Source organism: Myxococcus sp. AS-1-15, from assembly GCF_020037055.1.
Taxonomy (GTDB): domain Bacteria; phylum Myxococcota; class Myxococcia; order Myxococcales; family Myxococcaceae; genus Myxococcus; species Myxococcus fulvus.
Window position 1 is genome coordinate 1 of sequence record NZ_JAIQDF010000021.1, and the last position, 115,343, is coordinate 115,343.

The following is a 115,343-nucleotide window of genomic DNA, read 5'->3' on the forward strand; positions in this document are numbered from 1 at the left end:
TCGACGTGCCCGTCCAGGTGCACCACGCGCTCGCCGAAGGCGTAGTACCGGAAGGGCTCCACCGGCAGGGGCAGCAGTTGCGGACGCTCCTCGCCAAACATGGCCGCCACCTGGCGCTTGGTGGTGCCGTGGATTCGAGTGTCCGCCCACCGGGCCTCCCACGCGTCGAGGTAGGCCTGCGCGGCCGGCAGGGACTCGAAGCGCAGGCCCTTCAGAGGCGTGCGTTGCGCGTGCCCCACCGCGGACTCCACCTTGCCCTTCCTGTCCGGGTGGCGGACCCGCGCCGGCATGGCCACGGCGCCGTAGTGGGCCAGCACGTCCCGGAAGAGTGGATTGAGGGCCGGCTCGTATACGTCGGCCGCCAGCACGCCCTCGCGCAGGTTGTCCAGCACCACCGTGCGCGCCACGCCTCCCAGCCGGCGGAACGCCTCCTCGTGCAACTGCGCCCACGTCCGGCTGGAGGACTTCCAGCACAAAAGCCTCACCGACTTGCGGCTGTAGCCCAGCGTCATGACGAACATGCGCGTGCGCCGGTACTTCCCCGTCTCCGGGTGGCGCACCATGGGACCCTCTCCGTAATCCACCTGCGCCTCCTCGCCCGGCGCCGTGTGGATGACGGCCTTGGCCTCCGGGCCCTGGCTGTCCCTCAGCGCGCGCACGAAGCGACGCACGCTGATGTAGCTGCCCGTGTAGCCCTGCGTGTCGACGAGTTCCTCGTAGACGGCGCGCGCGTTGCGGCCCACCTCCAGCCGCTGCTGCACCAGGTCCACGTACGGGGCGACGATGCTCGCCCTCAGGTGCCTGACTGCGGCACGGCTGCGCGGTGCGGCGTCGGTGGTCCCCTCATTGGCCGGTTTTGCTCCCGAGGAGGACGCCTCGCCCGCGGGACGCACCTCGGTGGTCCCCTCATTGGCCGGTTTTGTCTTGCCCCACCGGCGCGGCGGACGCACTCCTACTCCCGCCGCCTTCAGGTAGCCGCTGGCCGTCTCACGGCGGACCCCCGTCGCCTCCTCGATTCGTCTCAGACTCCAGCCCAACCGACCCAGGGCGATGACCTGCTGCTGCTTCTCGTCGCTCAAGACGTTGCCCATCCCCCAGGCGGACTCCACGTCCTACCCGGGCGTCAACGTCTCGGCCCTCCCCTTTGGCCGCTTTTCAGGGGACCTTCATTGGCCGGTTTTGGGTGACCACTGAGGGCGGGGACAACCGCTCGCGAGCCATCAAGCAGTTCGCAAATAGCGACTTGCTCTCCTTTGCGATGTTCTCGGTACAGGACTGGAACCTGCTGGCCCACCAAGGGGTGCCATTGGTATTGGACCTGGGCAACTTCCGCGATGCTTACGGCAGAATGAACGGGGCGTTGCTGCCTTTCGCAGCGCCGCCTCCGAGCGGTTGTTGTTCAAAGGCAGCCGCTCGTTGTCGACGAAGCGCGTGAGGGCCTCCCACTGCTTCGTCGCGTAGGAGAGGGCCTGTCCCATGGGGCTCTTCGGCGGGTGGCGCGGCGTCTGGACTGCGAGCCACGTCGACAGACGCGCGAGAATGCGAGTGCTGGACTCCTGGCGCAGCGCTCGGTGCGCCGCGGTGCCCACGAGGTCCGCGTCCCGCGCCTGGGCTTCCACGCGGTAGAGCTCGAGGATGAAGTCCATCGCCTCGCGGGCTTCGGGCGCGGTAGAGAGTGCCTCGAAGAAGCGACGACGCAGGTGGGCCCAGCAGCCGACGCGCGTGCGGCCCTCCGGCAGCGTCACCGCGTTGTAGCCGGTGTACCCATCCACCACGAGCGCGCCCGTGGTGTCACCCAGCACGTCCTTGGCTGTCTTGCCCGCGCGGCCCAGGCTGAAGCGGTAGCCGATGAGCCACTCACCCTGGGGCGTCTGGGTGAGAAACGTCCAGAGGTAGCCCCGGCGCGTCTTCTTCACATCCAGCACCCGCAGCGGCGTCTCGTCGGCCCACACCACCTCCGCCGAGGCGATGCACTGCAGGAGGTGAGAGGACAGCGGCAGCAGCGTCTGGGCGGACTGGTGGAAGAGGTCCGTCAGCGTGCTGCGGCTCATGGGGACGCCGCCGCGCTCCATCCGCTGGGCCAGCCGGTGCAGGGGCATGGCGTCCGCGCACTTGGAGACGACGACGTGCGCCAGGAGGCCCGGGCCGTACTCGCCCTTGTCCACCACCTTGGGCGGCGCGGGCGCGGTGACGACGCCTCGGCCACACGCGCACGCCAGGACTTCTTGCGCGTGTACCTGCTTCTCGAAGAAGGCCGGCACGTACTCGTACACCACCGTCCGGCGCCCCTCTCCCAAGGGCTTCAAAGCCTCGCTGCCGCACGCCGGGCAGCGCCGCTCCTCCGCGGGCACCTCGTGCGGGACTTCGCGCTCCACAGCCCCGGCGGCCTTGCGTGCCGCGCGCTCGCGGCGCGTCTGCAGTGCGCTCGCGGCCCGGGCCGCCTCGTCCTCCGGGCTGGTGGATGACGGCCTGAGCTCCATGGCCACCGGCGGCAGCTTCTCCGTCTTCCTGCCGAAGACGCGCCGCTCCAGCGCCGCCATCTTCGCCTCCAGCGAGGTCATCCGCTCGCGAAGCTCTTCGGCTTCCTCGCGCCAGGGGCAGAAGTGGTCTTGGGGCAGCTCTCGTGGCACCTGGTGCCAACACCTCGCCACCCAGCGGCGTGCCCGCGCGCTACGAGGACGTGCGCCCGGGCGGCGTCCAGGCGGGCGAGCGTTTGACTTCGGTGACGTCCATGCCGTCCAGCAGCATTGCCAACTGCGTCGCGTCCAACTGCACCGCGCTTGCGTCCGCGTCCACCTTGGGCATCCGGAAGCGGCCCGTCTCCAGCCGCTTGTACAGCAGCACGAAGCCGCCCCGACTCCACGTCAGCACCTTGAGGCGGTCGCCCCGCCTCGAGACGAAGGCGAAGAGATGGCCGGAGTAGACGTCCTCACCCCAGGCGGACTTCACCAGTGCCATGAGGCCATCAATCGACTTGCGCATGTCCACCGCCTCGGTGGCCAGCACCACGCGCACGGACGCCGGAAGCGTGAACACTCGCTCACCTGCTCAGCGCGGTGACGAGCCGGACCACGTAGTCGACGTCGGCGCCCGACGGGAACCGCAGCCGCGCTCCGCTCGCCAGCTCCACCTCGAGCAGCACGGGAGTCTCCTTCGCAGCGGCGGAGACCTCCACCGGCAGCAGGCGCACCGCAGGAGTCTTCTGGGGGCGCTGGCGGCGCCGCCGGTACACCCACGACTGCAGCGTGCTCAGCCTCAGCCCTCGCTGCGCGGAGAACTCCTTCTGCGTCAGGCCGCTCGCCTCGAAGGCTTCGGCGACTCGGAACCACTCCTGCTTCTCAACCGGCTTCGACATTCCGGCCAGGGTCCACCACGACTGCTACCCCGGCAATGCCTCTCGCCACGTCGCTCGCCGGACGGTTACGCAGCAACCGATTCACCGTGGCGCGGCCGACCTGGAACTGCTCGGCCAATTCCTCGTACGTCTTGCCGGTCGTCTCCCGCACCTTGAGGATGCGGCGACGTAAGTCCTCGGAAATCGGTCGGGTCATCCCCCGAGCAGATCACGCCCGAAGGATCGGCTCAACCGAGCTCCGCTGTCACACCAGCCGTGGGCAGTCCCAGGTGCTCCAGAATCGCGCGCACCCCTCTCAATTCCTTCACGGACGCCAACCCCCGCCGCCTGTCTCCACACACGCAGGCGAACACATATGCTGTCCAGGTACGTGTGATGCCGCTAGTTGTACTTCACTGGTGTGGAGGCTCATTCAGCCGCAGACGAAACCTTCCGCACACGCTTGCTCAGGTCCCCCAGCACGCTCTCGATCTGCTCCAGCGCCGACCGCAAATCGTCGGCAATCTCCGCTGCGACAACAGGTGGGTCCGGCAGCTTGGTCGAGTCCTCCAAGCTCTCATCTTTCAGCCAGAAGATGTCAAGGCTGCACTTGTCCCGCGCGACTAGTTCCTCGTAGGTGAACACGCGCCACCGGCCCTCTGGGTTCTGCTTCTCGTCCCAGAGCGGCTTGCGCTGGCTGCGGTTCTCCGGGTTGTAACAGGCGACGAACTCGTTGAGGTCGGCGCGCGTCATGCGCCGCGTCTTTAGCGTGAAGTCCTTGTTCGTGCGCAGGTCGTAAATCCAGAGCTTCTTCGTCCAAGGCTCGTTCGCACCCGGCTTGCGGTTGAAGAAGAGCACGTTCGCCTTCACGCCCTGTGCGTAGAAGATGCCCGTCGGCAGCCTGAGCAGCGTGTGGACCTCGCACTCCTGCAAGAGCTTGCGCCGGATCTTCTCGCCCGCCCCGCCTTCGAAGAGCACGTTGTCGGGCACGACAACGGCGGCGCGCCCGTGGATCTTGAGCATAGACTTGACGTGCTGGACGAAGTTCAACTGCTTGTTGCTCGTCGTCGTCCAGAAGTCGGGCCGGTTGTAGGTGATGGTCTCCTTGTCCGTCTCACCCTCGTCGTTGACGACGGTGATGCTCGACTTCTTTCCGAACGGCGGGTTCGTTAGCACCACGTTGACGTGGCTCGACGGCTCGTTGCGCAGCGAGTCCTCACCGCCCTGGATCGGCGGCTTCCGCGAGTCGTCATCAGGACCGATGCCGTGGAGGAAGAGGTTCATGGCGCACAGGCGGGCCACGCCGTCCACGAGTTCGGTGCCGCGGAGCGCCTCGTATCGCAGGTGCTTCTTCTGCTCCTTGTCGAGCTTGTACTTCGTGGCGAGGTAGTGGTGCGCCGAGAGCAGGAAGCCGCCGGTGCCGCAAGCCGGGTCGGCGATGACGTCGTCCGGCTTCGGCTGGATGCAGTCCACAATGGCGTCGATGAGCGGCCGAGGGGTGAAGTACTGGCCCGCGCCACCCTTCACGTCCTGCGCGTTACGTTCGAGGAGGCCCTCGTAGGCGTCGCCCTTCACGTCGGCGGTCATCTCCAACCACGACTCGTTGCCGATGAGATCGACGACTAGCTTGCGGAGCTTCGCCGGGTCTTGGATCTTGTTCTGCGACTTCCTGAAGATGAGGCCGAGCATCCCGCCCTGCTCGCCGAGCTTCTTCAGCGTGTCGCGATAGTGCTGCTCCAGCTTCACGCCTTCCATCTTCGGGTTGGAGAGTTCCTCCCAGCGGTAGCCCTTCGGGATGGGCTGCTCCTCGCCCGTGAGCTTGGCCCGCTCGTTGGCCATCTTCAGGAAGAGCAAGAACGTCAACTGCTCCAGGTAGTCCTGGTACGACAGGCCGTCGTCACGAAGGACCTGACAATAGCTCCACAGCTTCTTGACGATGCGCTCGCTCTGTTCGCTCATGATGCAGCCTTCGCCTTGCGGGCTCGGGACTCCTTGACGGGAGCTGCGGTTGCGCGCTCAGCCTTGATGCGCGCGAGGAGCTTCTCTGCGGGTTCGTCGCTGGGGTTTTGGTCGACGAGCTTGCCCTCGAATGCCCATCTAAGGATCGACTGTCGGAGGCGTACAGTTCGCCGTTGAGTATCCGCCACCATTTTCATTGATACCCTTTGAACCGATTCCAGGCGCTCGACTTCCTCGACGATACGCCTTTGCTCCTCGACGGGAGGAAGCGGTATCAGCCACACAAGCATTCGCTCCGCAGTCAGGTGGACGATGCCGACGCCAGGAGCGAGCCGCGCGAACTTTCCAGTCACACAGTCGCGGAGAAAAACGAGCCGGAGGAACTCCGGCAGGAGCGCGCGCTCATCAATCGCACGAACTCTCAGGAGGGTCTTCTGGTAGCAGGCGCCGGGGATCTCGTCGCGCCAAATCGCAGGTTTTCCAGCTTCCATCGGGCTGCCTGAGGCCTCAGACAGAAGCACGTCGCCCCACCTCAAACGATATCGTTCTGGATTGGGGAACCCCATCTTCTTTACATCGGAGAGGTCCAGCCCCTCCCAAGTGATGTTGGCAGCTCTAACGTACGGAATCTGCTCCTCAGCACCAGCGTGAACAGGCGCGCGCTGCTGGCCAAGTTGAACCTCGGTGACCTGCTCAAGTCGAACCCAACACCACCCCTCTGGCAACTCCGGCGCCTTGCTCGCATCCGGCGGCGCCGGCTCTTCGTACTTCGCCTTCCACTTGTCGTCCTTCGGCGGCTTCCCGGCCTTCTGCAGCCGGGCCAGTTCGGCCTCCTCCCAGCGGCGGCGGCGCTCTTTGAGGATGCGGTCCAGGAGCACCTGAGCGGGCTCGTAGTCGCGACCCTCTTGCCGGGCGATCTCCGCCTCAGTTGGAACCAGACGGCCCTCCACCGCGGCATTCAGGACCGAGGCGCGGTACGCCTTCAGCTTGGTATGGACCCGTTCGAGACTTGCGACGGCGGCATCGAAGCGAGAAAGGTAACTCTCGACGGCATCGACGATGCGCTGCTGCTCGTTCGTTGGTGGCAGCGGAAGTTGCTGCTCTTCCAGGAACTGAATCGGCACGCGGAGCTGTCCCGCCGTACCAGTCATCCGCGCCCGGGCCTGGCGACGAAAGCTCTCTTGCAGGAGGTAGTGAAGGATGAATCGCCCCTCGACTCCTTCGCGTGGTCGAAAGACGTGGAATTCTGTCGTCCCTGCACCGATTCCGCCAATCAAGCCACGCGCGAATGCGGCCTTACCATTCTCCATGCTCGGGGTGATCTTCGCCATCACCACGTCGCCCTCTTGGAAGCGCGTATACCCCTTACGGACTTCGGACCACTTCTTGGCGACTGTCGCATCCATGCGCCCCGTCATCTCCTCGACGGCAGCCATAGGAACGAACGAGACGAGAGCCGAGTCGGAAGGCACTTTGCTTGGATTCGGCGGATTGATCTCGGTAACTTCAGAAAGCAGCGCCTCGGCCCAGTTGCTAGGCAGATGCTTCGTCATGCAGCCAACACCTCGTTCAGCTCGCGCACAACGGCGTGCAGATCCCTGCCGAACACCTTGCTCGCCCGCGCGAGGCCACCCTCGTTCGTGAAGGGACTCAGATCGAAGTCGTCGATTTCGACCTCCAGGCTCGTGGCGATGTGGTCCCTCATCATTTCCAACCACCGGCGCTGTTCATCGGTGAACTTCCTACCCTTGTTCGCCTGCTGTGCAAACCAGTTCTCGAATCGCGCCAGCACGCGCTCAGCGTGCGGCACCAGCTCGCCGTCCTGGTGCAGCGCGAAGCGCACGAGGCTGACCACGTCGGTGAGGAGCCGCCCGGCCGATGCGCCCCGAACCTTCGATTTCTCCAGGGTCTCGTAGGCCCGCCACAGCGCGTCGGGCGTCCATGACCTCGGCGGCGACGAGATGGCGTCTGCGAGCGCCTTGATGTCCTTGTACTTGAGCCGCCTCTTGTGGGGCACCGAGTAGAAGAATCGCAGCGCCTCGATCTCGTCCATGTGCTCTTTCAGGAACTGCTCGAAGGACTGCACCAACGACTGCGCCCGCTCCTTCGCCTCGGCGCTATAGCCGGTCTGCTCCTCGATGAGCGTGTCGATGCTGACCTCATCGACGATCTGCTCGAACTTCTGGCGGAGTTCGATGAGCAACTTCCGCAGCTCGGGCATCCCCATGAGCGGCTTCGTGGCCGCGAGCTTGAGCGGCTTGGTCGCCTGCTTCACCTGCTCGTCGGTCGGTTCTGCGTCCTGTGGAAGGTGGAAGACCTTGCGGGCCTCTTCGTCCTGCACATCGGGGTCCACCGCATGCAGAAGTCTGGAGGCGATCTCCGACAGCGTCATGCCTCCGGTGACCTCGGCGATGCGCTTCGTGTCCTCCGGGCCGCACTGCTTGTCGATCCGCGCGATGCGGCCCGCAAGTGACGAGAGGTGGTCGTCGTTGGTACCGCCCGAAGCGACGTGCTCCAGCAGGTCCTTCAGCGGGACGCTCGGGTTCTTCTCCAGCGGCTTCGTATCGGCGAGCTTCGCCTCGCAGACGCCCACGCAGTCGATGATGAGGAAGCGCGTCTTCGCCTTGGCATCCGGCGTGACGGCCCGAAGCTCGTCGGGGTTGATCACGCGGACGCCGCGCCCCTTCATCTGCTCGAACAGCACGCGCGATTTCACCGTGCGCATGAACATCACGATCTCCACCGGCTTGATGTCCGTGCCGGTGGCGATGAGATCGACGGTGACGGCGACGCGCGGGTAGTAGCTGTTGCGGAAGCCCTGGATGAGGTCGGCGGGCTTCGTGCCCGTCACCTTGTACGTGATCTTCGATGCGAACTCGTTTCCCTTGCCGAACTCCTCGCGCACGATGCGGACGATGTCTTCGGCGTGGCTGTCGTCCTTCGCGAAGATCAGCGTCTTCGGCACTTCTTTCCGCTCGGGGAACGTCTCCTTCAGCACCTTGTCCCGGAAGGTGCGGATGATGAGCCGGATCTGGTCGATGGCGACGACGTTCTTGTCGAGGTCGCTGCCGGTGTAGCTCACGTCCTCGTCGGGAGCCGCCCAGCGGACCTTGCGCGTGAGCCGGTCTCGGTAGCCGAGCATGACGCCTGGGCTCGCGTCCACCGTCGAGCCCCGTGCCGTGATCTTCGTGCGGATCTTGTAGACGTCGAAGTTGACGTTCGCGCCGTCGGCCACCGCTTGCTCGTGCGGGTACTCCATGACGACGTTCCCATGGAAGAACCCGTAGGTGTGCTTGGCCGGTGTGGCGGTGAGCCCGAGGAGGTGGGCGTCGAAGTATTCGAGCACCTGCCGCCACAGCGAGTAGATGCTCCGGTGGCACTCGTCGATGAAGATGATGTCGAAGAACTCGGGCGGAATGGCCTTGTTGTAGACGACCGGCAGCGGCTCCTTCGCCGACACGTCGTCGCTGTCGAAGCGGGTGTGCGCCTCCTGCTCGGGATCGAAGTCAGGCTCGCCCTTCAAGGTTGAGTAGAGCCGCTGGATGGTCGAGATGACGACCTTGCTCGACGAGCCGATGGTATTCGACGTGAGCCGCTGGACGCTGTACAGCTCCGTGAACTTCCGGTTGTCATCGGGCGTCCGAAAGCCCTGGAACTCCTTCTCCGCCTGCTCGCCGAGGTTCGCCCGGTCGACGAGGAAGAGCACGCGCCGGGCACCGCCGAACTTGATCAAGCGATAGAGCGCGGTGACCGCGAGGAGCGTCTTGCCGGTGCCCGTCGCCATCTGGATGAGCGAGCGGGGCCGGTCGTCGAAGAGGCTCTTCTCGATGTTGGTGACAGCCTTCACCTTGTTCGGCCACATGCCGGGAAGGTCGACCGGGGGCATCGCCCGCAGACGGGCGCGCAGGGTCGAGGGCTTGGTGTCGTCCGCCTTTGTGTAGAAGCCCCCCGAACGCTTCAGCCATTCATCCAGCGTATCGGCCGACAGCCACTCCCGGAGGGTCTCGGGCCGGTGGAACGTGAAGACCTCCCGCGTGCGCGGTAGTGGGTCCAGGTGGTTGATGAACGCGGTCTCTTCGCCCGTCGAGATGTAGGCGAAGGGCAACGGTTTGTGGGGAGCCTCCAGCGCCAGGGGCAGCCCATCCACGTACCGCTTCGCCTGGACCTCGACGTTACGGACGGGAACTCCGGCAGGCTTCGCCTCGCATACCCCGACGGCCCTGCCATCCACGAAGAGGAGGTAGTCGGCGAAGCCATGGCCCTTTTCGAGCTTGAACTCCCGCACCGCGACGGCCGGAACGGTGAGGTTCATCTCGTCGCGGTCCTGGACCGTCCACCCTGCCTCTTCGAGCAGGGCGTCGATCTTCTCCCGCGCCTTTGCCTCGGGTGCGTTCTTGCTTCCTGTCGGAGACACTGGGGGCCTAAGTATAGGCGAAGGTACACGGGAGCGTGCAAGCGGGCGGCGGGCTGGCGCAGGCGCCGTCTACCCGCCCCAGGTGCCACGCTCGCTCCCTCCTCATCTGCTTGTGGGAACTGCCACCGTAACCCACGGTGGTCCGCTTATTATTGCGGCTCCGGGAAGCCTTCTGCTCGGAGCCGCGCACGTGCGCCGTTGGCCCAACTCGGAATCGGCATTCTCGGGTGGTTGTACCAAGTAACAACAACCTTCAGACCAGCGGCGGCAAGTTTCTTTCTCAGCCTGTTCTCCATGAGTGCACGATTATCGGCTCCAAGCAGAAGGATGCCGACCGGCTTCAGGATCTTCGCGGCCTTGAACGTCCACTGGTAGCGTCGTTCGTTCATCTTCTTGATGAAGTCGGCGACTTCATCGTCGGCGATCTTCGAATTGGTCTGGCGCAAGGCTGCTTTCAGGTCCTTCTCCACCGGTGCGCGGCCGTGCTGCTTTGCGACCCTGGGATCCACAAAGGCCAGGGGACACGGGTTGAGAAAGAACGCCCGCTCAAGCCCCTTCTCAGCAGTGCCGTACAGATTTGTCAGCAACTCATAGACCGGCCAGGAGCTGTTCTCGGAGTTGTTGCTCGGGTTCAGAAACGGAAGCAGCTCTTCCGGCGCCTGCCCCCGCTCCCCCTTCCACTTACGCGCTGCCAGTAGCGCATTGAGCAGCTTGGGCAGGCGCGTGGCGATCACGCACTGATCCGTGAGAGGCATCCCGGTCTGCAGCATCCCATAGAGCCCGGGGTTCAGCCCCACCACGAGGAGCCCGCCTTCCTCAGGGGGGTAGAGTTCAAGCCGCAACCTGTGCCAATCATTGTCATCCTTGATCGGATTGAAGCACTTCCACCCCGTCGCAGCCGCGATGCCGGTCCGTTTCTTTTCCCAGGCCGCACCAAGCTTGGTCCAATACGCATCCAACTTCTTCGCGAGTTCGTTCACGCGCTCACCCCCGTCAGCCCGTCCCGTACCATGGCCGCCACACTCCAGAGGGGACCACGGAGCAAGAGTCCGAGTGACGGCTTCAGTTCCACACTCTGGCCACCGACGTAGTGACATCGGTGATACCGTCCCCGCCGCGCCTGAGCTGTGGCTGGGTGATCATGGGGTCTCCCTTGCTGGAGAACCGACCGGATGCCCTCAAGGCCTGAGGCGTAACTTCCCATGCCATGAGAACTTTCGAGAGATCCTTCGAGAGCCAGATGCAGAGACTGAGGTCGAAGTTCAGCCCAGGCTCATGTTCGAACTGTGGTGCAGTAACCGCCGTTCTCGCTTTGGCCTGAATCCGGCGACCGTCGGCGGCAATGAGGTCGAAGCCATTCGTGTTGCCACGAGCCAACTGCCCGCCGTAGTACCTGCACGCGATCCATTCGCCGACGCCTTCAACAACCGTTCTGCCGCCCACTGCCTGTCGCAGCGCTCGTTCCGCCTCAGCGAAGTTGCGAACTAGCTCTCTGATGTCGCTCGTCACAGAGTGCTCCGTTGTCGAAGTTGAATCGAGGTCTTCACGACCCGCCCAGATGGTCCGGTCCCTTAGCCCCCTGTACGGATTCTGTACAGACCGGGCCGGTGACGTGCGAACGCCAGCGACGGCCTACGGTCAGTCAGAATAGGGGGTTACGGCTAAGGGTTCAGAAGGTGAGGGGCAGGGCCGCGATTATGAGACCGCCGCTCTAACCAGGTGAGCTACCTAGCCACAAAGTGACGCCCGTATAGCGGGACAAGGACGCCGCCGCAAGGACTTCGACGCAGGGAGGCTCGGGAGGAGTGCCCGGGGCGGACGAGGGGGGCGGGCCATGGCGGACGGCGCCGGCGGCGGGGCCTCCCGCGCCCGGGCCTTCAGGTCCGGACTCCTGGGCTCGGAGAGGGCGTGAGGCCGGCCCTCCGGACCGCGCCGATGTGGAGGGTGGCCGGCCTCGTCGAATCCCCGCGACCTGGTGGGTCGAGCCGCGGGTTCGGCCCTTCCCCTCGTCGCCAGGCGCGGTGGGTGGAGCAGGCGGTGCTCACCACGACCGAAACCCGTCACGGTGCGAAGTCATTTCAATCAGGCCGATGCGCTCATCCATGCGGGCTCGGTATGGCTGAGCATGAAAAATGGAGCGCGAGCCTGCCCGACTTGCAAGGTTGGGATTGAGGCCCGAGCACCTGCGGACTCAAGACGTCACCCGACATAAAAAAGAGAGGAGCTGATGGAATCATCCCCATCAACCCCTCTCTGTGCATCTGAAACGAGGAACGACCAGCTTTACAGCTGACATCAACGACTCACTACTACTAGCGCGCCTTGGGGCCGCCGCGGACGTGGATCTTGATCTTCATGTCGTGCCTCCTTTCAAGACGAACGCTAAGTGTAATCGAAGCTCGATGTCAAATCGAACAAACGATCAATGTGCGACGCATTGCGGCGATGTGGACGACGTCCCTGTCGCATCGAGATGCCTGTATTCATGCAATGGGAGCGTGAATCCCAAAGCAGCGGCCGAGGTGTTGACAGGGCGCGACCATTAAGGCGACTTTGGGTTCACGGACCATGGCATATCCCTTCGAGCGGACCCTTCGTTCCCTGAACTACGAGTCGGACACGCGCCTCGTGTTCGTCGCTCTGATGGTCTTGTGTGCTGGCGGGCTCGTCGCCTGGTCGTTGTTCGCCAAGGTCCCGCTCGTCAAGGCCAGCTCACAGGCGCGGATCGAGCCCCATAACGCCGTCCATCGCATCGAGCCGCCCAGTGCGGGCAGGGTCGTGCGCTCGTTGCTCAAGCTCGACCAGACGGTCAAGGAAGGCGACCTGCTCATCGAGTTCGACGCACGGGCCGAACGCCTCGAACTCGAGCGGAGCCAGGCGACGCTCGCCGCGACCGAGAAGGAACTCGCCATCATCCGCCAGCAGATCACCAACAAGCGCGACGAGGCGGCCCTGACGGCGGCGGTGGACGAGGTGGCCATCAAGGAGGCGCTGGAGCGGGAGCAGGAGCTCGCGCCCAGGCACCGGCTCGCGGTGGAGCGCGCGGAGCTGGCCCTCAAGAGCCCGACGGGCGCGGTCTCCGAGATGGAGAAGCTCGAGCGCACGACCGATGTCGACGCGCTCCGCTCCGCGAAGGCGGCGCAGAGCCTGGCGCTCACCCGACTGCGGCGCGAGCAGAACGTGCGCCGTCAAGCCCTCGCCGCGCAGCTGCTGGAGCTCGAGCGAGAGGCGCTGGGCGCCGAGGGGCGCATCCGGGAGCTCCAGGGCGCCATCGACCGCCTCGAGTACCAGATTGACCGGAAGCTGTACCGGGCGCCGGCCACGGGCCACCTGGTCGACGTGGCGGAGCTCGGCTCGGGAGCATTCATCGCCGACGGGCAGCGGGTCGGCACCATCGTCGCGAGCGACGCCGAGGTGCGCGTGCGCGCCCGCTTCCCGAAGGAGGTCGTCGGGTTGATCGAGCCCGGTCAGACCGCGCGCCTCAAGCTCGACGGCTACCCGATGACCATCTACGGGACGGTCCCCGCCAGGGTGACCGCCGTCGGGACCGAGCCCGGCCAGACCGCCACGCCCGAGGCCATCCCGGGCACGGTGCGCGTCGAGCTCAAGTTCGCGCCGCCGGAGGACCCCCGCATCCAGCTTCGCCACGGCATGACCCTGTCGGTGGAGGTCGAGGTCGCGCGGGCGTCGCCCGTCGCGCTGCTGATGCGGGCGGTCGGCGAATGGAATCCGCAGCCCGATGAGCCGCCCGTGACCGTGTTTCGGCCCGAAGCCGAGGCCCGCTGACCATGACTCCTCCCAGGCGTCGGTCCTCAATCATTCCCGAGGTGATCCAGATCTCGGCGACGGATTGCGGCCCTGCTTCACTCAAGAGCCTGTTCGCGGGGATGGGCGCCGAGCTCAACTATCGCGTCCTCCGCGAGGTGTGTCAGACGGACGTCGACGGCACCTCGATCGTCACCTTGGATGAGGTCGCCAACCAGCTCGGGCTCGACTCCGAGCAGGTGATGCTCCCGCTGGACCACGTGGTGGTCCCCGAAGCCAAGGCGCTTCCCGCCATCATCGTCACGCTCAGCGCGGGAGGGCGGCCGCACTTCGTGGTGCTGTGGAATCGCATCGGCCCGTTCATCCAGGTCATGGACCCGGCGGCGGGCCGCCACTGGACCCGGATCTCGACGCTGCTGAGCCACCTGTACCAGCACACCACCTCCGTCCCGGCGGACGGCTGGCGCGAGTGGGCCGGGTCCGAGGAGGCGGTCGCCACGTTCGAGCGCCGCCTGCTGGACCTGGGGGCGACGCAGGCGCGGGCGCTGGTGGCCCAGGCGCTCGAGGACCCCGGGTACCTGTCGATCGCCAGGCTCGACGCCGCGTGCCGGGCGTCCGAGGCGATGATTCGCGCGGGCGCCGTCCGGAGAGGCCGGACGGCGGCCAGTCTGCTGCAATCCATGGTCGCGAAGGACGCCTCCGGCGAGGTGCCCATTCCCGCGACCTATTGGTCCGTTCGCCCCAACCCCGAGGTGGACGGCGAGCTGTCGATGACCGGCGCGGTGCTGATGCGCATTCGCGGCTGGCGCGAGGCTCCGCGCGAGGGCGAGGACGCGCCCAGGGCGGTGCTCGCGAGCGACCTGGCGACGGAGCTCGTCGCCAAGCAGGTGAGCCCCGCGCGGACGCTGCTGCGCCTTCGAGGCCAGGATTCGTGGCTCGTTCCGGGCCTGATTGTGATGGGCCTGGTGTTCGCCACCTTCGGGCGGCTCCTGCAAGCGCTGATGCTCCGTGGCGTGCTCGACCTGGGGCGCGACCTGGGCACGTTCGCGCAGCGTGCGACGGGCATGGCCGTGCTCGCGGGCGTCGCGCTCTGCTTCATGCTCATCCAGATCCCCATCTCCTTGGGGCTGCTCGGCATCGGCCGCCGGCTGGAGGTGCGGCTGCGCAAGGCGTACTTCGAGAAGCTCCCGGAGATGGAGGACCGCTATTTCCAGAGCCGGCTCGCCTCCGACATGGCGTCGCGAACGCACAACATCCAGGCGATGCGCTCGCTGCCGCTCCTGCTCTCGCAGGCCTTGATCCTGTCGCTCGAGGTCGTGAGCATCACCGTCGCGCTCATCTGGGCCGCGCCGTACGCATGGCACATCGTGCTCGCGCTCGCGGCGGTCACGCTGCTGGTGCCCCTGATGGCCCAGAAGCTGCTCTTCGAGCCCGACCTGCGCGTGCAGATGCACTCGGGCGCGCTCAGCGGCTTCACCCTGAACGCGCTCGTCGGGCTCACGCCGATCCGCATCCACGGCGCCGAGCGGTCGCTGCGCCGCGCGCAGGAGACCTTGCTCGTCAGCTGGACCAAGGCGCGCTACTGGCTGCAGACGCTGTCGGTCGGGCTCGAGGGCGTGCTGATGCTGGTGAGCTACGGCCTGGTCATGCTGCTCGTCTATTCGTACCTCGCGGGCACGAGCCGGGCTTCGCTGGTGTTGCTGGTCGTCTACTGGGCGCTGCGCTTCCCCATCCTCGGCCAGCGGCTGATGGTGCTGAGCCGCGCGTTCCCGAACGCGATGAACCGGGTCCGCCGGCTCCTCGACGTCATCGGCGATATCAAGGAGCCGCAGGCCCGGCCCGAGGCGCCGGTGCAGGCGCCCGTCGCGCCCGCGGCCTCGGCCGACGCGAGCGGCGTTTCCATCGTGATGGAGAAGGTCCGCGTGAAGGGCGGCGGTCACACCATCCTCGACAAGGTCTCCTTGAACATCGCCCCCGGCGAGCACGTGGCCGTGGTCGGTGTCTCCGGAGCAGGCAAGTCGACGCTGGTCGGCCTCCTGCTCGGCTGGCTCCGGCCGGCGCGTGGTGAGATCCGGGTCGACGGGCAGGTGCTCGACCAGGTCGCCATCGAGCGGCTGCGGCGCACCACGGCCTGGGTGGACCCGGCGATCAGCCTCTGGAACCAGAGCCTCCTCGACAACCTCCGGTACGGCAACGACGGCGCGCACGGCTGGGCCCTGTCGGGAGCGCTCAAGGGCGCGGAGATGCTCGACATCCTCGAGGCGCTTCCAGACGGGCTGCAGACGTCGTTGGGCGAGGGCGGAGGGCTGGTCTCCGGTGGCCAGGGTCAGCGCGTGCGCCTGGCGCGCGCGATGCTTCGCTCCGGCGTGCGTCTGGCCATCCTCGACGAGCCCTTTCGTGGTCTCGATCGCGACCGGCGCGCGCGGCTGCTCGCCGAGTCCCGGCGGCTCTGGAAGGACATCACGCTGCTCTGTGTCACCCACGACGTCGAGCACACCCAGGAGTTCGATCGCGTGCTCGTGGTCGAGAACGGCCGGATCCTCGAGAACGGGTCGCCGAAGGAGCTGCTCGCGAACCAGGAGTCGCGGTACGCGGTGCTCCTTCGCGCCGACCAGGAGAATCGCACCCTGCTGTGGGGCGGTGGGCGCTGGCGCCATTGGTGGCTGTCGGGCGGCCAGCTGGTGGAGAGGCCGGCGCCGAACCCGGCGGAGACGCCAGCGCCAGAGCCGGTGGAGACGCCTGCCGCGAAGCCCGGCCCGGGCGGGTTGGAGCTGGTGGGATGACGCGCGCGAACTCCGACCTGTTGTGGCCGGTCGAGCGACTGCCGGACGCGCTGGAGCAACTGGCGCAGCGGCAAGGCTATGGCAGGGCCGGGGGCGAGATAGCTCCGCCCGCGGCGGCCGTCGAGCCGAGCCGGGTCTGGATGTTCGCGCTCGGAGACCGGCTCGGCGTGGAACTCGAGCCGATCACGCCGCTCTACCATGAGCTGCCCGACGTCCTCGCGCGCGCCGCGCCCTGCATCCTCCAGGTCCGGCGAGACGGCGTCCCGTCCTATCTGGTGCTGCTGGGGACACGGCGCGGGAAGCTGCGCCTGCTCGCGTGCGACGGCACCGCCGTCCTGGTCCCGAAGAAGAGCGCGCTCACGCTCCTGCGCGAGGAGCAGGAGGCCACCGCCGCGGAGGTCGACCAGCTGCTTGGCGGCGTGGAGATGTCGCCCCGCGCGCGCGAGCACGCCCGCTCACAGATGCTGCTGCAGCGGCTCGGCCAGGCGCAGCTGCGCACCGGCTGGATCATGCGCCCCCGGCGCACCGCGAGCCGGCGGACGCTGCTCGGCGACATCCCGTCGCTCATCGCCGGCATCCTCGTGAGCCACACGCTGCTCTCGCTGGTGCTGGCCTTCTCGTTCTGGCTGCTCGGCCGGGCCGCGCTCCAGGCCCACCTGGAGACCGGCTGGTTCCTGGGGTGGATCGCCGTCATCGCGTGCGCGATTCCGCTGCGCATGCTCGAGGTGTGGTGGCAGGGCGTGTTTTCCATCCGGCTCGGGACGCTGCTCAAGCAGCAGCTCCTCACGGGAACCCTCAAGCTGACCCCCGACGAGGTGCGGCTGGACGGCATCGGCCGTCATTTCGGCCGCGTCGCCGAGTCCGAGGTCGTCGAGCAGCTCGCGGTCGGCGGCGCCCTGCTCGCGGTGTTGTCGCTCGTCGACCTGGTCCTGGCGGGGGGCATCCTCGTGCTCGGGGCGGGAGGGTGGCCCCAGACGCTGGTGCTCGTGCTGTGGGTCGTGGTCGCGTTCGTCCTCGCGCGCCGTCACTACGGCGTCCAGCGGGCGTGGTCGAGCGCGCGCGTCGAGATCACCCACGACCTGCTCGAGCGCATGCTCGGCCATCGCACGCGGCTGGCGCAGCTCCCCCTCGAGCGCTGGCACGATGGCGAAGACATCCGCTTGAGTGCCTACTCCGAGGTCTCGAAGGTCATGGACCGCCGGACCATGCAGCTGACCGCGCTGCTGCGCGACGGCTGGTTGGTGCTCGCCCTGCTGACCTTGCTGCCGGCGTTCAGCACCGGGACGGCCAATGCCAGCGCGCTGGCGGTGTCCGTGGGCGGCATCCTGCTCGCGCTGCGGGCCTTCGACGAGGTCGCCGTCTACTTCCAGCAGGTCTCCCAGGCGGCGGTGTCGTTCGAGCAGATCCGCGACCTGCTGGCCGCGGTGGGCCGCCCCGAGCTCGAATCGAAGGTCCCCCTCGAGATGGAGGGAGGCAAGCCCACGGACGCCGACAGTGGGACGCTCATCGAGGCGCGGGGCGTGACCTTCCGGCACGACGCGCGCACCCGGCCGGTCATCGAGAACTGCTCGTTCCAGATCGCGAAGGACGACCGCATCCTGCTGGAGGGCCCCTCCGGCGGTGGCAAGTCGACGCTGGTGTCGCTGCTCACGGGCCTGCGCTCGCCGCAGGGCGGTGTGATGCTGTTGCACGCGCTGGACCGCGCGACGTTCGGCGCCTCGGGCTGGCGCAAGCGTGTCACCGCCGCGCCGCAGTTCCACGAGAACCACGTCCTGTCCGGCAGCTTCGCGTACAACCTCCTGCTCGGGCGCGAGTGGCCGACGTCGCCCGAGCTGCGGGCCAAGGCCGCCGCGCTGTGCAAGGAGCTCGGGCTGGACGAGCTGATCGCCAAGATGCCCGCCGGCCTGGAGGAGATGATCGGCGAGACCGGCTGGCAGCTCTCGCATGGCGAGAAGAGCCGGCTCTACATCGCGCGCACGCTCTTGCAGGGGGTCGAGCTGGTCATCCTCGACGAGAGCTTCGCCTCACTTGATCCGGAGACCATGAGGGTCGCGCAGCGCTGCGTCCTCAACCACGCGAAAGCCCTCGTGGTCGTCAGCCACCCATGAGACTTCGACTCCCGCTCGCCCTCCTCGCGACGACCTTCTCCGGTTGTGGGCTGGTCCGTCCCGTCGTCGTCACCCCGCCACCGGCACCGAGCAGCTACTCGACCGCCATCGAGCCGCCCGCGCCGTCCACCGCACCCGAGGGCGGGGCTCCAGACCCGCGGCCGTCGAAGGAGGGCGGGCCCGCGCGGCCCGCCGAGCACGTCACCCAGGACGAGGTCTGGTGGTCGGCGTTCGCCGACCCGGCGCTCGACGCGGCCATCCAGGAGTGCTTCAGCAACAGCCTGGTCCTGCACGACGTGCGGGACCTCATCTACGAGAACCAGCTCGACCCCAACGTGCCGCAAGGTTGGTGGTACCCGCTCCAGGTCGGCGTCCTCAACCCGGCGGGGCTGAGTCAGGTCGTCGCCATCGTCCCGCCCGCGCCGGCGACCCAGGCCCGGTACAGCATCGCCACCGCCGATGTCGGTCTGACCTACCAGGTCGACCTGTTCGGCAACCTCGCCGCGCAGCGGAGCGCGGGCTTGAACTTCGCCGAGCAGCAGCGTCAGCTCACCGAGGCCCGCGTCCAGGACCTCGCGCAGCGCATCGCCCAGGTCTGGTTCGACATCCTCGAGGCCCGCGCGCTCAGGGACCTCACTCAGCGGCAGATCGACTACAACAAAGAGCTGCTCCGCCTGATTCAAGCGCGGTTCGAGCAGCACCTCACGCCCCGGCTCGCGGTGCTGCAGCAGGAGCAGCTGCTCTTGAACCTCGAGGCGCAGGTGCCGCTCATCTCCGCCCGGAACGCGCTCTTGAACTCGGAGCTGAAGGCGCTGCTGGGCCGGGTCCCCAGCCCCGCGGACGACATCGTTCCCCTCGAGCGACAGCTTCCAGATCTCCCGCCTTCGCCCAACCTCGGAACGCCAGGAGACCTGAACGCGAACACGCCGGAGATGCGGCTCCAGGAGCTGCGCGTCGCCGAGGTCGAGCACCGCATCAACGCGAACCGGGCGAGCTGGCTTCCGGTGATCCAGCTGGTGGGCAGCGTGGGCGCCGCGAAGGTCGGCCTCTCGGAGCCGGTCCTCCACCAGTCCGTCGTCGGCGTGAACCTGACCTGGGCGATGTTCGATGGCAGGCGCTTCACCGAGCACAAGCGACTGCCCATCCAGCTCCACCGTCGCCACGTCCAATACGAGCTCGCGCTGAACACGGCGATCGGCCGGGTGCAGGATGCCGTGGTCCAGGAGGAGACCGGGGCGACGAGCCTGCGCGCCCTGCGTGCGCAGGTCCTGCTGGGGCAGCAGCTCCTGGACGAGGCGAGGCGGCTCTTCGAGCAGGGGCGCTCGGACTACCTGACGGTGCTCTCCGCCCTGACGAACCTGGTCGGGCTCGAGCGCGCGAGTCTGCAAGCACAACGGCTGCTGCTCAACCATCGCGTCGCGGTCTATCGTTCGCTCGGCGGCACCTGGTCGCGCGACGTCACACTGAAGCGGGAGTGAGAAGCCATGGCACAGCTGCAAGCGGATGAGATGCTCTACATTCCCAATCGAAGGCGGCTCACGCACGACCGGCTCGACGCAGGCGATGGCCAGAAGGTCCTGCACCTCTTCTATGGCGAGGTGGAGCTCATCTTCGACGAGCCGGACATCGCGCCTTTGGGCGAGAAGCTGCTCCAGGTCGAGCAGTTCCAGGCCTCCGATGCCATGGCGTGGTCGGACGGCGCGCCCCATTCCTGGGAGAAGATCCGGGACCTGCTCGAGATGTTGATGGAGCAGCGGGTGTTGCGGCGGGTCTCGGATGGGCCCGCGAGCCGCGCCGCGGTGTCGTATCCCGAGCGGTTGGGAGAGGTGCCCGCCGGGCGTGAGCCGCTCACGTTCAGCGCCCACGACAATCGTTGCCCCGTGCTGACGGAACAGGCGTTCGGACGGGCCTTCGAGCTGTCGAACCTCGAGGTCGTCGTGCCGGTCTACCGCGTGGCGCATCCGGCGGTCGACGGTGATGGCCGGCAGGTGGGCGAGAACAACGTCACACCGCGCACGTTGTTCCTCGACCTCCCGACCGTGCGCAAGCAGTGCCACTACGCGGGGAGCCGCTATCAGAGCGAGCTCCCGATGAACGTAACGGCGATGAAGGCCATGGCGCGTCAGTGGCCGGAGCTGCTCTCGCTGACCGAGCAGTTCCGCCGGGCCTTCCTCACGCGCATGCCGCCTCGGACCCCAGGCGTGCTCACCGCGGGCGAGCTCCACATGCAGGTCGTCTGCACGCTCGCGTCGGTGGGGTACGTGATGGTGCGGGGCGTCGATCCGGCGCGGAACGGCGAGCTCGACAGCGGACTGGCGGCCATGTTCCGGTTGATCGACGGCGTCCGCCTGGTCACCAATGATTTGGTGCGCGACGCCCCCGAGCAGCCCGTCACCGCGCAGACCATCGTGGACTACGCCGAGCGTCACGCGGTCTTCCATGGTCCGCACGGCGTGTGCGCCGGACCGCCGGCGCTGATCAACGAGTACATGCAGGTGTTGACCGGCCTGGCCCCGGCGCCCATCGATGTCCAGCCCGACATCGCGGCGCGCCTGGGAGATCTCGACGCCGCGCTCGATTACGGTCTGCTCGGGCAGCGCGTCGAGGCGGTGGTCCGCTTCCTCGGGGCGAGCCAGGGGCTGCTTCACGAGCGGCTCCGGGCGGCGTTCGCCGGGCACCTCCCGCGCACCGCGCTGCAGGAGTTCGTGGAGGCGCCCATCGACGTCGCGCGCTACCCGCTGCTCCGGGACGACTTCCCGCTCGCCGAGACCTACCAGCGGGAGATCAATCTCAGCCGCTGGTTGTTCGCGCGCATCGGCGAGGCCCTGCCGGGCACGCCCCAGGGTGCCTCGCTGGACGCGCTGGCGAAGCTGGACCCCGCGGAGCAGGCCACGAGCCAGCGGCGACTGGCCGAGTTCTTCGCGCATGGGCTGCCGGCGGACAAGGTCGTGGCGGAGCCGCTCCGCGGTGAACTCGCGGGGGTCGTCGCCAGCGCGTTCGCCCTGGAGCGTCGGTGCCTGGGCGTCGTCGAGCGCGAGCAGTCGATGTTGAACCAGCGGCTCCGGCGCTCGGACCACCCGCTGACGGGCGCGGACCTGGCCGCGTTCACGCGGCCGCGCAATGGCCCCCCGTTGGCGGAGACCCTCGCGCGCGGCCTGGGCATCTCGGTCACCAGCCACGCTGCCTCGACCGTGCTGAGTCACGGAGAGAGCAGCCTCACGTTGAAGGACTAGAGGGTTCGATGCATCCAGAGCTCGTCCGCCGCTTCCATGAACCGATTCGCGATGAGGCCGCGCGCCGGTACGGCCTTTCGCCCGAGCAGCTCACCGAGCTCACGGCCTTCGAGAACTTCGTCTACGAGGCGGAGAACGAAGACGGCGAGGGCTTGATCCTGCGCATCTCGCACAGCACGCGGCGAACCCTCGACTACACGCTGGGGGAGGTCGAGTTCGTTCGCTACCTGGCCGCCGCGCGCATCCCCATCGCCTCGCCGGTCCTCTCCGAGTCGGGGCAGTTCGTGGAGCGCATCGAGGACCGCGAGCCCGGCAGCTACTTCGTCGCCACCGCGTTCGAGCGCGCGCCGGGCATCGTCTTCGACGACGCGCCTCCGCTGAAGGAGCGCTACTGGAAGCCCCCCCTGTTCCGCGACCTGGGCCGGCTGTTCGCGCGGCTCCACAACCGCGCCCAGACCTACGCGCCCTCGAACCCCCGGCTCAAGCGCCAGGAGTGGCATGAGTACGACGTGGTCGACATCGACCGGTTCGCGCCCCCCGAGGAGAAGCTCGTCCGCGAGCGCACCGCGGCGATCATCGCGCGACTGAACCAGCTGCCGCGAACTCCGGAGAGCTACGGGCTGATCCACGCCGATCTCCACATGCACAACTTCTGCTTCGCCGAAGGGAAGATCACCGCGTTCGACTTCGACAACTGCGAGTATGCGTGGTTCGTCAAGGACATCGCGGTCCTGCTCTTCTACATCGCGCGAGGCGAGGAGCGGGATGCGCGGGACGCGGCGGTCACCGCGTTCCTGGGGCCTTTCCTCGAAGGGTATCGGGAGCACCGCCGGATGGACGCCGAGTGGCTCGCGGCCGTGCCGGACCTGCTCGCGCTCCAGCGCTCGATGAACTACGCGCTGTTCCACCAGTATCGCGACCCGGCCGTGCTCGACGAGAGCACGCTCGACCGGTGGGGGCGGTTCAAGCGCGACATCGAAGCGGACACCCCCGTCCTGCAGATTGACTTCACGCGCTTCTAGCGTGAGGGAGGGGGCCCCTGTCGAGAGCGTGCCGCGCGAGGCGCGCGCGCTTCAGCCGGCGGCCCGCGCGAGCGCCGCGAGGAGCTCTTCGCGGTACGCGCCATAGAGGTCCTCCGTGCGGAAGCCCTCGGGCAGCCTGCCTCCTCGTCCGACGAAGAGGAGGATGAACAGGTCGAGCCGCAGCAGGTCGATGGGACGGGCGCAGTAATGGCTGAAGGGATGTCCCTCGTGGTGCTCCGCCGGAACGAGCGTCTCCGCGAGCCGCCTGAGCTGCTCGGAGGCACCCGCCACCGCGGAGGGCGCCGCGAGCTTCGGACGCTGGATGATGTGCTCGGCGATGGACGCGGGCAGCACGCGTCGGGCGACCTCGCGCAGCAGCACCTTCCGGGTCTCTCCTCGCAGGCGCCAGGACCACGGCAGCGCGAGGGCCAGGTCGCGAACCCGGGTGTCCAGGAACGGCACCCGCACCTCCAGGCCATGCGCCATGGAGCCGTGGTCCCAGACCCGCAGGTGGGAGTAGCGCAGCGGGCTGTCGAGGAAGAAGCGGTGGACGGCCTCGCGCAACACCTGCGGCTCCCGCGTCGACAGGGTGGAGAGCACCGCCTTGGTCTCGCGGCACTCCTCCGGCGCCACCCGGCGGGTGCGGATGAGCCGGTTGTAGTTCTCCATCGAGGAGCGGACCCACGGCTCGGGGGAGGCATGGACGGCGTAGCCGGCGAACAGCTCGTCCGCGCCGTCGCCACAGAGCACCGTCTTGACGTGGCCTCGGATGTGCGGCGCCGCGCTCTCCACGAGGGAGGCCTCCATGGGCGCCTCCAAGGTGACGATGGTCTCGGGCAGCGCCCGCACCAGCCGCTCGGAAGAGAAGAGGTACTCGTGGTGCTCGGTGCCGAGCAGCGCCGCGAGCTCCCGGCTCGCCCGCACGTCGGGGTGGTCCACGGACTCCGCGGCGGTGAAGGTGTGGACCGGGGAATCCCCCTGCGCGGTGAGCAGCGCGGTGAGCAGGGAGCTGTCGAGCCCGCCGGAGAGGAAGACCCCCACCGCGTGGTCCGCGACCCGCTGCCCCTCCACGGAGGCACGCAGTCGGGAGAGCAGCGCCTCCACGAGCGCCTCGGGCTCCGTGGGCAGCTCCACGGGCCGCGTCCCTCCGTGCCGGCCCTGCTCGAGCTGCAACACCCCCTCCGGACCGCGGCGCACCGTGAGGGTGCCCCCGGCGGGCAGCTCGCGGACCGCGTGGAAGAAGGTCTTGTCCCCGAGCACGTTGTGGAGCGTGGACCACTCGAAGAGCGAGGCGCGGTCCAGCTGGCGAGGCACCGCGGGCTCCTCCAGCAGGGCCTTCAACTCCGAGGCGAAGACGAGCCGCCGTCCTCCATCCACCAGGGCGTAGAGGAGCGGCTTGATGCCGAACGCGTCCCGGGCCAGCCAGAGCTGCTCGCCATCCGTCGCCGCGAAGGCATACATGCCCTCCAGCTCCTCGACGCAGCGCAGCCCCTCGTGCTCGAAGGCGCGCAGCACCACCTCCGTGTCGCTGCGTCCCTCGAACCGGACGCCTCGCGCCTCCAGCCGGGAGCGCAGCGCCTGATGGTTGTAGAGCTCGCCGTTGTAGACGAGCACGGGCTGGCCGGTCCGCCCTCGCATGGGCTGGGAGCCCGTCTCGAAGTCGAGCAGGCTCAGCCGCGTGCTGGTCAGGCCCGCGTGGCCCAGCACGGCCGTGCCCGAGCCATCCGGCCCCCGGTGGACGAGGCGTTGCCTCATCCGCGAGAGCACGCGCTCGTCCACCCCTCCGAACATCCCCGCGATGCCGCACATGCCAGGTCGCTCGGGCTCAGGCGTGACTGAACGCCACGTTGATGGAGCTGTCCGGCGCCGAGAGGACGATGAGGCCCTTCTGATGGAAGAGCTGCAAGGCCTCGAGCAGGGGGCGCTCCAGCTCCTCCGCGGAGCGCCCTGTCCGCGCGGCTTCCGCGTCGAGGTGCGCCTGCGCCGTCTTCGTCCCGTCGCACCGCTCGAGCAGGCCCGCGGTCCAGGTGTTCACCCGGAAGTGGTGGCCGTTCATGTTGGGCTGCTTGTGGAAGACGACGATGCACGCGCCGGGGCCGGAGCCCTCCCTGCCGGGAGGGAGCCCGGGCGGCAGCACCTCGAACCGCTCGATGCGCAGCAGGTTGGAGCGCGTGGGCACCAGGCGGAGCATCGCCTGGATGGGCGCGTTCCGATTGTCGGCGCCCCACCGGTCCACGCGGTCGTAGAGGGGCAGGCGCTCCTCCTCGGCGCGGGTCGTCCCCAGCCAGACGAGGCGCTCGCAGTAGCGGGCGACGTCCCGCAGCTGCGCGTCCCCTTGTGTCTGGTGGTTCAGGACCCACTCGCAGAAGGCCGCGGCGTCCGCGAAGCAGCCGGCCCCGGGGCTCGGGTGCGCCGACACGAAGGACTCCACCGCGGCGCCGGCGCGCGCCCCGAGCGCCTCGAAGAGGGCGGGGACGAGGGTGCGCAGCGCCTCCTCCCGCGTCTCGGGCAATCCCCGGTCCGCGAGGGGCAGGGTGGAGGGACGACCGCCACGCCGCTCGAGGACGTCCTGGAAGATGGGCTCGTAGCCCCGGCCCGCCGGCTGCTCCTCACGACCGTCGACGAGCAGCTCCGCGCCCTTCTGGCCGATGCTTGCCGCCAGCGCCGCGTCGTCGATGACCAGGCGCAGGGCATTGGCCAGGTCCGCGTGCACCTTGGGGTCCGGGACGACCAGCGCGTTCTCCCCCGCGATGATGCGCTCGCGGAAGCGCTGCTTGCTGGCGATCTCCCCCGACAGGATGAGGCAGGTCCCGGAGGCGAGCACCTCGCGCGGGACGGTGGGCGCGTGGAAGGTGATGGGGAAGTCGCGCTCCAGGAAGCAGACCGCGCGGCAGGCGCGGATGAAGCGGCCGACCTTCCAGTGCGGCACGAAGGGCAGCACCCAGGTGCTGGCGGCCAGCCCCAGCTCCTCGAGCACCCGGAAGTAGGTGTCCATGTTGCGGCTGCGCGCCAGCGCGACGAGCTGGAAGCGGCGCCCCTCGGCCTTGAGCCGCGCGAGCGCGCGCAGCAGATCATACGAGCCCTTGGCGATGCCGAGCTTGCCGTACACGCCGATGATGGGGACGGCGGGGTCGATGGGGCGCGCGTTGGAGACCAGGTGCGGATGCTCGCGCTGCATGCGCGCCGCATGCAGGGGGATGTCCAGCGGGACCACCTGGGGGCTGAAGCACGAGCGTGGCAGATGGGAGGGAGGGCCGCGGTAGAGCGCCTCGGGGCGAACGCCCATGCCCAGATAGGGATAGGGGCTGCCCGAGCAGATGCCGTCGGCGCGGCGAAGGACCTCGCGGTAGGTGGTGGCCAGGCCCAGGTGGTTCATGAGCCGGCCGACGTCGCTGCCCGCGTTGCGCACCAGATAGGGCACGCCCGTCCAGGACGCCGCCAGGTGCGCCGCCACGCCGTAGGGCTCCAGGTAGTAGCTGTAGATGAGGTCGCAGCCATATCGACGGACCACCTCCGCCGCGCTGCCGGCCAGCTTGCCCGTGAAGGGATTCGACTGGGGGATGTGCGTGAGCGTCGGGGAGAGCGGCTCGGTGCCGTGGAGATGCACGCGGCCCTGCCCGAAGGCGGGCGCCAGCCACTCCCGGTCATCCTCGTCGAAGATGATGCGGTGCTCCGGCTCCACCTCGTCCGCGTTGGTGACGACGTGGACCTCGTGGCCCGCCTCGGCCAGTCCTCGTGCCATCCAATAGGACTGGGCGCTCACCCCGCCTTGGATCGGCGGGTACTTCATGACGGCACAGATGCGCAAGTGATGCTCCTGGTGGCGGACGCCCGACCTTCACTGCTTCAAGCCCAAGTCCAGCATGACGGCGCCCAGGCGGTGGAGGTCCCGGATGAGCTTGAGCCCCCCCGCCTCGGTCCGGTCCTTGTCCCCTGGCGAGCCCCGCGACGCGAGCCGCGCGAGCAGCTCCTCGGTGGTGCACTGGCCATCGCACAGCGAGAGCACGGTGGCCGTGCGCTCGTTGATGCCCAGGGGCTGCACGTTGCGCCAGCCTGGCGCCTTGAGGAAGAGGATGAGGGTGGGCGTGGTGGCGACGTCCTCCAGCGAGGCCCCGCTCGTCACCCGGCGGATGGCTTCGATGACGTCACACCCGAAGCGCTCCACCCGCGTGTGGGCACCCAGGTGGGGGCGCGCCGTGAGCAGCTCGGCGTCGGTGGGCTCCGGGCGCGCGTCGCGAGCGGCGTGGGCGGCCAGCGCGCTCTCCACCGGGGGCAGCGTGGAGTAGAGGCTCAGCTGGGCGCGCTCGAAGCGGGCGATGTCTCGCAGGTGCGGAAGCTGGAGCTCGCCGTCGGTGAACAGCTGCTCCACCAGGTCCAACAGCCAGAAGCCGTCGCGCACGGAGCGATTGGGATACTCCCGTGACTCGCGCGGCAGGTACGTGGCGACGAAGCGGGTGGTGAGGCCGTGCAGCAGCCGCTCCTTCTGGAGCAGCTTGAGCGTCGCTGGAGCGATCTTGGCCAGCAGGGCGAAGCGCTTGGCGGCGACCTCGCGCCCGAACAGGTCGATGTGCGCCGGGCCCGCCTGGAGCAGGGCCTCGGTGGCGGGCGCGCTCAGCTCCAGCGCGGCGCACGTCGCGGCCGGCGCCTCCAGGAAGCGCTGGCGCAGGCCCGGGTCCACGATGATGCGGGCCAGCGCGGCCTGGAAGCGCGGCTCATCCACGGGCAGGGGCGTGGGGGAGGCGTCCAGGTCCAGCGGGCGGGCGGCGGGGAGCGGGGGCTCCACGGTGCCCCGGCGTCCGAGGATGTCCCGGGCGTGCTCGATGTCCTGGAGCATCTCCTGGAACTCCTCGGGGAAGTTCTGGTCCCGTTCAATCAGCACGGCGCGCACCGGGCTGCGAGCCACGACGTACTCCAGCAGGCGCCACACCTCCGGATGCGCGTCGACGGACTGGCTGTGGCTGTCCACCCAGCGTCCGCCGTGCTTCTCGCCCCCCGCCAGGTGGATCTGGATGACGCGCTCCAGGGGGAGCGCCTCCAGGAAGGCGTACGGGTCGTACCGGTGGTTCTGGGAGTTGATGAAGACGTTGGTGAGGTCCAGCAGCAGGCCGCAGTCCGCCTCGGTGACGACCCGCGACACGAAGGCCTGCTCGGTCATCGGGCTGGGGAAGGCGAAGCTGTAGGAGACGTTCTCGAGCAGGAACGGCACGCCCAGCATCCGCTGGATGTCGCGGGCCTTCCGGGCTGCTCGACGCGCGGCGGCCTCCGTGAACGGCAGCGGGGTGAGCTGGCCGATCTCGAACCCCCCGGCCTTCGTCATGCACAGATGGTCGCTGTAGAAGGGCGCGCGCAGCGTGCGCACCAGCTCCGCGACCTCGTCACAGTAGGCGAGGTCCAGCGGCCCCTCGGTCCCGACGGACAGCTCGAGACCATGGGGCACGAGCGCCTGACGGCCCTTCATGGCCCGGGCGCGCTCGATGCTCTCGGGCACGGAGCGCAGGTAGCGGTCGGCGATCAGCTCGAACCAGTCGATCCGATCCAGATGCCTCGACTGCTCCTTCTGCAGCTCCGGCCGGAAGCCGATGCCGACGCCGAGGAATGGCAGTTCACGCAAAGAGACCACGGGGCGTCGGCGTCCGGGCGTTGAATCAGGCGGAGGGGTCGGACGTGCCCGTGCAGCCACACAGACAGCCGCTGCCACAGAAGCAGCTGAAACAGACCGCCTCGCTGTTGGAGTAGGTATAGCCAGGGCCGCAGTCGAGCATTTCCAGCTTGAACTCTTCGGTCTCGACGTTCTGCGGAGACCGAGCCGACTGAGACTTGGGGAGTGAGCTGAGATTGTTCATGGTGAAGAGGAATCTCGCCCGCAGTGCGACTCTCTGTCAAGAAGGATTCACTGGGGGAGGGGTCGTTCCTGAACCAGGCTCGCTCGTGGGCGGCAATCCCTGCCGTCCCCCGGCCGGCCTTGCCGCCCCCATCGCACGCATTCACGGCAACGCTTGCTGGAGAATGCAGGTGCTCCGAGGGCGCGCCCGCTGGCACCCCCGTTGCTCAGGGGCCAACCCGCTCTGTCCCGCTGCGCCGCATCCCGTGGCGTCACGCGAGGAGCGTTCCGATGTCTCTCTGGAAAGGGTTGGGACGATGAACCGGATGACTGTGATGAAGCGCTGGTGTCTGGCCATGCCTCTGGCGGCCTTCGCGGTGGGTTGTGGCGTGGAGCAGGAGGCTCCAGGCACCGAGGGCGCTCCCGCGCCCGTGGCGGAGGAGACGGGCGAGACCACGCAGGCCGTCGGCGTCGAGAACGCCTACTGGTGGGGGACCACGGCCAACGGCTACACGTCCACCAACATCGGGACGACGACGGGCCGCACGTGCTTCCTCTCGGGGGTGCAAGGCAACCTGAAGCCCGCGGTGGCGGGCCGCTGGGCCACCGGTGGCGTGCTCCAGTCCGCGGGCGACTACATCCTCTTCGTGAGCCACAACAACAGCAAGGCGTTGGGAGTGGGCGTGCAGTGCATCTACACGTCGGCCGGACGGACGACGGAGATGTCCTGGGCCCAGGGCCAGGCGGCCCGGCTGCTCGGCGCCGTGACGGCGCAGCGGCGCTGCTTCCTCACGCAGGTGACGGCGTCCGGCGGCTTCGCGTCGAACTCCGACTACGTGCGCGTGTGGAACGACGGCCTCAACTGGTACCTGGGTGGCAACCTGTCGGGCGCCGGCGGCGGCCGGGCCGTCTGCGTGAACGTGCCCGAGGACCATGGCGGCTGGCTGTGGATCGCCGGGGACCCGGGCGGCTTCACGGAGACGCTGGCGTACAACCCGGGCGGCGTCGCGTGCGCGCTCTCCGGCGTGGGCGGGAAGTTCGATGACAACAGCTTCACCGATGGCGTGAGCGTCGACTACAACGCGGGCACGCGCTACTGGGAGATGTCCGTCATGAACGGCAAGCGCGGCTGGGGCAACTGCGTGAAGTAACGCGCGGCCAGGGATGCCGGGCCTCCGCCCTGGGAAGCCCGGCGTCCTGGGGGCGTGCTCGCCTCAGAGGCTCTGGAAGCCGTGGATCGTGGCGCCCAGGGAGCTGCCCTCGGCGTTGGTACACTCGACGTGCCAGCGAATCAGGTCGAAGGGCCCGGGCGCCGGCAGCGTGGCCGGGTTGCCCAGCAGGAGCGTCCCGAAGTCGAGCGACGGGGGATAGGTGCCGCTGTTCCACAACTCATGAGTGTCCCAACCGAAGTTCCTGAGCCCCGTGGTCGTCACCACGCACGCGTCGGCGCCCACGCTCTCGTAGCGTTGGGACACCATCGTGTCGGGGGCCCAGGAGAACCGGTTCGTGTCGATGCGGACGCTCGCCCCGGAGAACTCCTGCGGGACATTGCCCGTGCTCGTGCTCCTGATGACCCAGACCACCTTGGTGATGCCCCGAACGATGGTCGCCGTGATCTGGCTGGTGGCCAGGCGCGTGTTGGCGGCGTTCGCGCACTCCAGCACCCACCGGTACTGGCCCGGTGTCTGCGGCGCCGTGGGCACCGTGCCGTTGGGCGTGAGGTTCACGGCCTGGGATTGGAGGACGTTGTTCCGATAGGACTTGATGGAGCACCGCGCCGCGCCGCTCGAGCCGTAGCGCAGGATGAACGGGTCGCTGTTGTACTGCTGGAAGTGGCCGGCGAGGCCGTTGTTGCCGAGCGCCACCGTGGGCTGGGCGATGACGGACTGAAGCTGCAGGTTGGGCACCGTCGCGGTGGAGCCGGAGTTCGTCACGTGGTGCGCCCGGACCGCCTGTTCGATCTGCGCGGGGGTCGTCAGTCCTTGCGATTCCGCGAGGAACGAGGCGAGGCCCGCGACGTGCGGCGCCGCCATCGACGTGCCGGACAGGTCGGCGTAGCCCCCGGGCCACGTCGAGCGGATGACGTTGCCGGGAGCCCACGTCTCCACGCACCGGCCGTAGTTCGAGCCCGCGCCATCGCCCGCGAGCGGCTGGTTGCGGATGGCGTTCACGCCCGCCAGCAGTTGGACAGGTTGGGCGTTGCTGTCGATGGCGCCGACGACCATGATTCCGTCGCTGGGGCTGGGCGTGTTGAACGAGGAGTTGCACGCGTCCCGGTGGTCGTTCCCGGCGGACTGGGCGATGAACGCGCCGGGATATCCCACGGACGGGTTCGGGGTCGCGAGGACCCGCATCTTGTCGCCGAGCGTCCTGCCCTCCTTGAAGTCGGGGCCGTTCATCGAGATGTTGATGATGCCGACCGTGCCGGAGGCGAGGATGCGCGAATAGATGAGGTCCAGCCCCAGCCCGATTCCCACGTAGGTCCCCCCGGACGAGCAGGTCGTGACGCCCGGCTCATTCTGTCCGACGGCCACCGAGACGATGCGCGCTCCCTTGTTGACGCCCACCACTCCGCCCTGGGGTGTGGGTCTGGCGCCGATGATTCCCGCCACATGCGTCGCGTGCGGATAGCAGCCCGTGGGGGAGTTCCCGGGAATGGCCACGAGCCGCTCGAGGAACGGGAGGTTCGTGTGAGGCGCCACGCCGGTGTCGAGCACATAGACGGTGCGCGAGCCATTGCTCGTCTGTGAACCGCCGACGGCCTGGATGCCCCAGGGCGTGACGGTCGTCGTCCCGGAGTTGCTCCACACGGCGCTGAAGTCCACGGGCGCGTCCTCGGTGAGCCGCTTGACGCGAGGGTCCTTGCTCAGCCGCTCCACCTGCTCCTCGGTGAGATAGGCCGAGAAGCTCTTCCCGACGTGACTGACGAGGTGCGTGGGCGTGACGGCGTGCGCCAGACGCAAGTCATTGACCAGGTGCCGGGTCGGCAGGTCGTGGTGGCTGTCGAAGCCGTCGGCCGGGGGCGCTGCCTTCGCCAGGAACGCGTGCGTCGCGGACTCCTCCAGGTCGACGAGGTAGAGGGTTCGGCCACGCTCGTCGCGAAGCTGCCCCGCGCGGCCCTGCTCCGCGCGGAAGACGGGCGCCTGCGCGAGCGAGGTGGTGCTCCACAACCCCGCGACCAATGCGACGACACTTCTCCAGTGAGACATCGGGAACCCCTTTTCAAGGTGGACCCGGATTCCTAACAAGAGGAATGCACGGACAACCATCCGCCAGATGAACGCACGGTCCGTCTGTTGAATCGTTGCCCTGTTTTCTCAATGGCCGAGTGTCACGACGTACTGGATGGGAATCAGCCTGGCTCCGTCTGTTCCGCGGGAAAGGCGCGCGTGAGCCTTGCAATCGCGGCGGGCAGGCCGCGCACGCGCAGCTTCCGGCCGTGCTCGTCGTACTCCTCGGCCAGCACGGTGGTGTGCTCATACACCTCGCCGAGGCGTCCCTGGCTCGAGTACGGGATGTTCAACTGGGCCTCCACCATGGACGCCTCGAAGAAGCGGAGGATGTCCAGGCGCAGGCAGGCGACGTCCTCGGGGCGGTGGGCGGACAGCAGCACCGCGTCCGGGTGCTCGGCGCGCAGGGCGTCGCGAGCGGCCTCCTCCAGCCGGTCGCACTTGTTGAGCAACAGCTTGCTCGGCACCACGTCGGCGCCAATCTCACGCAGCACGGTCCGGGTGACCTCCAGCTGTGAGGGCCACGTCGGGTCGGAGGCGTCCACCACGTACAGAAGCAGCGACGCCTCCAGCGCCTCGTCCAGGGTGGAGCGGAACGAGGCGACCAGGTCATGCGGCAGCTTCTGGATGAAGCCCACGGTGTCGGAGACGAGCACGCGGGGGCGTGTCTCCGGATGCAGCGCGCGCACGGTGGTGTCCAGCGTGGCGAAGAGCTGGTCGGCGACCAGGACCTCGCTCCCGGTGAGCGCGCGCATCAGGGAGGACTTGCCCGCGTTGGTGTAGCCGACCAGGGCCACGCGGAGCTGCTCGCGGCGGGCGTACCGACGCTGGTCCTGCTCCTTCTCGATGGAGGCGAGCCCCGCGCGCAGCTCCGCCAGCCGGTCGCGGATCTTCCGCCGGTCCAGCTCCAGCGCGGAGTCTCCGGAGCCGCGCCCCTGCTGGCGCTCGCTCCCGCCCGAGGACTCCCTGAGCCGCGGCGCCAGGTAGCTGAGCCGGGCGATCTCCACCTGCATCCGGGCCTCGTGGCTGCGCGCGTGTCGGTGGAAGATGTCGACGATGACGCCGGTGCGGTCCATCACCGGGACGCCCGTGGCCTTCTCCAGGTTGCGAAGCTGGCTGGGCGACAGCTCGTGGTCCACCACCACCATCGTGGGCCGGGGGCCGCTCGCGTCCAGCTCGGTCTCGGACGTCTCCTCGTCCTCGGGGTCGAAATCCTCCTCGGGAGCGTCGACCGCCTCCGGCCCGTCGCCAGAGGGCTCGGGGGCGTCGTCCTCGGCGCCTTCCTCCTGGGCGGCCTCCCACTTCGCGCGGGCCTTGCTGGTCCTGTCACGCGCGCCCGACGACACGACGCCCGGGCCCCCGGTGAGCGCGGCCAGGTCCTTGAGCTTCCCCTTGCCGAGCACCGTCCCGGTGGCGAGCGCGCCCCGGCGTTGGCTCACCGTCGCCACGGCGTCGTAGCCCAGCGTGTGCACCAGCCGCGTCAGCTCCGCGAGGTCCGCGGCGTGCTCCGTGTCCGACACGGTGGGGAACTGGACGCCCACGAGGACGACAGGCGGGCGGGAGGTGGGCGGCGTCTTCGACATGGGGCCCTCGTAGCACGGTGCGGGCCCGGGGTGGGGTAGAGCTGAACCCCCTCCGGGCACCCTGGAGACACTCGCAAAGCCTTGTCTGGACTTGGAATCACGCGGAACGGGCCCGATTGATTGAAATGCGAAATTGCGTGCTCATACTTTCCGTGTGCGTGTAGAAGGCGCTTGCCCTTTCCCGGGGCCCTTCCACCAAAGGCATGTCCGTGAATAGACGATTGGCATTGCTCCTGTCGGGGCTCGCCCTGGCTTCGTGTTCCGAGCCGGAGACGAGCGAGACCGAGGACTCCGCGACCCAGGCGCAGGAGTTGCCGGGCGACCCCCTCTGCAAGTGGACTCCCGCCGCCGCGACCGCGCTCCCCGCATCCGCCGCGAGACGCTTCACGGGTGCCGCGAGCTCCCGCTCGGGCGCATCGCTCGCCGCGGGTGACCTGAATGGCGACGGTGTCCCCGAGCTCGTCATCGGCGCGCCAGGGGCCACGACGGCGCTCAAGGGCTACACCCACGTCGTTCCCCTGGGGCCGCCCCAGCCGCACCTGCTGGACATCCGCTTCTATTCGACGCGCTACGAAGGTGAGGTGGCCGCGAACAGGCTGGGGGCGGCGGTCGCGGTGGGGGACTTCGTCACGGGTCCCGCGAACGACCTGCTCATGGGCGCCCCGGGGTTCAGCACCTCGCAAGGCATTGCGTATCCCGTCGAGGGCAGCGCCATCTTCGGTGGAGACCGGCCGCTCACGTCGACGAGCCAGCGGTGGAGGGGCGTGACGACGTCCGCGGAGCAGGCGGGCACCTCGCTTGCGATTGGAGACATCACCGGGGACGGGCAGCCCGACGTCATCGTGGGGGCGCCTTTCTACGACTCGTCCGCGACGTATCAGGACACGGGTGCCATCTATGCCTTCAGCGGGGCGGTGACGACGTCCTCGAGCGGGCAGCTCGCCTCCGCGCCCATCAAGGTCCTGGGTGGACTGACGCAGACGAACTACCAGGCGGGAACGTCCGTGGCCGTGGTGGATGTGAACGGTGACGGCATCAAGGACCTGGTGGTGGGCGCGCCCCGTTATGACGTGGGCGCGGTGGCGGACGCCGGTGCGGTCTTCGTCTTCTTCGGTCCGGTGGCGGGGTTGCAGAACTTCGCGACGGCGAACGTCGTGTTGACGGGAACCGTGGCGAACGAGCTCGTGGGCTCGGCGGTGGCCAGCGCGGGAGACCTGGATGGAGACGGGTTGGAGGACCTGCTCATCGGCGCTCCGTCCACGGGCGGCATCGCGGGCAAGGCCTACCTCGTCTACGGCGGCAGTGGCGTGACGTCGTCCTCCCTGGCGGCGCAGCCGCGCTTCTCGGGCATCGCGGGAGACCTCGCGGGCTCCGCGGTCCTCGCGCCGGGGGACATGAACGGCGACGGCTTCAAGGACCTCCTCATCGGCGCTCCCGGCCATACCGCCAGCACGGGCGCCGTGTATGGAGTCTACGGCTCGGCGACGCGGTTCACGGGGAACGTCTCTCTGTCGGCGGGCGGCCGACTCATGGGGCCCGCGGCGGCCAGCGAGCTGGGCAGGTCCCTGGTGGCGCTCGGCGACGTGGACGCGGACGGCTCGGCCGACTTCGCCGTCGGCGCGCCTGGGTTCAGCAGCAACGCGGGCGCCGTCTACCTGGTGCTCGGCCATGGGCCTCGCACGTGGTTCGTCGACAACGACAGTGATGGGTTCGGAACGAGCGCGGGCTCCTCGCGCGTGTGTGGCGAGCCCGCGGCGGGGAGCCGGCGGGCGCTCACCGACGGCGACTGCGACGACACGCTCAACACCGTCTATCCAGGCGCCGATGAGCTCTGCGAGGCCACGCCGGAGTCGGAGATCGACAACAACTGTGACGGGCTGAAGGGGGATGACCCGGGCGCCAATCCGCTCAACCCCAAGGACTGGGTCCTGGACCTGGATGGCGACAGGGCCGTCTATCTCAGCACCGTGCAACTGCGCTGTGCGCCTCCGGAGAGCTCGGGCTGGATTGTCTATGGGCCCGACGTTCGACAGGAGTGCGACGCGCCGCCCGAGAACCCCGACTACACGACGGACAATGACGCCTCCATCTACCAGGGCGCGCCCGAGGTCTGCGACCTCAAGGACAACAACTGTGACGGCGCCATCGACGACGACCAGGGCCACTGGCCGTCCTGGTACCCGGACAGCGACGGTGACGGCCACGGTCGCAGCGATGCGACGGCCGTGAAGGCCTGCGCGGCTCCGCCCCAGCACGTGGCGAGCAGGACGGACTGCGACGACACCCGCGACACCACGTATCCGGGCGCCAGCGAGGTCTGCGACCTCCGGGACAACAACTGCGACGGCGCCGTGGACGAGGGCGTCCAGACCACCTTCTACCGCGACGTGGATGGCGACGGTCACGGCGTGCCGACGGCGACCACCCTGGCGTGCACCCGTCCCAATGGCTACTCCGCCGTCAGCGACGACTGCAACGACACCGGACCGAACGGACCGAGGATGTATCCGGGGGCCGCGGAGGTCTGCGATGGTCTCGACAACAACTGCAACTTCGACACCGACGAAGGCGTGAAGTCCAACTTCTTCCGTGACGCGGATGGAGACGGCTTCGGCAATCCGCTGGTCGTCGTCGTCGCCTGCTCGGCGGCGGGCCACGTCTCCAACAACCAGGACTGTGATGACTCCCGCTCCGCGGTCCGCCCGGGGGCGACGGAGGTCTGCGACGGTCGGGACAACAACTGCGACGGCGCCGTGGACGAGGGCGTGCTGAACGCCTGGTACCCGGACGCGGATGGAGACGGCGTGGGCACCAGCAACGAGACGTTCCGCGTGCTCGCCTGCACCGCGCCCCCTGGCTACGTGAACAGCAAGGTGGACTGCCATGACGGCAACGCCACGGTGAAGCCCGGCGCGCCCGAGCTGTGCGACTCCCTGGACAACGACTGCGATGGCGCCGTGGACGAGGGCATCGCCACCCGGTCCTGGTACCCGGACGCGGATGGAGATGGCTATGGCAACGGCGCCGTGAGCCCCGTGGCGTCGTGCGCGTCTCCTGGCCCCGGCTACGTCAACAACCGCACGGACTGTGACGACACCAGCGCCAGCATCAGCCCCGCGCAGTCGGAGGTCTGTGAGCTGACGGGGCCGCAGGTGGACAACAACTGCGATGGGAACACGGAGGGCGCCGTCAACGGCACCGCCTGGTACCGCGACGCGGACGGGGATGGGTACGGTGTGAAGACGGACACGCAGAAGCGGTGCGTCCGCCCCGCGGGCTACGTGGAGGATTCCAGCGACTGCAACGACGCGAACGCGAGCGTGAACCCGGGCCGGACGGAGCTGTGCGAGGCGGGGGCCTTCTCCGACCAGGTGGACAACGACTGCGACGGGGACAAGAACGACGTGGACCCGGACCTGCCGGCCTCGGCGGGCGGGACGCGGCTCTGGTACGGCGACGCGGACCGGGACGGCCACGCGGGCCCGGGCTTCAAGCTGCGCTGGTGCACCAACCCGACGAACCTGGTGGACCCCGCGACGGGCAACGTCCTGGTGCAGGGGACCTATCTGGCGACCGAGCCGGATGACTGCGACGACACCCGCTCGGGCGTCTTCCAGCGGTTGATCTGGTACGAGGACCGCGACGGTGACGGCTGCGGCAACCCGCTCGCGGGCCGCGAGTCGTGCGGCTCTCCGGCCGGGTGCGGGTTCCCGTTCGTCCTCAACAACAAGGACACCAGCGACAACAACGCCTCCGACTGTCGTCCCTGAAGTCGGCCCCCACCGTGTCCTCCACGGTGGGCCAACGTCCTCCGCGGGCTCCCCCTGCTCGCGGAGGACGTGCCAACGAGGCGGCGCTCATTTCCGCCTCGGGTCGAGCTTTCTCCAGACATGGGAGCCCTGGGTCTGGGTTTCTGTTGGATGGGGGACAGTCTCGCGAGGCCCTGTCGCCAGCGTGCCGGTGTCTGTCTTCAGCTGGGGCTTCACGACGGAGTGCCTGCTCGTGGAGCCCATGAAGACTTCTGTTCGGACGCGTCCCATTCTCGTGGTGGTGATGAGCCTGGTGCTGGGGAGCGCGCCGCTCCCGGCGAGGGCGCAGGAGCAGGGCACGGTGCGGCCCTATGTGCTGGCCGCGACCCGCCTCTACAACGACCTCGAGTACGAGCAGGCGCTGGAGCAGATCTCCCGGGCCAAGCGGCTGTCGAAGAGCCAGGCGGATGACGCGCTGTTGTCGCTCTACGAGGGCGTCATCCTGGCGGACCTGGGGCAGTCGACCTCGTCCGACGCGGCCTTCAAGGCGGCCCTGTTCCTCCAGCCGGACGCGAAGCTCCCGCTCTCCGTCTCGCCCAAGGTCTCCGAGCGCTTCGAGTCGCTGCGAGGACAGGTGAAGCGTGAGCTGGACGCGGCGGCGCCGCCGCGCGGGCAAGCAGTGGCAGCGGAGGTCTCGGATTCCAGCGCGAAGGCCTCGATGCCGCGGCGGGTGTGGTTGACGGGCGCGGTGGGGGGAGGGCTCCTGGTCGGCTCGGGCGTGACGTGGCTGATGGCGAGGGGGCAGCACTCCAAGCTGACCCAGGCGTCCGGCGCCCCCGAGACGATGTCCGGGATGAAGGACACGTCCTCGCGGGGAAGGACCTTGCAGACGGTGAGCGCGGTGCTCGCCGGCGCGGGCGTGGTGGGACTGGGCGTGGCCACGGGGCTTCACCTCTGGGGCGGAGCGTCTCGGCCCCGGGAACCCGGGGTGGTGTTGGGCACGGATGGCACCTCGGCCTTCGTCTCCGGGAGGTGGCCGTGAAGCCGTGCTCGTGGCTCGTCGTCCTGCTCTCCGGCGCCCTGGTGTTCCTCGCGGGCTGTGTCGACTTCGATGAGGGCGAGAAGACCTGGTGCCAGCGCCATCCAGACGTGTGCGTGCCCGCCTTCGAGCAGGTGCCGGCCTCGGTGCTCTACGTGGAGAAGAAGGGGACGCTGCGGCTCCAGGCGGGCGCGAAGGACCCGGCGGGTGACCCGCTCCAGTTCACCTGGTCCTCGAACGTGGGGAGCCTGGGCCAGGCTCGCGACACGGCGACGACGACGGAGGTCGAGTGGACCGCGCCGGAGTGCGTCGAGACTTCCTCGGCGACCGTCACGCTCACCGCGAGCAGCCGGTTGGGAGCGTCCACGCAGGTGACGGTCTCCGCCATCGGCATTCCGGAGTGCCCGAGGATGGGCGACACGCAGGGGCTCACGGCTGCGCGCTCGGGCCACACGGCGACGCTCCTGTACTCCGGCGTGGTGCTGGTGACCGGCGGTGAGTCCTCGGGCGCCGAACTCGATGTCTCGGAGGGCTATTCCCCCAGGGACCAGGCCTGGTCTCCGGCGGGGAGGATGGCCACGGCGCGCGTCGGACACACGGCGGTGCGGCTGTCGTCGGGCACGGTGCTGGTGACGGGGGGCCGCAACGCGAGCGGCGCGCTGAAGAGCGCGGAGCTGGTGAGCCAGGACTTCACGTGGACCGCGGCACTGAGTCCCGCGACGGCGCGCCATGGCCACGCCGCGGCCCTCCTATACAGCGGCAAGGTGCTGGTGACGGGAGGCTCCGATGACAGCGCGGTGGTCACCACCTCGGAGCTCTACTTCCCGGGGGATGGGGTCGACCCGGTGCCCAGGTGGAGCATGACCGCCAGCGCGCCCGTGGCCCGCGACCGCCCCGTGGCCACCGTCGTGGGCGCGGGGCGGAAGGTGCTGGTGACGGGAGGCACGACGGAGGGGGGCCGGTATCCGACCAGCGCGGATGTCTTTGATTCGGCGACGGAGACCTGGACGCAGCTGGACGCGGTGGGGGAGGGCCGCATCCGCCACACGGCGACGTTGCTCGCATCCGGGCGGGTGCTGGTGACGGGTGGGTGGAATGCCGGAGGGGCCCTGGGCTCGACGGTGCTGGTCGATGTGGAGAATCGGGTGGCGACCCCGGGTCCGCCCCTGGCGACACCTCGGCACGGCCACACGGCGACGTTGCTGCGCTCCGGCCAGGTGTTGATCACCGGTGGAGTCGGTGCGGGAGGCGAGGCGCTTGCCTCGGCGGAGCTCTTCGACCCGGAGACCGGGACCTGGTCATCCACGAAGCCGCTCGCGGCGGCCCGGCGTGACCACACGGCCGTCCTGCTGGACGAGGGGCGGGTGCTGCTGGTGGGGGGCGTGGGGACCGGAGGCGCGCTGGCGTCGGCCGAGGTCTATGACCCGGGAACGAAGACGTGGACGAACACGGGGCGGCTGTTCGTGCAGCGGGGCAACCATACGGCCACGCTGCTCGCGAGCGGACACGTCCTGGTGGCGGGCGGCAGCAACAAGGTGGCCGAGACCCTCGTCTATCTCTCGTCGGTCGAGCGGTACGAGCCCGCGTCGGGGACCTGGCGCGCGTTGCCGCCCCTGCGGGTGGCGCGTGATGGCCACACCGCGACCTTGCTGACGTCGGGTGGCGTCCTGGTCGTCGGCGGCTACAACAGCAGCCACGTGGCGGAAGCGGAGCTCTTCGACCCCGCCACGGAGCAGTGGCTCCCGGCAGGCCGGCTCGAGAAGGGACGCGACCTCCACACGGCCACCCGGCTGTCCTCGGGCAAGGTCCTGGTCGCGGGAGGCCATGGGGACGACGGCTCGCTCGCCACGGCGGTGCTGTATGACCCCGCCACGGGGAGCTGGGCTCCCACGGGCACGATGACGACGGCGCGCAGCGCCCACACCGCGACCCTGCTTCCCTCGGGCAAGGTGCTGGTGACGGGCGGCTATTCGGACACGTCGGGCACGGCGGCACCGCTCCAGGGCGCGGAGGTCTACGACCCGACGACGGAGCGGTGGTCCCCCGTGAAGGACCTCACGTTCAAGCGCGGCAGCCACACGGCGACGCTCCTGCCGTCGGGGAAGGTGCTGGTGGCCGGGGGCTATTCGGAGAAGCTGGACCAGGGCGCGCTGGCGACCGCGGAGCTCTACGACGAGGTCACCGGGACGTGGACCGAGACCCCGTCCTTCGTGGAGGGGCGGGGTGCGCATACCGCCACGCTCCTTCCCTCCGGGAAGGTGCTCATCGCGACGGGCCATGGTGGTTTCGAGGACCGGTTCTACCTCTCGCCTTGCGAGCTGTATGACCCGGCCACCGGGCAGTGGTCGCCCACCAGCGGCGTGTTGACGCCTCGCGAGAACGCCACGGCCACCTTGCTGCCCCTGGGGAAGGTGCTGGTGGTGGGAGGGTATGGCTACAACGGCGGGGTCCACTGGGAAGCGGAGCTGTTCATGCCGTGAGCGCGCCCGCTACATGCAGCTCGCGCAGAAGAGCCGGCCCTGCTTGCGACCGCCGCGGACGCCGCGTCGCAGGCCCTTCACCAGCTTCATCAGCCCGCCGGCCACTTCGCTCCACGAGGGCATGGGGAAGCCGCCGATCAACACGTTGGGCTGCCCCAGGACGATGGCGCCGAAGTCCGGGATGAGGCCCGGGTCCTTGCCCACCATCATCGACAGGGCCATGGCGGCCGCGTCCGCGGCGAGCTGGGCGGCGGCCACGGCGGCGCCTATCGCCTGCCCCGCGGCGGTGGCGGCGCTGGCGGCGGCGGCGTTCGCGGAGTCGGCGGCGGCCGCCTCGGCGCTCGAGTGCGCCGAATCCATGGCGCTCGTCACCACCCCGAGCGCGCCGGCCGCCATCCCCGCCGCCGCCATCACCTTCGCCAGCTTGCTCATCCCTCCCGCGGACGGCGTGCAGTGCTTGGTGATGTCGCCCATGCGCGCGGCCCGCGAGCCGCCGATGAAGACCTTGCTCGAGCCCGTGAAGACCTCCAGCGGCGGCATGAAGCTGCCGCACGTCACAGCCAGGCCCACGTCCCCCGCGCGCGCGGCGGGCAGGCCGTTGATGAGCACGGACACACAGCCGCTGAGCAGCACCGTGCCGATGCTGGGCAGCGGGATGGGCGGCGCCGGAGGGATGAGGCTCGGAGGATGGGCGTGCGGGTGGGGCAGGCCCACGTGCAGCGCGGTGAGCGTCGCCGCCGGCAGCGCGGGGAACAGGGCGGCGAGGGGCGCGGTCGCCAGCGCGAAGCCCGTGTTGAGCAGCTCCACCGGCGCGTTGATGAGGCCCAGCACGCCCCCCAGCGCCTGGTTGACGGCGCCCACCGCCCCCTGGTGCGCGGGCGGCGCCTGCCGGAAGGGGTCCGTGGTCCGGTTGACCACCGAGGCGAACGAGTCGACCGCGACGTTCTCCCCCGTGGGCTGCATGAGCGGCGGTGCGGGCTGGGGGGGCTGCTGCGCGTCGCGGACCGCGCTGTTCGCGGAGGTGCTGGCCCTGGGGTTGCTCATGTCTGGCCTTCCCTCGGCAGGCTTTGGAGTTCCTTCTTGCAGGCGCGCTGCTCCGTCACCATCCCCGCTTCGCCATACACCTTCTCCAGCCGCTGGAGCACGGACCTCAGCCTCGCAGTGTACTCCACGGAGCGACAGAACGCCGCCGCGCCCGTCCACGTCACCACGGCCTTGCCCAAATCCTTGCGCAGGTAGCGCGCGAGCCCCAGCTTCTCCAGGGCGTCCGCCTTGGGATAGGGGTTGAGCGCCTTGGCGGCCACCCTGTCGGTGATGTCGAAGTACCCCTCCGCCTCCGTGTACTGCTTGAGCTCCAGGCTCACGTCCCCCGCGGCCATGGACAGGTTGATGAGGATGGGGAGCGCCAGGGTGTTCACCGCCACCGCCAGCCCCTGCTGGTAGCGCTCCTTGGCCAGCGCGAGCTTGCCCACCGCCCGCAGCACGTCGCCAGCGCCTTGCAGACACAGCGCCTGCAATTCCTTCAGCCCCTGCTCGGCGTAGTACGTGTGGAGCAGCCCATACTTCTCCAGCGCGGCCGGGTAGCGCTTGTGCGCGTAGTCCAGCGCGGCCAGCTGGAGCAGGGCCTGCATCCGCTCGGGGACGGGGAGGGCGGGGTCCACCGACTCCTGCGCCAGGCTGTCCGTCAGCGCCGCGGTGCTCAGGTCCGGCTCGTACACGAGCACGCCCGGCACCTGGAGCTTCCTGAGCGCGGGCACGAGGAAGGGCGGCTCCTTCTCATCGCGCACGATGATGCGCAGCGAGCGCATCCAGGGCTGGAAGCCGTCGTGTGGCAACAGCTGCCCCACCAGGTGGGAGTAGCCCGTCCGGTCCTCGATCTTCATGGGCACGAGCGCCCAGACGAGCCGGTGGTCCCCATCCGGAGGCAGCAGGCCCCGCACGTGCTCGATGGCGGAGCGCAGCCGTGCGCCCGGACTCTCGCGAGGGTCCTGACAGCGGCCGGGCAGTGCGGGCCAGGGGGCCTCGCCGTTCTGCTTGCGGGTGAGGTTGGCGCCCTCCAGCTGCGCCTCCAGGTTGGCCAGCACGTCGGTGACGTATTGCGTGGCGGAGCGGGCCTCGTGCGCGAAGAGGAGGAAGAGGTCCGAGGGCGTCTCCTCGTCCAATCCCTTGAGTGTCTTGTGGACCCAGGCCGCCTCGGCCTCGTGACAGCCGATGACGAGCAGCAGGTGGTCTCGCTGGTCCACGAAGCCACCGAGTGTGTCTTGGAGTTCCTGGAGCTTGCGCCGCATGGTTTTGATGAGTGTAACCCCACCGTGCCTGTCCAGACGAGACGATCCGTCAAATGCTCGCGGCACTATCTGTCCGGGCTCGCTCCGCGATATGAAAGGCCTCTCAGGAAGGCTCCGATTGACAGGGGGGAGGCCTCGTGTCCGATTCACCCGACGACGTGCTGCGCAAGGTCGAGCAGACGGCGCAAGTGGTCAGCGAGTCGCAGGAGGCCGCGCGGCAGGCTCGGGCCGGCGAGCTGCCCGCCCAGGCGACGAAGCCGCTGGAGAGCGCCCTGCGCCAGGTTCCCGCAGTTCAGCAGGCGACACAGCAGGCGCAGCGCGCCCGACAGGCCGTGCAGCAGGTGAGCGCCGTGGCCCAGGGCGTCCTGGGCGCCACGGGGGGGCTGGAGGCCCTTTCCGAGCTGGCGCGCGCCATCGGCGGAGGGACGCCCCTGGACAAGGTGCGCTTCTCCTTCCAGTCCAGCGCGGACCCCTCGGCGGACTGGCGCGTGGTGGAGCTGCACTCGCGCGAGGGGCTCTCCGAGCTCTACACGTGCACGGTGGACCTGGCCAACGAGCACCTGGACGCGGACGTGGACGGGCTGCTCGGCTCGTCCGCCGAGGTGCTCATCGCGCACGACGCGGGGGCGCGGCGGCTGTGCGGCATCGTCCACCGGGTGGAGCACCTGGGCACGCAGGCCGGGCATCTGCTGGCGCGCGCGCACGTGGTGCCCGCGCTCTGGGCGCTCTCGCAGCGCAAGGACCAGCGCATCTTCCAGGAGAAGAAGGTCCCGGAGATCCTCGAGGAGGTGCTCACCCAGGCGCTGCGGCCCTTCGAGCGGCCGTTCCGCCTCGAGCTCAACCGCGAGTACCTGCCGCGCGAGTACTGCGTGCAGTACCACGAGTCGGACCTGGACTTCGTGCTGCGGCTGATGGAGGAGGAGGGCATCTTCTTCTACTTCGACCACTCGGGGGACAAGGAGGAGCTGGTGCTCGTCGAGGAGAACGAGCAGAGCCCCACCTGCGAGGCGGTGCTGGGGACGCCCATCACCGTGAAGGGCCCGGAGGCGACCACGGCCTCGGACGAGTGCCTGCGGCACTTCGACTTCTCCCAACAGCTGCACACCACCAGCGTGGTGGTGCGCGACTTCAACTGGACGCATCCGGACTACGACCTGACGCGCGAGTCGCGCGCCAAGGACGCGATGGGCAAGGAGCGCGAGTCCTACGAGTACCCCGCGCCGCTGTTGGGGCCCTATGACAGCGGGGAGAAGAAGTACCAGTACGAGCCGGCCCAGAAGCAGGAGCTGCTGCGCCGGCAGGCCTTCCACGCGGAGGGCAAGCGCGGGCGGGGCGTGGGGTACGTCACCGGCTTCACGCCCGGCTACATGTTCGAGCTGACGGGCCACGGTCACGCCGCGCTGGACCAGTGGTACCTGCTCACGCGCGTGGAGCACCACGGCGACGCCTCCGAGGAGCTGACGAGCGACTCGCTGTCGCTGCGCCGCGAGGGGCCGCCGCGGGAGCGCTACCACAACACCTTCGAGTGCGTTCCGCTGGACGTGCCCTTCCGGGCGGAGCGTCGGCGGCCGCGCGCGCGGATGGCGGGCCTGCAGACGGCGACGGTGGTGGGCCCGGCGAGCGAGGAGATCCACACCGACGAGCACGGCCGCATCAAGGTGCAGTTCCACTGGGACAGGCAGGGCAAGCGGGACGAGAAGAGCTCCTGCTTCCTGCGGGTGGTGCAGGCCTGGGCGGGCCTGGGCTGGGGGTTCATCTTCCTGCCGCGCATCGGCATGGAGGTGCTGGTGGACTTCCTGGAGGGAGACCCGGACCGGCCCGTGGTGGTGGGCAGCGTCTACAACGGGAAGAACAAGCCGCCGTACGCGCTGCCGGAGCACAAGACGCGCAGCACCATCCGCACCTCCAGCTCCAAGGACAGCGACGGCTTCAACGAGCTGCGCTTCGAGGACGCCAGGGAGGCGGAGGAGATCTTCCTGCACGCCCAGAAGGACTTCAACGAGGTGGTGCTCAACAACCACTCCACCTCGGTGAAGGCGAACCAGACGAACTCGGTGGACGGCTCGCAGACGGAGACGGTGGGCGGGGACCAGGCCATGACGGTGCATGGCCAGCGCACCAAGACGGTGGACAAGGACGAGACGACCACGGTGCACGGCAAGCGCACCGAGACGGTGGACAAGGACGAGACCATCACCATCACCGGCGCGCGCACCGAGGACGTGACGGGCAAGGAGAAGCTCTCCCTGCACGCGGGGCGGGATGCCACCGTCAACACGCTGGAGAAGCTCACCGTCACCGGCAACCGACAGGAGAGCATCCAGGGCAAGGACTCGCTGGACGTCACGGGGGACAAGTCCGAGCACGTCGCCAAGAACTACGTGATGACGGGAGACGTCCAGCTCCGGGCGGTGCAGGGCGAGTGCAGCGTCACGCTGAAGGACAGCATCACGGTGGAGGGGACCAGCAAGAAGATCGCCCTGCACAACAGCTCGGGCCAGGTGGTGTTCGACGGGAACAAGATTGAAGTCACGGCGACGAAGGAGCTGTCGCTCGTCTGTGGCGCGGCGAGCATCAAGCTCAAGAGCGACGGCACGGTGGAGATCAACGGCGCCAAGGAAGTGAACGTGGGGGCGCAGCAGAGCACGCTGAAGCTCGAGGCCGCGGGAGGCTCGCTGTCGGCGCCCAAGCTGACGTCCTCGGCGGTGGGCATCCACGAAATCACCGGCGCGCTCATCAAGATCAACTGACGAGGTCTCCATGCAAGGCCGCGTGGCAGTGGGGCACCCCATCGACGTGGCATCGGGGGTGTTGTTCAACACCTGGATGGACCTGAGTCTGCCCGGGCGGGTCCCCCTGATGGTGGAGCGCTACTACAGCACCGCGCTGCTGGGGAGCACCGTGGGCCCCGCGCTGCTCGGCCCAGGGTGGCGGCTGGGCTTCCAGATGGCGCTGCGCCAGACGCTCGAGGGATTCGTCTACGTCAACAACGAGGGCGCGGAGCTGGCGCTCGAGGACGCGACGAACGCCTTCGAGAAGACGGGACGGCTGCTCTCGCCCTCCTCGGGCCTGGAGCTGCGACGGCAGGCGGACGACAGCCTGCTGCTCATCCGCTACGCCAACGAGCCCCATCCGCTGCGGCTCGTCTTCGAGAAGCAGTCCAAGGGCGTGCACTACGTCCTGCGAGAGCTGCGGGGGACCGAGCAGAGCCGGGTGGACCTCTCGTACAACTCCCTCGCCCAGCCCATCCGGCTGGTGCAGACGCGCACGAACAAGGCGCTGCGGCTGCGCTATGGCACCAGGGGCCTGCTCGAGTCCATCTCCCTGGAAGGCGAGTCGGGGCCGCCTCGCGTGGCCTACGAATACGACGGACAGGGCCGGCTGTGGCGTGTGCGGGACAGGCAGGGCGTGCTGGCGGTGTACGAGTACGACGCCCGGGCGCGAATGGTGTCCGAGAGCAAGTTCACGGGGGCCGTCTTCCGCTTCGCCTACGACGATGCGGGCCGCTGCATTCACGCCACCGGCACGGACCATTACGAGGAGCGCTGGCTCGAATACCAGCCGGGCCGGCGCATTACCCGCGTCCGCGACAGCCACGGCGAGGTGACGGTCTACGAGTACAACATCGCGGGGCAGGTCACCTCGGTCCGCTCGCCCTTGGGCGCGCTGACGGCCTACGAGTTCGACGACGCCGGGCGGCTGGTGGCTGAGACGGACGCCAACAAGGTCCGCGCGGAGCGGGAGTACGACGCGCTCGGGCGGTACTGTGCCGCGCACTTCCCCGGAGGCAAGCAGGTCCGGCTCCAGCATGACGACGAGCATCGGCCCGTGGCGCTCATCGACCCGCTGGGCCAGCTCTGGCGCTACACCTACGACGCGCAGAACAACCTCACGGGGATCCTGGAGCCCACCGGGCTGACGTGGCGCCTGGAGTTCAATCCCCAGGGCGAGTGCCTGGAGGTGACGAACCCGCTGGGACACGTCTTCCGTCTGGAGCGGGACCGGCTGGGCCGCCCCGTGCGGCGCATCGACTGGGAGGGCAACGTCTGGAGTACGGAGTTCGACGCGGATGGCTGGGTACTCGCGGAGGTGGACCCGCTGGGCCAGCGCACCGAGTTCCAGCGCGATGCCGCCAGCCGCGTCACGAGCATCCTCCCTCCGGACGGGCGTGCCTGGCACTTTGAGTACGACGCCGGGGGGCGCGTCGTGCGCTACCAGGCGCCGGACGGAGGGGTCACCCGGCTTCGCACCAGCAGCTGTGGTCACCTGCTGGAGAGCGTGGACGCGCGCGGCGGGGTGACGACCTACCGCTGGGACAGCGAGCCCAACCGGCTGTTGGAGATACGAAACCCGCTGGGAGAGACGTACCGGCGTGAGTTTGACGCGGACGGGCGGCCGGTGTCGGAGACATTCTGGGATGGCAGGTCCGTTCGCTACGAGCGCGACGGGGTGGGCAACTGCACCGCCATCATCTCCTCCTCGGGTGCGAGGACCGAGTACGCCTACGACGAATGGTGCAACGTCCTGCGCCGCGTGGCACCGGATGGTGTCGAGACGAAGTACGCGTATGACGCCAACCGGCTCCTGACGGGCGTGGAGTCCGGCGTGAAGGTCGCGTTCGAGCGCGACGTCTACGGCAACATCCTCGGGGAGAGCCTGGACGGGCAGCGCATCACGAATACCTATGACGCGATGAGCCGGCGCACGCAGATGACGCCTCCTTCGGGGGAGCCCGTCCGCTACGCCTGGAGTCGCAACGGGGACTGCCTCGCCATCCAGCGAGGGAGCGCGGTGGTGGAGTTCGTGCGCGATGCTCTCGGCCGGGAGGTCCGGCGGGTGCTGCCCGGTGGCGGTGTGCTGGAGACCCGCTACGACGCGATGTCGCGACTGCTCGAGCAGGCCTACCATCCGCCGGGCTGGGTGGACCGTGGGCTCGATTGGCCCCCCACGCCTGGGGATCCGGACGCGGTGGCGCCGTTCAAGCGGTGCTATCACCATGACGACTTCGGCCACCTGTCGCGCACGGAGGATTCGCTGCGTGGACTGAGCCTGTTCAAGCACGATGCCACCGGTCGGCTGACGCAGGTTCTGCGGCCTGGAGGGACCTCGGAGGCATACGAGTACGACGCCTCGGGCAACCGGATGGCGCACGCGCTGCTGTCCTGGGAGCAGCCCGATGTCCCCGAGCGGGCCGTCACCCGACTCGCGTACGAGAAGGGCAGCCGCCTCGCGTCGGTCCAGAGTGCGCGGCGCGCCGAGTCGCACGCCTACGACGACGAGGGGCGGCTGGTGGCCCGGTATGTCCGCGAGGACGAGGGGCCCGAGCAGGTCTGGCGCTATGGCTGGACGGGCTCCAGTGAGCTGGCGTCGGTGGTGCGGCCGGACGGCGAGTCGTGGACGTATGTCTATGACGGCCTGGGGCGGCGTATCGCTCGGCGCGGACCTCGGGGAGAGCACCGATATTTGTGGGATGGAGAGGTCATCCTCCAGGAGGATGACCCGCGAGGCGCCGTGAGGCAGTGGTTGTTCGAACCGAACAACCACCGGGCCGTGTTGCTGGCTGACGCGGGGCTGCACTTCGTCCTTCCGGATGGGGTGGGTGGTGCCTCGGAGGTCGTCACTCCGGAGGGACGGCTGGAGTGGGTGAGCCGCCAGGGCACCTGGTCCGAGCCGGGGCCCGACGCGGGTGCCTTCCCGCTGCGCTTCCCTGGCCAGTGGTACGACGCGGAGACCGGCTGGCACTACAACCGCTACCGCTACTACGCGCCGGAGACGGGCCGGTACATCAGCCCGGACCCCATCGGCCTGGTGGGTGGACACAACCTCTATGCTTATGTGCCCAGTCCGCTGGAGGCCATCGACCCCTCGGGGCTCTCCGCCCGCTACCCCAGCGGCGGCCCGTTCCAGTACGACGGTGGCCGCAACTACTCCGGCGTGGGACGCAACAACCACCCCACGACCGGCAACCAGGATGCCTTCACGACGCCGGGGGGAAAGTGCATGGCGGTGGTCTCCCACAACGGGCAGAGCCAGGCGTTCATCAGCGGCGTTCCGGACGGCGCGGTCAATGGCTCACACCCCCGGACCGCGGGCAATGACTTCAGTGGCCCTGTCACAGTTCATCCGGCGGTCCGCGAAGCCACCTCCGGCGGGATGAATGGCAACTGGACGCATGCGGAAATGCACGCGATGAGCCACATCCTCCACAACCCGGGGGCCTACCAGGGAGGGCCGGTGGTGCTGCATATCGACCGGCCGCCGTGTCGGCACGGACAGTCCGGCAGAGGCAGTTGCGACCACGCGCTCCACGGGCTGGTGCATCAAGCCCGCGCGAATGGCGTGGACCTGCACGTCACATATCGCGACTCCAAGGGGCGAATCAGGACGTATTGTTGACGAGTCGTTCCGGGATGCCGCGCATGTGCGCCGTGGGAGGGTCGATGCAGCCAGTGAAGAACAACCAAGTGGACGCCGTGCGTCGGGACGCCGGTCAACTGCGGAGGCTCTGTGAGCAATTGCTTCCCAGGTTCGCCTCCACTCGCCATCCCGTGCGGTTGTCCGAGCGAGCGCCCACGCTCGTCCGGGCCTTCTGGGAGGAGCTCGGTTACAGCCCGGCCTTGAAGTTCCTCGTCAGCTCTCCCGAGGACGAGGAGGTGCTCGCCGCCACCCGGTTGTTGGAGAAGTGGCGCGGCAAGGCTTCGCGGCGGAAGGGACCTGGGGTCGAAGCGGAGGCCGGGCTCGTGCCCGCGTCCTTCCGGGTGGTGTCCGTGAATGCGGAGGAGCACGAGCTGTTCATCGCGGACGAGTCGGGAGGTGACGTCGACCCTCCGGTCCTGGTGCTCTCGTCCGGAGGGCTGGAGCGGATGAAGTTCAGCGACAGCTACCTCCGCTTCGTCACGCTGGAGATCCTCCGCCTGGCGTTCTCGGTGGGCCCCACCCGGTGCACGATGGCGTTCAGTCCACCGCTGGTGGGGACGCCGGCCTTCCCAGTGCTCGCGCCCTCGGCGCTGAGCTTGGGGGAGGGCCTCTGGAAGATTGTCCCCGAGCCGGCCGTGGGCCCGGTGGGCGAGCCCGCGGAGTTCATCGGCTATACCTCGCTGGACCGCTTCGTCTCCTACCTCCATGGGCTCTGCGAGCACGCCATCTCCTACACGGGACGTCCTCGTGGGGACCTCGTCACCGTCGAAGGCGTTTCCGACGAGTCGATGCAGGCGCTGGCGTTGAAGTGGTTCTCGTGGACCTTCCAGAAGCGGCCCCAGCGTCTGGGGGTCGGGAAGGTGGGCGGAGTGGAGGTCAGCGTCGATCCCATCGGACCTCAGATGTACTGCTTCCGTGTGACGCCCGAGGCACGCAAGGCCCTGCTGAAGTGGGTCGAGAAGCAGGGGTTCCGGGTGAGGGATGTCACTCCGTGGAAAGAGCAGTTCGCCATTCCTGGCGGCGTTTCGTTCGATTGACCCACGCAGATGCGGCCCGAAGAGCGTGAGCGCTTGCGAGAAGAATCACGGCGATGGTCGGATTGGCTGGCCCGGTGGTTACCGCACTACCGTCAGACACGGCGCAAGGTGACGCTCTCGCCCGAGACCCCCGAGGGCATCCGGCTCTTCTGGGACGCGGTCGGATATGGTGCTGCGATGAAGCCGTTCGTCGCCTCACCCGTGGAGGCGGCGGGGCAGCGCCGCGTGCGCTCGGTGTTGGCCCGCTGGCGTCGGCAGCATGAGCCCGGTGCTGGCGTGGCGGAAGTTCTTCCCGCGCGCTTCCGGCTGGTGGAGGAACTGGAGGGCGGGTTTCGCATCACGGATGAGTCCGGGGACGGCGATGATGCGCCCGTGATGGATGTGTCGGAGTCCGCCTCGGAGCCGATGCTGTACTCCCCGAGCTATCTCTACTTCGTCTCGAACGCCTTGCTCCGCGTGGCGCTGTCCACCTGGGAGCACGCGCGAATCACGCTCAGGCCCGACGAGGGGCCAAGGCCCTTTCCCTTGTTGCAGCCGAACCTGGCGCAGCTCGAGGAAGAACTCCTCGCCTGGTCGGATGACGCGTCTCCGTCGGCGGTGGCGAATCAGGTCGCCTACCGCTCGTTCCGAGGCCTCATCCACTTCGTGCGAAGCCTCGACGGGCGGATGCTGCGCAACTGCGAGCGTCCTCCGGGGCAGGTGATTTCATGCACGGGGCTGTCGTCACTCTCCACCTTGTTGTCCTCGCTCCGCCACTTCGAGCTCCCGGACTCGCGTCTCGGGGACCACTGGGTCGGTGACGTGGGAGGCCTCTCGATGTGGCTGGGTCGCGACCGCTCCCGCTCCTCCGAGGACTTCGAGGTGGGCGTGGGGCCCGAGGAGCGGGAGCGAGCCATCGCCTGGCTCGCCGCGCAGGGCGCCCGCATCCTTCAGGCCCCGCCTCCGTGCTGAGGCCTCACGGGCCCGCGTGGCTCTCGATGTTCCTGCGGCGCTCCTCCAGGGGCGCACGCTCCGCGTCGGACAGCTCGGGCCACTGGAGCCAGGCGCAGAGCAGGGCGTACTCGTAGCTCGCGTAGTCCTGGGTGTGCTGGTCCAGGGACTGGTAGATCGCGCGAACCTCGGCGCGGGCTTCGGGCGTCGTCCGTGCCACGTGCGCGAGCGTCACGAGCGCGGCCTCCACTGTCCAGTCCATGGGGCCCTTCGCCAGGGCGAGCAGGAGCGTCCGTCGCCGCGAGTCGAGCCAGCCCTCCTCGCGGGTCGCGATGACGAAGGCCGCGGCCAGCTGGATGCGCTGCAGCCACGCCCAGGTGGAGTGGGGGCCCCGCGGAGGCGGCGGATGCACCATGGCCCGGGCGATCTCCTCGGGCGCGTGGGCGCTCAACGCGCGGGACGTCTGTGCCGCCTCCCGCCACCAGTCCTCGAGCCGGAAGGGCACGCTGGCCAACTCCGCGAGCGCCGTGACCACTTCCTCGGGAGGCGGAGGGACAGCGCGGGTCGGACGGGTGTCGGTGTAGCTCCACAGCGTGAAGTCCACGGGTTCGACGGGCTGGCGCGGGTCGGGCCTCTGCACCTGCTGGACGACGACGTCGACGATGCAGGGGAAGCCGCGCCACTCACGGTGCAGCTCCCACGCCAGTTGGACGCTGGGCGCCTCGAGCCACTGCGTGGTGAGCTTCACCTTCGGCGGCAGGTTCCCCGTCGCGGCGGGAGGTTGGAGGCTCATCTGCCGCAGGGCATGGATGCCCGCGTCGATTCTCTGGGGCAGGTAGTCCACCCAGGGCACCATCTCGCGGGTGACGGAGGCCGCGAGCTGCCCCTCGCGCGAGGGCCCCGGCATCGTGTCCGACACCGAGAGCAGGCGCTCCAGGGCGTCGCGCCCGCCGCTCTGGAGGAACTGGATGGAGGCCACGGCGGCCTGGGCCCAGGTGCTGCCCGGCTCATGGCCCAGTGCCGACTGATACCAGTTGAGCGCTTCGTCGAGCCGCTCCTGTTCGCGCATCATGTCCGCGATATCCAGGCGCGTGGCGTTCTGGGTGGCGTCGTGGCGCAGCGCCGTTTGATAGGCCGCGAGCGCGTTCGTCACGTCGCCACGTGCGCGGTGGACGGTGGCCAGGAGCACGGCGGTGAGCCAGTTCGGGATGGTGGCGTGGGCCTTGGTGGCCAAGGCGAGCGCCTCGTCCAGCCGGCCGACGCGGTGGAGCAGGGTGCCGTGCAGCCACACCACCCCTGCGTGGGTGGGATGTCGCGTCGACAGTCGCTCCATCACGCTCAGCACCCGGGTCAGCACGGTCTGGTCGGAAGGTCCGGTCCTCGCGAGGGTGACGCTGAGCAGGCTCAGCGTGGGCTCGATGGGGGCCTGCTCGGCGACGCCCTGGGCCTCCAGCCAGGGGAGGCCCCAGCGCACGAAGTCCGTGTCGCGCTTCGCGTGGACCACCTGTGAGAGCAGCTCGATGGCCTGTGCGGGCTGGCCTTCCTCGTGGAGCATCCACGCGCGCACCGCGACGGTGGCGAAGGACACCCGCCCCTGCAAGGGGACGATTCGCAGCGGGTCGGGGCCCGCGTCCTGCTTGATGCGCCGCAGCAGTTCCAACCACTCGGGACGGGTGACATCCGAGCTCAGGGCGCAGCCCACATGGTAGGCCGCGTGGGGAAGCTCGCGCGCGAAGAGCGCCTCCGCGGCGAAAGAGGCGTCCTGCTCCGGCGTGGGTCGAAGTGAGGCGTGTGTGCAGTCCATATCGGGGACCCACGGTACTTCGCCGACCCTGGTTCCGCCACGGCTGGAACGCCTGGGCGCCACGATACAAGGTCGCTCCCGACTCGGAGGCAATGGCTTGCCACTGCGGGTCCGGCTCGCTCGGAGGTCATTCCTCGCTGTTAGGATTCTGGCTGCGATGGACCTCCGGGGGACGGTCACATGGAGAAATGGGCCGAGCGGCGCATTCTCATCTTGGGGATGACCTATCCGAGCTACTCACGCAGACGCGTGGAGAATGTCTGCACGGGCGGCTTGGACAGTGAGGGTTTGAGGATGGTCCGGCTCCATCCCATCCCATCGTCGAGCCGAAGGTCATCGTGGACGCCTATCTCAGGCCTCGCACGGAGGAGGACCGCAAGGCCTGGCTGAAGACCGAGCAACGCGTGTTGCGTCAGGGCTGGTTGTTCGCGCCGCCGAAGCCCCTCCCATTCCCCGACGTGGAGTTCGTCATCGAGTGGAAGTGTGATGACGGGAGCTGTCGGGGGCACTGCCATTCCTTGAAGAAATGGGACCTGCACGAGCGCTATCAGGCGCTGGCGGGAGACTCCCGACGCAAGTCCAAGCTGGAGAGCTTCCTCCGGGAGCAGTTGGACCTGACCCGACGGAAGGTCTTCTTCTTCATGGGCAGCTTCCGCAGACGGATGTTCCAGTTCGGATTGATGGACATGTTCAGCACGCCCAAGGCCAGCTAGCTCCCGCTCTTCGAGAGGGATTGGGACACCCGTGCCCGCGAGACGGAGCGCTCGCGGGCCCGGTTCCTCTCAGGGCGTCTGGGGCAGCGTCTCCAGCCCCGAGGCGAAGAGCACGGCCGCCTCCGCCTGCTGCACGGCCTCTCGTTGCTCCAGGTGCTGCAGCCGCAGGTCCTTCAGCGAGCGGAACGCGTCGAGCAGCTCCAGGATGCTCCCGCGTCCCTCCCGGTAGGCGTCCTCCGCCATGCGCCGCAGCGTGGGCAGGCGCTCCACCACGTCCCGTTCCAGCGTGGCCAGGGCGCGATGCCGGCCTGCCAGCACCGCGTGTGCGCGGGTGAGCTCCGCTCGGGCCTCGGCGACCTCCGCGTCCAGCGCCCGCGTCTCCGCGTCCACCTCCGCCGAGGCGCGGGCGATGGCGCCCTGGTTCCGGTCGAACAGCGGCATCGGCAGCGACAGCCCCAGATACCCGATCGTGCTGTCCTCCCGCCGCGTCACCACCGCGCCCGCCTCGAGCGAGGGCACCGGCATCCGCTCCCTCTTCGCCACCGCGAGCCCGCCCTGCGCCACGGATTGCCGCTGCCTCGCCGCCACCAGCGACGGGCGGTGCCGCGCGCTCGCCTCCCACAGTCGGCTCAGCTCCGGAAGGGCGCCCGTGGCCCCCAGCGTTCCCGAGGCCCGCGGGCTCCAGCCCGGTCGACCGAGGAGCGCCGCCAGCCGGCCCGCGGCGTCGTCGACGCTGGCCCTCGCGTTGAGGACCTCGACCTCCAGCGTGCGCCCCTCCACCTCGATGCGCTCCACGTCGTACCGGCTGGAGTCACCCGCGGCGGCGCGACCCTTCACCACCTTCTCCACGCGCCCCAGGTCCACGGAGGTCTCCTCCAGCAGCCGCAGCGCCTCCTGACTGGAGAGCAGGGCCGCGAAGGCCTCGCGAACCGCCAGCTCCCGCTCCGCGAGCGACGCCGTCACCCGGGCCTTCTCCGCCGCCACGCTCCGCTCGGCGAGCTCCCGCCGGACGCCACGCTGCCCGAAGAGCAACAGCGGCTGCTCCACCGTGAACTGGTGCGACATCGACGAGCCCGTGTTGGCCCCGTGCAGCAGCCGCTGCCCGCCGTAGTTGAACGACGGGTTGGGCAGGATGCCCGCGGCGATGCGCTCGGTCTGCGCCACGTCCACGCGGGCCTTCTCCGCCGCCATCCACGGACTGTCCTTGGACAACAGCTCCAGGGCCTGGGGCAGGGTGATGACCTCGGGTGGCACGGCGGCGGCCTCCTCCGCGAGGGCCCCCACCGACGTCAGCGCCCAGCACAATCCCCACATCGACACCAGGCGCTTCATGCCGCCACCCCCTCCGGCTTGCCTGCTTCATGGCCGGAGCCCGGCACCACGTGCGTCAAGCCCGGGTCCTCCGCCTCTTCTTCCTCCTCGGAGGCGGCGTGGGGGCCGCGGTTCCCCACGATGACCGAGTAGAACGCGGGCAGCGCGAACAGCGACACCAGCACCGCCGTCACCAGTCCACCGATGATGACGATGGCGAACGGGCGCTGCGTCTCGCTCCCCGCGCCGCTGGAGAGCGCCGCCGGCATCAACCCCAGCATCGCGAGCAGCGCCGTCATCAACACCGCGCGGAACCGGCTCGCCGCGCCGCGCGGGAGGGCTGTCTCCAACGCCTCGCCCAGCTTCCGCCGGTCATCCACCGCGCTCACCACCAGCAGCGACGCGAGGCACACCTGGCCCAGCAGGGTGATGAACCCCACCGCCGCGCTGACGGACAGCGGAATCCCCGTGAGGGCCAGCGCCAGCACGCCGCCGCACATGGCGAACGGCGCGCCCGCGAGCACCGCGCCCGCGCTGCGCATGGAGCCCAGCGCCGCGTACAAGAGCGCGAACACCACCAGGAACGACAGCGGCACGATGACCGCCAGCCGCCCGAGCGCGCGCTCCTGGTTCTCGAACTCGCCGCCCCACTTGAGGAACATGCCCTCGGGAATCGTCACCTCGCGCTCCACCGTGGCCATGGCCTCCTGAATCGTGGAGCCCATGTCACGTCCCTCCACGTTGAACTTCAGCGCCAGCGTGCGGCTGTTCGCCTCGCGGTTGATGCTCGCGCGGCCCAGCGCCTTCTCCAGCCGCGCCACCTCGCGCAGCGGGACGTGTCCTCCGCCCGCGGTGGGCACGAGGATGTCGCCGATGCGCGACTCGTCTTCCTTCTCGGTGCCGGGCAACAGCACGCGCACGGGCACGGGCCGCTCCTGCTCCCACAGCTCCGTCACCACCTTGCCGCCCAGCGCCGTCTCGACCAGGTCCTGCGCCGTGGACACGTCCACGCCCGCGCGGGCGAGCGCCTGCCGGTCCAGCACCACCTGGAGCTGCGGCACGCTCGAGTCGCGATAGAGCCCCAGGTCGACCACGCCCTCCACGCCCTGCAGCGCGGTGACGGCGCGCTCCAGCGTGCCGCGCATGGCCTCCAGGTCCGTGCCGAAGACCTTGAGCACCACCTTCCCGCGCACGCCGCTGATGGCCTCCTCCACGCTGTCCTTGATGGGCTGCGAGAAGTTGAAGCTCACGCCCGGAATCTCCAGCAGCGACGCGCGCATCTCGCGCACCAGCCGCTCCTTGTTCCAGCCGTCCCGCCACGTCTCCGACGGCGTGAAGCGCACGAACGTCTTCCCCATGTTGACGGCCTCGTTGTCGGTGCCGTCCTCCGGGCGGCCCTGCTCGACGAGCACCTCCTTCACCTCGGGGAAGTCCAACAGGCGCTTGCGCACCTCCAGGAGGATGTCCGCGCCCTTGGCCAGGGAGATGCTCGCGGGCATCTCCACGAAGACGTTGATGTCGCCCTCGTCCAGCTCGGGCAGGAACTCGCTGCCCACGCGCGAGCCCACGACTCCCGTGAGCACCACCAGCGCCGCCATGGAACCGAACACCAGTGTGCGACGCGGCATCAGCCAGGTCACCGCGCGCGCATAGGACTCGCGCAGGGTGACGAGCAGCCGGGGCTCCTTCACCTCGGCGTCCTTGGGCCTCAAGAGCAGGGCGCACAGCGCGGGCACCACCGTGAGCGCGAAGACGAGCGCCCCCACGAGCGCGAAGCTGTACGTCAGGGAGAGAGGACGGAAGATGCGGCCCTCCACGCGCTCCAGGGTGAAGACGGGGATGAGGGCCGCGATGATGATGGCCATGGCGAAGAAGGTGGGCCGGGCCACGTCGAGCGCCGAGTGGATGATGAGGCCCAGCATCTCGCGCCGCTTCCGGGGCCGCTTCACGCCCGCTTCGTGCAGCACGTTCTCCACCAGCACCACCGCGCCGTCCACGAGGATGCCGAAGTCGATGGCGCCCATGGAGATGAGGTTCGCGGGCAGCCCCACCATGCGCAGGCCGATGAAGGCCGTGAGCAGCGCCAGCGGGATGACGGACGCGACGATGAGCGAGCAGCGCATGCTGCGCAGAAACAGCCACGCCACCGCGACCACCAGGAGCGCGCCGTGCAGCAGGTTGTGGTGCACCGTGGACAGCGTCTGGCCCACGAGCACGTTGCGGTCATAGAACGGCTCGATGCGCATGCCCTTGGGCAGCACCTGCCCGTTGAGCTCCTTCACCTTGGCGTGCACGCCCTCCAGCACCGTGCTCGGGTTCTCGCCCCGGCGCAGCAGGACGACGCCCTCGGTGACGTCCATGTCCAGGTCGTGGCTCACCGTGCCCCGGCGCGGCGTGTGGGAGGCCACCACGCGCGCGACGTCGCCCACCGTCACCGGCGTGCCGTCCTCGCTCTTGAGCACGATGTCCTGCACGTCCTTGGCGCCCTTGAGGTAGCCCACGCCGCGGATGAGCAGCTCCTGGTCGCCCTGACGCAGGAAGCCTCCGCCCACGTTGCGGTTGGAGCGCTCCAGGGCCTCGGTGACGTCCGCCAGCGTCAGCTCGTGCGCGAGCAGCCGCGACGGGTCCACCTGGACGTGGAACTCCTTGAGGAAGCCGCCCAGGCTGAGCACGTCGGCGACACCCGGCACCTGGCGCAGGTGCCGCGCGATGCTCCACTCCATCTCCGAGCGTGTCTCGGTGAGGGTGTGCCGGTCGCTCAGGACGCGGAACTGGTACACCTTGCCCAGGGGCGTGGCCTCCGGCGCGAGCCGCACGTCGGCTGCGTCGGCGAGGTCCGCGTTGGACAGGCGCTCACCGACGATGGTGCGCGCCTTGAACGGGTCCACGCCGTCGTCGAAGGTGAGGAAGATGAGCGACAGCCCGAAGAGGCTCTCGCTGCGCATCTGGAGCATGCCTGGGGTGCCGTTGAGCACGCGCTCCAGCGGCACCGTCACCTGGCGTTCGATCTCCTCGGGCGCGAGTCCGGGCATCTGCGCGATGACGTTGACCTGGAGGTTGGTGACGTCGGGGAACGCCTCGACGGGCGTGTCCAGATAGGCCTTCACGCCGAACAGGCCGATGCCCAGGGTCAGCAGCAACACCGGCAGGCGGCTGCGGACGCAGAATTCGATGAGTCGTCGCAACATGGGGTGCGGTCTCCGCTAGAGCAGCTGGTCCGCGGCGCCGTCGAGCAGCAGCGCGCCCCGGGTGACGACAGGCTCACCCGCGGACAGCCCCGCGATGACCTGCACGCGCCCATCCACGGGCGTGGCGACGACGACGGGCCGGCGCACGAAGGTGCGAGCGTCCTGCCGCACGTACACCACGGAGTCCTTCCCGTTGCGCAGCAGCACCGCCTCCACCGGGAGCGTCAGGCTGGCCTCGGCCGCGTCGATGCGCGCGCGGCCGAACATTCCTGGACGCAGCCCCTTGGACGGGCTGTCCAGCGCGATGCGCACCGGCGCCGTGCGCGAGCCGCTGGTGACCACCGCGCCCACCGAGACGACCTGGCCCGTGAGCGGCTCGTGCAGCGAGGGCAGGGTGACGCTCGCCCGCGTGCCCTCGCGCACCTGCGGCAAATCCCGCTCGAACACCTCCGCCACCACCCAGAGCGCGGAGGCGTCGCCCACCTCCACCAGCGGCTCGCCTCCGGGCTGCACGGAGACACCTTCCGTCGCGGTGCGCGCGAGCACCGTGCCGGCCAGCGGTGCGCGCAGGACGACAGTGGTGCCGCTCCCCGCGCCCACGAAGCCCACGGAGGCCTGGGCGCGGGCCAGCTCCGCGCGGGCCTCGGCCAGGCGCGTCTCCGCAGACAGCCGCTCGCGCTCCGTGCTCACGCCCTGGTCGAACATGCGCCGCTCACGCTCGAAGCCGGACTCCGCCTCGCGCAGCGCCGCCGCCGCGGTGGCCACCGCCGTGCGCGCCGCCGCGGCCTCCGGGCAGTCGAGCGTCACCAACGGGTCTCCGGGCTTCACCACCTCGCCGGTGCGCACGTGCACGCCCACCACGCGGCCGGCCAGCGGCGCGCCGAGCCGGGACACGGCCCCGTCCCGGAAGGCCACGCGCGCGGGCGCCTGGAGCCTCGCCCCGCCGGCATCGGGCTGGACGGGGGTGACGGTGACGAAGGCCTGGGAGGCCTCGGCGAGCTGCACCACCCCCTCCTTCAGCGCCTTGGGAGGAGGCCGCTCCGGGGTGGCGGTGGTCGCGGCGGCGCTGGAGCAGGCGGAGGAGAGGGCCAGCAGGCCCAGGAGCACGGTCCTTTTCATGGCTGGGCACCAGGGCAAGTCCTGGTCCAGCGTGTCGCGTACTCAACTCATTGAAATCACAGGGAGTGAACTCGCCCAGCGAGCAGGTAGGAGCGAGGCGAATTGAATCATCTGTGCACTTTCGCCACAGTGGGCGGCGTGCGCATCGCCACCAAACTGGGGCTCTGGCTGACGCTGACCAGCGCCCTCATCCTGGGTTCCTACGGGTACCGACAGCTCCGGCGGGAGGAGCACGAGCTGCGCACGGCCACGGAGGAGTCCTCCCGGCTGTTGGCCACGGCGCTCCAGGTGGCCATGGAGAACGCGCTGAGGGACGGGCAGGGCGCGGACGTGCGGGAGATGCTGGAGTCGTTGGAGGTGAAGGACCCCACGGTCGACGTCTTCGTGTTCGATGCGAAGAAGGGGCTGGTCGCCCGCTCGTTGGGGAGCTCGCGCACGTTGCCGCTCGTCGAGGCGGAGGCGCTCCGGGTGATGGAGGCGCACGGCGTGACGTCGCGCTTCGAGGGGCCGGAGGGCCTGTCCCACCTGTCCGTGGTGGTGCCGCTGCGCAGCGACGAGGGCGGGACGGTGGGCGCGCTCGCGGTGGTCAATCCGCTGGATGGGCTGCGCATGGATTTGGAGCGCACGCGTCGGTCGACGCTGCTGTCCGTGCTCACGCTCATCGCGGGCATCTCGGTGGTGGGGTGGCTGCTCTTGTGGCTCCACCTCCAGCGTCCGCTGGAGCGCGTGGTGCGGGCGATGCGCGCGGTGCGCGGCGGTGACTTCTCCGCCACGGTGGTGGTGGAGCGCGAGGACGAGGTGGGGGAGATGGCGCATGCCTTCAACGCGATGGTGAAGGAGCTGGGCGAGGCGCGGGGCCGGCTCAACGTCGAGACGGAGGCGCGCATCTCGATGGAGGCGGGGCTTCGCCGCGTGGACAAGCTCGTCACGCTCGGACAGCTGTCGGCGGGACTGGCCCATGAGATTGGCTCGCCGCTGCTCATCCTCGGTGGGCGGGCGCAGGCGCTCGCGTCGAGGACGGAGCTGCCCGACGACGTGCGCCGCAACGCGGGCATCCTGGTGGAGCAGTGCGAGCGCATCACCCGGACGGTGCGACAGCTCCTGGACCTCACGCGCCGCAAGCCTCCGCGTCGGGAGGTGCTCGATGTCCACCAGCCCGTGCGCGCCGTGGTGGAGCTGCTCGAGCACGACGCTCGCAAGCGGGACGTGACGCTGGAGTTCCAGGTGGAGGCCCCGCTGCCCCGCGTCCTCGCGGATGGGGACGGCGTGCAGCAGGTGGCGCTCAACCTGCTCACCAACGCGCTGCGCGCCACGCCTCGCGGAGGTCGCGTGCGGGTGACGCTGGCGCCGTCCGTCTTCCGGAGCGCTCCCGGGCTGTCCGAGCGCCGAGGCGTCTGCCTGTGCGTCGAGGACACGGGCGTGGGCATCGAGGAGGAGCAACAGGCGCGAATCTTCGAGCCCTTCTTCAGCACCTGGACGGAGCTGGGCGGCACGGGGTTGGGGCTCGTGGTGGTGAAGTCCATCGTCGCGGACCACGCAGGCGCCGTCTCGGTGACGTCCCGAGCGGGCGAGGGCAGCCGGTTCCTCGTCCAGCTCCCAGCGGCCGAGGACGAGGACATGAAGGAGGAGGCAGAATGAGCGCGCGTGGACAGCGGATCCTCGTCCTGGATGACGACGCGGCGGTGGTGGACTTCCTCTGCGAGAGCCTCACGGAGCGCGGCTACGTGACGGTGGGGATGACGTCCCCCGAGGAGGCCCTGTCTCGCTGCGCGGAGGAGGCGTTCGACCTGGTCATCTCCGACGTGGAGATGCCTCGGATGCGGGGGACGGAGTTCCTGGAGGCGGTGCTCGCGCGGAGGCCGGGGCAACTCGTGCTGCTCATCACGGCGTTCGGGAGCATCGAGCTCGCGGTGGCGGCGGTGAAGGCGGGGGCCTGCGACTTCGTGACGAAGCCCTTCAACATCGACGCGCTGGTGCTCTCCATCGACCGCGCGTTCCGCGAGCGTCAGCTGCGCAGGGAGATTGTGCGGCTGCGCGCGGCGGTGCCCACGGACGCGCCGGGGGGACTGGTGGCGCGCAGCCCCGCGATGCGCAAGGTGCTGGAGATGGCGCGACGGGCCGCGCGCACGGACTCGACGGTGTTGCTCACGGGGGAGACGGGGACGGGCAAGAGCGCGCTCGCGCGGCTGGTGCACGAGTCGAGTGCCCGGCGCGCGGAGCCCTTCCTCCAGCTCAACTGCGCGGCGCTGCCACCGGGGCTCGCGGAGAGCGAGCTGTTCGGCGCCAGGCGTGGTGCGTTCACGGACGCGCGTGAGGACCGCGCGGGTGTCTTCGTGGCCGTGGGCGCGGGGACGCTGTTCCTGGACGAGGTGGGGGAGCTGTCGCTGGAGGTGCAGGCCAAGCTCCTCCAGGCGCTGGAGACGGGGAAGGTGAGGCCGCTGGGCGCCAGCGCGGAGGTGACGGTGCGCGCGCGGGTGGTGGCCGCGACGAACCGGCCGCTCGAGGAGCTGCTGCGCGACGGGCGGTTCCGGCCCGACCTGTACTACCGGCTCAACGTCATCCGCCTGGAGGTGCCCCCGCTGCGCGAGCGGCGCGAGGACATCGTCCCGCTGGTGGACTTCTTCCTGGGGCGGCTGGGAGGCGCGCAGGCGCGTGAGGTGCTCGGGGTGTCCGCGGCGGCGATGCGCAGGCTGGTGGCGCACGCGTGGCCGGGCAACGTCCGGGAGCTGGCGAACCTGCTCGAGCGCGCGGTGGCGCTGGCGGACCACGACACGCTCGTGCCCGAGGACTTCGACCTGCCGGGTGACAACGGCGGGATGCAGGCGCTGTTCACCCGGGCCAGCGGCGAGGAGCTGCCCCTGGAGGACGTCGAGCGGGCCTACGTGCGGCGAATCGTGGACGCGCAGAACGGCAACAAGGCCGCCGCCGCGCGCATCCTCGGCATCAACCGCCGCACGCTCTACCGGAAGCTGGGCGAGGAGTGACGCCTCGTCAGTCCCAGACGAACAGCCACTTCACGGCCTTCCCCAGGCCGTAGAACACCCAGCCCACGGGGCCGGGGCGCACGGGGCGCTCGAAGTCGAGGTTCACGGTGGACAGGGCGACCTCGCCCTCGAGCCCCTCCAGGCGCGCCTTGAGCGTCTCGTACTCCACCGTGATTCGCTCCAGCTCCTTCTCCACCTTGAGCGTGTCCTCGACGCTGACGGCGCGCTGGAGCAGCTCCAGGTAGCGCTCCCGGATGCGCGTCACGTTGGCCAGGCGCACCTTCAAGTCCCGGTGCACGTCGGTCACGTCGCTGGCGGAGACGCTCTTGCGCTCCACCTCGCCCAGCGCGGGCACCGCGGCCAGGAAGCCGTCCAACCGCTCGGCGGGGATGCGCACCACCGCGGAACGGGTCGTCACGTGCTCGGCGTAACCCCCATGCGTCTTCGCGAGCTGGACGGCCTGCGCCGGCCCCGACTCGGGCTCGTCCCGCTCCAGCGTCAGGGACGCCCGGTGGATGATGGAGCGACTCTCCAGCGGCACGGCGGTCCCCGGCGCACCTCCGGCCGCCAGGCCCTCGGCGAACGCGACGCGCTCGTGGGCTCGGTGGGTGGAGCAGGCGGTGAGGGTCAGGGCGAGGACGACCAGGAGCGAGCGCACGCGGGTTCCTTGTGAAGGGGAGAGGTCCGTTGAACCGGTCCTCTCAGGACACACCCGCCGGGCTCGACGTTCCAGCTCGACGGCCCGGAGTCGGGCCGGAGCCTGGACGCCCCTTCAGGACGCGCGGGGCGCCGCGGGGAGGGGACGCACGCCGTCGCCCTCGTAATAGATGCTGGCGCAACCCTTCTCGTAGACGACGAGGACGCGATCACTCTGCTCGAGCAGGTCGGAGGCTTTCTCCGTGGCCTTGCGGACGAGGGTGTCGAACCTACCCGAGCTCTGCTTGCTGCTGGCCCGGACTGTCACGACTGGCATGCGGTGTCCCGCTCCTTGTGCCCCACGGCAGGTGGCTCCAGGTACGACCTGGCTCCGGGCCCATCCGCAGGTAACGAACGCGTCATAGCCAAACGAACACTTCGTTGACAAGCGCTCCGCTCCGTGGCGCAAAGATGGATTCTATGCACCGCAAGCTCCTCTTTTTGCTGGTTTTCACGCTGGGTCTGGTCTCCACGGCGCAGGCGCAGACGATGACGAGCGCTCCTCGTCGCGTGCACACCTCGCCCACGCCCTTCTGGCTCCCGCGTGGCGCCTTCCTGGGGACCTCGTACAACGATGCGCTGCTGACGCCCCGGCTGAAGGTGCAGTGGGAGCTGACCTTCTTCCAGGACCGCAAGGACGCCTTCGTCTTCCTGGTGGAGGGCGGACTGGGGTGGGGGGCGCGCATGCCCACGCCCAAGGCGGGCAAGCCCGAGACCAACCTGGGCGCCTACTACGAGCACACCGCGCAGGTGGGCTTCGGCTACCGCAACCAGCTGCCCAACGCCGCGCACTGGGGGTTCCAGGTGACGGGCGGCCCGGTCTTCTATGGCGCCAAGTTCGACGGCGGCCCGCTGCCGGACAAGAACGTGGCCGGCATCGTCGAGGGCCGCATCCAGATTGGCTACCAGTTCGACAAGGTCGCCGCCGGCGTCGCCGTGGGCTACGGCGAGCCCTTCGGCCTCAAGCGCCGCTACCTGGGCCGGGGTTTCGTGGGTGGCCCGATGGTCGGGTTGTTCATGGATTGGCGCTGAAGTCCGCGTAGACTGGGGTGCGCGGGAACCTCCCTCTTCCCGCGCCGCCCTTATGCCCGAGCTTCTGAGCGCCCATGTCTCGCGGTACCTGCGCAACCGGGGCGACCTGGAGCGGCAGCTGCCGCCCGGGCTGCTCCTCTTCTCCCCCTCGCCCGCCGACGACAGCCCGGTGGAGCAGGAGGAGTACCGTCTCAAGACGGTGACGAACGCGGGGCCCCCGACGCTGGGGGCGAGCGAGTCGGTGGTCTTCCCGGTGGTGAAGGCCCGCAGCAACGCCTTCGGCCGGGGCATCACGGTGGGGCGCACGGGCAACAACGACGTGGTGTTGGATGACGGCAGCGTGTCGCGCTTCCACGCCTGGTTCGCCCGGGACGAGGCCCAGGCGGGCTTCCTGCTGACGGACGCCGGCTCCAAGAACGGCTCGTGGATGGGGGGCGTCCGCCTCACCCCGCGCAAGCCCGTTCTGCTGGAGGATGGCGCGCGGTTGCGCTTTGGACAGGTGGAACTCGCGTTCTACACGGCAAGCGGTTTTGTCCGGATGCTCTCCGTACGGATGGCTCCCTGAGCCTTGCCACGTCTCAAGTGGCCTGCGTAACGTACGAAGTCGCCTACAGTCACACACGGGAGTGTTCGCGGTGGCCTTGACCACAGAAGCCTTCGGACTGACCGACGTCGGCCGCAAGCGGCAGCACAACGAAGACGCGATGCTGGTGGACGTGTCGCTCGGGTTGTACGTCGTCGCCGATGGCATGGGCGGGCACGCGGCCGGCGAGGTCGCCAGCAATCGCGCCACCGAGGTCGTCAAGCAGCACATCACCGCGAACCGGCACCTGCTCAAGGACCTGGGCAACAACCCCACGGCGGACAGCCGCTCGGCGGCGGCGGCGCTGGTGGAGGTGGCCGTGCAGCGCGCGTGCGCGGACATCTACCGCACGGCGATGTCGGACTCGACGAAGCGGGGCATGGGGACGACGTTCGTGTGCCTCGCGGTGGGGGGCAACAAGGCCGTCATCGGTCATGTGGGTGACAGTCGCGTCTATCTGGTGAGGCACGGCCAGTGTCACCGGCTGACGGAGGACCACACGCTGGTCGCCGCGCAGCTGAAGGCTGGCACCATCACCAAGGAGCAGGCGGCCACCTCGCAGTACCGCAACGTGATTACGCGCGCGGTGGGCATCCAGGAGTCCGTCCAGGTCGACACGCTCATCGTGGACCTGGTGCCCGGGGACATGTTCGTCCTGTGCTCGGACGGCCTGCATGGGTACGTCGAGGACGAGGAGCTGTTGCCGCTGGTGTCGGGGCTGGCGCCGGGGGATTTGCCCAAGCGGCTCATCGACATCGCGAACGAGCGGGGCGGCAAGGACAACATCACCGCGGTGGTGGTGAAGATCGCCGGGGACAGCGCCGCGCTGGCGAGCGAGGAGTCGAGCGAGGCGCAGTCGCGGATGGAGGCGCTGCGCAAGATTCCGCTGTTCCGTCACCTCACGTACAAGGAGCAGACGGCGGTGCTGTCCATCGCGACCACGCGCACGTATCCGGCGGGGCGTGAAATCGTGGTGGAGGGGCAGCCGGGCGAGGAGCTGTTCGTGGTCATCCGGGGCCGGGTGGCCATCGAGAAGAACGGGGTGGAGATCGCCGAGCTGCGCTCGGGCGGCCACTTCGGGGAGATGGGGCTCATCGACAACGCGCCGCGCTCGGCGACGGTGAGGGCGACGGAGCCCACGCGCACCATGGTCATCTCCCGGCCTGATTTGATGGGGCTGATGAAGCGCGAGTCCATCCTCGCGGTGAAGATGCTCTGGAGCTTCGTGCAGGTGCTGAGCGATCGGCTGCGCGCGACGAACTCCGAGCTGAGCGAGGCCCGCCAGGAGCTCGCGGTGGCGCAGGCCATCCAGCCCTTCGCCGAGGAGTGAGGGAGGCCACGCCATGAGCACGCGCACCCGTCGTCCGAGCACCGCCAGCTCACGTCAGACCCGCCGCGTAGGGTCCCGTCAGGATGTCACGGGAGGTCGTGTGGCGAGGGCGGCGGGCAGGGACGTGATGGTGAAGTTGATGGGTGAGGTGGTGGAGCTGCGCGAGGAGATGAAGTCCTCGCGGATGCACACGCGCATCCTGGCCTCGGGCATGGGCTCCATGCTGAAGAACATGGGCGAGATGCGCGAGAGCATGTCCGTGACGCAGGCGAACATGGGCGCGATGCAGGCGAACATGGGCGCGATGCAGGCGAACATGGGCGCGATGCAGGCGAACATGGGCGCGATGCAGGAGGCCATCACCGCGACGCAGGCGGCCTTGAGCGAGACGCAGGCGGCTCTGCGCGCGACGCAGGTGTCCCTGGGCGCGACGCAGCTGTCCCTGGGCGCGACGCAAGAGAGCATGGGCTTGATGATGACGACCATGGAGTCCGTGGTCGGCGTCGTCCGGACGGTGTCGGACGGTTTCCATCGGATGGAGACGAATGTCGGGCGCATGGCCCGGCTGTTGGCTCGTTGAGCGAGACGACGAACGAGCGCTTCGAGCGGGTGGAGAAGCGCCTGGACGCACTCGAGGACGACACGAAGCAGTGATGGCTGCGTGACGTTGTCGCCCCACTGCGCTGGGGACGACGTGGAGTGGGGGAGAGCGTCGGGGAGAGGACTGGGTCCGGAATTTCCGGTGGGAATCGGCCGTTGCCGGGCCCGCCGCGGGCTAAGGTCCTCGTGACGAGCGCATGCGCAACTGGATTCTCATAGGGGTTCTGTCCGCCCTCGTGGTGGCTGGGGCCGCCTGGCTCTGGTCTCGCTCGGAGCGAGCGCCTGGAGACTTCCGCGCGTCCGCGTCCCTGGGCGCGACGTCCAGGTCACTTCCCGAGTTCTCCGCCGTGGAGGTCACCTCCGGGAGCCAGGAGGGCCTGGCGCTCACCGGCCGTGTCCTGGATGCCTCGGGGCGGCCCGTGCCGGACGCGGAGGTGTTCCTCTCGGCCAGCGCGGAGCGCACCCTGGTGGACGTGCGCTGTGACGAGTGCGACCAGGCGCTCCTGTCCTGTCCGGCGCGTGAGTCGACGCTGCACACGCTGGCCTTCTTCGAGCAGCAGCGCGGCTTCCTCAGTCCCCGGGCAACGGCGCGGACGGACGCCGAGGGACGCTTCCGTTTCGAGCACCTGGTCGGCGTGTCCTTCTCCGTGTGGGCCCGCGCGCCCGGCCTGGGTGTCGCGCTGAGGGACCGGGCCGCGCCGGGTGACCCGGTGGAGCTGTTCCTGCCGCCGCTGCGCTCCATCCTCGGCCAGGTCGTGGACGAGTCCGGACAGCCCTTGCGCGAGGCGCGCGTGTACGCGGTGTCTCGACGGGTACCGCTGCCCTTCGAGGCGCGGTCCGGAGCGGATGGTGCCTTCTCGCTGGAGGGGCTGGGCGAGGGCCCGTTCTACGTGCTGGCCATGGCGGAGGGCTACCTGCCCGCCGTCGAGTCCCTGGTGGAGGCGGGCTCCCAGCCCGTGCGCCTGCAGCTGACACCGTCGAGGACGCTGGAGGTCCGAGTGACCCGCGAGGGCCAGCCCGCGGCCGCGACGGTGCGAGTGCGCGGCGACCACCTGTCGCGCGACCTGCGCACGGAGGGTGAGGTCGTCCGCTTCACCGGCCTGTATCCGGATGAGCTGGTGGTGACGGCCGAGGCACCGGGACTGGGCTCGATTCCGCGCACGCTGACGCTGGAGGCGCGCGTCACGCAGGTGACGCTGGAGCTGGAGGAGGCCGGCAAGCTGCTCGTCACGGTGGTGGACGAGGCGGGCGAGCCCGTGCCGTCGCCGGAGCTGCTCTTGCGCACCGCGCGCGGAGAAGTCGTCCGCCGGGAGCGCGCGAGCACGGGCGCGCTGGTGGAACTGGGGCCGCTCGCCGTCGGCGAATACGTGCTGGAGGGCAAGGCGGAGGGCTTCCGCGAGGCGCAGCTCCCCGCGCGGGTGGGCAAGGGCGAGACCTCGCTGGAGCTGGAGCTGGAGCGCGCGACGCTCATCACCGGACGGGTGATGGACGTGTACGGCCGTCCCGCGCCGCGCGTGTCGGTGCTGGTCCAGCCGACGGGGGAGACGGTGCTCGCCGATGGGGACGGGCACTTCTCCGCGTCGGTGCCCACGCCGGGCCTGTACGAACTGCACGCGCACCACTCCGAGTGGGGCGGTGGACAGGTGAAGGTGACGGCACCCGCGAAGGACGTCGAGCTGCCGCTGGAGCCGCATGCCTCCGTGGAGGTGACGGTGTCCTCCGGGGGCCGACGTGTGGAGGGCGCGGACGTGGTGCTCTGGGTGGACCAGGAGGGCATCTTCCGCAGCGACCGCTCCTCGGGGCCCGACGGCGTCGTGCCGATGCGCGGGATGCCGGAGGGGACGTACTCGATGGTGGCCTCGCATCCGGACTTCCAGCCCTCCGAGCGCAAGCAGGTGACGGTGACGGAGGGGCAGACGCTGAAGCTGGAGGCCGAGCTGAAGCCCGGCGCGCCGCTCACGGGCGACGTGGTGGACACGCAAGGGGCGCCGGTGGCGGGGGCCGCGTTGTCGGTGGTGCCTCGCGGCGCGGATCCCGTGGTGAGCGACGCGCGCGGCCACTTCGAGTTCCGCTCGCTGCGGCCCGACCGGGGCTACCGGCTGGAGGTGAAGCACTCCGGTTACGACCAGACGGAGCGCGCCGAGGGCAAGGCGGGCGGGCCTCCGGTGAAGGTGGTGCTCAAGAAGCGCGACATGTTCCGCGGCCGCGTGGTGGGCAATGACGGCGCGCCCGTGCGCCGCTTCCGCATGGACGAGCATCAGGTGGACAGCCCCGACGGTCGCTTCGAGCTGCCCCTGCCCACGGCGGGAGACCGCGTCATCGTCGCGGTCGATGCCTCCGGCTACGAGCCGCTGATGGTGGACCGTCCGGTGTCTGCCGAACTGGGAGACCTGGTGCTGGAGAAGCTGCCGAGCATCAGCGGGAGGGTGCGGGACGCGAGCGGCGGGCCCGTGGCGGACGCCGTGGTGTCCTGTGAGGTGTGCGACGAGTCCGTGATGTCGGGCCCGGACGGCACCTTCACGCTGGCGAGTCCGCCGTATGTGGCCCGCTACACCGTGTCCGCGCGCAAGGGGCGGCTGAGTGGGACGCAGGCGGTGGAGCGTGGGAGTGGCGCAGCGCTGGAGCTGACACTGAAGCAGGCGACGCGGTTGAGCGGTCGCGTGTTCCTGCCGGGAGGCCAGCCCGCCGCGGGCATCGGCATCGAGGCGGTGAACGGAGACCGGGGCGAGCCACTCAACATCGTCACCGGGCCGGATGGGGCCTACTCGGTCGACGTGGCGCCCGGCAGCTATCGCTTCATGCTGGGCACGGGACGCGACTTCGCGGGCGAGCCCGCCCTGGTGGTCCAGGTGGGTGGCGCGCAGATGCACCTGGACCTGGGGCCCGCGCCGGGCAGCGCGTCGCTCACCGTGCAGCTCAAGCCCGAGCGCGGCAAGGCGCTGTGGGTGGTGGCCGGGGACGTCCCGGTGACGAGCAATCCGCCGGCGCAGGAGCTGATGCGCTCACGCTGGGCGCACCTCATCTACCAGCCACGCTCCGAGCAGGTCGTCGTCACTGGCCTGCCACCCGGGCGCTACACGCTGGTGTGGGGGGCGTTCCATGTGGAGACGCCGGGAGGCCCCGAGGTGCGGGTGGTGGACGTGCCCTCCAGCGGTGAGGTGACGCTGGGACGTTGAGGCGCCGGGCCTGCTGCTCGTGCGGCTCGGGTTGCGAGCCGGCATGCGGGCGCATTAGGAAGCCGCATGGACGTGACCGCGTTGAAGGGCCGTCGCATCGTGGTGGGTGTGGCCGGTGGTATCGCCGCGTACAAGGCCTGTGAGCTGGTGCGCGAGTTGGGGCGCGCGGGCGCCGAGGTGCGGGTGGCCATGACGGAGGCCGCTCGGCAGTTCGTCACCCCGCTGACCTTCCAGGCGCTCAGCGGGCATCCGGTGCTCACCGACTACTTCGACCCCTCGCAGGAGGGGAACTTCGGCCATTTGGACCTGGCGCGCTGGGCGGAGGCGTTCGTCGTGGCGCCGGCCACGGCGGACCTGCTGGCGCGGGTGCGCGCGGGCATGGCGAACGACGCCGTGACGACCTCGCTCCTGGCCTTCCGCGGGCCGGTGGTGCTCGCCCCGGCGATGAACGTGGCCATGTGGGACAACGCGCAGACGCAGGAGAACGTGGCGGCGTTGGCGGCGCACGCGCGCTTCAGCTTCGTGGGGCCGGGGGCGGGGCTGCTGGCCTGTGGCGACGTGGGCGAGGGGCGACTGGCGGACGTGCCCGCAATCGTGGCGGGAGTCGCCGCGCGCTTCGCGCCGGGGCCGCTCGCGGGCAAGCGGGTGCTGCTGACGGCGGGGCCCACGCGTGAGTTCCTGGACCCGGTGCGATTCATCTCCAATCCCTCCACGGGGAAGATGGGGCTCGCGCTGGCGCATGCGGCGCGTGCGCTGGGGGCCTCGGTGACGGTGGTGTTGGGGCCGGTGGGCGCGGTGGACCGCACGGGGCTGGAGGTGGTGGACGTCGTCTCCGCGGAGGAGATGGCGCGCGAGGTGCTGAGCCGGGTGGCCGACTCCGACGCGTTCATCGCCACGGCGGCCGTGAGTGACTGGCGGCCGGAGACGCGCGCGCCGCAGAAGGTGAAGAAGGGCTCGATTGCAGGGCCGGAGACGCTGAAGCTGGTGCGCACGCCGGACGTGCTGGCCGAGGCCTCGCGGAAGGTGGCGGGGCAGGCGCGGCGGCCGGTGCTGGTGGGGTTCGCGGCGGAGACGGAGCGGGTGGTGGAGCACGCGCGCGAGAAGCTCGAGCGCAAGGGGCTGGACGCCATCGTCGCCAACGACGTGACGGCGCCCGGCGCGGGCTTCGGCACGGACACGAACCGGGTGACGGTGTTGACCCGGACCGGCTCGCCACGGGATCTCCAGGGCACCAAGGACGCCGTGGCCCGGAGCCTCCTCGAGCTCCTGCTGGTGCAGCGCGCGGCGTCCGGCGTGTGAGCATCAGGGCGTCCGGGGCTCGACGACGGCGAGCGTGACGGTGGCCTTGGAGACGCGCTGCTCCTGGCCTCCGGCGACGGTGTGGACCTCGGACTCGACGACGATGAGCCGGCGGCCCGCGCGCAGCACCCTGGCCTTGCAGCGCAGCGCCTCGCCTCGTGCCGCCTGGAGCAGGTGGAGCGTGAAGTCCACGGTGAGGACTCGCTGAGGGCGGGGCACGAGGGTGAAGGCGGCGCCGCCCGCGGTGTGGTCGGCCAGCGTCGCCTGGACGCCCGCGTGGATGACGTCGTCCTGTTGCAGGTGGCGGGGCTGAACCACCAGTCGTGCCTCCACCTCGCCCGGGAGGATGGAGACGGGCTCGATGCCGAGGTCGGTGACGAAGGGGGCCGCGCGGAAGAGGGCCTCCGTGTCCTGACGGTAGTCCGGGTTCTGTGGATTCATGGGGAGCAGGGTAGCCCGCCATCAGGGGGACCCACCCGGGGGGCCGGCGCGCGGGTCGACCCGGTGTGCGGTGAATCGAACCCGCGGCCCGTGGCTCCGGAGGCCCACGACGGAGGTGTGAAAGGCCGGCCGTGACGCGGTGTGGTGGGGAACTTGACGCTGTGAGGGAGGTCCGGGCCGCCCCGTGGAGGAGCGTCCGCCCAGGATGGATGTCCGCTTCCTTGCGCCCGGGCCTGCCCTCCGATACCGATCGGTCATCGTGAACGACGATTCGCCCGAAGCCACGCAGGAACTGAGCGCCGTGCTGGAGGATGTGCGCCGTCACCTGCTCTGGCAGGAGGACGGTGGCGGGCGTCAGCTGATGATCGACGCCAAGGCGGCGGCCGAGCTCCAGCGCCTGACGCCCTCCTTGCGCTCCCGGTTCGCCCGTCCCGGACCAGCGACCGAGCCCGCACCGGCCGAGCGCAAGCCCGCTCCGTCCACGGCGACCACGCCCATGTCGCGTCCGGGCGACGCGCCGCCGGGCCCGGGCACCTCGCGCTTCGAGCGGCCCGTGGGCGCCGCCAGTGCTCCGAGCCAGGCGACTCCCTTGCCATCGAGCCGTCCACTGGCCCCCACGGAGCCCGCTCCCCGCGCGCCGGGCCCCGCGCCCCTCGCGGCGCGGGGGACCACCGCGCCTTCCGCCTCGAACGGGATGCTCCTCGACGTGCCGAGGTCGTCCCCCACGGGCAGCGGACCGCTGCCGGGCGTGGTGGACGGCGAGCGGCCGACGCTGGACCAGGTGCGCCGGGAGCTGGGCGACTGCCAGCGCTGCAAGCTGTGCACGGGGCGCAAGAACATCGTCTTCGGCTCGGGCAACCCGCGCGCGGAGCTGGTCTTCGTGGGCGAGGGGCCGGGCGAGAACGAGGACCTGCAGGGCTTCCCGTTCGTGGGCGCCGCGGGAGACCTGCTCACGAAGATGATCGAGGCGATGGGCTTCCGTCGCGACGACGTCTACATCTGCAACGTGGTGAAGTGCCGGCCCCCGGGCAACCGGAACCCGGAGCCGGATGAGATCGCCGCGTGCGAGCCCTTCCTGCGCGCGCAGCTCGCGGCCCTCCAGCCGAAGGTGGTGGTGGCGCTGGGCAAGTTCGCGGCGCAGACGCTGCTTCGAGATTCGACGCCCATCACCCGCATGCGCGGGGCCTGGCGTGTCTACGAGGGCATTCAGCTCATGCCCACCTTCCACCCCGCGTACCTGCTCCGCAATCCCGCGGAGAAGCGCAAGGCGTGGGAGGACCTGCAAGCCGTGATGAAGATATTCGGCAAGAACCCGGGCTCGCGCGCATAGCGCGGCCGCGAAGGGGGAGACTCGGATGAAGGGATTGCTGGAGACGCGCGAGGTGCAGTCGCCCGCGCTGGAGTCCAACCCGCTGGGCGACCCGGCCCGGCGCAAGCTCACCGTGTACCTGCCGCCGGGGTACGCCGAGTCGGACCGTCGCTACCCGGCCGTGTACTTCCTGCACGCGTTCGGCAACAGCGGCGGCACGTGGACCAACGCCTCGGGCTTCGCGCCGTCCGTGCCCGAGCGGCTGGACGCGCTCATCGCGTCCGGCGCGGTGCCCCCCGTGGTGGGCGTGTTCCCCGACGCGTGGACGTCGCTCGGCGGCAGCCAGTGGATCAACAGCGACGCCATCGGCCGGTATCGCGACTACCTGGCCAAGGACATCGTGGGCTTCGTGGACCGCACGTTCCGCACGCTGCCCAGGGCCGCGTCGCGCGCGGTGCTGGGGCACAGCTCGGGCGGCTACGGCGCGCTGGTGATGGGGCGCTACCACCCGGAGGTGTTCTCGCTCCTGGGCGCGCACTCGGCGGACGCCTACTTCGAGTACTGCTACCTGCCGGACCTCCCGAAGGCGGCCAGCTCGCTGCTGAAGTCGGGCGGCATCGAGTCCTGGCAGGGAGAGTTCCGTCAGCGCGTGCGCGAGACGAAGATGCGCGGGGACGACTTCCCGGTGGTGAACACGCTGGCGATGGCGGCGGCGTACTCGCCGAAGAAGGGCGAGCCGCTCAACCTGGAGCTGCCCTTCGACGCGCAGACGGGCCGGCTGAAGCTGGACGTGTGGAACCGGTGGCTGGTGCATGATCCGGTGCGCTTCGTCCCCAAGTTCCTGGATGCCTTCCGCAAGCTGAAGGGCGTCTTCCTGGACTGCGGCACGCGCGACGAGTTCAACCTGCGCTGGGGCACGCGCATGCTGGCGGACGACCTCAAGAACGCGGGCGTGGACCTGGTGCACGAGGAGTTCGAGGACGGTCACTCCGGCGTGTCCTATCGCTTCGAGCGCTCGCTCTCGGTGCTGCTGCCCAAGCTCTCCCAGGAGTAGCCCTTCACCCAGGCTCGCGCGGTGCTGTGTCCGGAAGGGCCCTCTTGCTGACAGGAGGGCCCTCGGCAGTGGGGGCCGCGCGACGTGACGCTGGCCATCCCCCCGGCGGAGCGGATAGACGCAGGACTCCCGCGCGACAGGCCGCTCGGCTGCGGGCGCGGATGGACCTTCAGGGAGATGGAACATGAGCAACGACCTCTACGGGCTGTCCCGCGTCGTCGGCGAGAAGGGCGTGTTGCCGCAGCGCGCGCGCAAGCTGGACCCCTCGCTGCCGTGCCGTGATTCGGAGGTGCTCATCGACGTGGAGAGCCTCAACATCGACGCGGCGTCCTTCAAGCAGATCAAGGGCGAGGTGGGCGGAGACCCGGCGCGCATCGGCGCGCGCATCCAGGAGATCGTCCTGGAGCGCGGCAAGATGCAGAACCCCGTGACGGGCTCGGGCGGCATGTTGATTGGCCGCGTGAAGGAGATCGGCGCGAAGCACCCTGCGCGGGGGCAGCTCCAGGTGGGCGACCGCATCGCCACGCTGGTGAGCCTGACGCTGACGCCGCTGGTCATCGAGGAGGTGAAGGCGGTCCACGTGGACATCGACCGCCTGGACATCCGCGGCCACGCGCTGCTCTTCGCCACGGGCATCTACGCGAAGCTGCCGGCGGACCTCCCGGACACGCTGGCGCTGGCGGCGCTCGACGTGTGTGGCGCGCCCGCGTTGGTGGCGCGCTACGTGCGGCCGGGCATGACGGTGGCCGTGCTGGGCGCGGGCAAGAGCGGCGCGCTGTGTCTGGCCCAGGCCCGGCGCAACCTGGAGAGCCGGGGACAGCTCATCGCGATGGACGTGTCGCAGCCGGCGCTGGACGCGCTGACGGCCATCGGCCTGTGTGACGTCGCGCTGAAGGTGGACGCGACGCAGGGCGTGGACGTGATGGAGGCGGTGAGCCAGGCCACGGGCGGTCAGCTCTGTGACCTGGTGGTGAACTGCGCCAGCGTGGGCAACACGGAGATGGCCACCATCCTCTCGGTGAAGGACGGCGGCACGGCCATCTTCTTCTCCATGGCCACCAGCTTCACCACGGCCGCGCTCGGCGCGGAGGGCGTGGGCAAGGACGTCACCATGCTGGTGGGCAACGGCTACGTGCCCGGCCACGCCTCGCTCACCCTGGCCCTGCTGCGCACCGAGCCCGCGCTGCTCCAGCTCTTCGCCACGCGCTACGTCTGAGCGGCGGCCTCCCGTCGCGAGGCTATCTCGCGGCGGCGGTGTCCTCCGGTGACTCGGGGGCGGGCGCCACGGGGGCCTGGGGCGCGCTCTGCGTCCGGGCCCAGTCGGCCGCGCTGCGACCGCTGGCGTCCTTGAGCTCCTCGGACGCGCCCTTCTGTCGGAGCGCGTCCACCACCTCCTGCCGACCGAAGAGCGAGGCGAACATCAGCGCCGTCTGGCCCAGGCTGTTGGCCTGGTCCACGGCGCACGGCTGCGCGTTGAGCAGCGCGACGATGTCCGCATGGCCCTTGAACGCCGCGCCCATCAACGCGGTGTTGCCGCGCTGGTCCCCGGCGCACGCGTCCACCCCGGCCGAGAGCAGCACGCGCACGGTGTCCAGGTGCCCGTGGTAGGCGGCGAGGATGAGCGGCGTGAAGCCGCGCTCGTCCCGGGCCTCCGCGGAAGCGCCCGCCTTCACCAGGCCCGCGACGACCTCCGTGTCACCGACCCGCGCTGCGGCGAGCAGGTAGCGCTCCGCCTCGTTCGCGGCGAGCAGCCGTCCCTGGGGCACGGGCTCGGCCTTCAGTGAGTACCACGCGGCCGTCACCACCCCGCACACCAACACCAGCAGACCGAGGGCTCCGAGGAGCAGCTTGCGGAACATGTCCATCCTCCAGGCGGACGAGAGGGGAGGGGCCCGCGCCGGTGCGCAGGCACGGGCCCCGGTGCTTCACTCAGGAGCGCTTCAGCGGGTGGCGAGCGGCGCCACGGCGGCGCGGGCGTCATCCACCTTCACGTTCACCGCCTTGGCCAACCTGGTGCCGAACTCCTCGTTGGCGACGAAGAAGTGGCCCACCATGCGCGCCTTCACGCGGGCGTCACGCACCTGGCCCAGGTCCCCGGCCAGGTTCTTCACCAGTCGCTCACGGGCCGCCGGGTCCAACGCCACGTAGAACGCGCCCGCCTGCGAGAAGTTGTCCGTCTTCTCGATGGGCTGCTGCTGGGAGGTGCCGGACAGGGGCAGCCGCGAGAACAGGTGCTGGGGGGCCTCCTGCGACTCGCGGGCGATGCTCGGCTCGTAGTTCACGTCCGACTTCGTGTTCGCCACGTTCATGGCGCCGGCCTGGTTGTTGTTGTTCACCGAGGCGCGCGCGCGGTTGACGGGCAGCGACTGGTAGTTGGCGCCCACGCGGTAGCGCTGCGTGTCCGCGTAGGAGAAGAGCCGGCCCTGCAGCAGGCGGTCCTCGGACGGCTCGATGCCGGAGGGCTGCACGCCGGGGGAGAACGCCGACTGCTCGGTCTCCTCGAAGAAGTTGTCCGGCAGCTTGTTGAGCGTGAACCTGCCCAGCTTGACGGAGGGCGCCTTGTCCTCGGGCCAGACCTTCGTCGGGTCCAGCGGGTTGAACGCGAAGCTGTCCAGGTCCTTCGGGTCCAGCACCTGCGCCGACAGCTCCCACGAGGGGAACTTCCCCGCGCCGATGGACGCGTACAGGTCCGTGGTGGCGTTCTGGTGGTCCTCGCCGGCGATGCGCGCGGCCTCCTCGTTGGTGAGGCTCTTGACGCCCTGCTGCGAGGCCCAGTTGAACTTCACGTACTTGTACTCGCCCTTGGCGTTGACGAACTTGAACGCGTGCACGCCGTGCCCGTTCATCTGCCGGTAGTTCGCCGGGATGCCGATGTCCGAGTAGAGCTGCGTCAGCATGTGCGTCGACTCGGGGATGTGGGAGAAGAAGTCGAAGAAGCGGTTCGGGTCCTGCTTGTTGGTGACGGGCGACGGCTTGAGCGAGTGCACCATGTCCGGGAACTTGATGGCGTCGCGGATGAAGAAGACCGGCAGGTTGTTGCCCACCAGGTCCCAGTTGCCGTCGTCCGTGTAGAACTTGAGCGCGAAGCCGCGAGGGTCTCTCAGCGTCTCCGGCGAGCCGGACGGGTGGATGACGGTGGAGAAGCGCACGAACATCGGCGTCTTCTTCCCCTTGTTGGCGAACAGGGACGCGCGCGTCAGGTGGGAGAAGTTGCCGTAGCTCTCGAAGACGCCGTACGCACCCGCGCCGCGCGCATGCACCACGCGCTCGGGGATCCGCTCGCGGTCGAACCGCGCCAGCTTCTCGATGAGGTGGAAGTCCTCCAGCAGGATTCCGCCGCGCGGACCCGCCGTCTTGGAGCTCTGGTTGGTGCCCACGGCGGCACCCGTATCCGTGGTGAGCGGCGGCGGATTGGCCGCGAGCGCGGGACCACTCAGCAGTACGGCGGACAGCAGCAGCGAACGCGTCTTCATGCGGAAACTCCTCTCGGGGGATGAGGCGGAGCCGCTCCAAAGCACGCACCGTGCCGTCTCTTGGAATCCAATAATTCCGAGCGCTTGAAGGTGGTTGGAAGGCCAGGCTCACCGGTATTTCGGTGGCGGCACCGCTCCCTCGGTGGGGTGGGCGCTGTTATTTCGGTGTCGGGGTTGGCCAACCGATAATGCGGTGCGGCAGCGCCATCCCGGTATGCTTCAGCGCTTCCTGTAGGCGTTCGGGCGGGTAAGGTGCGCCCATGCCAGGCCCGTTCATCGACGACGCGCAGATTGCGCATGCGCGCACTCTGGCGGAGGAGATCGTCAATCCGATCTTCGACCTCATCCGCCGTAACACCACTGTATCGATTGAGCGCACCGTGTTGCGCTTCTTCGGAATCTCCGGAGCAGGCGCGCGAGGGGTGCCGCTCGCCAACCTGATGGTCGACAAGCTCAAGGCCGCGGGCGTCCTCAACCGGGGCGCCGCCTATTGGTATGGCCGCGCGCTGCACCTGGGCGCCAAGAGCCCGCTGGAGGCCGTGGAGCGGCTGACGGCGCTGCCCACCGACAAGCTGGGCCCCCTGTCCCCCGACGTCGAGCAGAACCTGCGCGACGAGGTCCGCTCGGAGGCGCGCTCCGCCTTCGAGGACATGAAGGCGCGCATCACCGCGCGCGAGGAGCTGCGCAAGCAGTTCCCCATGTCGCCGGCGCCGCACAAGTACGTCATCGTCGCCACGGGCAACATCTACGACGACGTGGACCAGGCCCGGGCCGCGGCCCAGGCGGGCGCGGACGTCATCGCCGTCATCCGCTCCACCGCGCAGTCGCTGCTCGACTACGTGCCCCACGGCGCGACGACGGAGGGCTACGGCGGCACCTACGCCACCCAGGAGAACTTCCGCATCATGCGCGAGGCCCTGGACGACGAGAGCCGCAAGCTCAAGCGCTACATCCAGCTCACCAACTACTCGTCCGGCCTGTGCATGTCGGAGATCGCCTTCTGCGCGGCCTACGAGAAGCTGGACATGCTGCTCAACGACGCGATGTACGGAATCCTCTTCCGTGACATCAACATGCGGCGCACGTTCATCGACCAGTACTTCAGCCGCCGCATCTGCGCCCTGGCCGGCATCATCATCAACACCGGCGAGGACAACTACATCACCACCGCGGACGCGTACGACGCGGCCCACACCGTCATCGCCAGCCAGTTCATCAACGAGTGCTTCGCCAAGCGCGCGGGCCTCAAGGACTGGCAGCTGGGCATCGGCCACTCGTACGAGATCGACCCGTACCGCGACGACACGCTCCTCTTGGAGCTGTCCCAGGCGATGCTGGTGCGCCGCTGCTTCCCGGACGCGCCGCTCAAGTACATGCCGCCCACCAAGCACAAGGAGACGGACATCTTCTTCAGCCACGCGTACGACGTGATGGCGGACCTGGTGGCCATCTGGACGCGGCAGGGCATCCAGCTGCTCGGCATGATGACCGAGGCCATGCACACGCCGCTGCTCGCGGACCGCTACGTGGCGCTCAAGTCCGCCAACTACATCCACCGCGCGGCGCGCGGCATCGACGAGGAGTTCACCGTCCGCGAGGACGGGAAGATCGCCAACCGGGCGCGTGAGGTGTTCGCCCAGGCGATGAAGCTGCTCCAGGAGTGCCGGGATGAGGGCATGGTGGCCGCCATCGGCAAGGGGCACTTCGGCGACGTCAAGCGCGAGGAGACCGGCGGCAAGGGTCTGGACGGCGTGCTGGAGAAGGCCCCCGATTACTTCAATCCGTTCCTGGAAATCCTGGAGGCACAATGATTGTCGGTACCATCCTGACGGTGGTGATGGCGGCGGGTGGCTCGGCGGACGCGCTGACGCAGTTCCAGGTCAAGAACGTGGCCGTGCAGGTGCCGGCCGCGTGGACGCGCTCCAACGAGGACGGGACGGCGAAGTTCACGGCGCCCAGCGGGGACGCGTACTTCCTGGTCGACGTGGGCGCGGTGCAGACGGCGGGCATGAAGGCGCAGGTCTGCGTGGACAAGATCGTCACCGGCAGCGGCGGCACGGGCTGGGAGAAGCTCAAGGTCGGCGGGCAGCCGGCGGCGCGGCGGCTGGACACGGACGCGTCGACGAACGGGGCGCTGGTGGACACCTGGACGTACGTGGGCTGTGACGGCCGCACGACGTGGTCCGTGGTCTTCCACCTGGAGCAGGGCAAGAAGGAGCGCTTCGCGCCCCTGGCGGAGAAGGTGGCCGGGAGCGTGAAGTTCCAGCGGGCGCGGGGGAAATGACGCGATGGTGAAGCCGAGCAAGCAGATCATCCGTCCCTACGGAGACAGGCGGGACGACGGCGTGGTGCAGCTGTCGTTCACGCTGCCGGTGCCCCTGTCGGAGAAGGCCAAGGAGGCCGCCGCCGTCTTCACGCGCAAGATGGGGTTCACCGACGTGAAGGTGGCCGCCGCCGAGCGCGCCGCGGACAGCTACACGTTCTTCATCGTGTACGCCCGCTCGGGCGTCACGCTGGACTACGCCGAAATCGACGTGCCCGAAGTCGTCGTGAAGAAGATGTCCTTCGACGACCTCAACGCCTTCATCAAGGAGAAGGTCGCCCGGCGCATCGTCGTGTTCGGCGCGTGCACCGGCACCGACACGCACACGGTGGGCATCGACGCCATCCTGAACATGAAGGGCTACGCGGGCGACTACGGCCTGGAGCGCTACCCCGGGTTCGAGGCGTTCAACCTGGGCAGCCAGGTGCCCAACGAGGACCTCATCAAGCGGGCCATGGCGAAGAACGCCGACGCCATCCTGGTGAGCCAGGTCGTCACCCAGCGCGACGTGCACAAGGACAACTCGCGCCAGTTCATCGAGGCGGCCAAGGCGGCGGGCATCCACGGCAAGGTGCAGCTGCTCTTGGGCGGCCCGCGCGTGGACCACAAGCTGGCGCTGGAGCTGGGCTTCGACGCGGGCTTCGGTCCGGGCACCAAGCCCTCCGACGTGGCCAACTACATCGTCCACGCGCTCCTGAAGAAGCTGGGCAAGGAGCCCCAGGACATGCACTACCAGGGAGAGCCCTCATGAGCACGGGAACCAAGGCCATCATCCGCCTGCGCATGAGCAGCCACGACGCGCACTACGGCGGCAACCTGGTGGACGGCGCGCGGATGCTCGGGCTGTTCGGCGACGTGGCCACGGAGCTGTGCATCCGGGCCGACGGCGACGAGGGCCTGTTCCGGGCGTACGACTCGGTGGAGTTCCTGGCGCCGGTGTACGCGGGGGACTTCATCGAGGCGGAGGGAGAGATCGTCAGCGCGGGCAACACGTCGCGCAAGATGCGCTTCGAGGCGCGCAAGGTCATCCGCCCGCGTCCGGATGTGAATGACTCGGCCGCGGACCTGTTGCCGGAGCCCCTCGTCGTGTGCCGTGCTTCGGGCACCTGCGTGGTTCCCAAGGACAAGCAGCGAGGTCAGCGATGAGCACTCCCATGGTCATCACCGCGGCGATGGTGGGCGCGGAGACGACGCGCGAGCAGACGCCGCACCTGCCCATCACCGCGGAGGAGATCGCCGAGGACGCGGCGCGCTGCCGCGAGGCCGGCGCGGCCATGGTGCACCTGCACGTGCGCACGCCCGACGGCAAGCCGTCCCAGGACGCGGAGCTGTTCCGGGCGGCCATCCGCGCCATCCGCAAGCGCACCGACGTGCTCATCCAGACCTCCACGGGCGGCGCGGTGGGCATGACGGTGGACCAGCGCTGCGGGCCGCTCACGCTGACGGGCGAGGACCGGCCGGACATGGCCACGCTCACCACGGGCACCGTCAACTTCGGCGAGGAGGTCTTCTGGAATCCCCGCCCGCTGGTGCGTGACATCGCCAGGCGCATCCGCGCGCTCGGGCTGCGGCCGGAGCTGGAGTGCTTCGACGTGGGCATGATCGACGAGGCGCGCTACCTGGCCAAGGAGGGCCTGGTGGATCTGCCCGCGCACTTCGACTTCGTGCTCGGGGTGCCGGGCACGCTGCAGGCGCGGCCGGAGGTGCTGGACTTCATGATCGCCTCGCTGCCGGAGGGCAGCACCTGGACGGTTGCGGGCGTGGGGCGCTTCCAGCTGGCGTTCGTGGACGAGGCCGCGAAGCGGGGCGGCAACGCGCGCGTGGGCCTGGAGGACAACATCTACGTGTCCAAGGGCGTGCTCGCGAAGGGCAACTGGGAGCTGGTGGCCGAGGCCTCCAGAAGGGCCCGGGCCCACGGCCGGGAGCCCGCGACTCCCGAGCAGGCTCGCAAGCTGCTGAGACTGAGCTGAACCCCGCCGCCGACACACTCAAGTGTGTCGGCGGTTTTCTTTCCAGAACATGTCAGCAACCTGGGCCCCTTCGCGTCGGCGTTCGCCGGACGCCGCTCGTTCGCCCGGACTCCGGCGCGTGAGGGTCCCACTCACTTCCGAGGAGTCGTACGCATGGACACGGAGCTGAAGGGGCAGGGCGTCCTGGTGACGGGCGGCGCGGGCGGCATCGGCACGGCCATCGTCCAGGCCTTCGCCGCCGAGGGCGCGAAGGTGGCGGTGCACTACTACTCCCGCGAGGCCAAGGCGCGCGAGCTTGCGGGGAAGGTGGGCGGCGCGGCGGTGGGCGCGGACCTGACGGTGGAGGCCCAGGTGGACGCGCTGGTGCCCGCGTCGGTGGCGGCGCTGGGCCGACTGGACGTGCTGGTGTGCAACGCGGGCGTGTACCCGGCCCCGGACGTGCCGGTGTGGGAGATGTCGCTGGAGCGCTGGCGCCGCACGCTGGCGGAGAACCTGGACAGTGTCTTCCTGTGCTGCCGCGCCTTCCTGCGCCACGTGAAGACGACGGGCGTAGGCAACATCGTCATCGTCAGCTCGACGGCGGGCCTGTTCGGCGAGGCGGGACACGCCGACTACGGGGCGGCCAAGGGCGCGCTGGCGAGCGGATTCCTGCGCAGCCTCAAGAACGAGCTGGGCCGCATCGCGCCGCGGGCCCGCGTCAACGTGGTGTGCCCCGGTTGGACGGAAGTGGACCGCAACCGCGACAAGCTGAAGGCGGAGGGGTTCGTGAAGCGGGTGACGCGCACCATGCCGTTGCGCAAGGTGGGCCAGCCCGAGGACGTGGCGCGCGCGGTGGTGATGCTCGCGTCGGATTTCGTCTCCGGCCACGTGACGGGTGAGGTCGTCACCGTCGCCGGAGGCATGGAAGGACGGGTGCTACATGACGACTGATGCCATCGATGTACGGAAGCACAACCGCGACGCCTGGAACCGCCAGGTGTCCCTGGGCAACCGGTGGACGGTGCCGGTGGGGCCGGAGGTCATCGCGGCGGCGCGCAAGGGCGAGTGGGGCATCCTGCTCACGCCGACGAAGATTGTTCCTCGCGAGTGGTTTGGTGAGGTCGCTGGCAAGCGCGTGCTGTGTCTGGCGGGCTCCGGTGGACAGCAGGCGCCCATCCTCGCGGCGGCGGGCGCGAAGGTGTCGGTGCTCGACAACTCGCCGGCGCAGCTGGGGCAGGACCGGCTGGTGGCCGAGCGTGAGGGACTGACGCTGCGACTGGAGGAGGGGGACATGCGCGACCTGTCCGTCTTCGAGGACGGCAGCTTCGACCTCATCTTCCACCCGTGCTCCAACGGCTTCGTGGACGACATCCAGCCGGTCTGGCGCGAGGCGTTCCGCGTGCTGCGGCCCGGTGGCGCGCTCCTGACGGGCTTCTGCAACCCGCTCATCTTCTTGCTCGATCCGGACCTGCAAGAGCAGGGCGTGATGCAGCTCAAGTACAAGATGCCGTACTCGGACTTCACCAGCCTCACGGAGGTCGAGCGGCGCCGGTACACGGACAAGCACGAGCCGCTCAGCGTGGGCCACTCCCTGGAGGATCAGATTGGCGGACAGCTCCGCGCGGGCTTCGTCCTCACCGGCTTCTTCGAGGACGGCTACGGTCCGGGCGACAAGCTCTCCGAGTACATCGATGGCTTCATCGCCACCCGCGCCGTGAAGCCTCCGCTCCCGTAACCGTTCGTCCCAGGAACGTGGAAGTTCATTGCGCCGTGGAGTCCGAGGGGACTCCCATGCGGGCTGTCCTGGATGCCCCAGGACGTCCCGCAAGGAGCGCATATGCGTACCCTCAGGAATCTCTCCTCGTTCTGTGTCGTGAGCCTCGCGCTGCTGGGCGTGGGGTGTGAGCCGTCGGCCTCGCCGGTGACGTCGCGGGAGGGCGCGGTGCTGGAAGAGAAGAAGGACCGCGCGGTGGGTGACGTGCGGCTGTACTGCGAGACGACGCAGGACGGGAGCTACTTCGAGTTGAAGGAGACGGCGACGGGGTTCGAGGGCGTGGTGGCGACGCTCGAGTACGACCCCTGGGACTGCCGCTGCATCCGGTTGAAGCGCGAGGTGGTGGGGCAGTACACGTCCTGCAACTTCGCGGCGTCGGACCCGCGCATCGCCAACTGCTGGCGTCGTGACGCCAACGGCTCGACGACGAAGGCGTTCATGTCGTCGGCGAAGATCACCCGGCAGTCGCTGGTGTTCGCCAATCCCATCGAGACGTCGGACCAGCTGCTGGAGGTCACCGTCGTGAACCAGGACCCGGGGCAGACGCCTCGGCACGACCTGTCCTTCCCTCTCAACGACTGCGTGGCGGAGCAGTAGCAGAGCAGGCGGGCAGGCCCGCTCCGGTGTGGCGCCGGGGCGGGATTTAACCTTCGTTTTCGCGTGGGGTTCTCCAAGGCAACAGGGCGCGAGCAGAGCTGGACTCGTGCTCCTCGAACCAATGGAGCGTCTCACCATGCGTCAGAATTTCCTCATGCGGTCCCTCGTCACGGCGTCGCTGTTGCTGGCCACCCCGGTGTTCGCGCAGAGCGCGGCGCCCTCGATGGAGGACAAGGCGGCGGAGTGCGGCGAGCGGCACGGCCGTCATGGCAAGCGGGGCATGAAGGGCGAGCGGAAGCTGGCCCGGATGGAGCACCGGTTGGACCGCGCCGTGGTGGATGGGCGACTCACCCAGGCGCAGGCGGACCAGTTCAAGGCCGAGGCGAAGCAGCTCCAGGAGGAGCGCAAGGCGCTGCGCGAGGCCTCCGGAGGCCAGCTCACTGAGGAGCAGCGGCAGCAGGGCCGCGAGCGCTTCCGCGCCTTCCACGAGAAGGTGAAGGCCGCGCTGAAGGCCACCGCGCCCGCGAAGACTTGAGCGGTGCATCTGCGACTGTAGCGTGTCGGGCCATACCGGGCCGCGTCGAGGTCCTGACGCGGTGGTGGAACTCGAGGTGAAAGGGGCGCCGTGAGCCTTGGCCGTGCGGATGACTCACGCGGCACGCGAGGCCTCTTTCATCATCGTTTCATCATGGCCTCGCGAGCATTCGTGATGAACCACGCCGTGGCTGAGACCCGCTCATCATCGTTTCATCACGTCACCGCGGACACGATGACGCTGCCGGGCGCGTCCCTCACACTGAAGGACCTCGACAACTTGGAGCGAGGTCTCTCATGCGCATGCTGGTGGTCGTGTCGTTCGTCTTCTTCGTCGTCGGTTGTGGGGCTCCGGCGAGGAGTGTGTCCCCGGGTGATGTGAAAGCGCGGTCACCCTCACGGGCTCGGGTCGACGACGCGGAGTTGGTGCGTGTGCAGGCGCGCGCTCGCGCCATCGTGGCCGCGGAGAACGCGGCCATCGCCGCCACGGATGCCTTCCTGGCGACGAAGGACCACGGGGTGGAACCGGCTCGGAGGCGGATGAATGTCACCGCGTCTCATGGAGGCGCCTGGTACGGGCTCTTCGGAAGCCTGGATGAGAACGAGGACTTCATCCCGGCGCTCGCCTGGAAGGCACCACTCGAAGAGCCCGCTCGGATGGAGCGCGTTCCCGTCGAGTCGCTTCCCAAGGACTTCAGTCCGCAGGCTCGTGCGGTGGCGACCGCGCAGCGCATCACGGTGGAGACCTTCGGACGGAAGAGGGTGAACCCCGTGGTGCTCGGCGAGGAATCGGGAGAACTCACCGTCTACACGCTCCAGGGAACCCGTGAGCGGGGGATGCTGTACTTCGGTGGTGACTTCCGGTTCCGCTTCTCCGCGGATGGCCGGCGCGTGGTCGAGCAGGTGAAGCTCCACACGAGCGTCCTGGAGGTCGATTCCGAGCAACTGCCAGGAGGCTCGGACAAGGGGGTCGCGCACGACCATCTGCTCTTCGAGGGACCGCTCGAGACGGAGCTGGCGCTGATGATGCTCTACCCCGGGTTGCTCGGCGTGCTGGTCGTGGTCTCCCTGGAGTCGAACACGGCCTATGTCCTGACGGGAGAGGGAGCGATCCACGTCGTCAGCGCGACCGAGGAGAAGATTGTCCGCGTCCTCAATCCGGATGGCACGCTCGAGACACCTTGATGAAGGCCGGCGCCCGTCACCCTGGGAGAAGGGGATGCCGGGCGCCACCGCCTCTCAGTCGCGCAGGCGCTCCGCCCAGGTGAAGTACGCGGCGCGCGCGTCCACGAACGGGTCGCGGAAGAGGGCGCGGACCTCGGCCTTGTCCACCTGTCCCGCGTCGAAGGCGCGGTAGAGCTTGTCGCCGAGCAGGTACCCCAGGCCGTGGCTGACGCCATGGAACAGCCGGTCCTTGCGCAGGGGCAGCAGCTTCACCGCCTCCTCGGGCGCCTCCAACTCGGCGGCCGCGTGGGCGAGCACGAACGCGGAGACCTGTCGGTCCACGCCTCGCGTCTCGCCGAAGCGCCGCACCCAGTCCGCCAGGTTCAGGCACGTGCGCCGGGGATTGACGAGCCGCGAGCCGAAGAAGCCCAGCGCCTCCTCCATGCACCGCGCGTAGAACGCCTCCGACGCCGTGCGGGGCTCCTCCATCGCGCTGCCCACCGCGCAGTGCCGTACGAAGTGCGCGGCCTCCTCCGCCGCGTGGTTCAGCGACAATGACGCCAGGTACGCCGTGCGCGCACGCGGGATGTAGCTGCTCTCCCGCGACAGGATGTGCCGACGAAGCTGCGACAGCTCCGTCTGCGTGAAGCGCCCCCGACGCTGGATGCGCGCCAGCACGTCGCCGTCCGCCACCGTGGTGACTTCCACCGACTCCAGCGCGCGACCCACCGGCACACCGGCCAGTCGCCCGATGAGCGCCGCCATCTCCCGGAACCGCTCCGACGCGCCCCGGTCCATCAACGGCGCATCTCCCGCCTCGGCTTCCAGGTAATCCAGGAAGCTCTGCTGACAGACGACAGGGGAGGCGTTGAGCAGGCACAGGGTGTCGTCGGCCAGCTCCACGGCCTCGGCCGAGCCCATCTGTCCGTCGCGGGCCAGCTTCCACCAGACGCCTTCCGCGTTCTGGTAGACGACCAGGCCCCGACGCTGGGTCTCACCCAGGGCCCGCTCCACCTGCGCGGGCAGGTGGCACGGCGCGATGTGGTACTGGCCCACCAGGACGAGGATCAACGGCCGGTCCTCGGCGCGGGCCGCGCGGGCGATGCGCTCGGCGGCGTACGCATCCCGCAGCGCGAGCGAGCGCTCACCCTGGGCCCGCCGGTCGATTCCGAGGACCTCCAGGCGGTGCTTGCGGGCGAAGGCGAGCAGGCCACGCGGCGCGCTTCCTGGGCCGAAGCCCGCACCCTCCGTGCCAGCACCCAGGCGTGCGAAGAGGGAGCGCTCCGACAGGCGCCCCGAACCCCACGCATCGATGGAGGCCTGGTGACGCCCCTCGATGCACTCGAGGGCGAGCACGACGCGGCGGCCCGAGGACAGGGCGCGCTCCGCGAGCTCCAGGTACGTCTGCTGGGCCAGGGGCAGCGTGTGGTAGTCGCCCACGTACACCACGTCCGAGGCGCGCACGCGCTGGTGGACGTCGCTCAGAGGCAGGACGCGCCGATAGCTGGCGGTGCGCCGCCGGTAGCGGGCCTCGTAGGAGCGGAAGGCATCTGTCTGCCCGTCCACCACGCGGGCGATTTGTGCCCGCTGTCGACGGAAGAGGGCAAGGTGCAGGGCGAGCGAGTCGCGCATGGAGTGCGGCGATCCCTCGCACGGCCTCGGAGACCCGGCAAAAAATCGGCGGCGCTCGGGCCCTCGGGCCCCCCTTCCTTGACTCGGGGAGGGCCTCAATGGACCATCTGCGTCAGCTTGAAGAACACACTCGCTCGCGCGACCCTCCTCAGCCTCGTGCTCTTCCTGGCGGTGCCTGTCCGTGCCGAGGAGCCTTCTCTTCTCCACTCCGCTCCGGCACGCGCGGAGGCCAACGTGCCGCTGCGGCTCGACGGCACCCTCGTGGAGGGCGCACGCATCCTGGAGATGCAGGTGCGCTACCGGGGCCCGGGAGAGCCGTTCGCCCGCGTGCCGATGGAGCGCCAGTACGGCGACCTGTATCGCGCCGTCATCCCTCCCGAGCACATGGTGCCTCCTGGCATCGAGTACTACGTCGAGGGCCTCACCGCCGACGGCGAGCGCATCGCCATCTTCCAGTCCGCGTCGCGGCCCGCCCGCGTGCTCGTTGCCGGAGAAGCGCCCGCGTCCGCGCGCAAGCCCGGCGCGTCCGAGCCTCCTCCGCTGGCCACCGTCGACGAGCGTCCCAGCACCAGGCCGTCGACCACCAACGAGCGTCCGCGTCCGTCCTCCGCTTCTTCTGAAGAGGACGACTCGATGGCAGCGCTCACCGCGGACCTGAACGAGGGGGTTCCACCGCCGACGCCCAAGAACTCCCGGGACTCGCGCGGGTCGTCCACGCCTCCGCCGAAGGGGACGTCCGCGACGTCGCGCGATTCCTCGCGTGCGTCTCGCGATACCTCGTCGACCTCGAGAGACGCCCCCACGCGTGAATCGCAGTCGTCGCGCGAGTCACCCTCACGCGACGTGGTGACCTCGCGCGAGTCTCCCTCACGCGATGCCGTGACCGCGCGCGAGCCGGGCGTCACGCGGGATGCGACCTCGCGCGACACGTCCCGTGACACGGGCTCCTCGCGTGGCGAGCCCGCGGCCCCACAGCGCACGGAGCTGGAGGACGACCTGGCGCTCTACAGCGCCGAGGACACGCTGGCGCTGGCCACGCGTCACGAGGAGAAGGTCCGCAAGGTGCCGGCCATCGGCGCGTCCTTCAACCGCGAGCAGATCAGCGTGCTCGGCGCGCGCACGGTGGCGGACGTGCTGGACGTGGTGCCCGGCCTCACCGTGAGCCGCGACGTGCAGGGCTTCCACCGCACGGCGGTGCGCGGCCTGCGCAACGACGCGGAGGTGCTGTTCCTGCTCAACGGCCACCGGCTCAACAACTTCTTCGACGGCAAGGCGCTGATGAACCTGCCGGTGGAGAACCTGGAGCGCATCGAGGTCATCCGTGGCCCGGGCTCCGCGCTGTACGGCGCGGGCGCGTTCCTGGGCGTGGTCAACATCGTCACGGACACCTCGGACGGAGTCCGCACGGCCGTGTCCGCGGGCGGCTTCCCGGAGAAGGACGACCGGTTGGCCGTCACCGTCAACGGGCACGCCTCCGCGGGGCACACGTTCGGGGACCTGCGCCTGTTCGCGGACGTGGACGTGTGGAACCAGTCCGGCGACGCGAACATCATCGAGCACGACGGCCTGGATGACGAGTCCACCTCCCAGGGCCTGCGCTCGGTGGAGGACCCCGCCGGCAGGACGCGCGATGACCGCTTCCTGCTCAACGTGGGCGGCGGCGCGACGTACTCCATGGGCGACGCCGGGCGGCTGGCCGCCTCCGTGCGCTACCTCTCCGAGAACCGCACCGCGCTGCTGGGCCTGTTCGACGTCGTGGCCGAAGACTCCGAGCTGAAGTGGAACGTGCTCATGGCGGACGTCCACTGGGAGAAGAACATCGGCTCGTCGATCCTCCTGCGCGCGCGCGCCGGCTTCGACCAGCAGACCACCGACCGCCTCTTTCAAATCACGCCTCGCAACTTCCGCACCGGTCCGGACTCGAACCAGCTGTTCGACAACGGCCTGCGGGAGCAGACGCAGATTTCCGTGCGCTCGCTCACCGGCGGCGTGGACGCGGACATCGTCCTGTCGTCCAACAACCGCCTGTCCGTGGGCGCGGTGGTGGAGCAGCAGTCGCTGGGCGACTACACCTACGAGACGAACTACACGCTGGACGCGCGCGTGCGCCCGGGCGGCTTCACCACGCCCGAGGGCCTGGCGGACCTCCTGGAGCTGGCGGGCGGCGCGGCGTCCCGCCGGCTGACGGTGGGCGCCTTTGCGCAGGACCAGTGGACCGTCATCGCGCCGCTGACGCTCACCTTCGGCGTGCGCGTGGATGCCACGCAGCTGCCCACCGTGGGGACGAGCGGCGACATCACCGGCACCCGCTTCGTGGCGCGCGTCAACCCACGCGTGGGCCTGGTGTTCTCCGCCACGGACGCGCTGGTGCTCAAGGCCCTGTACGGCCGCGCCTTCCGCGCGCCCACGCTGCAGGAACTGGTCGAGCGCATCCCCGACACCGACTACAACCAGGGCCGCTTCGAGGGCAACCCGAGCCTGCAGCCCGCCATCGTGGACACCTTCGAGCTGGGCGCGGACCTCATCCAGTCCGCGGGCGAGGCGCGCGTGCGGCTGCGCGCCAACGCGTACCTGGAGCTGTTCTCGTCGCCCATCGTCCCGGTGGACACGTCCGGCAACATCGTCCCGCTGCGCAACCGCGAGCTGGGCGTGCGCGTGTACGGCATCGAGGGCGAGGCCCGCCTGGAGGCCTCCAAGCGCGCCAACGCCTGGTTCAACGCGAGCATCTCCCGCGCGCAGGACATGGAGCTGCCCTCGCAGTCGCGGCTGCTCACCGACACGCCGCAGGCGCGCTTCAACGCGGGCGTGTCCATGCCCATCGGCGCGTGGGTGAACTTCGACGTGGTGGTGCGCACGGGCGCCGAGCGCCGCAACAACAGCCGCTCCGTGCTGGAGCTGGTGCGCCGCTACAAGATCCCCGCCTACAGCCTGGTCACCGCGCAGATTCGCACCGAACCCATCCTGGACATCTGGGAGGTCTCGCTGGTGGCGCACAACGTCTTCGACCACGACCTTCGCGACGACGTGCCGCGGCCCGACCGCGTCACCGGGAACCTCCCGCGCGAGGGCATGTCCGGCTACCTCACCGTGAGGGCTCACTTCTGATGCCACTGCCCAAGTCCCTCGTCGCCGCGCTCGCGTGCGCCCTGGCCTCGCCCCTGGCCGGGTGCATCTCCTACAACGACTCCTGCCAGCCGCTCGTCGCGGACCCCGACGCCGTCGTCGGCTACCTGGGCCAGGACGTCCTGCTCGACAAGCCCTTCGTCTGGCACGACAACAACGCGCTGGCGCAGGCCGCCGCGGATGCGTTCCGCCACGCGGAGGACGGCTCGGCCCGGCCCGCGGTGCTGGGCGTCATCAACGGCGGCTCGCTGCGAGCGGAGGGCCTGTGCTTCACGCGCCAGGCGCTGCGCAAGGGCCCGCTCACCGACGGTGTTCTCCACGAGGTCATCCTCTTCGAGAACCTGGTGGTGTCCGTGGACCTCACCGAGACGGAGCTGGTGAAGATGATGGAGAACAGCGTGGGCAGCCTCTACCGGGAAGGGGAGCTCATCGCGTCGCCGTCCGGCGCCTTCCTGCACCTGTCCGAGGGCACCACGATGCACGTCAACTGCGCGAACCCCCGGGGCCAGCGCGTGGAGGCGCTGACGGTGAACGGGCAGAGCGTGCCCCTGCCGCCGCGTGACGACGCGAGCATCCGCTACCGCGTGGCCATGCCCAGCTTCCTGCTCGGAGGCGGCGACGGCTACGGGGAGGCGTTCGGCAACGCGGGACAGAATCCGGACCGCTTCCCGGTGCAGGCGCGGAAGCTGGGAGGAACGGACGCGAACATCACCTCGGCGTACCTGCGGGAGATGCACCCCTCACCCGAGCAGTCGCTCACCGAGAAGCCGCGAATCACGTTCTCGAACTGCGCACGACCCGCGCGGCCCGCCGGAGGTTGAGTGCCGGGGGCCGTTCGCGGGGACCTTCAGGACTTCGGCTCGTCCGGGGTCGGAGCGGCCGCCACCAGCGTGGCGGTGGCCGCGGGCGTCGCCGCCGGGCTCGCCGCGACGGCGGCGGGACGGGCAGGCGCGCTCAGCACGTCGTTGACCGACGGCATCCTCCGAATCTCGGCACGCGCCACCTTCCACGCCTGCTGGACGATCCACGACAGGGAACGGTCCTGCCGCGTGGCCTCACGCTGGATCTCCTCCAGCATGTCCTCGGGGAAGTAGAGGCTTTGCTTGCGATGGTCGGTGGTGGCCATGCCTGCGCTACTCCTCGCGCGGGTCCTGGCGCTCGTCGCCAGTCACGTCGTTGACGGCGGGGAACGACTTGATGCGCTCGCGGGCGATCTTCCACGCCTGCTGGACAACCCAGGAAAGAGAGCGGTCCTGTCGGTTCGCTTCTTCCTGAATCTCCTTCAGCATCTCCTCGGGGAAGTACAGCGACTGCTTGCGCTTGTCGGTGCCTGCCATACTTGAGTCTCCGGGGCGGATTCGAGGTGACGACCTGAACACACCGGTGCCGTTATCCGACAGACGCCCAAGAGGGTCAACGGTTTAGGACGACTCATTCCGCGCCCGTCGGCTCCCTGCTCGGACATGTTCAGTGCCGCCTGACGTATCCAGCCGGGCGCGAAAAAGGAAACGCCCCGGGCCTCGCGATGGGAGGACCGGGGCGTTTCGGAAAGAGGGACCGCCGGGAGTGGATCTCCCAGCGGACCCGTGGACCCAGAGGGGGAGGGGGGGGACCCCTAGGTCCAACACCTTGAAAAGTCGACCGTCCCCTCAACAACGCCCGGTGTCGCGCATATTTCCGCTTCCGCGACCGCGCCCATCCGGTGTGACGATCATAAGAACCGACCCCCCTGCCTTCAACCGCGCGCGCCTCTGTAACCCTGTTACCCGACATTCCATTCCGCCCCCGCAGATGTCACCCACTGGACCCGCGACGCAGTTGCTGAAGAGGACGCTGATGGACACGTATGCGCGCCTCGGACTGGAGGGCCGGTCCGTGTTGTGCGCCGTGTCCGGAGGCGCGGATTCGGTGGCCCTGCTCGTCGGCACGGCGAGCGTGCGCGAGCGGCTGCGGCTGCGAGTGGAGGTCTGCACGGTGGACCATGGCGTGCGTCCCGAATCCCGAGCGGAGGCCCGGGCCGTGGGCTCGCTCTGCGAGCAGCTGGGCGTGCCCTGTCACGTGCGGACGCTGGCCCTGGCGCGGGGCCCCGGACTCGAGGCCCGCGCGCGGCAGGCGCGCTACGAGGCCCTGGAGGCGGTGCGGCGCGAGCGGGGCCTGTCCCTGGTCGCGACGGCCCACTCGGCGAGCGACCAGGCGGAGACGCTGCTGATGCGGCTGGCGCGGGGCGCGTCGACGCGGGGCGCGGTGGGCATCCGCGAGGCTCGGGGCACGCTGGTGCGGCCGGTGCTGTCGCTGACGCGGGCCCAGCTGGTGGCCTCCTTGAAGGAGCAGGACGTCGGCTATGCGACAGATGAGATGAACGACGACCCCGCCTTCCTGCGCGTCCGGGTGCGACACGACGCGCTGCCGGCCCTGTCGCGCGCGGCGGGCTTCCCAGTGGACGCGCGGCTCGCGTCGTACGCGCGGCTGGCGGCCGAGGACGACGCGCTGCTGAGCGACCTGGCGGACGCGGCCTGGGAGCGCGTGCGGCTCGCCGACGGCGCGCTGGACGCCGTGGCGGTGCGCGCGCTGGAGGTGCCCTTGCGGCGCAGGGTGCTCGCCAGGCTGCTGGCCGCGCACGACGTGGTGGCGGACGCGGCGATGGTGGAGCGCGCGCTGCGGGCGGTGGAGCAGGGAGGCTCGGCGACGGTGGGGCGCGCGCTGCGGCTCCGGGCCACGGGCGGGCGGGTGCGCTGCGTGGCGTCGTCGGAGGTGAGGACGCCTTCGGTGCGGGCCATGGTGCTGACGGGGCAGGGGGCCTCCGGCGTCCTGGAGGGCACGGGGTGGTGCTTCAGCGTGGAGTCGCGCGAGCCACCTCCGGGCATGCACGGGCTGGCGCTGGCGCGCGATGTCCTCTGGCCGCTGACCGTGCGGACGCGCAGGCCGGGAGACCGGGTGCGCGCGGGCGAGAAACAACGCCGGCTGCAGGATGTGTTGGTGGATCTTCGGGTGCCCGCGGAGTCGAGGGATTCGCGGCCGGTGGTGCTGGACGCCGAGGGCACCGTGGTGTGGCTCCCAGGGCTGTGGACACCTCCGTCACGGGCGGAGGTTTCCGGACACTACCTGTGGGCCGCACCCGTGGGTCCGAGCAATCACCAGGACCCTTCGTTATAGAGTGGAATGAGTGTTGTCGGGGGTTGGCCGTGCCCCCTAAATAGTTGAGGGCTTTTTGCTGTTGCTGATACGGTCCGACGACTGGGAGCTCGCCTGGTGTCGGGCAAATGATTGAAAAGGCTGGGTTTCTCCCGGCACGGCCCTCACCCGCCGAGTACCGAAAGGGCAGCTGACACGTGCGTTCGACCTACAAGACCATCGGGCTCTGGGTCATCCTGATCGTCCTCTTCGTCGCCTTCTACAACTTCTTCTCCCAGGGCAACGACCAGGTCCAGGAGCCCTCCTTCACCCAGCTTCTGTCGAAGGTGGAGGAGAAGAAGGTCAAGGAAGTGGCGGTCAAGGGCAACACCTACTCCGGCAAGTTCGTGGACACGAGCGAGCGGTTCCGCACGACGGGGCCCGCGCCGGATGCGGCGATGCTCAACCAGCTCCGCAACAACGGAGTGGACGTCAAGTATGAGCGGGAGGAGCAGAACAGCCTCTGGCTGACCATCCTCGGGCAGTGGATGCCCGTCGTCTTCCTGTTCCTCTTCTTCATCTTCTTCATGCGTCAGCTGCAGGGCGGCAGTGGCAAGGCGATGACCTTCGGGAAGTCGAAGGCCAAGCTGCTCAGCGAGAGCCACAACAAGGTCACGTTCGCGGACGTGGCCGGCGTGGACGAGTGCAAGGAAGAGCTCGAGGAGATCGTCGCCTTCCTGAAGGACCCCAAGAAGTTCACCAAGCTCGGCGGCCGCATCCCCAAGGGCGTGCTGATGATGGGTCCTCCGGGCACGGGCAAGACGCTGCTGGCCCGCGCGGTCGCCGGCGAGGCGGGCGTGCCGTTCTTCTCCATCTCCGGCTCGGACTTCGTGGAGATGTTCGTGGGCGTCGGCGCCAGCCGCGTCCGTGACCTGTTCGAGCAGGGCAAGAAGAACGCCCCCTGCATCATCTTCATCGACGAAATCGACGCCGTGGGTCGTCACCGTGGCGCCGGTCTGGGCGGCGGTCACGACGAGCGTGAGCAGACGCTCAACCAGCTGCTCGTGGAGATGGACGGCTTCGAGTCCAACGACGGCGTCATCCTCATCGCCGCGACGAACCGTCCGGACGTGCTGGACCCCGCGCTGCAGCGCCCGGGTCGCTTCGACCGCCGCATCGTGGTTCCGCGGCCGGACCTGAAGGGCCGCCTGGGCGTGCTGAAGGTGCACACTCGCCGCGTGCCGCTGGCGCCGGAGGTCGACCTGGAGGTCATCGCTCGCGGTACGCCGGGCATGACGGGCGCGGACCTGGAGAACCTGGTGAACGAGTCGGCGCTGATGGCCGCGCGGCAGAACAAGGAGCGCGTGGACCTGAGCGACTTCGAGGCCGCCAAGGACAAGGTCTTCATGGGCCCCGAGCGGCGCTCGATGATCATGACCGAGAAGGAGAAGAAGAACACCGCGGTGCACGAGGCGGGGCACGCGCTGCTCGCCAAGCTGCTGCCGGGGTGCGACCCGCTCCACAAGGTCACCATCATCCCGCGTGGACAGGCGCTCGGCGTCACGTGGAGCCTGCCGACCGAGGACAAGGTCAACGGCTACAAGAAGCAGATGCTGGACCAGATCTCCATGGCCATGGGTGGCCGTATCGCCGAGGAGCTGCTCTTCAACGAGATGAGCAGCGGCGCGGCGAACGACATCGAGCGGGCGACGGAGACGGCGCGCGCCATGGTGTGCCGCTGGGGCATGAGCGAGAAGCTGGGGCCCCTGGCGTTCGGCAAGAGCGACGGTGAGGTGTTCCTGGGCCGCGACTTCAACTCGTCCAAGGACTACTCCGAGGACACGGCGCGGCAGATCGACGCCGAGGTGCGCGGCATCGTCGTCGGCTGCTACGAGAAGGGTCGCAGCCTCCTGACGGAGAACCTGGAGGCGCTCAAGCGCGTCTCCGACGCCCTGGTGGAGTACGAGACGCTCGACGCCGAGGACGTGAACATCCTCCTGCAGGGTGGCCAGCTCACCCGTGAGCGTCCGCCCCCGCGCGTGAACGCTCCGCCGAAGGCGACGGAGAAGAAGGACAAGCGGAAGATCCTCGACGCGCTCGAGGGCCTGCCGAAGATGGAGCCGAACAAGGCGTAGTTCCAGCGGCCGCCACGCGGCGCTGAACGAAGGCCCTTCCCACCCCGGGGAGGGCCTTTTCGTTTGTGGGGAGGCGGGCGGCGCCAAGGGGGTAGGGTGGACGCCACGTCCCTCGCAGGAGTCCTCGCCCATGCTTCGCGCCCGCCCCATCAGCGTCGACCGTCCGGAGGACCTGACGCTGGCCTTGCGTCGCATGGGGCTGCCCACGCCCGCGCGCGAGTACCTGTTGGAGAAGGTGCCGCATGGCCAGTGGCTGCTCACCGGCGTCTCGAAGGACGTCGGCCAGTTCCTGCAGGGCCTGGCGGAGCGCTCGAACGCGCCGGGCCGCGAGGAGTTCCCTTCGTGGGTCTCGGGTGATGTGCGCACCCGCCCCGGCGCGGGCCTGTTGTCGGGGCGCCGTGAGCAGTTGGGGCGGCTCATCGCGCTCGCGCGTGCCGAGGGCGGCGAGCTCGTCGCGCTGGCGGGCGCGCTGGAGCGGGCCCTGGGCGCTCACGTGGCGCCGACGCCGCTGGTGCTCGGTGAGCGCACCTTCGAGTGGGGCTCGCGCACGTACCTCATGGGCGTGGTCAACGTGACGCCGGACAGCTTCTCCGACGGGGGGCGCTACCAGCACGTCGACGCGGCCGTGGCCCACGGGCTCGCGCTGGCGGAGGCGGGCGCGGACCTCCTGGACATCGGCGGTGAGTCCACGCGTCCCGGCTCACGGGCCGTCCTGGCCGAGGAGGAGGTGGCCCGGGTGCTGCCGGTCATCGAGGGCCTGCGGGCCCGCACCGCCGTGCCCCTGTCGGTGGACACCACCAAGTCGGCCGTGGCGCGCGAGGTGCTCCAGGCGGGCGCGCACCTCATCAACGACATCACCGGCTTCCGCACGGACCTGGAGCTGCCCCGCGTGGTGGCGGAGTTCGGCGCCGCCTGTTGTCTGATGCACATCCAGGGGACCCCCAGCACGATGCAGCAGGCGCCGTCGTACGAGGACCTGGTGGACGAGGTGCTGACGTACCTGGAGGACTCCTCCGCCGTGGCGGCGGCCGCGGGGGTGCCGCGCGAGCGCATCCTGCTGGACCCGGGCATCGGCTTCGGCAAGACGTTCGACCACAACCTCTACCTGCTGCGACGGCTGGGGGAGCTGCGCGTGCTCGGGCTGCCCCTGCTGGTGGGCACCAGCCGCAAGGGTTTCCTCGGCGCCCTGACGGGTGGCAAGCCGGCGGGCGAGCGTCTGGCGGCGACGCTGGGCTCCGTGGCGGCGATGGCGGTGCTGGGCGGCGCGGACATCGTCCGGGTGCACGACGTGGCGGAGGCTCGCGACGCGCTCCTGGTGGCGGATGCGATTCGCGTGGCGCGCGACGGAGGGACCCTGCTCGGACGCTGAGCCGGCGTGGGCCGCGCGCCACACGGCGGCGGTGGAGCCGCGTGTAGGCGTGGGGCGGGGGCTGGTATCGTTTTCGCACTGACCTTCAACGGTGATACAGCCTGCAAGCCCGGGCCGTTGCCGGGGGAGCATCGGGGCCCTACCTTCGAGCCCCGGCGGTGGGCGGGGTATAAGCCCCGACGTCGAGCGACCGGCGAAGGCCCGGCGTGGGAAAGGTGGAGCGGAAAGCCATGGCGTACAGGATGAACATGCCTCCCAAGGAGGAGCGCGCGTCGCAGAAGCTGTTCGGCACGGACGGGGTTCGCGGAAAGGCGAACGTCTACCCGATGACAGCGGAAGTCGCGATGCAGCTCGGGCGGGCGCTCGCGTACCTCATCCGCAATGGACCGCACCGCCACCGCGTCATCGTGGGCAAGGACACGCGACTGTCGGGCTACATGCTCGAGCAGGCGCTGGCCGCGGGCCTGACGTCCATGGGCGTCGACGTGGAGCTGGTCGGTCCGCTGCCGACGCCGGGCATCTCCAACATCACCACGTCCATGCGCGCGGACGCGGGCGCGGTCATCTCCGCGTCCCACAACCCGTACGAGGACAACGGCATCAAGTTCTTCTGGCGCGACGGCTTCAAGCTGCCGGACGAGACGGAAGGCAAGATTGAAGAGCTGCTGTCCACGGGCGCCATCGACTCCATCCGTCCCACGGCGACGAAGATTGGCCGCGCGTTCCGCATGGAGGACGCGCGGGGCCGCTACATCGTGTTCCTCAAGGCGACCTTCCCGCGCGAGCTGACGCTCGAGGGGATGACCATCGTCGTCGACTGCGCCAACGGCGCGGCCTACAAGACGGCGCCCGCGGTGCTGGAGGAGCTGGGCGCGAAGGTCATCACGCTGGGCGTCTCGCCGGACGGCAAGAACATCAACCACAAGTGCGGCGCGCTGTACCCGGAGAACCTGGCGCGCACGGTGCTCAAGCACGGCGCCCACCTGGGCATCGCGCTGGACGGCGACGCCGACCGGCTCATCGTCGTGGACGAGAAGGGCAAGGTCGTGGATGGCGACGCCATCATGGCCATCTGCACCGGCGAGCTGGTGGCCCGAAAGCAGCTCAAGAAGAAGGTGCTGGTCTCCACGGTGATGAGCAACGTCGGCCTGGAGCGCGCGGTGGCGCGCTGGGGCGTGAAGGTGGCTCGCACGCGCGTGGGGGACAGGTACGTCGTCGAGGAGATGCGCAAGAACGGCTACAACCTGGGCGGTGAGCAGAGCGGCCACCTCATCTTCCTGGACCACACCACGACGGGGGACGGCACGCTGGCGGCGCTCCAGCTGCTCGCGGTGATGTGCCGCGCGGGCAAGCCCCTGAGCGAGCTGGCCTCCATCTTCGAGCCGGTGCCCCAGACGCTGGTCAACGTGGTGGTGAAGCAGAAGAAGGAGCTGGGCGAGCTGCCGGACGTGATGAAGATCATCAAGTCCGTGGAGCAGAAGCTCGGCAACTCCGGCCGCGTGCTGGTGCGCTTCTCCGGCACCGAGCCCAAGGCGCGCGTGCTGGTGGAGGGCGAGGACGCCGCTCGCAACGAGGCCTACGCGAAGGACATCGCCGACGCCCTGGCGAAGGCGCTCAACCGCTAGTCGTCGTTCACGACGGTTGACTTCCGGACGCTGGCCGCGATTAGAGGGGCCAGCGCGTGCCGGGGCCCCCGACAATCCCGGCACCGCGCGTCAAGCGAGGTGCGGTCGATGGGACAGCGACTGGGTGTCAACGTGGACCATGTGGCGACGCTGCGGCAGGCGCGGCGCACCACGTATCCGGATCCGGTGACGGCGGCCGCGCTGGCGGAGCTGGCCGGCGCGCAGCAGATCACCATCCACCTGCGCGAGGACCGCCGCCACATCCAGGACCGCGACCTGCGCATCCTGCGTGAGACGACGCAGACGCTGCTCAATCTGGAGATGGCGGCCACCCCGGAGATGGTGAAGATCGCCTACGAGCACAAGCCGGACGTGGTGACGCTGGTGCCCGAGCGCCGCGAGGAGCTCACCACCGAGGGTGGGCTCGAGGTCGCCGGCCAGCGCGAGCACGTCGCGAAGATCATCAAGAACCTCAAGGACGGCGAAATCACCGTCTCGCTGTTCATCGACCCGGACCTGGACCAGGTGCGCGCGTCGCACAAGGTGAACGCGGACCGGATTGAATTGCACACGGGCCGCTACTGCGAGGCGCGCAACGAGAAGGAGCGCGCGCGGGAGCTGGCGCGCATCGTCGATGCGGCGAAGGCGGGCACCAAGCTGGGCCTGGGCGTGGCCGCGGGCCACGGGCTCAACTACGACAACGTGCAGCCCATCGCCCGCATCGCGGAGATCGACGAGCTGAATATCGGCCACGCCATCGTCGCGCGCGCGGTGCTGGTGGGCTTCGACCGGGCGGTCCGGGAGATGCTCGACCTGATGCGCAACCCGGGATAGCGCGCCATGGGAATCCGGGGCCTGGGTCTGGACATCTGCTCCATCTCCCGCATCCAGCGCATCCTGGACGGGCCTCGCGCGGAGCCGTTCCTGAACCGCGTCTACACCGAACACGAGCGCGCCCTGTGTGGCCAGCGTCACGACGCGGCCAGCGCCTACGCCGCGCGCTTCGCGGCCAAGGAGGCGCTGGTGAAGGCCCTGGGCGCGCCGCCGGGCATCCGCTGGAAGGACATGGAGGTGCGTCGCGACGGCGGCGCGCCGTACTTCGGCCTGTCCGGCGTGGCGCTCGAGGTGATGGAGGCCCGGGGGCTGGAGGCCTTCCTCGCGTTGACCCACGACGCCGACGTGGCCGCCGCCACGGTGGTGCTGCAGTCGAAAGGGGAGTGAAGCCATGCTGCGCGTCCTCACCGCCGCCCAGATGCGTCAGGCCGAAGAGGCCGCCGAGCAGCGCCACGGGATGCCCTCCGCACTGCTGATGGAGAACGCGGGGCGGGGGCTGGCGGAGGTGGCGCGCAAGCTCGCGGGGCCTGATGGCCGCTTCGTGGTGGTGTGTGGACCGGGCAACAACGGCGGCGACGGGCTGGTCGCGGCGCGCTTCCTCCTCGAGGGCGGCGCGCGCGTCTCGGTGACGCTCGTGGGCGACACCGCGAAGCTGACGCCCGAGTCGAAGCGCAACCTGGAGGCGCTGCGGGGCTTCGGTGGTTCGGCGCTCGCGCTGGAGTCGGTGGAGCCTCCCTCCACGGGCGACGTGGTGGTGGACGCGCTGTTCGGCACGGGGCTGAGCCGGGCGCCGGCGGGCGCGTTCGCGGAGGCCATCTCCGCCCTCCACCGGTGGCGACGCGCGGGCGCGAAGGTGGTGGCCGCGGACGTGCCGTCCGGTCTGCGGAGCGACACGGGCGAGCCCTTCTCTCCCTGCGTGGAGGCGGACGCGACGGTGGCCTTTGGCTTCCTCAAGCCGGGCCAGGTCCTGGAGCCCGGGGCCTCGCTGTGTGGCCGCGTGCACCGCGTGGACATCGGCATGGGGGGCGCGGCGTCGCGCGACATCACCGGCGCCGAGCTGTTCGTGGTGGAGGAGGCCGACGCGCGCCGCACGCTGCCCGCGCGCAAGGCGGACACGCACAAGGGCACCTACGGGCACGTGCTGGTGGTCGCCGGCAGCCGGGGGAAGACGGGCGCCGCGGCGCTGGTCGCGAAGGCGGCGCTGCGCTCCGGCGCGGGGCTCGTCACGGTGGCCACGCGAAGCGACGCGCTGGAGTCCGTGCAGTCGCACTCCGCCGAAATCATGGGCATCCCCCTGGACGGCTCGGGCCCGCTGGGGCTGGGGGATCTGGACGCGCTGCTCGCGGCGGCCGAGGGCAAGGACGCGCTCGTGATGGGGCCGGGCATCCCCCGGGGCCCCGAGACGGGCCGGCTCATCGGCGAGCTGCTCTCGCGCGTGGAGCTGCCCGCGGTGCTGGACGCGGACGCGCTCAACGCGGTGGCGGAGGACCTCTCCGTGCTCCGCCGCGCCAAGGGGCCCGTCGTGCTCACGCCCCACCCGGGCGAGATGGCGCGCCTGACGGGCAGGTCCACCAAGGAGGTCCAGTCACACCGGTTGGACCTCGTGGGTCGACTGGCGGCCGGGCTCAACGCGACGGTGGTGCTCAAGGGGGACCGCACGCTCACCGCGCACGCGGATGGCCGGGTGTTCATCAACACCACGGGCAACCCGGGCATGGCCACGGGTGGCTCCGGGGACGTGTTGTCCGGTGTGTGCGGCGCGCTCCTGGCGCAGGCCTTCCCGCTGCCCGACGCCATCTGGACGGCGGTCTACACGCATGGCCTCGCCGGAGACCTGGCGGCGGCGCGACGCGGGCAGCTGGGACTGGTGGCGGGGGACCTCATCGAGCAGGGGCTCTGCGAGGTGTGGCTGCGGTGGGAGCGATGAGCGACACGGTGCTGTCGAGCGAGGTGCGGCGATGAGCGAGTCCAACACGGTGGAGCGGCGCGTGACGCTGGCCTCGCCCGAGGAGACCCATCGGCTCGGAGTCCGGCTGGGCGAGCTGCTCGAGCCGGGGGACTTCGTGGGCCTGATTGGCGATTTGGGCGCGGGCAAGACGCACCTGGTGCGCGGCGTGGCCGAGGGCGCGCGCGTGCCTCGCTCCGAGGTGGCCAGCCCCACCTTCGCGATTGTGTACCCGTACTCCGGCCGCATCCCGCTGTACCACGCGGACCTGTACCGCCTGACGGGCTACGACGACCTCTACGCCACCGGCTTCATGGACCTGGTGGGCGGCGAGGGCGCGGTGCTGGTGGAGTGGTTGGACCGGGTGCCGGAGGCCGCGCCTCGCGAGCACCTGCGAGTCACGCTGGCCCACGCGGGCGAGGACTCGCGCACCCTGGAGGCCCAGGCCTTCGGGGCCCGGGCCTCGGCGCTGCTGACGTCCTGGCTGCCCTGACGTCAGGCGGCGTGCTGGCTGGGGCCCGGCGTGGGCGGCGGGACGACGTCGCCCGCGAGCTCCGGCACCCGCCAGCGGTGGAAGACGAGCCCGGCGTCCACGCCGATGACGTCCTCCTCCTGGACCGGCGCCCAGTGCGGCCCGCCGCACAGCGCCTCGCTGGAGACGATGAGCTGCTCCAGCCGCGTGCCCGCGACGGGCAGGCCGCCCAGCTCGCACCGCGCGCCGCCCACGGAGACGAAGAGCGTCCGGTTGCGCCGCGAGGCCACCATCACCTCGCCGTTGGTGACGAGGAAGTTCATCGCGGAGCGCTGCTGCGCCTGCGAGTCATCCGTGATGGCCGCCACCAGCCCCATCGTCTCCGCGAGCGCCCGCGCGACGTCCTCGACGGGGACCGAGCCGACGATGGGATGCCTGGCCGCCAGGCGGGTGAGGAAGAGGTAGAAGCACCGCTCGCTGTCCGTGGTACCCCGGATGCCCACGCGCAGTGTCGGACAGATGAGCTCCTCCACCGCGGCGCGGTGCCGGGCGAAGTCCCTCAACGTCCCATTGTGGACGAACGTCCAGCGGCCGTGGTGGAAGGGGTGGGAGTTGCGCAGCTCCACCGCGCCCACCGACGCCAGACGGATGTGCGCCACCACCGTGTGTGAGGACACACGGCTGCTGACGCGCTCGAAGTCGGGGTCACTGTGCGCGGGCCCCACACCGTGGGCCACGACAGGCGCCGCTTCGGCGCCGTAGGCGGCGATTCCCCATCCATCCTTGTGCTCGCGTGACTGGATGAGGAGCGAGTTCTTCTGCGTCACCAGCGAGGGGTGGACCGCGGAAGGGACTGACGATCTGAATCCAAAAAGTCGGCACATGGCTGCAGTTGGTACTTATAACGGCCGGCCCCGACGGGAAGTTCTCCTGCACTCCCGTGCGACGCACGTGTCACCAGTCGACGTCGCTTCACCCGCAGGAATTCAGCTCCTGCTGGACGACCACACGCCCGGCTTTCACCACCGTGCGCGCGTGCCCTATTCCTAAATGGTAGGGCAGATGGCGGAAAGACGCACAACTGAACAACACCAGGTCGCCTGCATCACCCACGGCCAACCGCCCTTGTCGTTGCAGTCCCAATGACAACGCGGCGCCACGGGTCGCGGCCCAGTACGCCTCCGCGGCACTGAGGCCGTTCTCCAGACACGCGAGCCCCAGCGCCAACGCCGTGTTTTCGCTCATGGCGGAGCCCGGGTTGACGTTGGTGCCCAAAGCGACATTGAGGCCCGCGTCGCGGATGCGACGTCCCGGCGCGTAGGGGCGCATGCGCAGGAAGAGGGTGGAGGTGGGCACGAGCACCGCGGTGACGTTGGCGGCGGCGAGCGCGCGCAGGCCGGCGTCGGTGACCTGCTCCAGGTGGTCGGCGGTGGCGGCGCCCAGCTCGGCGGCGAGCTCGGAGGCGCCGAAGGCGGTGAGCTGGTCGGCGTGGAGGCGCGGCTGCATCCCCAGCTCGCGGCCGGCGGTGAGGATGCGGCGGGCCTCGTCGACGGTGAAGGCGCTGTCCTCGACGAAGACGTCGCAGAAGCGCGCCAGGCTCTCTTGGGCGACGGCGGGCAGGATTTCGTCGATGCAGAGGCGGACGTAGTCCTCGCGGCGCTCGCGGTACTCCGCGGGGATGGCGTGCGCGCACAGCAGCGTGGGCACCAGCTCCACGGGCGTCATCGTGTTGAGCCTGCGCACCACGCGCAGCATCTTCAGCTCGGTCTCCACGTCGAGCCCGTAGCCGCTCTTCACCTCCGCCACCGTCACGCCCTGCGCGAGCAGCCGCTGCACGCGGGGCAGCGCCAGCCGCACCAGCTCCTCCTCGCTGGCCGCGCGCGTGGCGCGCACGGTGCTGACGATGCCGCCGCCGGCCTTGGCGATTTCAAGGTACGTGGCGCCCTGGTTGCGCAGGTCGAACTCCGCGGAGCGCTCGCCGGCGAAGACCAGGTGTGTGTGCGGGTCCACGAAGGCGGGGCCCACGAAGCCGCCCTTCGCGTCGAGCACCTCCGTGCCCGTTCCCACGCTGCCCGGCGGCAGCGTGGCCTCCGCGCCCACGTACGCGATGCGACCGGCGCGGATGCCCACGCAGGCGTGGGGACGCGAGGTGAGGGCGGCCTCGGCGGGCTCGCGGTGCGTGCCCTCCAGGGTGAGGACCTCGGACGTGTTTCGGACCAGCAAGTCCAGCGCATCCATGACGTCAACGACCTCCACGCACACCCACGATGGGAACGTTCCAGCTCGTGCTGTCTCCGACCTTCGCGCGACCGAAGCCCCCCGACAGCTCCAGGGTGTCCAGCCATCCCCACGTGAAGCGCGCGGCGACGACACCGCCGTAGTACAGCGAGCCGTTGCTCACGCCATGCGACGACAGCGTGTGCACGGCGACGAAGGGGACCAGGCCCACCGACACCCCGGGCTCCGGCGAGAAGCTCAGGGCACATGTCGCCTCCGCGCCCGCCATGCTGCCCGGTCCGCCCTTGCTCGAGGAGATGCCGAAGTCGGACGCCCCGCGCACCGCGAGCGAGGGCGCGAGTCCCAGCTGCTCGGAGCCGAGGTAATAGGACATGCCCGCGTAGACGCCGTAGCCGGGCACGGGCAGCGGCAGGAACATCTCGCCCTGCAGGCCCGTGTGCAGGTGCAGCCGCTCGGTGAGCGGCCACGTCATCGCGGCGTCGAAGGCGAGCCCCCACTGCTGGGTGGAGAAGCTCGCGTCGTCGCCGCGGAAGCGGTCATCGGTGCCGACGGAGGGCACCGTCCCCGCGATGGGCGCGCTGAGCCGGGGGCCGGTGCGGATGCCCGCCTGGAGCATCCGCTGCTGGGCCGAGCCGGGCCCCAGGCGCATCAGCATGGGGCCGACGGCGGAGGGCGCACACGCCGCGAGCGCTCCGAGAGCAAGGGCGAGCAACAGCGTCAGGCTCGGGCGCGCGGGGTGGGCCATGGCGAGGCACAAGGCTACACGGTGATGCCCGGAATCTTCACGCCCCGCTCCTTGGCCACCTCGATGGCCTCGGGGTAGCCCGCGTCCGCGTGGCGCAGCACGCCCATGCCGGGGTCGCTGGTGAGCACGCGCTCGATGCGGCGCGCGGCCTCGGCGGTCCCGTCCGCGACGATGACCTGACCGGCGTGCAGCGAGTAGCCCATGCCCACGCCGCCGCCGTGGTGGAAGGACACCCACGACGCGCCATTCACCGCGTTCACCAGCGCGTTGAGGATGGGCCAGTCCGCCACCGCGTCCGTGCCGTCCTTCATCGCCTCCGTCTCGCGGTTGGGCGACGCCACCGAGCCGCAGTCCAGGTGATCTCGCCCGATGACGATGGGCGCCTTCACCTTGCCCGTGCGCACCAGCTCGTTGAACGCGAGGCCCGCCTTGGCGCGCTCGCCGTAGCCCAGCCAGCAGATGCGCGCGGGCAGGCCCTGGAACGCCACGCGCTCCTCCGCCATGTTCAGCCAGCGCTGCAGCGAGGCCTTCTGCGGGAACAGCTCGCGCACCACGCGGTCCGTGACGCGGATGTCCTCGGGGTCTCCGGACAGCGCCACCCAGCGGAACGGGCCCATGCCCTCGCAGAACAGCGGGCGGATGTACGCGGGCACGAAGCCGGGGAACTCGAACGCGTTCTCCATGCCGCCCAGCTGCGCCTGGCCGCGCAGGTTGTTGCCGTAGTCGAACACGTGGCAGCCGGCGGCCTGGAAGTCGTTCATCGCCTCCACGTGTTCAATCATGGACTCGCGCGCGCGGCGCACGTAGCCCTCCGGGTCTCTCTTGCGCAGCTCGGCCGCGGCCTCCAGCGACAGGTCCGTGGGGATGTAGCCGTTGAGCGGGTCATGCGCGCTGGTCTGGTCCGTGACGAGGTCCGGTTTGATTCCGCGGCGGTACAGCTCGCGGAACACCGAGGCCGCGTTGCCGATGACGCCGATGGAGCGGCCCACGCGCTTGGCTTGAGCCTCCTTCACCATCGCCAGCGCCTCGTCGAGGTCCTTGGCGACGACGTCCAGGTAGCGCGTCTCCACGCGGCGCTGGGCGCGCCACGGGTCGATCTCCACGCCCAGGAACACGGCGTTGTTCATGGTGGCCGCGAGCGGCTGCGCGCCGCCCATGCCGCCCAGGCCGCCGGAGAGGATGAGGCGGCCGGAGAGGTCGTCGGTGCCGAAGTGGAAGCGGCCGGCGGCGGCGAACGTCTCGTAGGTGCCCTGGAGGATGCCCTGGGTGCCGATGTAGATCCACGAGCCGGCCGTCATCTGGCCGTACATCATCAGGCCCTTCTTCTCCAGCTCGTGGAAGTGCTCCCAGTTGGCCCAGCGGCCCACGAGGTTGGAGTTGGCGATGAGCACGCGCGGCGCGTCGGGGTGCGTGCGGAAGACGCCCACGGGCTTGCCGGACTGGACGAGCAGCGTCTCGTCGTCGGCGAGGCCCTGGAGGCTGGAGACGATGCGGTCGAAGGAGGGCCAGTCGCGAGCGGCCTTGCCGGTGCCGCCGTAGACGACGAGGTCCGCGGGATTCTCGGCGACCTCCGGGTCGAGGTTGTTCATCAACATCCGGAGCGCGGCCTCCTGGACCCAACCCTTGCACGAGAGGGTGGAACCACGGGGGGCGCGGATGACGCGGGACATGAACGGACTCCTGAGGAATGGCTGACGGAAAGGCCCGGCACACTACCCGAACCCGTGGAGCGCGGGGGTAGCACCGTGAGGGCCTTCGCGCGCAGTGTCCGCTGGAGGCTTGGGGCGCGCCCCGTCCCCGAGGTGGGGACGGGCACGCTCCGTCCATGACGCGCGGGGCCGAAGCCCGCTTCAGGAGTGCAGCGAGCCGTCGTCGTCCGGCACCTGGAGCGGCGCCTGGGAGGTGGGAGGCCGCGCCACGCCCTCGCTCCGGTGGAGGCGCAGGTGGTTGAGGACCTCCTTCACGCCGAGCACCGACTCGGTGACGTCCTCGATGGCGCGCTTCTCGTCGCGGCTGCGCACGCTCCCGGCGAGCGTCACCACGCCGTCCTGCACCTGCACCCCCACGTCCGAGGCGTCCATCCACTCCTGCATCAGCCGGTCGCAGATGTCGGCGCGGATGCGGTCATCGCCTCGCTGGTAGCCGCGGGGCCCGCGTCCCTGGGGCGCGCGGGGGCGGATGGGGCCTCCGGCGTAGCCACCATGGCCCAGGTCGTGGTCATCCGCGCGCGTCGCGCTGGTGGAGAACCCCACCCGGGGCGGCGCCATGTTCTCCACGCCCGGTCCGTGTCCCGAGGGCTGGGTGCCGCCCAGCCGCACATCCGCCTCGGCGGGCCGCTCGCGAGGGCGCAGCTCCCGGAGTTCGTCCATCCACGCCTCGGGTTCATCCCAGGTATCCGCGCCGCGTCGCCCCTGGCGCGAGTGGCCCGGCCCCACGTCCCCGCGACGGAGCGAGTCCGAAGGCGCATCCCTCCAGCGGCCCCGGTGCGCGCCGCCCCTGTCGTCGGGCGGGCCGTGGCGCGAGTGGCTCGGGCTCACGTCCCCGCGACGGAGCGAGTCCGAGGGCGCGTCTCTCCAGGAGGCCCGGTGCGCGCCGCCCCGGTCGTCGGGCGGGCCGTGGCGTCGTGGCGCATCCTCGTCGAGCGCGCGGAAGGTGCCGCTCGGGCTGTAGCCCGGTCGTCGGGCAATCCGCTCCGGGTCGAAGTGCCGGGCGCGGCGGTCCATCTCTCGGTCGCGGTCGAAGTCCCGGCCATACTCGTGGGCCCGGTCCAGCGCCCTGGCCGCGTCGCCGAAGTCCCGGTCGATTTCATAGTCGAGCGAGTCCCGGTCGCCTCGGAGCGTGCGGTAGTCCCGGTCGCGGTCGAGGTCCCGGGAGGGGTGCTCGAAGTCGCGCCGGGCGTCCCAGTCAGAGCGGTGGGAGTCGCGGCCCGGACGAGCATGGTGCTCAGGGTGCTCGTGACGGGGCGGGCCCCGGTGGTGGCCCGGGTCCCCGGCGCGCCAGGCAGGCGGGCCCTCGTGTTCGCTGCGCGGGTGGCGTCTGCCTTCGTGCTCTCCGCGGCCGTGTCGCTCTTTGCCCCGTCGGTCGGGGTCATCATGGCGCCTTCCACTCATGTCATCCGCCTCCTTGGATTCCGGCTCGCGCGTGGGGTCCTGTCCTCCAGAGGGTTTTGACCGCGAGCGTTCCCGGCAACGCCGCCTCGCCTCGTCGGTCGTCCGGGCGTGGGCCGGGCGGGGAGCGGGGGCCCGACGGGCTTCGAGCAGGCGTTACCGCGAGGCCCGGGAGCGGTAGAGTCGCGCGCGCCACGAGCGGACGGTCGTCCGGAGGGCACCAGGAGAGGGCGGGCATGGCCGAGACACAGCGGGACGACGAGGACACCCGGAGTGGGCAGGGCGCGGCGCTGGCCCGGCCCCTGCCACCGGTCCAACCGCCCGACGAGCCGAGGCCTCCCCTGGTCAGTCTCCCTCCCACCGTGGCGGGTGGCGTGCCCGCCATCGTCTCCTCGATGAAGCACGCGTGGGGCGAGATGGGCCCGGTGCGCGGCACGTTCCTCCTGCACAAGGTAAATCAGAAGGACGGTTTCGACTGTCCGGGCTGCGCGTGGCCGGACCCAGGGCATCGCTCGGTGGCGGAGTTCTGCGAGAACGGCGCGAAGGCGGTGGCGGAGGAGGGCACGAAGGAGCGCGTGACGCCCGACTTCTTCCGGCAGTGGAGCGTCGCGGAGCTGTGCGCGCAGTCGGACCACTGGCTGGGCAAGCAGGGGCGACTGACGCACCCGATGGTGCTGCGCGAGGACGCCACGCACTACACGCCCATCTCCTGGGACGAGGCCTTCGCGCTCGTGGCCGAGGAGCTCAACGCGCTGGAGTCGCCCGACGCAGCGTGCTTCTACACCTCCGGGCGCACGAGCAACGAAGCGGCGTTCCTGTACCAACTGTTCGTGCGGCAGTTCGGAACGAACAACCTGCCGGACTGCTCGAACATGTGTCACGAGTCCAGCGGCACGGGGCTCGGCGAGACGATTGGCATCGGCAAGGGCACCGTCACGCTGGAGGACTTCGAGCAGGCGCAGGCCGTCTTCGTCATCGGCCAGAACCCAGGCACCAACCATCCGCGCATGCTCTCCACGCTCCAGGCCGCGGCGCGCCGGGGCTGCGAAATCGTCAGCATCAACCCGCTGCCCGAGGCGGGGCTCAATCGCTTCCGGCATCCGCAGGAGGTGTTCCAGTTGTTGGGCCCGGGAACGGCGCTCAACAGCCAGTTCCTCCAGGTGCGCATCAACGGGGACGTGGCGCTGCTGCAGGGGTTGGGCAAGGCGCTGCTGGAGATGGAGGCCGAGCGGCCCGGCACGGTGGTGGCGCGCGGGTTCATCGAGGACAAGACGCTCGGGTTCGACGCGTACGCGCGCAACGTGAGCGCGGTGAGCTGGGACGACGTGGTGGCGCGCAGCGGGGTGCCGCGACCGCAGATTCAGGCGGCTGCGGAGCTGCTGGCCCGCTCCGAGCGCATCATCTTCTGCTGGGCCATGGGCCTGACGCAGCACCGCAACGCGGTGGCCAACATCCAGGAGATCGTCAACCTGGCGCTCCTGCGCGGCAGCATCGGCAAGCCGGGCGCGGGCCTGTGTCCGGTGCGCGGGCACAGCAACGTGCAGGGCGACCGCACCATGGGCATCTGGGAGCGGCCGAAGCCCGAGTTCCTGGACGCGCTCGCGCGGGAGCTCGACTTCGAGCCTCCCCGGCACCATGGCAAGGACGTGGTGGACACGCTCCACGGCATGCACGAGGGACAGGTGCGGGTGTTCTTCGCGCTCGGGGGCAACTTCCTGTCGGCCACGCCGGACACGGAGTTCACCGCGCGGGCGCTGCGGCGCACCCGGCTCACGGTGCATGTGTCCACCAAGCTCAACCGCGCGCACCTGGTCCACGGACGGCGCGCCCTCATCCTCCCGTGCCTGGGAAGGACGGAGCGCGATGTGCAGGCGGGGGGGCCTCAGTTCGTGACGGTGGAGAACTCGATGGGCGTGGTGCACGCCACGCGCGGCGCGGTGGCCCCGGCGTCCGAGCACCTGCTCAGCGAGCCGGTGATCGTCGCGCGGCTGGCGACGGCGGTGTTGGGCTCGCGCTCGAAGGTGCCGTGGATGTCATGGGTGGAGGACTACTCCCGGGTGCGGGACTTGATTGCCCGGGTCATCCCGGGGTTCGCCGACTTCAATCGGCGCGTCCAGGAGCCGGGCGGGTTCTACCTGCCGAACGGGCCTCGGGAAGGGCGCTTCACCACGGCGAGTGGGAAGGCGCACTTCACGGTGCACACCATGCCGGGCGAGGAGTTGGAGCCCGGGCAGTTGATGATGATGACGCTGCGCACGCATGACCAGTTCAACACCACGGTGTATGGATTGGATGACCGCTACCGTGGCATCAAGGGTGGGCGGCGCGTGGTGTTGATGCATCCCAAGGACATCCAGGAGCGCGGGCTCACCGAGGGCCAGGTGGTGGACCTGACGAGCCACTTCCGGGGCGAGACGCGGGTGGCGAGGCGATTCGTGGTGGTGCCGTACAACATCCCCCGGCGGTGCGCGGCGACGTACTTCCCGGAGACGAACGTGCTGGTGCCGGTGGACAGCTTCGCGGAGAAGAGCCGCACGCCGGCCTCGAAGTCCGTGGTCATCACCGTGGCGCCGTCGGTCGAGGCGCCTTCCCTCGTCGAGGGTTCGACTTCATGAGGTCCGTGAGCGCGCATGCACCCGCCCGGTGAAGCCGCGTGGCCGGAGTCTCTCCGGCCGCTCTACGAGGAAGTCGCGAGCACTCCCGCCACGGAGGCGGTGGAGGCGTCCGCGCGCTGGAGCACGTCCTTCGCCGATTGGGTGCGCGGGGCGTCGCTGGAGGAGCGGACGCTGGCGCAGCTCGCCGCCTGGGAGCGGCTGGCCCGGGGAGAGCGCGGGCTCGGCGAGCTGTTGTTCCTGGTGGGCTCGTGCAGTGAGCTTCTGTGGCCCTATGCGGCGCCGCCGGCGGGCTTGCTGGAGCGGTTGTTGTCGCGGCAGGGCGCGATGCTGGAGATCCTGCGGGGCACGGGTGAGCCGGAGGTCGCGGCGCGGGTGCTTCGTGAGAGCGAGGCCGCGCTGTCGACGGTGCTCACGCGGTACCTGAAGCGTCACCCGGACTCGCTGCTGTCGCTGGTGGGGAACGTGCCGTGTACGTATGACGGGCATGCACTTCGCTTCCTCGACTCGGTGGAGGTGGACCTCAAGCGGGTGATGGCTTCGGGGAACAAGGCCATCGGGATGCTGGAGCAGCTGCGCATGCTGCTGCCGGCGACGGCGGAGGCAGGGCGCGACAAGCTGGCGGACTACATCCGAACGCGGGCCTCGCGGATTCCGTGGCAGGAGGCCTCGGAGGTGCTGGCCGAGCGGCTGTTCGCGCTGGCGACGTCTCCGGATGGACGCGGGGCGATGCGCGGGTTCCTGGCGTGCTACCCGAACGGGCGCAAGGAGCCGGAGTGGTGTGCTCGCGCGGGGGTGTTGCTGGCGCGCACGTTGGAGGTGGGTGGGTCGCCCGCGGTGGTGGAGAACCTGTGCGAGCTGCTGGGGCGCTTCGATGCGCCGCCGGTGGATGGGCTGCGCGGGGCGTTGGGCGCGTTGGTGGGCAGTGACTTCGACACGCTGACGGACCTGGGACCGGTGCGCTTCGTGCTGGACCACTGTCAGGCGAACCTGCGCAAGGGTGAGCCGGGGCTGGTGCTGACGCAGGTGTGGCTCGAGGAGCGGCTGTTCCGCGCGTCGGTGCGCAAGGGCTTGTCGGACGCGTTCGAGCGGCGCAAGCGGATGCGGGCGAAGCTGGAGCCGATGGCGACGGGCTTCGCGCACCTGTGCTGGCTGGCGGAGGAGTGCGCGGACTTGTGGCCCAAGCTGGGGTCGGAGAATCGGCCCGGGTTGGATGAGCTGGCGGCGTGGCGGGACGAGGTGGCGGAGCGGATTGCTCGCAAGCCCATGCCTCGGAAGGCGGCCATCGAGTTCTTCCTGTGGTGTGCGCCGGACGCGGCGTCGTCCGAGGCGGAGCTCGTGGTGCTGTCGCTGACGCGGACGGAGACGGACCGGCGACAGGTGCGGCGGCTCAAGGACCATCCGTCGTCTCGGGTGCGGCTGCGCGTCCGGACGCTGCAGCGCTGGTTCCAGGGGGCCACGGGGAAGGATGGCGCGAAGGCTCCGCCGCCCACGGGCGCGGTGGCTCCGGCGTCACTCACGGATGCGTTGAGGCATCTGCACGTGACGCGTGCGGTGCCGCTGAGTGGCCGGACGTGGCTCAGGGACCGTGACCTGGAGGAGCTGCTGTTCGGCGCGGTGTCTCGCGTGGAAGCGGACTTCTCGGCGCGCTATCCGGAGCGGTTCCGTGAGGACACGGTGGAGCTGGTGGACTCGCTGCTCGAGGCGCTGAGTGGCGAGCTGGGCCGCGTGAAGGCGGACCTGTTCTCGTTGCTGGCCCAGGGCCAGCCGCCGCCGCTCGATTTCGAGCTGACGGTGCGACGTGTCGCGGAGCGGGTGGTCGAGGCGCCGAAGCCCTCGAGGCGAGGACGGGGGAGGGCGCCAGCCGCGCTCGTGGCCACCGAGGTGGGGCCGGTGGGCGTGTTGGACATGTCGACCTCCTGGGCTCCCGTGGTCGAGTCCGTGATGGCCGAGGATGAGAGCGCGCGGAGTGGGGACGAATCGCTGTCGATGGAGGACGAGGTCTCTCGCCTGTTGGAGGCGGAGGCGCTGTCGCGGGTCGAGGCTTCCGACGAAACGTCGCTCGCGGAGGTGAACGAGGGGCCTTCTGACGGACTGGCCGTCGGGGAGTCTGTGCCTGCCGCCGATGCACGGGGCCCGCGGGAGGTGGAGGCCGTCGTCGAGAGCGCCTCCTCCATGGTCATCGCCACGCCGGCCGCTGACGGCGTGGTTGACGGCGGCTCACAGGTCGACGCCTCCGCAGCTGAGCCCTCGGCCGCCGCCGAAACGGCCCAGGCGGAGCCGCTGCCTCCGCTGGTCGCGCCCACGGAGACCTCCGCTTCCGAAGCACGTCTCCCCGACGAAGACCCCTCTGCGCGCTCGCGGCGCGGCCGAGGCAGACGAGGCTCGTCGGACCGGGTCCCGGACTCACGCACCTCGGGCACCGAGGTGGCGTTCATCATGAACGCCGAGGTCGACGGCTTCGTCGACACGGAGCGCGCGGTGCTCGTCCAGGTCGTGAAGCTGGAGCAACGTGGAGAGGGCCAGTGGCTGCCTCACTTCCGGCTCGGCCGTGAGAGGGTCGATGGCCTGCTGTCACGCACCGACTCGGCCTACTGCCTCTTCCTCGTCCCGCCCATCCCTCGCGCCGAGTGCTGGATGCTCCCAGCCCGACTGGTGCGTGACCTGATGGACGCCCAGCGCTCCCTCACCACCGTGTCCCGGGACTCCGTGGCCCGCGCCGCGCGCTCCCTCTCCCAGTGGTGGATGGGCGACTTCGTGAACCTCTGGACCGGAGACGAGCGGACCGCGTTCCTCGAACACGTCTCCCCCGAGTCCCCGAACGCACCGGACTTCGTCGTTCGGTGCTCCTTCCACTCGGGGACCCGCACGCCGCGGCCTTGAGCGTCAGACCGCCAGCTCCAGCTCCACCTTCTCCAGGTAGCCCGGCACATACGCCTTCCAGCCCTTCGACTGCACCCGCCGCCGGAGGGCCTCCAGCGCGTCCTGCTCACCGTGCACCAGCAGCGTCTGGCGCGGCGGCGAGTCGAACCCCTCCATCCAGCGCATCGTCTCCGTCCAGTCCGCGTGCGCGGAGAACCCGCTCACCGTCCGGATCTCCGCGCCCACCGGCACCACCTGCCCGTGGATGCGGCACTCCTTCTCCCCATCCAGCAGCTTGCGCCCACGCGAGCCCACGGACTGGTAGCCCACGAACAACACCGTGTTGCGCGGGTCCGGCAAGCGGTGCTTCAGGTGGTGCAGCACGCGGCCTCCCGTCGCCATGCCGGACGCGGAGATGATGATGGCCGGCCCCTCGTGCAGGTTCAGCCGCTTGCTCTCCTGCGCCGACGTGACGAACCGCGTCTTCTGTGTCGCCAACGGTGACGCCCCACGCTCCACCAGCGACTTCATCACCAGGTCGTGCTCCTCGGGGTGCGCCAGGTACACGGGCGTCGCGTCACAGGCCATCGGCGAGTCCACGAATACATCCACCACGGGGATCTGCTTCGCCTCCTCCAGGTTGCGCAGGTGGAAGAGCAGCTCCTGCGTGCGCCCCACCGCGAACGCGGGAATCACCACCACGCCCCCACGGTCGAACGCGCCCTTCACCGCGTCCCGCAGCGCTTCCATCGGCTTCTGCTCGCGGTGCTGCCGGTCCCCATACGTGCTCTCGACCACCAGCGTCGTCGCCGAGTCCACGCTCTGCGGGTCCCTCAAGATGGGCGCCTGATAGCGACCCAGATCTCCACTGAAGACCACGCGCTGGCGCGTGCTCTTCAAGTCGAAGACACAGACGGCCGAGCCGAGGATGTGTCCCGCCCGATAGAAGGTCAGGGTGATGCCCGGGAGGATCTCCTTCGGCCGCTCGTAGCCGAAGGTCTCGATCATCCCCACCGCGCGCTCGGCGTCCGGGACCGTGTAGAGGGGCAGGGCGGGGTGGTGCTTGGAGTAGCCCTCCTTGTTCGCGTAGCGCGCCTCCTCCTCGTGGAGGTACGCCGAGTCCGGCAGCAGCAGGGCCGTCAAATCCCGGGTGCCGGGCGTGGCGTAGATGGGGCCGTCATAGCCCTCGCGAATCACGCGCGGCAGCCCACCCGTGTGGTCGATATGCGCGTGCGTGAGCACGATGGCGTCCAGCTCACGCGCGGGGAGCGGGAGCGGTTGCCAGTTGCGCTGTCGCAGCTCCTTCTGTCCCTGGAAGAGCCCACAGTCCACGAGCACCTGCTGCCCGTCATGCTCGAGGAGGAACTTGGAACCCGTCACGGTTCCGGCGGCGCCGAGGAAATGGAGGGAGGCCATGGCCCCCAGTCTACCGTGCTAGCGTGGGATGCTCATGAGTACCTCCGAGCGTCCCCCCGGGGCAGACCGCTTACCCTCCAAGGGCGAGGACGCCCAGCAGACCCGACCCACGGGTACCGGACGCCCCGGCTTCACGGGCGCGGTCCGCCGCTTCCGGGTCACGCTCCTGGAAGGCCCCCAGCCCGGCGTCTACAAGGACTCCAACGCGGACACCTTCTCCATCGGCTCGCACGGGCTCAACGACTTCGTCATCGACGAGCCCACCGTCTCGCGCTTCCACTGCGAGGTGCGCATCGAGCGCGATGGCGCCCGGGTGCGGGACCTCGACAGCTTGAACGGGACGGTGCTCGACGGGGTCCACGTGCGCGAGGCCTACCTGCGCGGAGGCAGCGTGCTGCGCCTGGGCCGCGTCAGCCTTCGCTTCGACTTCAGCGCGGAGAGCAACCGGCTGCTGATCTCCGAGCGCACCGCC

Annotated in this window: 84 protein-coding genes (1 of these 84 running past the window's edge); 49 read left to right on the top strand and 35 right to left on the bottom strand. The window is 69.7% G+C overall.

The features are described from left to right. The 10 genes from istA to K8625_RS38620 all read right to left on the bottom strand — a co-directional run. The coding region (gene istA / locus K8625_RS38575) for an IS21 family transposase (RefSeq protein WP_223785519.1) at positions 1–1,091 on the bottom strand (1,091 nt) is incomplete at its 3' end. A gap of 129 nt (positions 1,092–1,220) precedes the next feature. Further along, positions 1,221–2,630, bottom strand: coding sequence for an IS66 family transposase (locus K8625_RS38580; RefSeq protein ID WP_223785520.1), 1,410 nt, complete (start codon positions 2,628–2,630; stop codon positions 1,221–1,223). A 40-nt stretch (positions 2,631–2,670) separates the two neighbouring features. Continuing rightward, entirely contained in the window at positions 2,671–3,036 is a 366-nt protein-coding gene (gene tnpB, locus K8625_RS38585; protein ID WP_223785521.1) for an IS66 family insertion sequence element accessory protein TnpB, read from the bottom strand. Positions 3,037–3,040: 4 nt separating this feature from the next. Further along, the gene (locus tag K8625_RS38590) at positions 3,041–3,355 is read right to left on the bottom strand and encodes an IS66 family insertion sequence element accessory protein TnpB (protein WP_223785522.1); all 315 of its coding nucleotides are present in this window, start codon (positions 3,353–3,355) and stop codon (positions 3,041–3,043) included. After that, positions 3,339–3,551 (bottom strand): helix-turn-helix domain-containing protein, encoded by a 213-nt coding sequence (locus K8625_RS38595; protein WP_223785523.1) that lies wholly within the window; start codon positions 3,549–3,551, stop codon positions 3,339–3,341. The genes K8625_RS38590 and K8625_RS38595 overlap by 17 nt, the downstream gene beginning before the upstream one ends. A gap of 212 nt (positions 3,552–3,763) precedes the next feature. Beyond that, entirely contained in the window at positions 3,764–5,293 is a 1,530-nt protein-coding gene (locus K8625_RS38600; RefSeq protein ID WP_223785524.1) for a class I SAM-dependent DNA methyltransferase, read from the bottom strand. Beyond that, positions 5,290–6,846, bottom strand: coding sequence for a restriction endonuclease subunit S (locus tag K8625_RS38605; protein ID WP_223785525.1), 1,557 nt, complete (start codon positions 6,844–6,846; stop codon positions 5,290–5,292). The genes K8625_RS38600 and K8625_RS38605 overlap by 4 nt, the downstream gene beginning before the upstream one ends. After that, positions 6,843–9,707, bottom strand: coding sequence for a type I restriction-modification enzyme R subunit C-terminal domain-containing protein (locus K8625_RS38610; RefSeq protein WP_223785526.1), 2,865 nt, complete (start codon positions 9,705–9,707; stop codon positions 6,843–6,845). The genes K8625_RS38605 and K8625_RS38610 overlap by 4 nt, the downstream gene beginning before the upstream one ends. Before the next feature lie 149 nt (positions 9,708–9,856). Next, positions 9,857–10,687, bottom strand: a complete 831-nt coding sequence (locus K8625_RS38615; protein WP_223785527.1) for a hypothetical protein — start codon at positions 10,685–10,687, stop codon at positions 9,857–9,859. Between the two features lie 82 nt (positions 10,688–10,769). Then, on the bottom strand, positions 10,770–11,216 hold the full coding sequence (locus K8625_RS38620) for a hypothetical protein (RefSeq protein ID WP_223785528.1): 447 nt from the start codon (positions 11,214–11,216) through the stop codon (positions 10,770–10,772). 1,119 nt (positions 11,217–12,335) lie between these two features. Between K8625_RS38620 and K8625_RS38625 the strand changes: the two genes are divergently transcribed. From K8625_RS38625 to K8625_RS38650, 6 genes are read left to right on the top strand one after another with little or no spacing between them, the layout of a single operon-like run. Beyond that, complete coding sequence (locus K8625_RS38625) at positions 12,336–13,493, top strand: HlyD family secretion protein (protein ID WP_223785529.1); 1,158 nt, start codon at positions 12,336–12,338, stop codon at positions 13,491–13,493. 2 nt (positions 13,494–13,495) lie between these two features. Beyond that, on the top strand, positions 13,496–16,255 hold the full coding sequence (locus K8625_RS38630) for an ATP-binding cassette domain-containing protein (RefSeq protein WP_255666303.1): 2,760 nt from the start codon (positions 13,496–13,498) through the stop codon (positions 16,253–16,255). Next, positions 16,252–18,363 carry an ABC transporter ATP-binding protein gene (locus K8625_RS38635; RefSeq protein ID WP_223785531.1) on the top strand — a complete coding sequence of 704 codons (2,112 nt, stop codon included), beginning with the start codon at positions 16,252–16,254 and terminating at the stop codon, positions 18,361–18,363. The genes K8625_RS38630 and K8625_RS38635 overlap by 4 nt, the downstream gene beginning before the upstream one ends. Next, the gene (locus K8625_RS38640; RefSeq protein ID WP_223785532.1) at positions 18,360–19,841 is read left to right on the top strand and encodes a TolC family protein; all 1,482 of its coding nucleotides are present in this window, start codon (positions 18,360–18,362) and stop codon (positions 19,839–19,841) included. Before K8625_RS38635 ends, K8625_RS38640 begins: the two co-directional genes overlap by 4 nt. 6 nt (positions 19,842–19,847) lie before the next feature. Next, positions 19,848–21,596, top strand: a complete 1,749-nt coding sequence (locus K8625_RS38645) for a hypothetical protein (protein WP_223785533.1) — start codon at positions 19,848–19,850, stop codon at positions 21,594–21,596. Positions 21,597–21,604: 8 nt separating this feature from the next. Continuing rightward, positions 21,605–22,618, top strand: coding sequence for a phosphotransferase enzyme family protein (locus K8625_RS38650; protein ID WP_141330216.1), 1,014 nt, complete (start codon positions 21,605–21,607; stop codon positions 22,616–22,618). A 51-nt stretch (positions 22,619–22,669) separates the two neighbouring features. Here the strand turns inward: K8625_RS38650 and asnB are convergent, their stop codons facing one another. From asnB to K8625_RS38665, 3 genes are read right to left on the bottom strand one after another with little or no spacing between them, the layout of a single operon-like run. Beyond that, positions 22,670–24,427 carry an asparagine synthase (glutamine-hydrolyzing) gene (gene asnB / locus K8625_RS38655; protein WP_223785534.1) on the bottom strand — a complete coding sequence of 586 codons (1,758 nt, stop codon included), beginning with the start codon at positions 24,425–24,427 and terminating at the stop codon, positions 22,670–22,672. Between the two features lie 16 nt (positions 24,428–24,443). Then, entirely contained in the window at positions 24,444–26,426 is a 1,983-nt protein-coding gene (locus K8625_RS38660) for a glycosyltransferase (RefSeq protein ID WP_223785535.1), read from the bottom strand. 30 nt (positions 26,427–26,456) lie between these two features. Continuing rightward, complete coding sequence (locus K8625_RS38665; RefSeq protein ID WP_223785536.1) at positions 26,457–28,229, bottom strand: DUF692 family multinuclear iron-containing protein; 1,773 nt, start codon at positions 28,227–28,229, stop codon at positions 26,457–26,459. 527 nt (positions 28,230–28,756) lie between these two features. On the opposite strand from K8625_RS38665, the gene K8625_RS38670 reads away from it, so the two are divergent. Then, positions 28,757–29,590 carry a hypothetical protein gene (locus K8625_RS38670; RefSeq protein ID WP_223747494.1) on the top strand — a complete coding sequence of 278 codons (834 nt, stop codon included), beginning with the start codon at positions 28,757–28,759 and terminating at the stop codon, positions 29,588–29,590. Positions 29,591–29,653: 63 nt separating this feature from the next. Here the strand turns inward: K8625_RS38670 and K8625_RS38675 are convergent, their stop codons facing one another. Both K8625_RS38675 and hflX read right to left on the bottom strand, forming a co-directional pair. Beyond that, entirely contained in the window at positions 29,654–31,648 is a 1,995-nt protein-coding gene (locus K8625_RS38675; protein ID WP_223747495.1) for a S8 family serine peptidase, read from the bottom strand. A 143-nt stretch (positions 31,649–31,791) separates the two neighbouring features. Continuing rightward, positions 31,792–33,252 carry a GTPase HflX gene (gene hflX, locus K8625_RS38680; protein WP_223747496.1) on the bottom strand — a complete coding sequence of 487 codons (1,461 nt, stop codon included), beginning with the start codon at positions 33,250–33,252 and terminating at the stop codon, positions 31,792–31,794. 221 nt (positions 33,253–33,473) lie between these two features. Between hflX and K8625_RS38685 the strand changes: the two genes are divergently transcribed. The 3 genes from K8625_RS38685 (at position 33,474) to K8625_RS38695 (ending at position 40,520) form a co-directional block, all read left to right on the top strand. Then, complete coding sequence (locus tag K8625_RS38685) at positions 33,474–37,022, top strand: MopE-related protein (RefSeq protein ID WP_223747497.1); 3,549 nt, start codon at positions 33,474–33,476, stop codon at positions 37,020–37,022. Positions 37,023–37,263: 241 nt separating this feature from the next. Continuing rightward, positions 37,264–38,043, top strand: a complete 780-nt coding sequence (locus K8625_RS38690; protein ID WP_223747498.1) for a hypothetical protein — start codon at positions 37,264–37,266, stop codon at positions 38,041–38,043. Next, positions 38,040–40,520, top strand: coding sequence for a kelch repeat-containing protein (locus K8625_RS38695; protein ID WP_223785537.1), 2,481 nt, complete (start codon positions 38,040–38,042; stop codon positions 40,518–40,520). The genes K8625_RS38690 and K8625_RS38695 overlap by 4 nt, the downstream gene beginning before the upstream one ends. A gap of 9 nt (positions 40,521–40,529) precedes the next feature. Here K8625_RS38695 and K8625_RS38700 read toward each other — a convergent pair whose 3' ends face one another. Beyond that, positions 40,530–41,564, bottom strand: coding sequence for a PAAR domain-containing protein (locus K8625_RS38700; protein WP_141326449.1), 1,035 nt, complete (start codon positions 41,562–41,564; stop codon positions 40,530–40,532). Continuing rightward, positions 41,561–42,808, bottom strand: a complete 1,248-nt coding sequence (locus K8625_RS38705; RefSeq protein WP_223785538.1) for a tetratricopeptide repeat protein — start codon at positions 42,806–42,808, stop codon at positions 41,561–41,563. The genes K8625_RS38700 and K8625_RS38705 overlap by 4 nt, the downstream gene beginning before the upstream one ends. Before the next feature lie 137 nt (positions 42,809–42,945). Between K8625_RS38705 and K8625_RS38710 the strand changes: the two genes are divergently transcribed. From K8625_RS38710 to K8625_RS38725, 4 genes are read left to right on the top strand one after another with little or no spacing between them, the layout of a single operon-like run. Next, entirely contained in the window at positions 42,946–45,558 is a 2,613-nt protein-coding gene (locus K8625_RS38710; RefSeq protein WP_223785539.1) for a type VI secretion system tip protein TssI/VgrG, read from the top strand. Between the two features lie 10 nt (positions 45,559–45,568). Continuing rightward, positions 45,569–49,204 carry an RHS repeat-associated core domain-containing protein gene (locus K8625_RS38715; RefSeq protein WP_223747502.1) on the top strand — a complete coding sequence of 1,212 codons (3,636 nt, stop codon included), beginning with the start codon at positions 45,569–45,571 and terminating at the stop codon, positions 49,202–49,204. 44 nt (positions 49,205–49,248) lie between these two features. Then, positions 49,249–50,262, top strand: a complete 1,014-nt coding sequence (locus tag K8625_RS38720; RefSeq protein ID WP_223747503.1) for a hypothetical protein — start codon at positions 49,249–49,251, stop codon at positions 50,260–50,262. Between the two features lie 33 nt (positions 50,263–50,295). Next, positions 50,296–51,213 (top strand): hypothetical protein, encoded by a 918-nt coding sequence (locus tag K8625_RS38725; protein ID WP_141326440.1) that lies wholly within the window; start codon positions 50,296–50,298, stop codon positions 51,211–51,213. Positions 51,214–51,217: 4 nt separating this feature from the next. On the opposite strand, the gene K8625_RS38730 is transcribed toward K8625_RS38725, so the two are convergent. Further along, the gene (locus K8625_RS38730; RefSeq protein ID WP_223747504.1) at positions 51,218–52,996 is read right to left on the bottom strand and encodes a tetratricopeptide repeat protein; all 1,779 of its coding nucleotides are present in this window, start codon (positions 52,994–52,996) and stop codon (positions 51,218–51,220) included. A gap of 338 nt (positions 52,997–53,334) precedes the next feature. Here K8625_RS38730 and K8625_RS38735 point away from each other — a divergent pair, with 338 nt between their 5' ends. Next, positions 53,335–53,709: a hypothetical protein gene (locus K8625_RS38735; protein WP_223785540.1), complete on the top strand. Its 375-nt coding sequence runs from the start codon at positions 53,335–53,337 to the stop codon at positions 53,707–53,709. A 69-nt stretch (positions 53,710–53,778) separates the two neighbouring features. Here the strand turns inward: K8625_RS38735 and K8625_RS38740 are convergent, their stop codons facing one another. Genes K8625_RS38740 through K8625_RS38750 form a run of 3 tightly spaced genes read right to left on the bottom strand, consistent with a single transcriptional unit; the run spans position 53,779 to position 59,327 of the window. Then, on the bottom strand, positions 53,779–55,041 hold the full coding sequence (locus tag K8625_RS38740) for a TolC family protein (RefSeq protein ID WP_223747506.1): 1,263 nt from the start codon (positions 55,039–55,041) through the stop codon (positions 53,779–53,781). Further along, positions 55,038–58,208: an efflux RND transporter permease subunit gene (locus tag K8625_RS38745; protein ID WP_223785541.1), complete on the bottom strand. Its 3,171-nt coding sequence runs from the start codon at positions 58,206–58,208 to the stop codon at positions 55,038–55,040. The genes K8625_RS38740 and K8625_RS38745 overlap by 4 nt, the downstream gene beginning before the upstream one ends. Before the next feature lie 15 nt (positions 58,209–58,223). Next, complete coding sequence (locus K8625_RS38750; protein ID WP_223747508.1) at positions 58,224–59,327, bottom strand: efflux RND transporter periplasmic adaptor subunit; 1,104 nt, start codon at positions 59,325–59,327, stop codon at positions 58,224–58,226. 138 nt (positions 59,328–59,465) lie between these two features. Between K8625_RS38750 and K8625_RS38755 the strand changes: the two genes are divergently transcribed. Beyond that, positions 59,466–60,965 (top strand): ATP-binding protein, encoded by a 1,500-nt coding sequence (locus tag K8625_RS38755; RefSeq protein WP_223747509.1) that lies wholly within the window; start codon positions 59,466–59,468, stop codon positions 60,963–60,965. After that, a complete protein-coding gene (locus tag K8625_RS38760; protein ID WP_223747510.1) occupies positions 60,962–62,311 on the top strand; it encodes a sigma-54 dependent transcriptional regulator in 1,350 nt (449 codons plus the stop codon). Before K8625_RS38755 ends, K8625_RS38760 begins: the two co-directional genes overlap by 4 nt. A gap of 7 nt (positions 62,312–62,318) precedes the next feature. Here K8625_RS38760 and K8625_RS38765 read toward each other — a convergent pair whose 3' ends face one another. Further along, positions 62,319–62,969, bottom strand: coding sequence for a DUF4349 domain-containing protein (locus K8625_RS38765; RefSeq protein ID WP_194869249.1), 651 nt, complete (start codon positions 62,967–62,969; stop codon positions 62,319–62,321). A 114-nt stretch (positions 62,970–63,083) separates the two neighbouring features. Further along, on the bottom strand, positions 63,084–63,284 hold the full coding sequence (locus K8625_RS38770) for a hypothetical protein (protein ID WP_223747511.1): 201 nt from the start codon (positions 63,282–63,284) through the stop codon (positions 63,084–63,086). 143 nt (positions 63,285–63,427) lie between these two features. On the opposite strand from K8625_RS38770, the gene K8625_RS38775 reads away from it, so the two are divergent. The 6 genes from K8625_RS38775 (at position 63,428) to coaBC (ending at position 71,027) form a co-directional block, all read left to right on the top strand. Beyond that, positions 63,428–64,039: a hypothetical protein gene (locus K8625_RS38775; protein ID WP_223785542.1), complete on the top strand. Its 612-nt coding sequence runs from the start codon at positions 63,428–63,430 to the stop codon at positions 64,037–64,039. Positions 64,040–64,091: 52 nt separating this feature from the next. Then, positions 64,092–64,604: an FHA domain-containing protein gene (locus tag K8625_RS38780; protein ID WP_141326421.1), complete on the top strand. Its 513-nt coding sequence runs from the start codon at positions 64,092–64,094 to the stop codon at positions 64,602–64,604. A gap of 61 nt (positions 64,605–64,665) precedes the next feature. Beyond that, the gene (locus K8625_RS38785; RefSeq protein WP_141326419.1) at positions 64,666–65,952 is read left to right on the top strand and encodes a Stp1/IreP family PP2C-type Ser/Thr phosphatase; all 1,287 of its coding nucleotides are present in this window, start codon (positions 64,666–64,668) and stop codon (positions 65,950–65,952) included. Positions 65,953–66,052: 100 nt separating this feature from the next. Further along, positions 66,053–66,532, top strand: a complete 480-nt coding sequence (locus tag K8625_RS38790; protein ID WP_223785543.1) for a hypothetical protein — start codon at positions 66,053–66,055, stop codon at positions 66,530–66,532. 217 nt (positions 66,533–66,749) lie between these two features. After that, positions 66,750–69,728: a carboxypeptidase regulatory-like domain-containing protein gene (locus tag K8625_RS38795; protein ID WP_223785544.1), complete on the top strand. Its 2,979-nt coding sequence runs from the start codon at positions 66,750–66,752 to the stop codon at positions 69,726–69,728. A gap of 66 nt (positions 69,729–69,794) precedes the next feature. Beyond that, positions 69,795–71,027 (top strand): bifunctional phosphopantothenoylcysteine decarboxylase/phosphopantothenate--cysteine ligase CoaBC, encoded by a 1,233-nt coding sequence (gene coaBC / locus K8625_RS38800; protein ID WP_223785545.1) that lies wholly within the window; start codon positions 69,795–69,797, stop codon positions 71,025–71,027. A gap of 3 nt (positions 71,028–71,030) precedes the next feature. Here the strand turns inward: coaBC and K8625_RS38805 are convergent, their stop codons facing one another. Further along, positions 71,031–71,468 carry a PaaI family thioesterase gene (locus K8625_RS38805; protein ID WP_223785546.1) on the bottom strand — a complete coding sequence of 146 codons (438 nt, stop codon included), beginning with the start codon at positions 71,466–71,468 and terminating at the stop codon, positions 71,031–71,033. Between the two features lie 259 nt (positions 71,469–71,727). Here K8625_RS38805 and K8625_RS38810 point away from each other — a divergent pair, with 259 nt between their 5' ends. From K8625_RS38810 to K8625_RS38820, 3 genes are all read left to right on the top strand, one after another. Then, positions 71,728–72,798, top strand: a complete 1,071-nt coding sequence (locus K8625_RS38810) for a uracil-DNA glycosylase (protein WP_223785547.1) — start codon at positions 71,728–71,730, stop codon at positions 72,796–72,798. Positions 72,799–72,823: 25 nt separating this feature from the next. Then, on the top strand, positions 72,824–73,831 hold the full coding sequence (locus tag K8625_RS38815) for an esterase family protein (RefSeq protein ID WP_223747517.1): 1,008 nt from the start codon (positions 72,824–72,826) through the stop codon (positions 73,829–73,831). A 184-nt stretch (positions 73,832–74,015) separates the two neighbouring features. Beyond that, on the top strand, positions 74,016–75,047 hold the full coding sequence (locus K8625_RS38820) for an L-erythro-3,5-diaminohexanoate dehydrogenase (RefSeq protein ID WP_223747518.1): 1,032 nt from the start codon (positions 74,016–74,018) through the stop codon (positions 75,045–75,047). Positions 75,048–75,069: 22 nt separating this feature from the next. Here K8625_RS38820 and K8625_RS38825 read toward each other — a convergent pair whose 3' ends face one another. After that, on the bottom strand, positions 75,070–75,690 hold the full coding sequence (locus K8625_RS38825; protein ID WP_223785548.1) for an ankyrin repeat domain-containing protein: 621 nt from the start codon (positions 75,688–75,690) through the stop codon (positions 75,070–75,072). 81 nt (positions 75,691–75,771) lie between these two features. Continuing rightward, the gene (locus K8625_RS38830; RefSeq protein WP_223785549.1) at positions 75,772–77,304 is read right to left on the bottom strand and encodes a catalase; all 1,533 of its coding nucleotides are present in this window, start codon (positions 77,302–77,304) and stop codon (positions 75,772–75,774) included. A gap of 260 nt (positions 77,305–77,564) precedes the next feature. Here K8625_RS38830 and K8625_RS38835 point away from each other — a divergent pair, with 260 nt between their 5' ends. From K8625_RS38835 to K8625_RS38880, 10 genes are all read left to right on the top strand, one after another. Further along, the gene (locus K8625_RS38835; RefSeq protein ID WP_141324214.1) at positions 77,565–79,115 is read left to right on the top strand and encodes a lysine 5,6-aminomutase subunit alpha; all 1,551 of its coding nucleotides are present in this window, start codon (positions 77,565–77,567) and stop codon (positions 79,113–79,115) included. Next, the gene (locus K8625_RS38840; protein ID WP_046714529.1) at positions 79,112–79,588 is read left to right on the top strand and encodes a hypothetical protein; all 477 of its coding nucleotides are present in this window, start codon (positions 79,112–79,114) and stop codon (positions 79,586–79,588) included. Before K8625_RS38835 ends, K8625_RS38840 begins: the two co-directional genes overlap by 4 nt. 4 nt (positions 79,589–79,592) lie before the next feature. Next, positions 79,593–80,378: an OAM dimerization domain-containing protein gene (locus K8625_RS38845; RefSeq protein ID WP_141324213.1), complete on the top strand. Its 786-nt coding sequence runs from the start codon at positions 79,593–79,595 to the stop codon at positions 80,376–80,378. After that, positions 80,375–80,773 carry a hotdog fold domain-containing protein gene (locus tag K8625_RS38850; protein WP_223785550.1) on the top strand — a complete coding sequence of 133 codons (399 nt, stop codon included), beginning with the start codon at positions 80,375–80,377 and terminating at the stop codon, positions 80,771–80,773. Before K8625_RS38845 ends, K8625_RS38850 begins: the two co-directional genes overlap by 4 nt. After that, positions 80,770–81,597, top strand: coding sequence for a 3-keto-5-aminohexanoate cleavage protein (locus tag K8625_RS38855; RefSeq protein WP_223747520.1), 828 nt, complete (start codon positions 80,770–80,772; stop codon positions 81,595–81,597). The genes K8625_RS38850 and K8625_RS38855 overlap by 4 nt, the downstream gene beginning before the upstream one ends. Positions 81,598–81,750: 153 nt before the next feature. Continuing rightward, complete coding sequence (locus K8625_RS38860; RefSeq protein WP_223785551.1) at positions 81,751–82,527, top strand: SDR family NAD(P)-dependent oxidoreductase; 777 nt, start codon at positions 81,751–81,753, stop codon at positions 82,525–82,527. Continuing rightward, on the top strand, positions 82,517–83,311 hold the full coding sequence (locus K8625_RS38865) for a class I SAM-dependent methyltransferase (protein WP_223785552.1): 795 nt from the start codon (positions 82,517–82,519) through the stop codon (positions 83,309–83,311). Before K8625_RS38860 ends, K8625_RS38865 begins: the two co-directional genes overlap by 11 nt. Before the next feature lie 102 nt (positions 83,312–83,413). Further along, the gene (locus K8625_RS38870; protein ID WP_223747523.1) at positions 83,414–83,947 is read left to right on the top strand and encodes a hypothetical protein; all 534 of its coding nucleotides are present in this window, start codon (positions 83,414–83,416) and stop codon (positions 83,945–83,947) included. Positions 83,948–84,083: 136 nt separating this feature from the next. After that, complete coding sequence (locus K8625_RS38875; RefSeq protein ID WP_223747524.1) at positions 84,084–84,482, top strand: hypothetical protein; 399 nt, start codon at positions 84,084–84,086, stop codon at positions 84,480–84,482. Between the two features lie 296 nt (positions 84,483–84,778). Continuing rightward, the gene (locus K8625_RS38880; protein WP_223785553.1) at positions 84,779–85,666 is read left to right on the top strand and encodes a hypothetical protein; all 888 of its coding nucleotides are present in this window, start codon (positions 84,779–84,781) and stop codon (positions 85,664–85,666) included. Positions 85,667–85,720: 54 nt separating this feature from the next. On the opposite strand, the gene K8625_RS38885 is transcribed toward K8625_RS38880, so the two are convergent. Further along, on the bottom strand, positions 85,721–87,277 hold the full coding sequence (locus K8625_RS38885; protein WP_223785554.1) for a ChaN family lipoprotein: 1,557 nt from the start codon (positions 87,275–87,277) through the stop codon (positions 85,721–85,723). A 117-nt stretch (positions 87,278–87,394) separates the two neighbouring features. On the opposite strand from K8625_RS38885, the gene K8625_RS38890 reads away from it, so the two are divergent. Both K8625_RS38890 and K8625_RS38895 read left to right on the top strand, forming a co-directional pair. Beyond that, complete coding sequence (locus tag K8625_RS38890; protein WP_370642027.1) at positions 87,395–90,382, top strand: TonB-dependent receptor domain-containing protein; 2,988 nt, start codon at positions 87,395–87,397, stop codon at positions 90,380–90,382. Then, entirely contained in the window at positions 90,382–91,221 is an 840-nt protein-coding gene (locus tag K8625_RS38895) for a 5'-nucleotidase C-terminal domain-containing protein (protein ID WP_046714520.1), read from the top strand. The genes K8625_RS38890 and K8625_RS38895 overlap by 1 nt, the downstream gene beginning before the upstream one ends. Positions 91,222–91,247: 26 nt before the next feature. Here the strand turns inward: K8625_RS38895 and K8625_RS38900 are convergent, their stop codons facing one another. Together K8625_RS38900 and K8625_RS38905 are read right to left on the bottom strand one after the other, a co-directional pair. Next, positions 91,248–91,526 carry a TIGR04563 family protein gene (locus K8625_RS38900; protein ID WP_223785556.1) on the bottom strand — a complete coding sequence of 93 codons (279 nt, stop codon included), beginning with the start codon at positions 91,524–91,526 and terminating at the stop codon, positions 91,248–91,250. 7 nt (positions 91,527–91,533) lie between these two features. Further along, on the bottom strand, positions 91,534–91,737 hold the full coding sequence (locus tag K8625_RS38905) for a TIGR04563 family protein (protein WP_015350409.1): 204 nt from the start codon (positions 91,735–91,737) through the stop codon (positions 91,534–91,536). A gap of 499 nt (positions 91,738–92,236) precedes the next feature. Between K8625_RS38905 and tilS the strand changes: the two genes are divergently transcribed. The 8 genes from tilS (at position 92,237) to tsaE (ending at position 101,912) form a co-directional block, all read left to right on the top strand. After that, positions 92,237–93,553: a tRNA lysidine(34) synthetase TilS gene (gene tilS, locus K8625_RS38910; protein WP_223747529.1), complete on the top strand. Its 1,317-nt coding sequence runs from the start codon at positions 92,237–92,239 to the stop codon at positions 93,551–93,553. 176 nt (positions 93,554–93,729) lie between these two features. After that, positions 93,730–95,646 (top strand): ATP-dependent zinc metalloprotease FtsH, encoded by a 1,917-nt coding sequence (gene ftsH, locus K8625_RS38915; RefSeq protein WP_223747530.1) that lies wholly within the window; start codon positions 93,730–93,732, stop codon positions 95,644–95,646. Positions 95,647–95,776: 130 nt separating this feature from the next. Beyond that, positions 95,777–97,015 carry a dihydropteroate synthase gene (gene folP, locus K8625_RS38920; protein ID WP_223785557.1) on the top strand — a complete coding sequence of 413 codons (1,239 nt, stop codon included), beginning with the start codon at positions 95,777–95,779 and terminating at the stop codon, positions 97,013–97,015. Positions 97,016–97,245: 230 nt separating this feature from the next. Continuing rightward, the gene (glmM, locus tag K8625_RS38925) at positions 97,246–98,640 is read left to right on the top strand and encodes a phosphoglucosamine mutase (RefSeq protein WP_223747532.1); all 1,395 of its coding nucleotides are present in this window, start codon (positions 97,246–97,248) and stop codon (positions 98,638–98,640) included. A gap of 108 nt (positions 98,641–98,748) precedes the next feature. Further along, the gene (locus K8625_RS38930) at positions 98,749–99,474 is read left to right on the top strand and encodes a pyridoxine 5'-phosphate synthase (protein ID WP_141324198.1); all 726 of its coding nucleotides are present in this window, start codon (positions 98,749–98,751) and stop codon (positions 99,472–99,474) included. A 6-nt stretch (positions 99,475–99,480) separates the two neighbouring features. Beyond that, the gene (acpS, locus tag K8625_RS38935) at positions 99,481–99,861 is read left to right on the top strand and encodes a holo-ACP synthase (RefSeq protein ID WP_046714514.1); all 381 of its coding nucleotides are present in this window, start codon (positions 99,481–99,483) and stop codon (positions 99,859–99,861) included. A 4-nt stretch (positions 99,862–99,865) separates the two neighbouring features. Then, on the top strand, positions 99,866–101,401 hold the full coding sequence (locus K8625_RS38940; protein WP_223785558.1) for an NAD(P)H-hydrate dehydratase: 1,536 nt from the start codon (positions 99,866–99,868) through the stop codon (positions 101,399–101,401). A gap of 31 nt (positions 101,402–101,432) precedes the next feature. Continuing rightward, positions 101,433–101,912 (top strand): tRNA (adenosine(37)-N6)-threonylcarbamoyltransferase complex ATPase subunit type 1 TsaE, encoded by a 480-nt coding sequence (tsaE, locus tag K8625_RS38945; protein ID WP_223785559.1) that lies wholly within the window; start codon positions 101,433–101,435, stop codon positions 101,910–101,912. 2 nt (positions 101,913–101,914) lie between these two features. Here the strand turns inward: tsaE and K8625_RS38950 are convergent, their stop codons facing one another. From K8625_RS38950 to K8625_RS38970, 5 genes are all read right to left on the bottom strand, one after another. Continuing rightward, the gene (locus tag K8625_RS38950) at positions 101,915–102,775 is read right to left on the bottom strand and encodes a class II glutamine amidotransferase (protein ID WP_223785560.1); all 861 of its coding nucleotides are present in this window, start codon (positions 102,773–102,775) and stop codon (positions 101,915–101,917) included. Positions 102,776–102,863: 88 nt separating this feature from the next. Continuing rightward, complete coding sequence (gene hutI, locus K8625_RS38955) at positions 102,864–104,129, bottom strand: imidazolonepropionase (protein WP_223747536.1); 1,266 nt, start codon at positions 104,127–104,129, stop codon at positions 102,864–102,866. 4 nt (positions 104,130–104,133) lie between these two features. Next, the gene (locus K8625_RS38960; protein WP_223785561.1) at positions 104,134–104,874 is read right to left on the bottom strand and encodes a hypothetical protein; all 741 of its coding nucleotides are present in this window, start codon (positions 104,872–104,874) and stop codon (positions 104,134–104,136) included. A gap of 14 nt (positions 104,875–104,888) precedes the next feature. After that, on the bottom strand, positions 104,889–106,544 hold the full coding sequence (gene hutU / locus K8625_RS38965; protein WP_223747538.1) for a urocanate hydratase: 1,656 nt from the start codon (positions 106,542–106,544) through the stop codon (positions 104,889–104,891). 180 nt (positions 106,545–106,724) lie between these two features. After that, on the bottom strand, positions 106,725–107,984 hold the full coding sequence (locus K8625_RS38970; protein ID WP_223747539.1) for a BON domain-containing protein: 1,260 nt from the start codon (positions 107,982–107,984) through the stop codon (positions 106,725–106,727). A 233-nt stretch (positions 107,985–108,217) separates the two neighbouring features. Here K8625_RS38970 and K8625_RS38975 point away from each other — a divergent pair, with 233 nt between their 5' ends. Both K8625_RS38975 and K8625_RS38980 read left to right on the top strand, forming a co-directional pair. Continuing rightward, the gene (locus tag K8625_RS38975) at positions 108,218–110,596 is read left to right on the top strand and encodes an FdhF/YdeP family oxidoreductase (RefSeq protein WP_223747540.1); all 2,379 of its coding nucleotides are present in this window, start codon (positions 108,218–108,220) and stop codon (positions 110,594–110,596) included. A gap of 15 nt (positions 110,597–110,611) precedes the next feature. Next, entirely contained in the window at positions 110,612–113,476 is a 2,865-nt protein-coding gene (locus tag K8625_RS38980; protein ID WP_223785562.1) for a hypothetical protein, read from the top strand. Between the two features lie 3 nt (positions 113,477–113,479). On the opposite strand, the gene K8625_RS38985 is transcribed toward K8625_RS38980, so the two are convergent. After that, positions 113,480–114,871 (bottom strand): MBL fold metallo-hydrolase RNA specificity domain-containing protein, encoded by a 1,392-nt coding sequence (locus tag K8625_RS38985; protein ID WP_223785563.1) that lies wholly within the window; start codon positions 114,869–114,871, stop codon positions 113,480–113,482. A gap of 34 nt (positions 114,872–114,905) precedes the next feature. Between K8625_RS38985 and K8625_RS38990 the strand changes: the two genes are divergently transcribed. Beyond that, positions 114,906–115,343 carry the beginning of a sigma 54-interacting transcriptional regulator gene (locus tag K8625_RS38990; RefSeq protein ID WP_223785564.1) on the top strand. 942 nt of this gene lie beyond the right edge of the window, so only the first 438 of its 1,380 coding nucleotides appear in the window; it begins with the start codon at positions 114,906–114,908; its stop codon lies off the right edge, out of view.

Excerpts from the sequence above, each read along its gene's own strand:
- K8625_RS38590 (WP_223785522.1), bottom strand. The coding sequence starts at position 3,355 with ATGTCGAAGCCGGTTGAGAAGCAGGAGTGGTTCCGAGTCGCCGAAGCC.
- K8625_RS38595 (WP_223785523.1), bottom strand. The coding sequence starts at position 3,551 with ATGACCCGACCGATTTCCGAGGACTTACGTCGCCGCATCCTCAAGGTG.
- K8625_RS38600 (WP_223785524.1), bottom strand. The coding sequence starts at position 5,293 with ATGAGCGAACAGAGCGAGCGCATCGTCAAGAAGCTGTGGAGCTATTGT.
- K8625_RS38605 (WP_223785525.1), bottom strand. The coding sequence starts at position 6,846 with ATGACGAAGCATCTGCCTAGCAACTGGGCCGAGGCGCTGCTTTCTGAA.
- K8625_RS38630 (WP_255666303.1), top strand. The coding sequence starts at position 13,496 with ATGACTCCTCCCAGGCGTCGGTCCTCAATCATTCCCGAGGTGATCCAG.
- K8625_RS38635 (WP_223785531.1), top strand. The coding sequence starts at position 16,252 with ATGACGCGCGCGAACTCCGACCTGTTGTGGCCGGTCGAGCGACTGCCG.
- K8625_RS38640 (WP_223785532.1), top strand. The coding sequence starts at position 18,360 with ATGAGACTTCGACTCCCGCTCGCCCTCCTCGCGACGACCTTCTCCGGT.
- K8625_RS38645 (WP_223785533.1), top strand. The coding sequence starts at position 19,848 with ATGGCACAGCTGCAAGCGGATGAGATGCTCTACATTCCCAATCGAAGG.
- K8625_RS38650 (WP_141330216.1), top strand. The coding sequence starts at position 21,605 with ATGCATCCAGAGCTCGTCCGCCGCTTCCATGAACCGATTCGCGATGAG.
- asnB (WP_223785534.1), bottom strand. The coding sequence starts at position 24,427 with ATGTGCGGCATCGCGGGGATGTTCGGAGGGGTGGACGAGCGCGTGCTC.
- K8625_RS38670 (WP_223747494.1), top strand. The coding sequence starts at position 28,757 with ATGAACCGGATGACTGTGATGAAGCGCTGGTGTCTGGCCATGCCTCTG.
- K8625_RS38675 (WP_223747495.1), bottom strand. The coding sequence starts at position 31,648 with ATGTCTCACTGGAGAAGTGTCGTCGCATTGGTCGCGGGGTTGTGGAGC.
- hflX (WP_223747496.1), bottom strand. The coding sequence starts at position 33,252 with ATGTCGAAGACGCCGCCCACCTCCCGCCCGCCTGTCGTCCTCGTGGGC.
- K8625_RS38690 (WP_223747498.1), top strand. The coding sequence starts at position 37,264 with ATGAAGACTTCTGTTCGGACGCGTCCCATTCTCGTGGTGGTGATGAGC.
- K8625_RS38700 (WP_141326449.1), bottom strand. The coding sequence starts at position 41,564 with ATGAGCAACCCCAGGGCCAGCACCTCCGCGAACAGCGCGGTCCGCGAC.
- K8625_RS38705 (WP_223785538.1), bottom strand. The coding sequence starts at position 42,808 with ATGCGGCGCAAGCTCCAGGAACTCCAAGACACACTCGGTGGCTTCGTG.
- K8625_RS38715 (WP_223747502.1), top strand. The coding sequence starts at position 45,569 with ATGCAAGGCCGCGTGGCAGTGGGGCACCCCATCGACGTGGCATCGGGG.
- K8625_RS38720 (WP_223747503.1), top strand. The coding sequence starts at position 49,249 with ATGCAGCCAGTGAAGAACAACCAAGTGGACGCCGTGCGTCGGGACGCC.
- K8625_RS38730 (WP_223747504.1), bottom strand. The coding sequence starts at position 52,996 with ATGGACTGCACACACGCCTCACTTCGACCCACGCCGGAGCAGGACGCC.
- K8625_RS38740 (WP_223747506.1), bottom strand. The coding sequence starts at position 55,041 with ATGAAGCGCCTGGTGTCGATGTGGGGATTGTGCTGGGCGCTGACGTCG.
- K8625_RS38745 (WP_223785541.1), bottom strand. The coding sequence starts at position 58,208 with ATGTTGCGACGACTCATCGAATTCTGCGTCCGCAGCCGCCTGCCGGTG.
- K8625_RS38750 (WP_223747508.1), bottom strand. The coding sequence starts at position 59,327 with ATGAAAAGGACCGTGCTCCTGGGCCTGCTGGCCCTCTCCTCCGCCTGC.
- K8625_RS38760 (WP_223747510.1), top strand. The coding sequence starts at position 60,962 with ATGAGCGCGCGTGGACAGCGGATCCTCGTCCTGGATGACGACGCGGCG.
- K8625_RS38770 (WP_223747511.1), bottom strand. The coding sequence starts at position 63,284 with ATGCCAGTCGTGACAGTCCGGGCCAGCAGCAAGCAGAGCTCGGGTAGG.
- K8625_RS38775 (WP_223785542.1), top strand. The coding sequence starts at position 63,428 with ATGCACCGCAAGCTCCTCTTTTTGCTGGTTTTCACGCTGGGTCTGGTC.
- K8625_RS38780 (WP_141326421.1), top strand. The coding sequence starts at position 64,092 with ATGCCCGAGCTTCTGAGCGCCCATGTCTCGCGGTACCTGCGCAACCGG.
- K8625_RS38795 (WP_223785544.1), top strand. The coding sequence starts at position 66,750 with ATGCGCAACTGGATTCTCATAGGGGTTCTGTCCGCCCTCGTGGTGGCT.
- coaBC (WP_223785545.1), top strand. The coding sequence starts at position 69,795 with ATGGACGTGACCGCGTTGAAGGGCCGTCGCATCGTGGTGGGTGTGGCC.
- K8625_RS38805 (WP_223785546.1), bottom strand. The coding sequence starts at position 71,468 with ATGAATCCACAGAACCCGGACTACCGTCAGGACACGGAGGCCCTCTTC.
- K8625_RS38815 (WP_223747517.1), top strand. The coding sequence starts at position 72,824 with ATGAAGGGATTGCTGGAGACGCGCGAGGTGCAGTCGCCCGCGCTGGAG.
- K8625_RS38820 (WP_223747518.1), top strand. The coding sequence starts at position 74,016 with ATGAGCAACGACCTCTACGGGCTGTCCCGCGTCGTCGGCGAGAAGGGC.
- K8625_RS38825 (WP_223785548.1), bottom strand. The coding sequence starts at position 75,690 with ATGTTCCGCAAGCTGCTCCTCGGAGCCCTCGGTCTGCTGGTGTTGGTG.
- K8625_RS38830 (WP_223785549.1), bottom strand. The coding sequence starts at position 77,304 with ATGAAGACGCGTTCGCTGCTGCTGTCCGCCGTACTGCTGAGTGGTCCC.
- K8625_RS38835 (WP_141324214.1), top strand. The coding sequence starts at position 77,565 with ATGCCAGGCCCGTTCATCGACGACGCGCAGATTGCGCATGCGCGCACT.
- K8625_RS38840 (WP_046714529.1), top strand. The coding sequence starts at position 79,112 with ATGATTGTCGGTACCATCCTGACGGTGGTGATGGCGGCGGGTGGCTCG.
- K8625_RS38845 (WP_141324213.1), top strand. The coding sequence starts at position 79,593 with ATGGTGAAGCCGAGCAAGCAGATCATCCGTCCCTACGGAGACAGGCGG.
- K8625_RS38850 (WP_223785550.1), top strand. The coding sequence starts at position 80,375 with ATGAGCACGGGAACCAAGGCCATCATCCGCCTGCGCATGAGCAGCCAC.
- K8625_RS38855 (WP_223747520.1), top strand. The coding sequence starts at position 80,770 with ATGAGCACTCCCATGGTCATCACCGCGGCGATGGTGGGCGCGGAGACG.
- K8625_RS38860 (WP_223785551.1), top strand. The coding sequence starts at position 81,751 with ATGGACACGGAGCTGAAGGGGCAGGGCGTCCTGGTGACGGGCGGCGCG.
- K8625_RS38865 (WP_223785552.1), top strand. The coding sequence starts at position 82,517 with ATGACGACTGATGCCATCGATGTACGGAAGCACAACCGCGACGCCTGG.
- K8625_RS38870 (WP_223747523.1), top strand. The coding sequence starts at position 83,414 with ATGCGTACCCTCAGGAATCTCTCCTCGTTCTGTGTCGTGAGCCTCGCG.
- K8625_RS38875 (WP_223747524.1), top strand. The coding sequence starts at position 84,084 with ATGCGTCAGAATTTCCTCATGCGGTCCCTCGTCACGGCGTCGCTGTTG.
- K8625_RS38880 (WP_223785553.1), top strand. The coding sequence starts at position 84,779 with ATGCGCATGCTGGTGGTCGTGTCGTTCGTCTTCTTCGTCGTCGGTTGT.
- K8625_RS38885 (WP_223785554.1), bottom strand. The coding sequence starts at position 87,277 with ATGCGCGACTCGCTCGCCCTGCACCTTGCCCTCTTCCGTCGACAGCGG.
- K8625_RS38895 (WP_046714520.1), top strand. The coding sequence starts at position 90,382 with ATGCCACTGCCCAAGTCCCTCGTCGCCGCGCTCGCGTGCGCCCTGGCC.
- K8625_RS38900 (WP_223785556.1), bottom strand. The coding sequence starts at position 91,526 with ATGGCCACCACCGACCATCGCAAGCAAAGCCTCTACTTCCCCGAGGAC.
- K8625_RS38905 (WP_015350409.1), bottom strand. The coding sequence starts at position 91,737 with ATGGCAGGCACCGACAAGCGCAAGCAGTCGCTGTACTTCCCCGAGGAG.
- tilS (WP_223747529.1), top strand. The coding sequence starts at position 92,237 with ATGGACACGTATGCGCGCCTCGGACTGGAGGGCCGGTCCGTGTTGTGC.
- folP (WP_223785557.1), top strand. The coding sequence starts at position 95,777 with ATGCTTCGCGCCCGCCCCATCAGCGTCGACCGTCCGGAGGACCTGACG.
- glmM (WP_223747532.1), top strand. The coding sequence starts at position 97,246 with ATGGCGTACAGGATGAACATGCCTCCCAAGGAGGAGCGCGCGTCGCAG.
- K8625_RS38930 (WP_141324198.1), top strand. The coding sequence starts at position 98,749 with ATGGGACAGCGACTGGGTGTCAACGTGGACCATGTGGCGACGCTGCGG.
- acpS (WP_046714514.1), top strand. The coding sequence starts at position 99,481 with ATGGGAATCCGGGGCCTGGGTCTGGACATCTGCTCCATCTCCCGCATC.
- K8625_RS38940 (WP_223785558.1), top strand. The coding sequence starts at position 99,866 with ATGCTGCGCGTCCTCACCGCCGCCCAGATGCGTCAGGCCGAAGAGGCC.
- tsaE (WP_223785559.1), top strand. The coding sequence starts at position 101,433 with ATGAGCGAGTCCAACACGGTGGAGCGGCGCGTGACGCTGGCCTCGCCC.
- K8625_RS38950 (WP_223785560.1), bottom strand. The coding sequence starts at position 102,775 with ATGTGCCGACTTTTTGGATTCAGATCGTCAGTCCCTTCCGCGGTCCAC.
- hutI (WP_223747536.1), bottom strand. The coding sequence starts at position 104,129 with ATGGATGCGCTGGACTTGCTGGTCCGAAACACGTCCGAGGTCCTCACC.
- K8625_RS38960 (WP_223785561.1), bottom strand. The coding sequence starts at position 104,874 with ATGGCCCACCCCGCGCGCCCGAGCCTGACGCTGTTGCTCGCCCTTGCT.
- hutU (WP_223747538.1), bottom strand. The coding sequence starts at position 106,544 with ATGTCCCGCGTCATCCGCGCCCCCCGTGGTTCCACCCTCTCGTGCAAG.
- K8625_RS38970 (WP_223747539.1), bottom strand. The coding sequence starts at position 107,984 with ATGAGTGGAAGGCGCCATGATGACCCCGACCGACGGGGCAAAGAGCGA.
- K8625_RS38975 (WP_223747540.1), top strand. The coding sequence starts at position 108,218 with ATGGCCGAGACACAGCGGGACGACGAGGACACCCGGAGTGGGCAGGGC.
- K8625_RS38980 (WP_223785562.1), top strand. The coding sequence starts at position 110,612 with ATGCACCCGCCCGGTGAAGCCGCGTGGCCGGAGTCTCTCCGGCCGCTC.
- K8625_RS38985 (WP_223785563.1), bottom strand. The coding sequence starts at position 114,871 with ATGGCCTCCCTCCATTTCCTCGGCGCCGCCGGAACCGTGACGGGTTCC.